This is a genomic window from Corynebacterium suedekumii (assembly GCF_030252185.1).
Classification (GTDB): domain Bacteria; phylum Actinomycetota; class Actinomycetes; order Mycobacteriales; family Mycobacteriaceae; genus Corynebacterium; species Corynebacterium suedekumii.
Genome location: NZ_CP126970.1, coordinates 2,730,174 through 2,845,516, shown reverse-complemented (window position 1 = coordinate 2,845,516; position 115,343 = coordinate 2,730,174). Strand labels below are relative to the sequence as shown.

Annotated in this window: 97 protein-coding genes, 2 tRNA genes and 8 pseudogenes (2 of these 107 cut by a window edge); 65 read left to right on the top strand and 42 right to left on the bottom strand. The window is 64.7% G+C overall.

The window, feature by feature from the left end:
* A protein-coding gene (locus tag QP029_RS14145; RefSeq protein WP_284874876.1) for a GntR family transcriptional regulator crosses the window boundary here: on the bottom strand, positions 1 to 389 show its 5' portion. The gene continues 379 nt to the left of window position 1, outside the view; the window shows 389 of its 768 coding nt (coding positions 1–389); the start codon lies at positions 387 to 389; its stop codon lies off the left edge, out of view.
* A 202-nt stretch (positions 390 to 591) separates the two neighbouring features.
* Between QP029_RS14145 and QP029_RS14140 the strand changes: the two genes are divergently transcribed.
* The 6 genes from QP029_RS14140 to QP029_RS14115 all read left to right on the top strand — a co-directional run bounded on the left by QP029_RS14140 (position 592) and on the right by QP029_RS14115 (position 7,069).
* Positions 592 to 1,746: a TIGR03364 family FAD-dependent oxidoreductase gene (locus QP029_RS14140; protein ID WP_284874875.1), complete on the top strand. Its 1,155-nt coding sequence runs from the start codon at positions 592 to 594 to the stop codon at positions 1,744 to 1,746.
* 101 nt (positions 1,747 to 1,847) lie between these two features.
* Positions 1,848 to 2,804 (top strand): phosphate/phosphite/phosphonate ABC transporter substrate-binding protein, encoded by a 957-nt coding sequence (locus QP029_RS14135; protein WP_284874874.1) that lies wholly within the window; start codon positions 1,848 to 1,850, stop codon positions 2,802 to 2,804.
* Between the two features lie 14 nt (positions 2,805 to 2,818).
* The gene (gene phnC, locus QP029_RS14130) at positions 2,819 to 3,670 is read left to right on the top strand and encodes a phosphonate ABC transporter ATP-binding protein (protein ID WP_284874873.1); all 852 of its coding nucleotides are present in this window, start codon (positions 2,819 to 2,821) and stop codon (positions 3,668 to 3,670) included.
* Complete coding sequence (gene phnE, locus QP029_RS14125) at positions 3,667 to 5,349, top strand: phosphonate ABC transporter, permease protein PhnE (RefSeq protein WP_284874872.1); 1,683 nt, start codon at positions 3,667 to 3,669, stop codon at positions 5,347 to 5,349. Before phnC ends, phnE begins: the two co-directional genes overlap by 4 nt.
* Positions 5,350 to 5,381: 32 nt before the next feature.
* On the top strand, positions 5,382 to 6,056 hold the full coding sequence (locus QP029_RS14120) for a phosphonatase-like hydrolase (protein WP_284874871.1): 675 nt from the start codon (positions 5,382 to 5,384) through the stop codon (positions 6,054 to 6,056).
* A complete protein-coding gene (locus QP029_RS14115; protein ID WP_284874870.1) occupies positions 6,056 to 7,069 on the top strand; it encodes a zinc-binding dehydrogenase in 1,014 nt (337 codons plus the stop codon). The genes QP029_RS14120 and QP029_RS14115 overlap by 1 nt, the downstream gene beginning before the upstream one ends.
* A 4-nt stretch (positions 7,070 to 7,073) precedes the next feature.
* Here QP029_RS14115 and QP029_RS14110 read toward each other — a convergent pair whose 3' ends face one another.
* Positions 7,074 to 7,871 (bottom strand): GntR family transcriptional regulator, encoded by a 798-nt coding sequence (locus tag QP029_RS14110; RefSeq protein WP_284874869.1) that lies wholly within the window; start codon positions 7,869 to 7,871, stop codon positions 7,074 to 7,076.
* 668 nt (positions 7,872 to 8,539) lie between these two features.
* Here QP029_RS14110 and QP029_RS14105 point away from each other — a divergent pair.
* Positions 8,540 to 9,076 (top strand): hypothetical protein, encoded by a 537-nt coding sequence (locus QP029_RS14105; protein WP_284874868.1) that lies wholly within the window; start codon positions 8,540 to 8,542, stop codon positions 9,074 to 9,076.
* A gap of 82 nt (positions 9,077 to 9,158) precedes the next feature.
* Here QP029_RS14105 and QP029_RS14100 read toward each other — a convergent pair whose 3' ends face one another.
* On the bottom strand, positions 9,159 to 10,472 hold the full coding sequence (locus tag QP029_RS14100; RefSeq protein ID WP_284874867.1) for an ISL3 family transposase: 1,314 nt from the start codon (positions 10,470 to 10,472) through the stop codon (positions 9,159 to 9,161).
* Between the two features lie 104 nt (positions 10,473 to 10,576).
* On the opposite strand from QP029_RS14100, the gene QP029_RS14095 reads away from it, so the two are divergent.
* Positions 10,577 to 12,409, top strand: a complete 1,833-nt coding sequence (locus tag QP029_RS14095) for a BCCT family transporter (RefSeq protein ID WP_284874866.1) — start codon at positions 10,577 to 10,579, stop codon at positions 12,407 to 12,409.
* Between the two features lie 6 nt (positions 12,410 to 12,415).
* Here the strand turns inward: QP029_RS14095 and QP029_RS14090 are convergent, their stop codons facing one another.
* On the bottom strand, positions 12,416 to 13,438 hold the full coding sequence (locus QP029_RS14090) for an LLM class flavin-dependent oxidoreductase (RefSeq protein WP_284874865.1): 1,023 nt from the start codon (positions 13,436 to 13,438) through the stop codon (positions 12,416 to 12,418).
* Between the two features lie 74 nt (positions 13,439 to 13,512).
* A complete protein-coding gene (gene brnQ / locus QP029_RS14085) occupies positions 13,513 to 14,874 on the bottom strand; it encodes a branched-chain amino acid transport system II carrier protein (RefSeq protein WP_284874864.1) in 1,362 nt (453 codons plus the stop codon).
* A 139-nt stretch (positions 14,875 to 15,013) separates the two neighbouring features.
* Here brnQ and QP029_RS14080 point away from each other — a divergent pair, with 139 nt between their 5' ends.
* Genes QP029_RS14080 through QP029_RS14065 form a run of 4 tightly spaced genes read left to right on the top strand, consistent with a single transcriptional unit; the run spans position 15,014 to position 19,192 of the window.
* Positions 15,014 to 16,627, top strand: coding sequence for a phenylacetate--CoA ligase family protein (locus QP029_RS14080; RefSeq protein WP_284874863.1), 1,614 nt, complete (start codon positions 15,014 to 15,016; stop codon positions 16,625 to 16,627).
* A complete protein-coding gene (locus QP029_RS14075) occupies positions 16,627 to 17,157 on the top strand; it encodes a hypothetical protein (RefSeq protein WP_284874862.1) in 531 nt (176 codons plus the stop codon). Before QP029_RS14080 ends, QP029_RS14075 begins: the two co-directional genes overlap by 1 nt.
* Complete coding sequence (locus QP029_RS14070; protein ID WP_284874861.1) at positions 17,154 to 18,263, top strand: GNAT family N-acetyltransferase; 1,110 nt, start codon at positions 17,154 to 17,156, stop codon at positions 18,261 to 18,263. Before QP029_RS14075 ends, QP029_RS14070 begins: the two co-directional genes overlap by 4 nt.
* The gene (locus QP029_RS14065; RefSeq protein WP_284874860.1) at positions 18,263 to 19,192 is read left to right on the top strand and encodes a hypothetical protein; all 930 of its coding nucleotides are present in this window, start codon (positions 18,263 to 18,265) and stop codon (positions 19,190 to 19,192) included. The genes QP029_RS14070 and QP029_RS14065 overlap by 1 nt, the downstream gene beginning before the upstream one ends.
* A 2-nt stretch (positions 19,193 to 19,194) precedes the next feature.
* Here QP029_RS14065 and QP029_RS14060 read toward each other — a convergent pair whose 3' ends face one another.
* From QP029_RS14060 to QP029_RS14045, 4 genes are all read right to left on the bottom strand, one after another.
* Entirely contained in the window at positions 19,195 to 20,361 is a 1,167-nt protein-coding gene (locus QP029_RS14060; RefSeq protein WP_284874859.1) for a phosphotransferase, read from the bottom strand.
* The gene (gene treS / locus QP029_RS14055) at positions 20,361 to 22,241 is read right to left on the bottom strand and encodes a maltose alpha-D-glucosyltransferase (RefSeq protein ID WP_284874858.1); all 1,881 of its coding nucleotides are present in this window, start codon (positions 22,239 to 22,241) and stop codon (positions 20,361 to 20,363) included. The genes QP029_RS14060 and treS overlap by 1 nt, the downstream gene beginning before the upstream one ends.
* A 50-nt stretch (positions 22,242 to 22,291) precedes the next feature.
* Positions 22,292 to 23,431 carry a MalY/PatB family protein gene (locus QP029_RS14050; RefSeq protein ID WP_284874857.1) on the bottom strand — a complete coding sequence of 380 codons (1,140 nt, stop codon included), beginning with the start codon at positions 23,429 to 23,431 and terminating at the stop codon, positions 22,292 to 22,294.
* Between the two features lie 204 nt (positions 23,432 to 23,635).
* On the bottom strand, positions 23,636 to 25,564 hold the full coding sequence (locus QP029_RS14045; RefSeq protein WP_284874856.1) for an ABC transporter ATP-binding protein: 1,929 nt from the start codon (positions 25,562 to 25,564) through the stop codon (positions 23,636 to 23,638).
* Positions 25,565 to 25,744: 180 nt separating this feature from the next.
* Between QP029_RS14045 and QP029_RS14040 the strand changes: the two genes are divergently transcribed.
* The 5 genes from QP029_RS14040 to QP029_RS14020 all read left to right on the top strand — a co-directional run bounded on the left by QP029_RS14040 (position 25,745) and on the right by QP029_RS14020 (position 29,887).
* Entirely contained in the window at positions 25,745 to 26,284 is a 540-nt protein-coding gene (locus QP029_RS14040; protein ID WP_284874855.1) for a hypothetical protein, read from the top strand.
* 109 nt (positions 26,285 to 26,393) lie between these two features.
* On the top strand, positions 26,394 to 26,999 hold the full coding sequence (locus tag QP029_RS14035) for a DUF3558 domain-containing protein (protein ID WP_284874854.1): 606 nt from the start codon (positions 26,394 to 26,396) through the stop codon (positions 26,997 to 26,999).
* Positions 26,935 to 28,746 (top strand): hypothetical protein, encoded by a 1,812-nt coding sequence (locus QP029_RS14030; protein ID WP_284874853.1) that lies wholly within the window; start codon positions 26,935 to 26,937, stop codon positions 28,744 to 28,746. The genes QP029_RS14035 and QP029_RS14030 overlap by 65 nt, the downstream gene beginning before the upstream one ends.
* 31 nt (positions 28,747 to 28,777) lie before the next feature.
* A complete protein-coding gene (gene idi, locus QP029_RS14025) occupies positions 28,778 to 29,332 on the top strand; it encodes an isopentenyl-diphosphate Delta-isomerase (protein ID WP_284874852.1) in 555 nt (184 codons plus the stop codon).
* 3 nt (positions 29,333 to 29,335) lie between these two features.
* The gene (locus QP029_RS14020) at positions 29,336 to 29,887 is read left to right on the top strand and encodes an NUDIX hydrolase (RefSeq protein WP_284874851.1); all 552 of its coding nucleotides are present in this window, start codon (positions 29,336 to 29,338) and stop codon (positions 29,885 to 29,887) included.
* 6 nt (positions 29,888 to 29,893) lie between these two features.
* Here QP029_RS14020 and QP029_RS14015 read toward each other — a convergent pair whose 3' ends face one another.
* Complete coding sequence (locus QP029_RS14015) at positions 29,894 to 31,162, bottom strand: carboxylesterase family protein (RefSeq protein ID WP_284874850.1); 1,269 nt, start codon at positions 31,160 to 31,162, stop codon at positions 29,894 to 29,896.
* 44 nt (positions 31,163 to 31,206) lie between these two features.
* Between QP029_RS14015 and QP029_RS14010 the strand changes: the two genes are divergently transcribed.
* From QP029_RS14010 to QP029_RS14000, 3 genes are read left to right on the top strand one after another with little or no spacing between them, the layout of a single operon-like run.
* Positions 31,207 to 33,213: a M3 family metallopeptidase gene (locus tag QP029_RS14010; RefSeq protein WP_284874849.1), complete on the top strand. Its 2,007-nt coding sequence runs from the start codon at positions 31,207 to 31,209 to the stop codon at positions 33,211 to 33,213.
* Positions 33,210 to 33,377, top strand: coding sequence for a hypothetical protein (locus QP029_RS14005; RefSeq protein ID WP_284874848.1), 168 nt, complete (start codon positions 33,210 to 33,212; stop codon positions 33,375 to 33,377). The genes QP029_RS14010 and QP029_RS14005 overlap by 4 nt, the downstream gene beginning before the upstream one ends.
* A 10-nt stretch (positions 33,378 to 33,387) precedes the next feature.
* Positions 33,388 to 33,528, top strand: a complete 141-nt coding sequence (locus QP029_RS14000) for a hypothetical protein (protein ID WP_284874847.1) — start codon at positions 33,388 to 33,390, stop codon at positions 33,526 to 33,528.
* Here QP029_RS14000 and malQ read toward each other — a convergent pair.
* Entirely contained in the window at positions 33,525 to 35,672 is a 2,148-nt protein-coding gene (gene malQ / locus QP029_RS13995) for a 4-alpha-glucanotransferase (protein ID WP_284874846.1), read from the bottom strand. The genes QP029_RS14000 and malQ overlap by 4 nt on opposite strands.
* 149 nt (positions 35,673 to 35,821) lie before the next feature.
* On the opposite strand from malQ, the gene QP029_RS13990 reads away from it, so the two are divergent.
* From QP029_RS13990 to QP029_RS13915, 16 genes and pseudogenes are all read left to right on the top strand, one after another.
* Positions 35,822 to 37,651 (top strand): AMP-dependent synthetase/ligase, encoded by a 1,830-nt coding sequence (locus tag QP029_RS13990; protein ID WP_284874845.1) that lies wholly within the window; start codon positions 35,822 to 35,824, stop codon positions 37,649 to 37,651.
* A gap of 158 nt (positions 37,652 to 37,809) precedes the next feature.
* Positions 37,810 to 38,486 (top strand): annotated as a pseudogene (locus QP029_RS14325) (hypothetical protein).
* A 10-nt stretch (positions 38,487 to 38,496) separates the two neighbouring features.
* Positions 38,497 to 39,612, top strand: a complete 1,116-nt coding sequence (hemW, locus tag QP029_RS13980) for a radical SAM family heme chaperone HemW (protein ID WP_284874844.1) — start codon at positions 38,497 to 38,499, stop codon at positions 39,610 to 39,612.
* 171 nt (positions 39,613 to 39,783) lie between these two features.
* Positions 39,784 to 40,734, top strand: coding sequence for a type IV toxin-antitoxin system AbiEi family antitoxin domain-containing protein (locus QP029_RS13975; protein WP_284874843.1), 951 nt, complete (start codon positions 39,784 to 39,786; stop codon positions 40,732 to 40,734).
* Positions 40,735 to 40,761: 27 nt separating this feature from the next.
* The gene (gene hrcA / locus QP029_RS13970) at positions 40,762 to 41,790 is read left to right on the top strand and encodes a heat-inducible transcriptional repressor HrcA (protein WP_284874842.1); all 1,029 of its coding nucleotides are present in this window, start codon (positions 40,762 to 40,764) and stop codon (positions 41,788 to 41,790) included.
* A gap of 43 nt (positions 41,791 to 41,833) precedes the next feature.
* Positions 41,834 to 42,964: a molecular chaperone DnaJ gene (gene dnaJ, locus QP029_RS13965; RefSeq protein WP_284874841.1), complete on the top strand. Its 1,131-nt coding sequence runs from the start codon at positions 41,834 to 41,836 to the stop codon at positions 42,962 to 42,964.
* Positions 42,961 to 43,683 (top strand): 16S rRNA (uracil(1498)-N(3))-methyltransferase, encoded by a 723-nt coding sequence (locus QP029_RS13960; protein ID WP_284874840.1) that lies wholly within the window; start codon positions 42,961 to 42,963, stop codon positions 43,681 to 43,683. Before dnaJ ends, QP029_RS13960 begins: the two co-directional genes overlap by 4 nt.
* A 10-nt stretch (positions 43,684 to 43,693) precedes the next feature.
* Positions 43,694 to 44,662 (top strand): PhoH family protein, encoded by a 969-nt coding sequence (locus tag QP029_RS13955; protein ID WP_284874839.1) that lies wholly within the window; start codon positions 43,694 to 43,696, stop codon positions 44,660 to 44,662.
* Complete coding sequence (ybeY, locus tag QP029_RS13950) at positions 44,659 to 45,303, top strand: rRNA maturation RNase YbeY (protein ID WP_284874838.1); 645 nt, start codon at positions 44,659 to 44,661, stop codon at positions 45,301 to 45,303. The genes QP029_RS13955 and ybeY overlap by 4 nt, the downstream gene beginning before the upstream one ends.
* Positions 45,304 to 46,644 carry a hemolysin family protein gene (locus QP029_RS13945; protein ID WP_284874837.1) on the top strand — a complete coding sequence of 447 codons (1,341 nt, stop codon included), beginning with the start codon at positions 45,304 to 45,306 and terminating at the stop codon, positions 46,642 to 46,644.
* 46 nt (positions 46,645 to 46,690) lie between these two features.
* Positions 46,691 to 47,542, top strand: coding sequence for a pyridoxal kinase PdxY (pdxY, locus tag QP029_RS13940; protein WP_284874836.1), 852 nt, complete (start codon positions 46,691 to 46,693; stop codon positions 47,540 to 47,542).
* 74 nt (positions 47,543 to 47,616) lie between these two features.
* Positions 47,617 to 48,810 carry an Abi family protein gene (locus tag QP029_RS13935; protein WP_284874835.1) on the top strand — a complete coding sequence of 398 codons (1,194 nt, stop codon included), beginning with the start codon at positions 47,617 to 47,619 and terminating at the stop codon, positions 48,808 to 48,810.
* A 69-nt stretch (positions 48,811 to 48,879) separates the two neighbouring features.
* Positions 48,880 to 49,800, top strand: coding sequence for a GTPase Era (gene era / locus QP029_RS13930; protein ID WP_284876268.1), 921 nt, complete (start codon positions 48,880 to 48,882; stop codon positions 49,798 to 49,800).
* 9 nt (positions 49,801 to 49,809) lie between these two features.
* Positions 49,810 to 50,559, top strand: a complete 750-nt coding sequence (recO, locus tag QP029_RS13925) for a DNA repair protein RecO (RefSeq protein WP_284874834.1) — start codon at positions 49,810 to 49,812, stop codon at positions 50,557 to 50,559.
* 15 nt (positions 50,560 to 50,574) lie between these two features.
* Positions 50,575 to 51,318, top strand: coding sequence for an isoprenyl transferase (locus tag QP029_RS13920; RefSeq protein ID WP_284874833.1), 744 nt, complete (start codon positions 50,575 to 50,577; stop codon positions 51,316 to 51,318).
* A 12-nt stretch (positions 51,319 to 51,330) separates the two neighbouring features.
* Positions 51,331 to 52,446 (top strand): VIT1/CCC1 transporter family protein, encoded by a 1,116-nt coding sequence (locus QP029_RS13915; protein ID WP_284874832.1) that lies wholly within the window; start codon positions 51,331 to 51,333, stop codon positions 52,444 to 52,446.
* Here QP029_RS13915 and QP029_RS13910 read toward each other — a convergent pair.
* A complete protein-coding gene (locus QP029_RS13910; protein ID WP_284874831.1) occupies positions 52,443 to 52,874 on the bottom strand; it encodes a Fur family transcriptional regulator in 432 nt (143 codons plus the stop codon). The two genes, QP029_RS13915 and QP029_RS13910, sit on opposite strands and share 4 nt — an antisense overlap.
* Positions 52,875 to 52,898: 24 nt before the next feature.
* A complete protein-coding gene (locus tag QP029_RS13905; protein ID WP_284874830.1) occupies positions 52,899 to 53,363 on the bottom strand; it encodes an ArsR/SmtB family transcription factor in 465 nt (154 codons plus the stop codon).
* A gap of 260 nt (positions 53,364 to 53,623) precedes the next feature.
* Between QP029_RS13905 and QP029_RS13900 the strand changes: the two genes are divergently transcribed.
* Genes QP029_RS13900 through QP029_RS13890 form a run of 3 tightly spaced genes read left to right on the top strand, consistent with a single transcriptional unit; the run spans position 53,624 to position 56,003 of the window.
* Positions 53,624 to 55,003, top strand: a complete 1,380-nt coding sequence (locus QP029_RS13900; protein ID WP_284874829.1) for a glycine--tRNA ligase — start codon at positions 53,624 to 53,626, stop codon at positions 55,001 to 55,003.
* A gap of 2 nt (positions 55,004 to 55,005) precedes the next feature.
* Entirely contained in the window at positions 55,006 to 55,512 is a 507-nt protein-coding gene (locus QP029_RS13895; protein ID WP_284874828.1) for a hypothetical protein, read from the top strand.
* A gap of 2 nt (positions 55,513 to 55,514) precedes the next feature.
* Positions 55,515 to 56,003 carry a hypothetical protein gene (locus QP029_RS13890; protein ID WP_284874827.1) on the top strand — a complete coding sequence of 163 codons (489 nt, stop codon included), beginning with the start codon at positions 55,515 to 55,517 and terminating at the stop codon, positions 56,001 to 56,003.
* A gap of 116 nt (positions 56,004 to 56,119) precedes the next feature.
* Here the strand turns inward: QP029_RS13890 and QP029_RS13885 are convergent, their stop codons facing one another.
* The 3 genes from QP029_RS13885 to QP029_RS13875 form a co-directional block, all read right to left on the bottom strand.
* The gene (locus QP029_RS13885) at positions 56,120 to 56,626 is read right to left on the bottom strand and encodes a PDDEXK family nuclease (RefSeq protein ID WP_284874826.1); all 507 of its coding nucleotides are present in this window, start codon (positions 56,624 to 56,626) and stop codon (positions 56,120 to 56,122) included.
* A 688-nt stretch (positions 56,627 to 57,314) separates the two neighbouring features.
* Entirely contained in the window at positions 57,315 to 58,343 is a 1,029-nt protein-coding gene (locus tag QP029_RS13880) for an Abi family protein (RefSeq protein WP_284874825.1), read from the bottom strand.
* Between the two features lie 245 nt (positions 58,344 to 58,588).
* Entirely contained in the window at positions 58,589 to 60,598 is a 2,010-nt protein-coding gene (locus tag QP029_RS13875) for a TPM domain-containing protein (protein WP_284874824.1), read from the bottom strand.
* Positions 60,599 to 60,661: 63 nt separating this feature from the next.
* Here QP029_RS13875 and QP029_RS13870 point away from each other — a divergent pair, with 63 nt between their 5' ends.
* The 4 genes from QP029_RS13870 (at position 60,662) to QP029_RS13855 (ending at position 64,284) form a co-directional block, all read left to right on the top strand.
* A complete protein-coding gene (locus tag QP029_RS13870) occupies positions 60,662 to 61,303 on the top strand; it encodes a YdcF family protein (RefSeq protein ID WP_432418736.1) in 642 nt (213 codons plus the stop codon).
* Positions 61,303 to 62,574: a deoxyguanosinetriphosphate triphosphohydrolase gene (locus tag QP029_RS13865; RefSeq protein ID WP_284874822.1), complete on the top strand. Its 1,272-nt coding sequence runs from the start codon at positions 61,303 to 61,305 to the stop codon at positions 62,572 to 62,574. The genes QP029_RS13870 and QP029_RS13865 overlap by 1 nt, the downstream gene beginning before the upstream one ends.
* Positions 62,575 to 62,812: 238 nt before the next feature.
* Positions 62,813 to 63,955: an MFS transporter gene (locus QP029_RS13860; RefSeq protein WP_284874821.1), complete on the top strand. Its 1,143-nt coding sequence runs from the start codon at positions 62,813 to 62,815 to the stop codon at positions 63,953 to 63,955.
* Entirely contained in the window at positions 63,952 to 64,284 is a 333-nt protein-coding gene (locus QP029_RS13855) for an ArsR/SmtB family transcription factor (RefSeq protein ID WP_284874820.1), read from the top strand. Before QP029_RS13860 ends, QP029_RS13855 begins: the two co-directional genes overlap by 4 nt.
* A 39-nt stretch (positions 64,285 to 64,323) precedes the next feature.
* Here the strand turns inward: QP029_RS13855 and QP029_RS13850 are convergent, their stop codons facing one another.
* The 3 genes from QP029_RS13850 to QP029_RS13840 are packed head-to-tail and all read right to left on the bottom strand — an operon-like array spanning position 64,324 to position 65,833.
* A complete protein-coding gene (locus QP029_RS13850; RefSeq protein WP_284874819.1) occupies positions 64,324 to 64,629 on the bottom strand; it encodes a hypothetical protein in 306 nt (101 codons plus the stop codon).
* A 23-nt stretch (positions 64,630 to 64,652) separates the two neighbouring features.
* Positions 64,653 to 64,847, bottom strand: coding sequence for a hypothetical protein (locus tag QP029_RS13845; RefSeq protein ID WP_284874818.1), 195 nt, complete (start codon positions 64,845 to 64,847; stop codon positions 64,653 to 64,655).
* Positions 64,848 to 64,900: 53 nt separating this feature from the next.
* A complete protein-coding gene (locus QP029_RS13840; RefSeq protein ID WP_284874817.1) occupies positions 64,901 to 65,833 on the bottom strand; it encodes a GlxA family transcriptional regulator in 933 nt (310 codons plus the stop codon).
* Between QP029_RS13840 and QP029_RS13835 the strand changes: the two are divergent.
* Both QP029_RS13835 and scpC read left to right on the top strand, forming a co-directional pair.
* Positions 65,799 to 66,227, top strand: a pseudogene (locus tag QP029_RS13835) (HD domain-containing protein); the annotation flags it as partial. The gene QP029_RS13840 and the pseudogene QP029_RS13835 sit on opposite strands and share 35 nt — an antisense overlap.
* 345 nt (positions 66,228 to 66,572) lie before the next feature.
* Complete coding sequence (scpC, locus tag QP029_RS13830) at positions 66,573 to 67,982, top strand: succinyl-CoA:acetate CoA-transferase ScpC (RefSeq protein ID WP_284876267.1); 1,410 nt, start codon at positions 66,573 to 66,575, stop codon at positions 67,980 to 67,982.
* A gap of 73 nt (positions 67,983 to 68,055) precedes the next feature.
* Here the strand turns inward: scpC and QP029_RS13825 are convergent, their stop codons facing one another.
* The 5 genes from QP029_RS13825 to QP029_RS13805 form a co-directional block, all read right to left on the bottom strand.
* Positions 68,056 to 69,465: an amidase gene (locus QP029_RS13825; RefSeq protein ID WP_284874816.1), complete on the bottom strand. Its 1,410-nt coding sequence runs from the start codon at positions 69,463 to 69,465 to the stop codon at positions 68,056 to 68,058.
* Positions 69,455 to 69,640 carry a hypothetical protein gene (locus QP029_RS13820; RefSeq protein ID WP_284874815.1) on the bottom strand — a complete coding sequence of 62 codons (186 nt, stop codon included), beginning with the start codon at positions 69,638 to 69,640 and terminating at the stop codon, positions 69,455 to 69,457. Before QP029_RS13820 ends, QP029_RS13825 begins: the two co-directional genes overlap by 11 nt.
* Positions 69,641 to 69,874: 234 nt before the next feature.
* On the bottom strand, positions 69,875 to 72,433 hold the full coding sequence (locus tag QP029_RS13815; RefSeq protein WP_284874814.1) for a S8 family peptidase: 2,559 nt from the start codon (positions 72,431 to 72,433) through the stop codon (positions 69,875 to 69,877).
* An 11-nt stretch (positions 72,434 to 72,444) separates the two neighbouring features.
* Entirely contained in the window at positions 72,445 to 73,431 is a 987-nt protein-coding gene (locus QP029_RS13810; RefSeq protein WP_284874813.1) for an AAA family ATPase, read from the bottom strand.
* 389 nt (positions 73,432 to 73,820) lie between these two features.
* Positions 73,821 to 74,270: a guanyl-specific ribonuclease gene (locus QP029_RS13805; protein ID WP_284874812.1), complete on the bottom strand. Its 450-nt coding sequence runs from the start codon at positions 74,268 to 74,270 to the stop codon at positions 73,821 to 73,823.
* Positions 74,271 to 74,409: 139 nt separating this feature from the next.
* Between QP029_RS13805 and dnaG the strand changes: the two genes are divergently transcribed.
* From dnaG to QP029_RS13790, 3 genes are all read left to right on the top strand, one after another.
* Positions 74,410 to 76,323 carry a DNA primase gene (gene dnaG, locus QP029_RS13800; RefSeq protein ID WP_284874811.1) on the top strand — a complete coding sequence of 638 codons (1,914 nt, stop codon included), beginning with the start codon at positions 74,410 to 74,412 and terminating at the stop codon, positions 76,321 to 76,323.
* 150 nt (positions 76,324 to 76,473) lie between these two features.
* A complete protein-coding gene (locus QP029_RS13795) occupies positions 76,474 to 77,703 on the top strand; it encodes a glycosyltransferase family 4 protein (RefSeq protein WP_284874810.1) in 1,230 nt (409 codons plus the stop codon).
* Entirely contained in the window at positions 77,700 to 79,238 is a 1,539-nt protein-coding gene (locus tag QP029_RS13790; protein WP_284874809.1) for a glycosyltransferase, read from the top strand. The genes QP029_RS13795 and QP029_RS13790 overlap by 4 nt, the downstream gene beginning before the upstream one ends.
* Here the strand turns inward: QP029_RS13790 and QP029_RS13785 are convergent.
* Positions 79,235 to 79,477, bottom strand: coding sequence for a hypothetical protein (locus QP029_RS13785; protein ID WP_284874808.1), 243 nt, complete (start codon positions 79,475 to 79,477; stop codon positions 79,235 to 79,237). The two genes, QP029_RS13790 and QP029_RS13785, sit on opposite strands and share 4 nt — an antisense overlap.
* 49 nt (positions 79,478 to 79,526) lie before the next feature.
* A complete protein-coding gene (locus QP029_RS13780; protein ID WP_284874807.1) occupies positions 79,527 to 81,359 on the bottom strand; it encodes a glycoside hydrolase family 15 protein in 1,833 nt (610 codons plus the stop codon).
* A gap of 66 nt (positions 81,360 to 81,425) precedes the next feature.
* Here QP029_RS13780 and QP029_RS13775 point away from each other — a divergent pair, with 66 nt between their 5' ends.
* From QP029_RS13775 to QP029_RS13760, 4 genes are all read left to right on the top strand, one after another.
* Entirely contained in the window at positions 81,426 to 82,721 is a 1,296-nt protein-coding gene (locus QP029_RS13775) for a glucose-6-phosphate dehydrogenase (protein ID WP_284874806.1), read from the top strand.
* 372 nt (positions 82,722 to 83,093) lie between these two features.
* On the top strand, positions 83,094 to 83,975 hold the full coding sequence (locus QP029_RS13770) for a YwiC-like family protein (RefSeq protein WP_284874805.1): 882 nt from the start codon (positions 83,094 to 83,096) through the stop codon (positions 83,973 to 83,975).
* 118 nt (positions 83,976 to 84,093) lie between these two features.
* On the top strand, positions 84,094 to 85,317 hold the full coding sequence (gene wecB, locus QP029_RS13765; protein ID WP_284874804.1) for a non-hydrolyzing UDP-N-acetylglucosamine 2-epimerase: 1,224 nt from the start codon (positions 84,094 to 84,096) through the stop codon (positions 85,315 to 85,317).
* Positions 85,318 to 85,797: 480 nt separating this feature from the next.
* A complete protein-coding gene (locus tag QP029_RS13760; RefSeq protein ID WP_284874803.1) occupies positions 85,798 to 86,649 on the top strand; it encodes a hypothetical protein in 852 nt (283 codons plus the stop codon).
* A 721-nt stretch (positions 86,650 to 87,370) separates the two neighbouring features.
* On the opposite strand, the gene QP029_RS13755 is transcribed toward QP029_RS13760, so the two are convergent.
* Together QP029_RS13755 and QP029_RS13750 are read right to left on the bottom strand one after the other, a co-directional pair.
* On the bottom strand, positions 87,371 to 88,678 hold the full coding sequence (locus tag QP029_RS13755; protein WP_284874802.1) for an ISL3 family transposase: 1,308 nt from the start codon (positions 88,676 to 88,678) through the stop codon (positions 87,371 to 87,373).
* A 191-nt stretch (positions 88,679 to 88,869) separates the two neighbouring features.
* Positions 88,870 to 89,955: pseudogene (locus QP029_RS13750) on the bottom strand (ISL3 family transposase); the annotation flags it as partial.
* 6 nt (positions 89,956 to 89,961) lie between these two features.
* On the opposite strand from QP029_RS13750, the pseudogene QP029_RS13745 reads away from it, so the two are divergent.
* Positions 89,962 to 91,170: pseudogene (locus tag QP029_RS13745) on the top strand (IS3 family transposase).
* 38 nt (positions 91,171 to 91,208) lie between these two features.
* Here QP029_RS13745 and QP029_RS13740 read toward each other — a convergent pair.
* The 4 genes and pseudogenes from QP029_RS13740 to QP029_RS13725 form a co-directional block, all read right to left on the bottom strand.
* Positions 91,209 to 91,505, bottom strand: a pseudogene (locus QP029_RS13740) (transposase family protein); the annotation flags it as partial.
* A 343-nt stretch (positions 91,506 to 91,848) separates the two neighbouring features.
* Positions 91,849 to 92,187, bottom strand: a complete 339-nt coding sequence (locus tag QP029_RS13735; protein ID WP_284874801.1) for a hypothetical protein — start codon at positions 92,185 to 92,187, stop codon at positions 91,849 to 91,851.
* 45 nt (positions 92,188 to 92,232) lie between these two features.
* Positions 92,233 to 93,425 (bottom strand): IS3 family transposase gene (locus tag QP029_RS13730; RefSeq protein ID WP_432418662.1). Its coding sequence is split into 2 segments (ribosomal slippage): positions 92,233 to 93,138 and positions 93,141 to 93,425, totalling 1,191 coding nucleotides; the frame shifts between segments, so codons are not numbered across the junction.
* Positions 93,422 to 94,396: a hypothetical protein gene (locus QP029_RS13725; RefSeq protein WP_284874800.1), complete on the bottom strand. Its 975-nt coding sequence runs from the start codon at positions 94,394 to 94,396 to the stop codon at positions 93,422 to 93,424. Before QP029_RS13725 ends, QP029_RS13730 begins: the two co-directional genes overlap by 4 nt.
* Positions 94,397 to 94,843: 447 nt before the next feature.
* Between QP029_RS13725 and istA (QP029_RS13720) the strand changes: the two genes are divergently transcribed.
* Genes istA (QP029_RS13720) through QP029_RS13710 form a run of 3 tightly spaced genes read left to right on the top strand, consistent with a single transcriptional unit; the run spans position 94,844 to position 96,826 of the window.
* Positions 94,844 to 96,073, top strand: coding sequence for an IS21 family transposase (gene istA, locus QP029_RS13720; protein WP_284874799.1), 1,230 nt, complete (start codon positions 94,844 to 94,846; stop codon positions 96,071 to 96,073).
* The gene (locus tag QP029_RS13715) at positions 96,070 to 96,339 is read left to right on the top strand and encodes an ATP-binding protein (protein ID WP_489886005.1); all 270 of its coding nucleotides are present in this window, start codon (positions 96,070 to 96,072) and stop codon (positions 96,337 to 96,339) included. The genes istA (QP029_RS13720) and QP029_RS13715 overlap by 4 nt, the downstream gene beginning before the upstream one ends.
* Positions 96,329 to 96,826 (top strand): ATP-binding protein, encoded by a 498-nt coding sequence (locus QP029_RS13710; RefSeq protein ID WP_284874798.1) that lies wholly within the window; start codon positions 96,329 to 96,331, stop codon positions 96,824 to 96,826. The genes QP029_RS13715 and QP029_RS13710 overlap by 11 nt, the downstream gene beginning before the upstream one ends.
* A 296-nt stretch (positions 96,827 to 97,122) precedes the next feature.
* Here the strand turns inward: QP029_RS13710 and QP029_RS13705 are convergent, their stop codons facing one another.
* Together QP029_RS13705 and QP029_RS13700 are read right to left on the bottom strand one after the other, a co-directional pair.
* Positions 97,123 to 97,869: an ATP-binding protein gene (locus QP029_RS13705; RefSeq protein ID WP_284874266.1), complete on the bottom strand. Its 747-nt coding sequence runs from the start codon at positions 97,867 to 97,869 to the stop codon at positions 97,123 to 97,125.
* Positions 97,866 to 97,994: a hypothetical protein gene (locus QP029_RS13700; RefSeq protein ID WP_284874797.1), complete on the bottom strand. Its 129-nt coding sequence runs from the start codon at positions 97,992 to 97,994 to the stop codon at positions 97,866 to 97,868. The genes QP029_RS13705 and QP029_RS13700 overlap by 4 nt, the downstream gene beginning before the upstream one ends.
* 89 nt (positions 97,995 to 98,083) lie before the next feature.
* Here QP029_RS13700 and QP029_RS13695 point away from each other — a divergent pair.
* Positions 98,084 to 99,288, top strand: a protein-coding gene (locus QP029_RS13695; protein ID WP_284874050.1) for an IS3 family transposase whose coding sequence is annotated in 2 segments (ribosomal slippage) — positions 98,084 to 98,381 and positions 98,381 to 99,288 — 1,206 coding nt in all. Because the reading frame shifts where the segments join, the coding sequence is not laid out codon by codon here.
* A gap of 49 nt (positions 99,289 to 99,337) precedes the next feature.
* Here the strand turns inward: QP029_RS13695 and istA (QP029_RS13690) are convergent.
* Positions 99,338 to 100,744: pseudogene (istA, locus tag QP029_RS13690) on the bottom strand (IS21 family transposase); the annotation flags it as partial.
* 158 nt (positions 100,745 to 100,902) lie between these two features.
* Between istA (QP029_RS13690) and QP029_RS13685 the strand changes: the two are divergent.
* Positions 100,903 to 101,139, top strand: a pseudogene (locus tag QP029_RS13685) (transposase); the annotation flags it as partial.
* Between the two features lie 61 nt (positions 101,140 to 101,200).
* Here the strand turns inward: QP029_RS13685 and QP029_RS13680 are convergent.
* The 6 genes from QP029_RS13680 to QP029_RS13655 form a co-directional block, all read right to left on the bottom strand.
* Positions 101,201 to 102,034, bottom strand: coding sequence for an ABC transporter ATP-binding protein (locus QP029_RS13680; protein WP_284874796.1), 834 nt, complete (start codon positions 102,032 to 102,034; stop codon positions 101,201 to 101,203).
* Positions 102,027 to 102,914 carry an ABC transporter permease gene (locus QP029_RS13675; protein WP_284874795.1) on the bottom strand — a complete coding sequence of 296 codons (888 nt, stop codon included), beginning with the start codon at positions 102,912 to 102,914 and terminating at the stop codon, positions 102,027 to 102,029. The genes QP029_RS13680 and QP029_RS13675 overlap by 8 nt, the downstream gene beginning before the upstream one ends.
* A gap of 246 nt (positions 102,915 to 103,160) precedes the next feature.
* Positions 103,161 to 106,235 (bottom strand): glycosyltransferase, encoded by a 3,075-nt coding sequence (locus tag QP029_RS13670; protein WP_284874794.1) that lies wholly within the window; start codon positions 106,233 to 106,235, stop codon positions 103,161 to 103,163.
* Between the two features lie 336 nt (positions 106,236 to 106,571).
* A complete protein-coding gene (wecC, locus tag QP029_RS13665) occupies positions 106,572 to 107,849 on the bottom strand; it encodes a UDP-N-acetyl-D-mannosamine dehydrogenase (RefSeq protein WP_284874793.1) in 1,278 nt (425 codons plus the stop codon).
* A gap of 226 nt (positions 107,850 to 108,075) precedes the next feature.
* A tRNA-Asn gene (locus QP029_RS13660) sits at positions 108,076 to 108,148 on the bottom strand.
* Between the two features lie 85 nt (positions 108,149 to 108,233).
* The gene (locus QP029_RS13655) at positions 108,234 to 109,874 is read right to left on the bottom strand and encodes an alkaline phosphatase D family protein (RefSeq protein WP_284874792.1); all 1,641 of its coding nucleotides are present in this window, start codon (positions 109,872 to 109,874) and stop codon (positions 108,234 to 108,236) included.
* Positions 109,875 to 110,013: 139 nt separating this feature from the next.
* Here QP029_RS13655 and QP029_RS13650 point away from each other — a divergent pair.
* The 7 genes and pseudogenes from QP029_RS13650 (at position 110,014) to QP029_RS13620 (ending at position 114,849) form a co-directional block, all read left to right on the top strand.
* A tRNA-Ile gene (locus QP029_RS13650) sits at positions 110,014 to 110,090 on the top strand.
* 60 nt (positions 110,091 to 110,150) lie between these two features.
* Positions 110,151 to 110,867: pseudogene (locus tag QP029_RS13645) on the top strand (trimeric intracellular cation channel family protein); the annotation flags it as partial.
* 513 nt (positions 110,868 to 111,380) lie between these two features.
* Positions 111,381 to 111,776: a hypothetical protein gene (locus QP029_RS13640; RefSeq protein ID WP_284874791.1), complete on the top strand. Its 396-nt coding sequence runs from the start codon at positions 111,381 to 111,383 to the stop codon at positions 111,774 to 111,776.
* Between the two features lie 5 nt (positions 111,777 to 111,781).
* Entirely contained in the window at positions 111,782 to 112,726 is a 945-nt protein-coding gene (gene uriH, locus QP029_RS13635; protein ID WP_284874790.1) for a uridine-preferring nucleoside hydrolase UriH, read from the top strand.
* The gene (locus QP029_RS13630; RefSeq protein ID WP_284874789.1) at positions 112,726 to 112,851 is read left to right on the top strand and encodes a hypothetical protein; all 126 of its coding nucleotides are present in this window, start codon (positions 112,726 to 112,728) and stop codon (positions 112,849 to 112,851) included. The genes uriH and QP029_RS13630 overlap by 1 nt, the downstream gene beginning before the upstream one ends.
* A gap of 34 nt (positions 112,852 to 112,885) precedes the next feature.
* On the top strand, positions 112,886 to 113,107 hold the full coding sequence (locus tag QP029_RS13625) for a RidA family protein (protein ID WP_284874788.1): 222 nt from the start codon (positions 112,886 to 112,888) through the stop codon (positions 113,105 to 113,107).
* A 137-nt stretch (positions 113,108 to 113,244) separates the two neighbouring features.
* Positions 113,245 to 114,849: a hypothetical protein gene (locus QP029_RS13620; RefSeq protein WP_284874787.1), complete on the top strand. Its 1,605-nt coding sequence runs from the start codon at positions 113,245 to 113,247 to the stop codon at positions 114,847 to 114,849.
* On the opposite strand, the gene QP029_RS13615 is transcribed toward QP029_RS13620, so the two are convergent.
* Positions 114,834 to 115,343 carry the 3' portion of an HAD-IIA family hydrolase gene (locus QP029_RS13615; protein ID WP_284874786.1) on the bottom strand. Its footprint extends 291 nt past the window's final position, so 510 of the gene's 801 nt are visible here — the last part of the coding sequence; the start codon falls outside the window, past its right edge — the gene reads right to left on this strand; its stop codon occupies positions 114,834 to 114,836. The genes QP029_RS13620 and QP029_RS13615 overlap by 16 nt on opposite strands.

Sequence of the window (115,343 nt, the reverse complement as noted above, 5' to 3'; positions counted from 1 at the left end):
CGCAGGCGGAAGACGGAGACCACCGGCGCCCGGTCCGGGAGCTCGAGGGCCGCGGCGAGGGCGTCGTCGGCCGGTTTGCGGGTCACCCACTGCGTCACCTGCCCCGGTTCGATACCGGAACGCACGCACCACTGGCTGAAGGAGAAGATGTTGTCGAACGACTGCGTCGGTACCGTGTCCAGCACCCGCGAACGACGCCCCTGACCGGAGGAGATGACGCCCTCGCTGCGCAGGAGTGACAGTGCCTGCCGGACCGTGCCCCGGGCGGAGTCGAAACGCCGGCACAGCTCCGCCTCGGACGGCAGCGGATCACCCGGCTCGAAGGTGCCCTCCCGGATGGCGTTGCGGAGGTAGGCCGCTATCTCCTCGTACTGCTGGGGTCGGGCCACGGCTGTCTCCTCGGCGGATGAACTTCTCTGAACAAGGTCGGGGTATTGGTGGACATGTTACCGCCGATCCGGCAATCACACACGGGGAAGCGGGTGACACGAGGGGATGTGAGCGCGGCCGAGTGGCTGACTTGGTTAACTTTTCATGAACTTGTCTAGGCAGGAATGGCGGCGGCGGGGGTGGGGCGGAATGATGGCCCGCATGACCTCCACTCCTGATCTCATCGTCGTCGGCTCCGGCATCATCGGCCTGGCCACCGCCTTCCTCGCCCACGAACAGGGCCGTACCGTCACCGTCATCGACAGTGCCGACCGCCCCGTCGGCTCCTCCATCCAGAACTTCGGTCACGCCTGCTTCACCGGCCAGGCGGACATCATCCAGGACGTCGCCGCCGTGGCACGCGACGGCTGGCGCCGCGCCGCTGCGGCAGCCGGCTTCTGGGCCGCCGAGTCCGGGACCTGGATACCCGCCACCACCGATGCGGAGATGCAGGTCCTGCGGGAATTCGCCGACCATCGCGGCGCGGACCAGGTGACGCTTGTCGACGCCGCCGGGGTCGCCGCCGGCATCGGCCATCCCGGCCTCGCCGCGGTGGGTGGGGCCCACCTGCCGTGGGACATGCGGGTCAACCCCCGGGAGGCCGCCCCGGTGTTGGCCGACTGGCTGGCGCGTGAGGGAGTGGCATTCGTGTGGAACACCCAGGTCACCGGCGTGGCTGACGGGGTGGTCGAGACCGTGCGTGGCGACTTCCGGGCGACGGATGTCGTCGTCTGCCCCGGTTACCGCCTCATGGGGCTGTTCCCCGAGCTCGCGGAACGCCACGAGCTGCGGGTGTGCACCCTGGTCATGACTCTCATCGACCGTCCCGACCGGATTCCGGCGGAACTGGGCATGCTCACGGGCACCTCGCTGGCGCGCTACGACGGTTTCGCCGCCATGCCGGGTGCGGGGGCGCTGCGGGAGGAGCTGGCCCACCGGGAGCCTGAACTGGTGGACTGCATCGCCAACCTCATGGTCGCCGGCATCCCGGGCGGTCTGCTCGTAGGTGACTCCCACGCCTATTCCCTCAGCCCGGAACCGTTCATCGACGAGGAGATCGGGCAGCTCCTGCTCAACCGGGCGACCGGGCTGCTCGGCATCGACCGGCCCGTGGTGCGGCAGCGGTGGCTGGGACAGTACGCCGACAGTCCCGCGACCAATCTCATTCTCGACCGCCCCGACTCCCGCACCACCGTCGCGGTGGTCGCCTCCGGGATCGGCATGACCCTCTCCTTCGGGGTCGCCGACCTTGCGCTCACCGGTGGAAGCGTGTCCGGTTTCAGACCGGCGGGCGACCGCCGGGTTACCTGTACATGAACTCTTTGAACTCGCCTAGACAAGTTTCGGCACCGCCCCCCACAATGAGGGAGAACCCGCAGACGGCGGGTAACCCCCGCCCTCCACGAAAGGCAGTCCCCATGTCCCACCGCCTCGCCCGGACCACCGCAGTACTCGGTACCGCCGCCCTCACCGCAGCCGTCCTCACCGCCTGCGGCTCCTCCGACGCCGACAACGCCGACGGCGGCTCCGCCTCCGGCGACACCATCACCTTCGCCGCCGTCCCCGCCGAATCCTCGGCCACCCTGGAGTCAACCTTCTCCAACATCACCGCCCTCATCGAGCAGGAGACCGGCGCGACCGTCGAGTTCCAGAACGCCTCCGACTACGCCGCCGTCATCGAGGGAATGCGCGCCGGCCAGGTCGACGTCGCCTCCTTCGGCCCCTTCTCCTACGTCATCGCCAAGGACTCCGGCGTCAACATGGAACCCGCCGCCGCCCCGACCCATGACCCGGAGACCGCCCCCGCCTACACCTCCCTCGCCTACGTCAAGGCCGACTCCGACATCCAGGGCATCGAGGACCTCGCCGGCCGCAACGTCTGCTTCGTCGACCAGGCCTCCACCTCCGGATACCTGGTCCCCATGAAGGGCCTCATGGACGGCGGCATCGACCTCAACGAGGACCTCACCCCGATCCTCGCCGGTGGACACGACGCCTCCCTGCTCACCCTCGACGCCGGCGACTGTGACGCCGCCTTCGCCCACGACACCATGCTCAAGACCCTCGAGGAATCCGGCCAGGTGGAACCGGGCTCGCTGCGGGCCGTGTGGGAGTCCGACCCCATCACCGAGGACCCGATCAGCGTCAACCGGGACTCCCTCGACCCCGAGCTCGCCGACCAGATCATCGAGGTTCTCCGCGAGAAGGCCAGCAAGCCGGCCCTCGTCGAGGCCGGGATCTGCGAGTCCGAGGATGACTGCGTCCTGCCCGAGGAGATCGAGTGGGGCTACCTGCCCGTCTCCGACGAGGACTTCGACCCGATCCGCGAGATCTGCGAAGTCACCCAGGCCGAGGCCTGCCAGAACGTCGGCTGATCGGAGACACCCGGATGAACACCACCCGACCCACCCCCGACATGCAACGGGAACTCGACGCCATGTACGCGGTCCAGATGAACGTCGTGACCAAGGACTTCGGCGGCGGAGTACTCGGTCTCGACGACGTCACCGTCGGCTTCCGGACCGGTGGCATCACCGTCCTGCTGGGCTTGTCCGGTTCCGGCAAATCCACCCTCCTGCGCCACATCAACGGGCTGCACACCCCGACCACCGGCTCCATCCGGGTCCTCGGCCGGGACGTCACCCGCGCCTGTGGTGCAGAACTGCGTGACCTGCGTCGCGACATCGGGGTCATCTTCCAGAGCTTCAACCTCGTCGGCCCGATGTCCGTCCTCGAGAACGTGTGCACCGGCCGCCTCGGTTCCCTCCGGGGACCGCGCCTGAGTCTCATGATGTACCCGAGGAGCGTCCGCCGGGAGGCGATGGAGAAGCTCGACCGGGTCGGTCTCGCCGACCGGGCCTTCCAGCGTGCCGACACCCTCTCGGGCGGCCAGCAGCAGCGGGTGGCCATCGCCCGGGCGCTCATGCAGCACCCGAAGGTCCTGCTCGCCGACGAGCCGGTCGCCTCCCTTGACCCCGTGTCCTCCCTCGAGGTGATCAACCTCCTGCAGACCATCTCCGCGGAGGACGACCTCACCGTCATCGCCTCCCTGCACCAGGTGCAGCTGGCCATCGACTTCGCCGACCGCATCATCGGTCTGCGCAGCGGTCAGGTGGTGCTCGACCAACCGACCCAGGGACTGAGCGCCGAGCAGGCGTCGGAGATCTACTCCAGCGTCTCCGGTCTGGATGCCGTGGACGACTCCGCTCCGGACGCCGCGGACAGCGAGGTCCGTCGATGAGTACTGCGACAACCACGACGCCGCCGACCCCGGCAGCCGCCCGGCCTTGTCCCTCGCTCAACTCCACGGCGGCGGCCGTGGTGCTGCTCGGTATCGTCGTCGCGGGCGCCTGGTCGGTCAGCGAGATCGGGATCAGCGTCCGGACCATCGCGGACTCCTTCGACAACGCCGTCAACTTCATCGGCCGTACGCTGCCGCTCGACTTCCCACCGCTGGGGGAGACCGTCGCCCTCGTGGTGGAGACCCTGGCCATCGTGTTCCTCGCGACCGCCCTGTCGGTGGCGTTGTCGATCCCGGTCGCCCTGTTCTCGGCGACCCCGACGACGACCGGCCGGACCGCGAAGTGGGTGGCCCGGACGGTGACTGTCCTGGCCCGCGCCATCCCGGACCTCGTGCTGGCCATCATCTTCCTGCGCATGTTCGGCCTGGGCCCGGCAGCCGGCATCCTGGCCATGGGCATCCATTCGGTCGGCATGATCGCCAAGCTCTACGGGGACGCCATCGAGGAACTCGACGACGGCCCCCGCCAGTCCGTGGAATCCGTCGGCGGTACCCGTCGACAGCAGATCACCGCGTCGATCCCGCAGGTGCTCATGCCGCAGATCATCGCGACGGCCCTGCACCGCTTCGACATCAACCTCCGGACCTCGGTCCTGCTCGGCTACGTCGGCGTCGGCGGCATCGGCCTGGCCATCTCCGACTCCCTCCGGGTGCTCAACTACCAGCGGGGGATGGCACTCGCCGTCATCGTGCTGGTCCTGTGCATCCTCATCGAGCTGATCTCCGGTGCCATCCGTGCCGCGATCATGAACCGTTCGGGCGGTTCGGTGGTCGGTGGCACCTGGGCTGACCGGATGCTCAACCGTCGGGGCAGCACCCCTGCCGGGTCCGGCGACCTCGATCTCACACCGCCGTGGACCATGGACCGGGTGCGTCGATTCGGCGCCGTCATCCTGCTCGCAGTGCTCACCGTCCTCGCCTTCATCGAGGTGGATCTCTCGTGGCGGGACATCTGGAAGGGCCTGGCGGATCTGCCCGCCACCCTGGGGTTGTTCTTCCCTCCGTCCGCCCGCGGCTCCATGGACGCGATCATCGAACAGCTGCTGGTGACAGTCCAGATCGCTCTGGCGGCCACGTTCCTCGGTGCGATCCTCGCCATCCCGATCGGTGTCCTCGCCGCCCGTAACGTCGTGGCCAACCGCTACGTCCACGGTGCGTTCCGCACGTTCATCGTCATCGTCCGCGGTATCCCCGAGCTCATTCTGGCGATCATCTTCGTCGTCATCTCCGGCCTCGGTGGGGTGGCCGGCACCCTCGCCCTGGCGGTGGGGGCGGTCGGTCTGTTGTCCAAACTCGTCGCCGACTCCCTCGAGGAGACCGACGTCGAGGTCCAGGAGGCGCTGCGCACCGCCGGTGCCTCGGAACTGCAGATCTTCTTCTCCGCCACCGTCCGGCAGGCGGCCCCGGCCTTCATCGCCCACACGATGTACCTGTTGGACACCAACATCCGTTCCGCCACGCTGCTCGGTGTGGTCGGTGCCGGAGGTGTCGGCTACCTGCTGCTCAACGCCTCGCGAATCAACCAGTTCGACGTGGTGACGATGATCCTGCTGCTCATGGTCGCCGTCGTCCTCGCCGTCGAGGCGGTCTCGATCTGGCTGCGCAACAGCGTCCGTTAACTGTCTCAATCTCACTCATCCAAGGAGTCCGAATGTTCACTCTCGCCGTCTTCGACATGGCAGGTACCACCATCAATGACCGGGACGAGGTGTACCGCGTCCTGCGGGAGGCCACCGAACGGGAGGGTGCCCGCTACAGCGACGACCAGTTCCAGGAGTGGATGGGCACTGAGAAGAAGTGGGCCATCCGTAACCTGCTGGAGATCGGTGGCGTGGAGCCGGGCGAGGAGCTGGTGGAGAAGGCGTGGGAGTGGTTCCGGGCGGAGCTGCGACGCGCCTACACCGAGAACCCGCCGGTTCCGCTCGACGGCGTCGAAGAGGCACTGCGGACTCTCCGGGCAGACGGGGTGAAGGTCGGGCTGACCACCGGGTTCAGCCGGGAGATCGCGGATCTCATCTTCTCGGCGATGGGCTGGCGGATCGGGGACCAGTTTGACACGACCGCCACCGGCGACGAGGTGGCGGCGGGGCGCCCGGAGCCGTTCATGATCCAGCAGGTGATGGCGACCACCGGGGTGACTGATCCGGCCCAGGTCGTCAGCGTGGGGGACACCGCCTCTGATGTGGTGTCGGCCCAGCGTGCGGGTGTCATCTCCGTGGGAGTGCTCACCGGGCACCTGGACAGGGGAGACTTCGAGCGGCTCGGCGCTGACCGGGTGCTGGACTCCGCCGCGGACCTGCCCACTCTCCTTGCCGGCGCCCACTGATGGGGACGGCACAGGCTCAGGTGTGGCTGGGTGACCAGCGGTTCCAGCTGTCCGAACTGGCACTGCCGGAGCTGGCGGACGGTGAGGTGCTGGTCCGCATGACCACCGCCACCATCTGTGGATCGGACCGGCACACGGTCTCCGGGCGACGTCCGGGCGCGTGCCCGTCCATTCTCGGCCACGAGGGCGTGGGCACGGTGGTCACCAGCCGCCGGCCCGGAATCGCCCCCGGGCAGCGCGTCGTGTTCTCGGTGACCTCCACGTGTGGACGGTGCCGGAACTGTGCGCGGGGACTGAGCGCGAAGTGTGAGGAGGTGCTCAAAGCCGGCCACGAGCATGTGGAGGGGGCCTGGCCCCTGTCCGGCACCTACGCCTCACACATTCATCTCCGGGCTGGCCAGGCTGCGGAGATCGTGCCCGACAGTATCCCGGATGCGGTGGCCTCGACCGCCGGGTGCGCCGTGGCCACGGTGATGGCGGTCCTGGAGAGGGCCGGTGATCTCGTCGGGCGGACGGTCCTGGTCAACGGGGTCGGCATGCTGGGCATGGTCGCGCTGGCGGCGGTGCGTGCCGGTGGAGCCGGGACAATCATCGCCTGCGACCCCAGTCCGGTGTCGCGGGACCTGGCGCGTCCGTTGGCGGACGAGGTGGTCGCTCCGGGAGATGATCACCTGGTGGATGTGGCGCTGGAGTTCTCCGGCGTAGCCCAGGGGGCTGACGCCTGCATCCGGTCCCTGGACCTGGGGGGAGTGGCGGTGCTCGCCGGAACGGTGGCACCGGTGCCCGACGTCAGCGTTGACCCGGAATGGGTGGTTCGGGGGTGGCGCACCATCACGGGCGTCCACAACTACGAACCGCGTCATCTACGGGAGGCGGTCGGGTTCCTCGACTGCGAGGGGGATCAGCTGCCCTGGGACCGGATTCTTGACGGTCCCATCTCACTCGCAGAGCTCCCGGCGGCGTTCGCGTCGCCGTCGGGAGCCCTGCGGACGGTGGTTGCCCTGGATTCCTAGCCGGTCAGCTGGCCGGGAGATCGTCGGACACACCCTCGTGCGGCGCGAGCCACGCGGGGGTCGGGGTGCCGCGCACGCTGTTGAGGTGCATCGCCAGATCCTCGGCGTTGTAGCGGTAGTCGGCGAACTCGAGGATGTGGCCCTGCTTGTCGGAGGCCACGAGCCCGAGGCGGAGAAGGGGTGAGCCGGGTGCGATGCCCAGTAGGCGGGCGTCCTCGTCGGTGGCGAGCATGGCGGAGACGGTGCGGGTGATGCTCTCGAAGTCGACGCCCTTGTCCAGCAGGACGCGGTGGATGGAGCCGCTGTCGGTGTCGAAGTCGAGGATGTGCTGGCCGATCTCGGCGGGGAAGGCGATGCGTTCGACGGCGATGGGCTCGTCGTCGGCCAGGCGCAGGCGCAGCATGGAGACAACTTTCTCGCCCTCGGTGACCTTGAGGTGCTGGGCGGTGATCTCGTCGGCGGGGCGGCGGGCGATCCATTCGGTGCGCTGGCCGGGTTCCTTGCCCAGGGACACCAGCCACTCGGAGATGGAGAGGATGGAGTCGAAGGTGCCGGTGGCGGCGGTGGTGAGCACCGTGCTGCGCCGGCCGCGACCGGTGGAGATGAGTCCTTCGGTGCGCAGCAGGGACATGGCCTGGCGGACGGGTCCCCGTGAGGAGTCGAACTGCTGGCACAGTTCGGCCTCGGACGGGAGCTCGTCGCCGGGACGGTAGGTGCCGTCCTGGATGGCCGCCCGGATGTGGGTGATGATGGTCTCGTAACGCTGGGAGGTCTTGCGGGGCATCGTGGCTGCCTGACCCATGCGTAGGCTCCTTTTGAACATGTGCCGGGAAGGGTCTCCCCGGCGGGGGGGGATGAGAAATGGCGAGAAAGCCCGCCTGCTTCTCAGGTGGCTTACTATTTTCTAAGTTTTACCACAAGCATATATCAATGCACGTGACTTTTCGAAGAATTCTTATCTACTAGATTTACCGTACCAGTGACTGTCGAGGTTATCACCAGTTGTGGGGTGGTCCTAATTTCTGAGTCGATTGACAGGATGTTGTATAAAAATCCCATATTTACCGCAGGGAACTTTCGCACCCTTCCTACCATTGTGTATGCGCAAGGAAGGTTGGCGTTACATTTATGTCCCAGTCGTGGGGTGTATCCAGCGCCGATGGGGTTTCTGGCCGGGGGGACGCCGTTGGTTCCCGACGTCGCTGGTGGCATATGGATATGTGGTCGTCGGGATGCTCGACCCGACATTGTCTGTGACGGACTCGTCTGCGCAGGGATAGCTGGACAACCCCGTTCTGCTCGCCGGTCATGGCCGGATGTTGTACATATAGGTATGGACTGTCGCAGTGATATTGTCCTCCGTTGATATATGGAAGGCACATATGCTCCTCAGGGACGGGCGGACGCCGTTTCACCCGCAGACGAACGTGCAGGGGAGATAACCACGGAATGGGTTAAGATCGCGCCATCATGGACACGATCACCCTGCGTCCCTCGGCGGCCCACCTGGCCCGAAGCCGGGCCGTCATCATCGGCGTGATCTTCCTCGTCGTCCTGGCCCCGATCCTTCTCGGCCTGCTCTGCTCGGCCCGCGCACAGGCCGACCCGACACTGGAGTCCTTCTACCTCGTCGCCACCGCCGCGCCGGCCACCGGCATGCTTCTCTCCCTCATCATGCTGGCGGTGGTCCTGCACCGCCGTTCCCGCCCCACCCTGCGTATCGACGACCGCGTCACCCTCCCGCGCACCGGCGTCACCTTCCCCCTGTCACAGCTGAGCCACATCCAGCTCTACTCCCGGCCGGGCCGCGGCACCTTCCTCGTCCTGCTCCCGGCGCACGTCCCGGAGCGGGTGGGACGGTCCGGCGAGGATACCCGGGCCCTGGCGCCGTACACGGTGCGCTTTCCCGAGGGGGCGACCCCGCAGCCCTTTGAACTCGTCGACCTGATCCGTGCGCGGGTGCCGGAAGTGGGCGTCGACAAGCTCGGGACGGTGCGGTCACGGTAACCTGTCTCCGTTACCCGCCACGACGACGAGAGGCATCCACATGTCCACCGGAGAATCCGGTAGTAAACGGGCTCTTCCGGAATCAGAGTGCATTGATCCGATCCTGAAGCCGGCCGGAGTGAATGAGTGACCGCAAGATGTAGTGCTTGAGGTTGCGGAAGCCCAGGGCGATCCCGCGCAGGTGCTCGAGGCGGCCGTTGATGGCCTCGACGGGTCCGTTGGAGGCACCCACGTCGAAGTAAGCGAGGATCTCGCGATGCCGTTTCCACAGTGAGCGACCGAGCTGCGCGAGCTCGGGCAACTCCGTTGGCACACTGGCCCGGATCGACTTGAGGAGCTTGTACATCGCGATCTTGCCCTCCCGCTTGCCCGAGGCCTCGTAGGCGGCGATGAGTCGCTGGTAGACGCCGTAGGTGACCTCCACCGCCGCGTGCGCATCATGGGCGGTGAACGCCTTGAACAGGCGGACCTTCTGCTTGTCGGTCAGCAGCTCAGCGCGGGTGCGCAGGATGCGGCGGATCCCGTACAGGGGGTCATCGGCCCGTCCCCGGTGCCCGGTGGTGGCCTGCTGGATCCGCTGGCGGCACACGGTGAGCTTGTCCGCGGCAAGATGCACGACGTGGAACGGATCCATCACCGTCCGTGCTGCAGGAACAGCTTTCGCCGCAGCGGAATGGTAGCCGGCGAAACCGTCCATCGTGACAACCTTGACTCGATCCCGAAACACCTGGTCACGGGCGTCCAGCCACTCGGTGAGCACCTTCGCCGAACGCCCCGGGACCATGTCCAACAGGCGGGACGGGCCAGTGCCGTCCACGACTGGGGTCAGGTCGACCAGCACGGTGACGAACGCACTGCTGCCGTCGCCGCGCACGTGCTTCCACTTGTGCTCATCGACACCGAGAACGCGGACGCCATCGAAGTGTCCGGGCTGCTCGTAGACCATCGCGCGAACCTCCGAGACCGCCAGGTCATTGACCAAATCCCACCCCAGCCCGAGGGCCTTGGCCACCGCGGACACGCTGGTGCGGTCGATCGCCAGACGCTGCAGGATCCAGCGGCTGCAACGGCGGGTGGTCTTGGCCCGCGGCTCAGCCAACGCCGGCATCCGCTGCTGGAAAATCCTCGTAGCGCACTCGGTGTTGTCGCAGGTGAAGCGCGGTACCCGCACGTGCAGTCTGGTGGGATGCCCGACGATCGGTAGATCCGTGACCTTCCGCTGGACGTGGTCCCGCAAACGGCCCGCCATCCCGCACTCGGCGCAGATCGGGTCGAGTGTGACCGGGGCGCAGAACAGGTGCGTGAGCTCGTCAGCCACAGCGGCGTCGGTGATGGTCACCCCGAGCTCGACGGTGCGGCAGATGGTGTCGGCGAGCAGGCTGGCGGTAGCGTTCAAAGCGGGTCCTGGGGATGCGAAGTGCTGGTGTAGGAACTTGCATCTTCACACGCCCCAGGACCCCTACATCTTGTGCCTCACCGCATCACCGGCGAACCCCAGCTATGCACTCCGGATCCGGAAGGGCCAGTAAACGTAATCTGTTCGGGTTGAAGTCGGACCCGGGCATCTTCCTCGGAGCGGCGGGATGCATTCTCGTCTTCGTCGTCTCCACGATCATCCTCGGGGCGACCGCCCGGGACGCGTTCACCGTCATCTCCGGTGGACTGATGACCTACTTCGGCTGGATGTACATCGGCGGCGTGTCCCTGGTGTTCATCTTCCTGCTCGGCGTCTTCGTCTCCCGCTACGGCCGACTCAAGCTCGGTGACGACGACGAGGATCCCCGCTACCCGCTGCCCGTGTGGTTCTCCATGATCTTCGCCGGCGGCGTCGGCGCGGTGCTGATGTTCTGGGGCGTGGCCGAGCCCATCAACCACGCCTTCAACGTGCCCATGGCCAACGCTGACCCCATGTCCGAGGCCGCCATCGGGCAGGCGTTCGTGTTCACGTACTACCACTTCGGCATCCACATGTGGGTCATCTTCGTGCTGCCGGGCCTGGCACTGGGCTACTTCATCTACAAGCGCAAGCTCCCGCCGCGCCTGTCGTCGATCTTCGCCCCGCTGCTCGGCGGCCGGATCTACTCCTGGCCGGGCAAGCCCATCGACATCCTCGCCATCATCGGCACCACCTTCGGCATCGCCGTCTCCGTGGGTCTGGGCGTGCTGCAGATCAACTCCGGCCTCAACAAGATGTGGGACGTGCCGCAGGTCAGTTGGGTGCAGCTGGTGATCATCCTCGTCATCACCGGCCTCGGCTGCCTCTCCGTCGGCGCGGGCCTGGAGAAGGGCATCAAGCTGCTCTCCAACATCAACATCGCCCTCGCCGTGGCACTGATGGTGTTCATCCTGGTCACCGGACCGATGCTCACGCTGCTCAAGTTCGTCATCGAGTCCTTCGGCATCTACGCCACCGGCCTGCCCGAGGTGATGTTCTGGACCGACTCCTTCGACGACAACCCGGGCTGGCAGGGCACGTGGACGATGTTCTACTGGGCGTGGACCATCTGCTGGTCGCCGTACGTGGGCATGTTCGTCGCCCGCATCTCCAAGGGCCGGACCGTCCGCGAGTTCATCGCCGGTGTCCTCGCCCTGCCGACCATCTTCGGCGTCATCTGGTTCGCCATCTTCGGCCGCGCGGGCGTGGAGATGGAGCTGGCGGACCCGGGTGCGCTCACCCAGCCGGTCGTCGTCGACGGCGATGTGCCGCAGGCGCTGTTCGGCCTGCTCGACGCGTACCCGCTCACCACCTTCAGTTCGCTGCTGGCCATCGTGGTGATCGTCATCTTCTTCGTCACCTCGATCGACTCCGCCGCCCTGGTCAACGACATGTTCGCCACCGGCGAGGAGGACACCAGCCCGACGTCCTACCGCATCGGCTGGGCGTTGGCCATCGGCGCGGTCGCCGGTGCGCTGCTGCTCATCTCCCCGGCGACGGGTATCGCCACGCTGCAGGAGGTGGTCATCATCGTGGCCTTCCCCTTCTTCCTCATGCAGTTCATCATGATGTACTCCCTGGTCAAGGGTATGAGTGACGATGTCGCCGCCCAGCGCCAGCTGCGCACCCGCCAGTGGGAGAAGACCGACACCGCCGAGAAGCTCGAGGCCTACGAATCCCGCCCGGCCCCGGGCTATGACGCCGAGGGCAACCCGCTGCCCGTCCCGGTGCTCGAGCACGACGACGACGGCAACATCGTCATCCCCGGCAACGTGGTCATCGGCGGCGACCTCGGCGTGGTCGGCGACCTCACCGACGATCCGGACGAGGCCGCCGAGATGGAGTCCCGGTTCCGGATCGTCGAGCAGTCCCGCCCCCGGACCCAGGACAACTGGTAGCCGCCCCTACCGGCCCGGAGCCCCGGCCATGTCTGCCGGGTCCAGCTGCCAGGCGTCGGCGAGGATGTCCATCCCGCGCATGACGTCGGCGTTGGAGGTGCCCTGCAGGGAGATCATCAGCTCGTCGGCGTTGGCGGTACGGGCGAAGCCCTCGAGGTAGTCCCGGACCTGCTCGCCGGTGCCCACGCCGGTGAAGCGCAGCATGTCGATGATCTGGCGGCCGTGGTGGGACTCGATGATTGCGTCGAGCTGCTCCTCGGTGAGGTGCTGGCCCCGCCCGGCCATGGCGCGGACCCGCTCGCGGTATACACCCTCGAGCTGGCGGGAGGCCTCCTGGGCGGTGTCCGCGGCGACGACGTTGACCGCCGCGATGACGTAGGGCTCGGCCAGCGTGTCCGAGGGCTTGAAGTTCTCCCGGTAGTAGCGGGTCGCCTGCTCGAGGTGGGTCGGGGCGAAGTGGGAGGCGAAGGAGTAGGGCAGGCCCAGCTCGGCGGCCAGCGTGGCGCCGAACATGGAGGAGCCGAGGATGTAGAGCGGCACGTTCGTGTTCGCGCCCGGGATGGCCGACACACCCGGGATGCGGGAGCGGCCCTGCAGGTAGGCGTTCAGTTCCATGACGTCCTGGGGGAAGTGCTCGGCTGCGTTGGGGTCACGGCGCAGGGCGCGGCCGAGGGTGTTCATGTCGGTGCCGGGGGCGCGGCCCAGTCCAAGGTCGATGCGGTCGGGGTAGAGCTCGGCGAGGGTGCCGAACTGTTCCGCGATGACGTAGGGGGAGTGGTTGGGCAGCATGACGCCGCCGGCGCCGAGGCGGATCTTCTCGGTCTTCGCCCCGATGTGGGAGATGAGCACCGCGGGGGCGGAGGAGGCGATGTGCTTCATGTTGTGGTGCTCGGAGTACCAGATCCGCGAGTAGCCGAGCGCCTCCGCGCGCTGCGCCAGGTCCACCGACCGGGCCATGGACTGTGCGGCGGTCTCACCGGGGTAGATGTGGCAGAAGTCGATGAGCGACAGGGGCAGCGGGGCAGACATGAAAAAATCACCTTCCGGATGTTGGGGTCTCACTGACCCCAACACTACGGAGGGTGATTCTGTTCCGGCCCGGATCAGGCGCTGACGGCGACCCGCTGCCCGCGGGAGAGGGCGGGGTCGGTGGGCTTCGCGACGTCGATAAGCAGACCGACGATGAAGCCCACGACGGTGGGCAGCACCCAGCCCAGGCTGAGATCGTGCATGGGCGACCAGCTGATGAGCGGCTCGATGACCGAGCTGCCCCAGCCGAGGTCGTTGAGGGTGACCAGGGCGGACCAGAGGACGGCGACCCAGATGCTCAGGCGGAAGGTCCAGAAGAGGTTGACCTTCCGGTAGAGCAGCGGCTGGATGAGGGTGACGAAGATGAGGGCGATCGCCGGCGGGTAGATGAACCCGATGACCGGGGCGGCGACGGCGAGCACGGTGGACAGGCCCTGCGTCGCCAGCGCGAAGGAGAGCAGCGAGAAGCCGATGGCCCACGCCTTGTAGGAGATCGCGGGGACGAGCAGGTGGAAGAACTCGCTGGTGGCGGCGATGAGGCCGACGGCGGTGGTGAGGCAGGCGAGCAGGACGATGAGGCCGAAGATGATCTGGCCGGGGTATCCCATGGCCAGGTTCGCGGCGTCGGCGAGCAGGCCGGCGCCGTTGTCGTACTGGCCGGGGTCCGGGATGATCTGGCCGATGAAGCCGAGGGCGACGTAGACGACGCCGAGCATGAGGCCGGCGCCCAGGCCGGCGAGGATGGTGCTGCGGACCAGCGGCTTGCCGGCGGGCAGGGCGCTGTTCTTCAGGGCGGAGATGACGATGATGCCGAACGCCAGGGACGCGATGGAGTCCATGGTGAGGTAGCCCTCGAGCAGGCCGGCGGCGAACGGGGCGTCCGCGTACTTCTCACCCGGGGTCAGCGGGGTGCCGTCGAAGGTGGCCACGGCGATGACCACGAGCAGGAACAGCAGGACGAGCAGGATCGGGGTGAGGAACTTGCCCAGGTTGTTGACGATCGACGTCGGGTTCCACGCCAGTCCGAGGGCGACACCGAAGAAGATGAGGTTGAACGCGCCCGAGGCGAGGAGGGAGTCCCAGCCGGTCAGCGGCTGGATGGCGGTCTCGTAGGAGACGGCGCCCGTCCGCGGCAGGGCGTAGAACGCACCGATGGACAGGTAGGCGATGATGGGGAACACCAGCCCGAAGATCCGGCCACCGCGGGAGGCGAGGTCACGCAGGTTGTCGCCCGAGATGGCGATGGCGATGATGCCCAGCACCGGCAGCAGCACGCCGGTGCCGAGGAAACCGATCATCGCCGGGGTGAAGTTCGTCCCGGCCTCCACGCCGAGCATCGGCGGGAAGATGAGGTTGCCGGCTCCGAAGAACATGGAGAAGAGCATGAAGGCGGTGACGAGGATCGTCAGGGGCAGGTTCTTGGACAACTTGGTCATGTGGCGCACGTTTCACGTCTGGGGGCGGACTGGTTGATGTGACACGTCACGTTACTCCGGGGTCGTGGGGATAGCGGAATCGTGGCAGGGGACCCGCCCACCGGTTGAGCACCAGCTGTGACGTGGCTAACGTGGGGACATGATTCAGTGGAGGAAACCGACGGCTCCCCGGCGGCTGCGCACCCTGCCCATCCCGCGGGGGCCGGTGAACATCGCCCGGCAGATCTTCCTGCGGGCGGCGATCTCCGGGTTGTCCGCCGTCTACGCCGCCTACCGCGTGCACCCGGCGGTGTGGCGGTTCACCGCCCGCAACTACCACCCGAAGCTGGAGGAGTTCGCCCGCCTCAACGCGTGGATGATGTGCCAGCACGGCTTCCTCGACGTGCCCGCCTACCAGGATCACCTGGCCCGCCACGGCTGGGAGTTCCGGTGGTGGGATCTGGCGAACTACCCGGAGACCACGAAGGACAACTACGTGCGCCGCTACACGGAGCAGGAGCGGTCGTGGAAGGGGAGGCTGAAGACGATCGGCACCGTCGTCGACGAGTCCTCCGGATCCTCCGGGCAGCCGACGAACTGGATGCGTTCGAAGTCCGAGCTGTACACCATCCACAAGAACCTCGCCGGGTTCACCACCATGCTCCACGGGTCGAGGAACCTGTTCTGCATCAACGCCTTCTCCATGGGGGCGTGGGCCACCGGCACGAACACGGGCCTGGCGATGGCGCAGGTGGCCACGGTGAAGAACACCGGCCCGGACCTGGACAAGATCCTCGACACCATGGAACATTTCGGGCCCGGGCACACCTACCTCATCACCGCCTACCCGCCGTTTCTCAAGCACGTAGTCGACCGGATGGATCAGGAGCCGGAGAAGTGGCGGACGTACCGCATCAACGCCTTCGTCGGCGGGGAGGCGATGACCGAGGGGCTGCGCGACTACCTCGAGGCCCGCCTCGGCCGGGTGTACTCCGGCTACGGCGCCTCGGATCTCACCATCGGCCTGGGCGGGGAGACGGATCTGTCGGTGTGCATCCGCAAGGCGTGTGTGGCCGACCCGGACTTCCGCCGCGCCCTGCTCGGGGAGGACGAGGCGCGCACCCCGATGATCTTCCAGTACAACCCGCTGGAGACCTACCTGGAGACCACCGCCGACGATGAGCTGGTGGTCACCCTCAACACCACCGCGGTGATGAACCCGAAGCTGCGCTACAACATCGGCGACGAGGCGACGCTGTACTCCTTCCCCGAGATGATGGAGCTGCTCGCCGACCACCCCCGCGTCGAGCAGAACTGCCGTCGCGCGTTCCGCCACCAGCGGATGAAGCTGCCGTTCCTGCTGCTCTACGGCCGCAAGGACGCCACCATCTCCTACATGGGCGCCAACATCTACCCCCTCGACGTGGAGAACGGCCTCTACGGCGACCAGCGGTGGGCGCCGCACATCGAGTCCTTCCGCACCGAACTCGTCGAGGCCACCGACCTGGAGACCCGCCCGGTCATCCACGTCGAACTGCGTGCCGACGCCGCCCTGACCCACACCGAACGCACCACCATGTCCGCCGCACTCGCCGAAGGCGTGGTGGCCCACCTCGCCTCGGTCTCCCGCGACTTCCGCGAATCCCTCGAGGAGGACGCCAGCGCCGGGGAGATCACCGTGCGCCTGCACGAGCACCGCACGGCCCCTTCGCCGGCGACGACGCCGAGCGGATCAAGAACGTCTACCTGGTCACGGACGATTAAGGACACCTGATGCGCACCACCGACTTCTCCGCCGCCCCGCCCCAGGGCCGCGCCGGCGCCTTCTTCTTCAGCTGCAACTACTACCACTCGCCGCTGGGCATGGTCCGCCAGGTCATCCGCTGGCCCAAGCTCTCCGCCCGCCTGCGCGCCACCCCGGGGTACCTGTGGCACCGCTCCTACTACCAGTTCCCGCTCGGCATCGGGCTGCTCGTCGGTTTTGACACCCAGGAGTCCCTCAAGGAGTTCGCCCGCACCCCCGAACACGTCGAACTCATGCACTGGCTGCTGCCCGAGGACCCGGACCAGGAGGTGGCCAAGGGCGGTTTCATCCGCATCCTCGTCCCGCAGGAGCACGGCTACACCAACGGCAATTGCAACGCGCAGGGGAGGATGTCGATGATCCGCCGCTTCGCACCCCTGGCCGGGGAGAGCGACCCGCCGGCGACCACCCCGCTCACCGACCCGCCCGTCGGGCCCGCCCGCCTGGTCCGCAGCACCCTCGCCGTGGTCCGCGACACACTCTTCGGACCCCGCCGATGACCGTGCACGTGGAGGAGGTGACCACCCGCCGGCAGCTGCGTGAATTTCTTGACCTGCCCGTCCGCCTCCACACCGCCGCCGGCACGACCGACCGCTCCGTCCCGCTGCTGCGCTCGGAGATCCGCAGCTGGTTCACGGGACAGCACTGGTTCCCCGGCATCTCCTTGTGGCTGGCACGCACGGACACCGGCACCGCCGTCGGCCGGATGATCACCCACCACTCCGACGCCTTCGACGTCGAGATGGGGCAGCGCACGGGCCTGTTCGGGGCGCTGGAGGGAGTCAACGCCGAGACCGTCCGCACGCTGGTCCACGCTGCCGCCGACCATCACCGCGCGCGTGGTGCCACCCGGCTGTTCGGCCCCGTCACCCCGTTGCCGAACGTCACCGGCGGCATCCTCCGCGCCGGGTTCGACCACCCCGGGTTCCTGGACACCGTGTGGACCCCGCCCTTCTACGCGAGGGTCCTGGCCGAGGCGGGGCTCGAGCCCTGGGGCATCGCCGACACCTGGGAGGTCGACGTCGCCGGCATCCCCGCCGACGCCCGCCGTGCCCCGGGCGCCGAGGAGTGGCGCGAACGGGGCCTCACCCTGCGGCATCCGCGCCGTTTCCGCTCGACGCTGGCCGGAGACCTGCGCCCGGTGCTCAACGCCTCCTTTGCCCAGTTGCCCTACTTCACCCCGATCGGGCCCGCACAGATGGCCGCCCAGCTCGACGGCCTCGGCGTGATCATGGATCCCGAACTGATCATCCTCGCCGAGGACGGTGCCGAGGTGGCCGGGTTCATCGTCGCCGTCCCCGACCCCGTGGACATCCTCCGCGCCCACGACGGCCGTCTGAACCTGCGCGCCGGGCTCGACCTGCTGCGGTGGCGACGCCGCGGGCGCGACGTCGTCCTCATCGTCCAGGGCACCCGCCCCGACCACCAGGGCCGCGGCATCCTCGGCCTCATGATCCGCCAGCTCTACGCCCGCCTCCACGCCGGCGGCTACCGACGCCTCCGGGTCACCTTCATCGGCCGCGACAACCCCGGATCGGCCCGCGTCTTCGAGAAGGTCGGCGGCCGCCCCCTCCACGAACTGTCCGTCTACCAGCAGGAACTGTGATGATCGACGCTGCCCTGCGTGCCGCCGCCCGCGCGCCCTCCGCCCACAACACCCAGCCGTGGATCGTCACCGTCGACGGCGACCTCGTCACCGTCACCGTCGACCCCGACCGCCTCCTGCCGGTCGCCGACCCGCACCACCGCGACCTCCTCCTCGGCCTCGGCTGCTGGGTCCAGTCCTTCGCCATCGCCGCCCGCGCCACCCTGGAATCCGTCACCGGCACCGCCCCGCACGTCACCCTCACCCTGCGTATCGACGCCGCCCCACCCCACCCCTTCACCATCGCCGACCTGGAGCACCGCCAGGTCGACCGCGGCCGCCTGCACCCCGACCCCGCCACCCTGGTCACCGTCCTCACCGACGTCCCCGACGAGGTCGTCGTCGAGGACATCCCCGAGTCCGTGTGGCGACGCCTGGCCCCCACCGCGCAGCTGCACCTGGCCAGCACCCCGGCCATGCTGCGGGAGACCCTGTCCTGGCTGCGTCTGCATCCGGACGACCCCCGCTACACCGAGGACGGCCTCACCGCCGACTGCCTGCGCATCCCCCGCCGCCTCGGCGTGGTGGCCCACCGGCTGCTCCGGTCCCGCCCCGGACAGCTGCTCGTCGACATCTCCCACCGCTGGCACCGGCCCGCCCGCCTCCTCGCCCGACTCGTGCCGGCCGGGTCATCGGCACCCACCCGGGTCGTGTTCGGCATGACCCCGGCACCCGAGGACGAGGCCGACTGGATCGACGCGGGCCGCCACCTCATGCGCCTGTGGCTGGCCCTCGACAAGGCCGGACTCCGGGTGGCGGTGGCGTCGGAGTTCAAGGACGAACCCTCCTGCGCCGCCACGATCGCCGAGATCGCCGGCACCACCCCCTGTGCCGTGTTCTCCGTCGGCCGGTCGACCGGGGACGTCCCCCGGTCACACCGGCTCACCTAGTTTCAGCCCAGCAGGCGCCTGACCGCGTCGAGCGGGATGTCCACCCAGTCCGGGCGGTTGTCCGTCTCGTAGACCACCTCGTAGAGAGCCTTGTCCAGCACGTACGCGTCGAGGAGAGCAGAGCGCTCCACCCCGTAACCGTCCAGGAACGCGTCGGTGGCCTCCGCCACCCACGCCGCCGGATCCTCCGGCCCCTGCCCGCCGCTGCGGGCGGGGAAGTGGGCGGCGTAGTCGATGGAGCGGATGACCCCGGCGACGTCGCGAAGCGCCGAATCGGGCCGGCGGCGTTCCGCCAACGGCCGGGCCGGCTCACCCTCGAAGTCGATGAGCACGTACTCGTCGCCGGTGCGCAGCACCTGACCCAGATGAAGATCGCCGTGGATGCGCTGCACCTCGTGCTGACCCTCCCCGAGACCGCGGTAGGTCCCGCGGACGGCGTCGGCGTACTCCGCCAGCGCCGGGGCGCGGGTGAGCAGATGATCCAGGTGCTCCTCCAACGACCGGGCCAGGTCAGCGACGTCGACCGTCTCCGTCGGCAGGGCATCGGCCAGGGCACTGTGCACGTTGCGGGTGGCCTCACCGAGCAGGGAGGCCTCCGCCCCGAAACTCGCCCCCAGGGAGGCGAAGCCGAGGGCGTAGCGCCAGCCGTCGTCGGCGTCGGGCACGAAATCCTGGACCATCGCCAGGGTGTACTCCTCACCGTCGATCGTCTCGGTCACCCAGCCACGGACCGGGGCGACGTTCGGACAGTCGTCGATCTGCGAGAGCAGCTCCACGTCCGGGTTCTGGCCCGCCTCCAGGCGGCGGAACACCTTGACCATCGCCTGCTCACCGAAGATGAGCGAGGTGTTCGACTGCTCGCCCTGGATCGCCGTGCCGCCACCGTCGAGACCCTCCGCGGAACCGTGGAGGGTGCCGAAGCCCGCCGGCGTCCCCGCCGTCAGGGCCGCCCCGTAGGGGCGGATGACGGCGGGGTGGTGCAGGACGTCGTTGTCGGCGGCGTCGACAAGCACCTGGTAGAGATCACTCCTGCCGCCGTGGTGCACCCGCAGGATGAGCAGGCGGACACCGTCGACCTCCGCCTCCCGGACGACATCGACCGCGTCGATCGGCTCGGACTTGGCGCCGTAGAACCGCGACCGCGCCAGCATGTCGGCGAGGGCGTTCATCAGTCCTCCTCGGACAGGTCGAACCAGAAGAAACCGTGCGGCGGCAGCGTGACCACCCACGGGTACTTCTTGATCTGCGGGAACAGCTCACCACCCGAGAGCTCACGCGGAGTCGTGCCCGCGTACTCCGACAGATCCAACGACACCGCCTGCGGACGGTCCGACAGGTTGTTCACGCAGAGGATCCGCTCGCCCTTGTACTCCCGGATGAAGGTGAGCACCGCCTCGTTCGGGCAGTTGATCTCCCGGTAGGAACCCCGGCCGAACGCGTGGTACTGCTTGCGGATGTGCACCTGCGCCCGCGTCCAGTGCAGCAGCGAATTATCGCGCTTCATCTGATTCTCCACGTTGACCGTCGCGTAACCGTACTGGTCATTCTGGATCGCCGGCAGGTACAGCCGCTCCGGATCCGCCTTGGAGAACCCGCCGTTGCGGTCACTCGACCACTGCATCGGCGTGCGCACACCGTCCCGGTCCGCCAGCCAGATGTTGTCACCCATGCCGATCTCGTCGCCGTAGTACAGCACCGGCGAACCCGGCAACGACAACAGCAGCGCGGTGAACAGCTCCAGCTTGTTGCGGTCACCGTTGAGCAGCGGCGTGAGACGACGGCGGATACCCACGTTCGCCTTCATCCGCGGATCCTTGGCGAAGTGCTTGTACATGTACGCCCGCTCATCATCCGTCACCATCTCGAGCGTCAGCTCATCATGGTTCCGCAGGAAGATGCCCCACTGCGCCGTCTTCGGGATCGCCGGGGTGTCCGCCAGGATCTCTGAGATGGGCACCCGCGACTGCTGGTGCACACCCATGAAGATCCGCGGCATCACCGGGAAATGGAAGGCCATGTGGCACTCGTCGCCGATCTCCGGCTCACCGAAGTACTCCACGACATCCTCCGGCAGCTGGTTGGCCTCCGCCAGCAGCACCCGGCCCGGGTACTCGTCATCCACGACACCACGGACCTGCTTGAGGAACTCATGGGTCTCCGGAAGGTTCTCGCAGTTCGTGCCCTCCCGCTCATACAGGTAGGGGACCGCGTCCAGGCGGAAACCGTCCAGGCCCAGATCCAGCCAGAAACGCATGACATCGAGCATGGCGGCCCGCACCGGCGGATGGTCGTAGTTCAGGTCAGGCTGGTTGGAGAAGAACCGGTGCCAGAAGTACTGCTTACGCACCGGATCGAACGTCCAGTTCGACTCCTCCGTGTCGATGAAGATGATCCGGGCCTCCTCGTACTCCGTCGGATCATCCGACCACACGTAGAAATCCCCGTACGGGCCCTCCGGATCACGCCGCGACTCCTGGAACCACGCATGCTGATCCGACGTGTGGTTCATCACCAGATCCGTGATGACACGGATGCCACGCTTGTGCGCGTGGTCGATGAGCTCGACGAAATCCTCCACTGTGCCGAACTCCGGCAGGATCTTCCGGAAATCCCGGATGTCATACCCGCCGTCCTTGAGCGGCGAATCATAGAACGGCGGCAGCCAGATGCAGTCGATGCCCAGCCACTGCAGGTAGTCCAGCTTCTCCGTCACGCCCTTGAGCGAGCCCGAGCCGGTGCCCTCCGGATCGTAGAACGCGCGGACCAGCACCTCGTAGAACACCGCGTCCTTGTACCACTCATGATCCGGGCGTTCCCACGGATTGTCACCCGGGGCCGGGGCAGGCGTCTCGTAGGCCTGGGCCTCCGTCTCCACGATGTAGCCCTCGGCATCCGTCTCCGGACGGGTACCCGCCGGCTCCGTCTCGGTGTCCGCCAGAGGTCCGGTGGCCAGGCCGGGATGGGAGGCCTCGGTGGCGTCGGAGGGGGCGTGGAATCCGGGATCGTCGGAATCGGTGTCCATCGGGGTCTTCGTGGTGTCGTCGGTCATGGATTCCAGAGTAAAGAACCCACCCGGGCCGTGCAGCGGGCGGGGCGGGCTTACCGCTGAAGGTCAGCGAACGCCGCCGCCAGGCGCCCCACGGCCTCCTCGAGGATCTCCCGGGATGTGGCGAAGTTCAGGCGCGCATGATGCAGCCCGCCCTCACCGAAGTGCAGGCCGTCATTGAACGCCACCTTCGCATGCTCCCGCACCCAGATCGCCGGCCGCTCCAGGTGGCCGATCACCGTATCCGAGAAATCCAGCCACATGAGATACGTCGCCTCCGGGCGGGACACCTTCAGACCCGGGACACGCTTCGGCAGCTCAGCGGCCAGCCAGTCCCGGTTCTCCCGCAGGTAGGCGATCTGCTCGTCGAGGTAGGCGACACCCTCCCGGTAGCACGCGATGGCCGCGAAGATACCCAGCGTGGAGGTGCCGTCCTTGGCCACCCCCGTCATGCCGTGCCAGGTGTCCAGATCCGTCGGGTTGGTGAAGATCATCTGCGCACACTTCAGGCCGGCGATATTCCACGCCTTTGAGGTCGCCGTGATGGTGATGCACACCTTCGCGGCCGTCTCATTCAGCCCCGCTGCGGCGACATGCGTGCCGTCGAAGACCATGGGCGCGTGGATCTCGTCGACGAGCACCCGGGCGTCATACCTGTCCGCCAGCGCACACAGATCGGTGAGGAACTCCGCGTCGAAGGTGTAGCCCAACGGATTGTTCGGCGACGCCAGCAGGATCGACCCCGCCCCGTCCGCGAACGCCGCCTCAATCTCGGCCAGGTCCAGGCCGCCGTAGGCGTCGACGCCCACGCGCATCCGGCCCGCGGTTTCCGGCACCTCGAGGAACGGCGGGTACGACGGCACCGGCACGATGACACTCGACTCCGGCTTCGTCATGTACTGCACCGCCAGCAGCAGGCCCCGGACCACATCGGGCACGTGGACGATCATCGACGGATCCGGGCGCCAGCCGTAGCGGTCCGCGTAGAAGTCACTGACCGCGTCCGGCAGATCCGAGGTCGCCGGCGTGTAACCGAAGGACTCGTGCGCCACGGCATCATGAATCGCCTGCTTCACCGGCGGGCACGTGGGGAAGTCACTCTCGGCGATCCACAGCGGCAGAATGTCCTCGCCGTAGACGGTCCACTTGCGGGTCTGGCGGGCTCTGAGTTCATCGAGGGTGGGAAACAGCATGCCCACCACGTTAGTGCCGGGCTCGGTCACCGGGGGCAACAGATCCGTTCATCTGTAGGTGGCCGAAGTTGTGCACGCCCGGCAGTGAAACTACCCGGCGAGGGTGCGCGGGTGTGGGACGAGGTGGTACAGGCCCGCGCATCTGTGAACCGGCGATCCGAGCCACCTGCGGAAATTCACCGGCCTTGCAGACAGATGCGCGGATCAGTGCCGCGCGTCCTCCGACAGCCCCTCCGAAACGTCCTCCGAATCCTCGGATTCAGCGGCATCGGCCCCATCGGCCCCGTCGGCGACGAAGCCGTACTTCTTCAGGCGGGCGCGGTCTGCGGCGGAGGAGGAGGCGGTGAGCTGGAGGAGTTCGGCGTAGATGCCGCCGGAGGCGGCGAGCTGGTCGGGGGAACCGATCTCGTCGACGTGGCCCTCCCGCAGGGTGACGATGGTGTCGACGCCCGCGATCGTCGACAAGCGGTGCGCGATGATGAGGGTGGTGCGGTCCTTCATCAGCTCGTCGAGGCCCGCCTGGACGGCGCGTTCGGACTTGGTGTCCAGGGCGGAGGTGGCCTCGTCGAGGACGAGGACGGGGGCGTCCTTGAGCATGGCGCGGGCGACGGCGACGCGCTGTTTCTGGCCGCCGGACAGGCGCAGGCCGCGTTCGCCGATGACGGTGTCGTAGCCGTCGGGGAAGCGGGAGATGAAGTCGTGGGCGTTGGCGCGGCGGGCGACGTCGATGATCTGCTCGTCGGTGGCGCCGGGGCGGCCGTAGGCGATGTTCTCGCGGATGGTGCCGGAGAACAGGGCGGCCTCCTGGAAGACGACGCCGACGCTGGCGCGCAGCTGTTCGGCGGTGAGGTCGGCGACGTCGTGGCCGCAGACGCTCATCCGGCCCGACGACAGCGGGTACAGGCCGAGCAGCAGGTTGACCAGGGTGGACTTGCCGCCGCCGGACTCGCCGACCAGCGCGATCTTCTCGCCTTCGCGGGCGGTGATGCTCACGTTGCTGATGACGTCCTCGCCGGGTTCGTAGGCGAAGGTGACGTCGTCGAACTCGATGACGGGCCGGCCCTCCACCGGCGCCAGCGGCGCGATGGGGGTGAGGTCGAGGACGGGGACGCCGGAGGCTTCGGTGGCGGCGACGAGTTCGGCGTTGGCGGTGGGCTCGAACTCCTCCTCGAGGACCTTGAAATAGTCCTTGGAGCCGGCCATCGCGCGCTGGGCGGCGTCGACGATCCAGCTCATCATGAACACCGGCTGCTTGGCCATGGTGACCAGCTGGATGAGCATGACCATGTCGCCGAGGGTGAAGCGGCCGTTCAGGGTCTGGAAGAACAGGACCAGGTAGATGCCGAAGAAGATGACGTTGAGGGCGGCGCCGCGGAGGGTGTCCATCTGGTGCCACCAGCTGGACTGGGGGCGGGTGATCTCCACGGTCTTGCCGTACCGGCGCCCGAAGTCGTCGAGCTCGCGGACCTCCGCGACGAAGGACTTGACCACCTTGACCTGGCCGATGACCTCGGAGAACCGGCCGTTGGCGATGTCGATCTGCTCGTTCTTCTCACCCTCGAGCTTCTGCCAGCGCTTGGAGGTGAGGGTGGTCAGGTACATGTAGATCGGGAACAGTGACGCCAGCAGCAGCGTGAGCGGCCAGTAGTACCAGGCCGTGATGGCCAGGACCGCCGCCACCTGGATGAGCATGGGCAAAAAGTTGTTGGAGAACGACTGGAGGAACTGGGTGATCGACGTGATCGAGCGGTCCAGCCGGGCGATGACGGTGCCGGTGACCTGGCCGTCGAAGTAGCGCTGCGGCAGCGCCAGCAGCTTGGCGTAGTAGCGGGTGGACAGGATCTGCCGCATCCGCATCGCCATGACGTCGCCGATGTAGCCGCCGAGGTTGGTCATCGCGGTGTTCGCCAGGTCCGCGACCAGCAGGCCGATCGCCAGGAACAGCAGCGTCCGGGTGACCTGCTCGGCGGTGGTCTCCCCGCTGAGCGTGCCCACGATCGTGTCGGTGGCCTCCCGGAAGATGAACGGGGACACCAGCGCCAGTGCCGCGGCCGCGGTGGACACGAGAACGACACCCAGATAGTAGGGCCACAGCGCCGACGCACTGCGGATGATTCGGGCGAGGGAATTCACGTCCGGCACTCTCCAATTCCGATACCACCGCCCGGCGGCTCTCCGGGCGGCTCAACAGAGAGGGGATTATGCCACGTTGCGCGGGGCAGGGCACCACGCGGCGTCGCTGCCTGGTTAGACTGTGTTGACATCGGCACAAGCCGACAGAGCAGCACAGCAGCAGTACAGAAAGGCATCACCGTGACCATCTCCCGTCCTGCCCTCGGCGCCGTCGGCATCGTCGCTGCCTCCGCTCTGCTGCTCACCGCCTGTGGTGGCGACGGGGACGGCACCGCCCCGACGCCCACGGAGTCCCTCGAGGTCACCACCTCCGAGACCCCGGTCGTCGAGCCGCAGGACAGCGAACCGGTCGAGGCGGAGTCGCTGCGCGGCGCCACCGTGGATCCGGGTCTCAACGTCGAGATGACGTACCAGGGAGTGGCCAGCGGTACCTACGGCGGCAGTGTCGTCACCGTCAAGGTCCGCAACCTCAACGACGAGCCCCTGCCTGCGGACGCCATCGGCCAGGCGGTGCTGCGCTACAACTCCGGCGGCGGCTCCATGACGGATGCTGAGCCCGTCAGCCCCGACAACACCGACGTCGTCGTCGGCCTCGACCTGCCCCTCGGCTCGCAGGCGACCGTCAATCTCCAGTACCCCTTCGCCGTGTCCCCGGGCAATCTCTGGGACGCGGAACTCAAGGTCGGCAACGTGGTCTGGGACGGGAATCTGAATTTCTAGACTTCCCGGGAACCGATCGCGGTTTTCCGGAGTCTAAGGGTGGTGAGCACTGTCTGTGCTCCGGGCACTTCTCTGCGCCCGCCCGACTCACCTGAGGGGACCGCCACCCATGCCCGCCCGCCGACTTCTCATCGCCGTGTGCGCTCTTGCGCTCACCGCCTGCACCCCGCTTATCGACGACCCCTCGTCCCCCTCCACCGCCGCACCCGCGGCGTCCGAGACATCAGGGAACGAATCGACGACCGCGGACGCGCAGGCACCCACCTTCGAACTGGGGGAGTTCGACCCGGAAGGTGACTTCGAGCTCTTCGACCCGTGCACGGAGATCCCGGCGGAGGTTCTCACGGAGGCGGGGTTCGGGAAACAAATTGGGGAGATGGATTATGAGTTACCAATGTCGGTGATGTGTTCTTTCACTTCAACGGATGCAGCACAGTTGCGTGGATTATTCACTCTCACCGGAGATCGAAACCCACAGAGCAAGCTGATAGAACGTGGCTACATGATCGACGGATCGCCTGCATCTTCTGTGCCCGGTGCCTATTTACATCATTTGGGGGATGATTTCCCAGGGTCGTGCAGCGCAGCGATGCATACCACTCGGGGGCGCCTGATCGTGAAGTACGGGGAAATTTCAACTGAGAGAAGCAGTGAAGAAATCTGTTCGATCGCACTACATCAACTCGAAGCACTTAAAGAAAATCTGGGGGATTGAAATGGAAATGTTCATCGACCATGAATCGATTCTTGGGGGAGTTGACCGGCTGGTAGAAGTCGGTCATCGAGCTAATGCTGCTGCCGGAAAAGCCGTCCAATCGACATTGAACGGCAGCTTTTCGGGAGTTTCGGGACTGGATCAACTCGGTGGTGGTCATGGTGTCGTGATCAACGGCGGAGTGGGTTCCGCTGCGACAATTCTGTCTTCCTACGCGGAGCAAGTGAATTGGCTTTCTTCGGCCCTTTCCGCCAGCTACGAGGCCCTCACGGGTCAGAATGCGTTTGTTGCTCGCGGCATGGACATCGCTGATGAGGGTGGATCCGTCGGAAATGATTCGGTGGCGTTTCCGCCGAGGCCGGCGCCGCGGTTCGAGAACTTCAGCTTCATGCCGCCGATGGTGTTGCCGGCCATGTCGATTGACATGCTGTCGGCGGAGTTCTCGTCGACGAAGATTCAGGAGTCGGTGGCTGCGGCCAGGACGTGGAAGCAGTTGTCGGCGCAGGTGACGGGCATCGCGGAGAGTCTTCACGCGGTGGCGGCTGATCTCGGTGGTCGGAACAGTGGTGTGGTGATTGAGGCGGCTATCGACAAGATTGCCGAGGTCGGTCGAGCGGGGGAGACGTTCGCGGCGAATGCCTCGACGATGAGTACGTCGGTGGAGCAGCTGGCGGCGATCAAGTCGCAGGGCGCGGTGCGGGTGAACTCGACGAAGATGGCGCTGGCGGCGATCGTGGATCCGGTTCAGCGGTTGGCGGCGGAGCAGGCGTTCCTGCAGACATTTCCGTTGGAGTTCACTCCGTTCGTGGCCACGGGTGTTCCGCCGATCCGCAATCTCATGGTGATGGATCCGACCGGTGACGGCGGTGGGGCCGTGGCGCTGGGGATGACGGATGTGGAGGGCAAGGGTTCGAAGCATGATGCCACCGGACTCCGGGCTCCCGGTGCGGCGATGGAGGCTGTCTCTGCGGCGCAGCAGGCCGTAGGGGCGGGAAGTTTCGGAACCGTGCAGGACGGGGTGGGTCAGCTGCAGTCCGTCGGTAACGGCGGGATGCTCCAGGCCGGTCAGGTGGGAACGGCCGCGGCGAACAGCGGCACGGGCCTGGCGACGAGCCCGACGGCGATCTCTCCGATGGGTGCCAACGGGGCGGCCTCGGCACTCGGCGGTCTGGGGCAGGGTGGCGCCGGGTTCGGTGCTCCGGTCGCCGGGGGACTGCCCGGTCGGGGTGTGGCGGCGTCCGGTCTCAACGCGGCGGGGCTTACCGGCACCCGACCGGGGCTGGGGTCGCTGGCCGGCGCGGGAACGTCCCCGACGGGTACCGGGTCGGTGCCGGCGATGGGACCGATCGGTGCGGCCGGCTCAGGAGCTGGAGCGATGGCCGGCGGACCGGGGCGTCCCGGTGGCGGTGTGCGCGGGCCCGGAGCCATCGGTGGTCTGGGTTCGGGCGGTGCACCGATCGGCGGTGCGGGTGCGGCTCAGGCGGGGAACGGGGGCGTCGCAACGCGGATGGGAACACCGGGGGTTGCCCCTACAGCTGCGGCAGGTGCGGGACAGGCGCGTGGGACCGGTGGGCAGATGCGGGGCATGCCGCTGATGGGTGCGCCGATGGCCGGGGCGCAGCAGGCGAAGGCGTCGAAGGTGAAGACCGTGACGTCCGCGGTGGAGGAGGACGACAACGTGGCGGCGCTGCTCGGGGAGCGCGCTGCGGTGGTGCCCGGCGTGATCGGGGCGTGGGCCCGCGGATAGGCGGCCACCACAACCTGGGTAGGGTGTGGGCATGACTGACGACGTTGAACTGGTGGTCCTCGCCGACGAGAACGGCCGGCCTGCCGGGACCGCGCCGAAGGCCACCGTCCACACCGAGAACACGCCGCTGCACTTCGCGTTCTCCTGTTTTCTGCTGGACGCGCAGGGTCGGCTGCTGATGACACGGCGCGCGCTGGGCAAGAAGACCTGGCCCGGCGTGTGGACCAACAGCTTCTGTGGCCATCCCGGCCCCGGTGAGGAGCTGCCGGACGCGATCCGGCGCCGCAGCGTCCAGGAGCTGGGGCTGCCGGCCGGCGCGGTCGTGGACATCGAACCGGCGGTGCCGGACTTCCGGTACCGGGCGGTCGATTCCAGCGGCATCGTCGAATGGGAGATCTGCCCCGTCTACGTCGCCCGGCTGGCCGAGGGCGCGGAGCCGGACCCGGTGCCGGCGGAGATCGATTCGCTGGCCTGGGTCGACCCCGCCGACGTCATCGCCGCCGTGGAGGCGACCCCGTTCGCCTTCAGCCAGTGGCTGGCCGAGGAACTACGCCACGAGAGCCTGCGTTCCAAGCTGCTGGGGTAGCGGATGGCCGAGGAGTACTGGGACACCTTCGACGAGGCTCGCCAGCCCACCGGCCGAACGGTGCAGCGCGGGGCGGACCTGGCGGCGGGTGATCTCCATGTGGTCATCCACGTCTGCCTGTTCAATGCGGACGGTGAGATGCTCATCCAGCGGCGGGCCGATGACAAGCGCGGCTGGCCCGGGATGTGGGACTTCTCCACGGGTGGCAGCGTCACCCGCGGCGAGAGCAGCTGGCAGGGCGCGGAGCGGGAGGTGTTCGAGGAGCTCGGTGTCCGCCTCGACCTGTCCGGCGTCCGGCCCAGCTTCACCTTCAACTTTCACCGCGGTTTCGATGATTTCTATCTGATCGATCACGAGGTGGACATCAGTGATCTGGCGATCCCCAACGCCGAGGTCGCGGAGGCCAGATGGGCGGGCCGGGACGAGGTCCTCGAGCTGCTGGGCGCCGGGTTGTTCATCCCGTACCGGCGCAGTGCCATCGAGTTCGTCTTCGATTTCCGCGGACAATACGACATCTTCGACCGGGACGCGTTGACCCCGGAGATGCTGCCCTGACTGCGGTTACGGTGCCGCCGACCCGAACGCCTCGCGCACCATCTTCAACGGGTCGTTGACCAGGGTGGTCTCGCCCGAGTCGAGGTTGATGCGCAGCGCCGTGCGCTCGCCGTCCGCGTCGAACTCGGGCCACGGCAGCTCCTCGCCGCGGGCGAAGGTGAGCAGCAGGTCGTGGGAGGGGCCGGGTTCGAGTCCGAATACGGTGGGGATGTCGGCGCAGTGGAGGGCGGGGCCGTGGTCGCGGACGAACTCGCTCATCCATACGCGCCCCGGTGCCTCCTCGGCGGTCTGGGAGACCCAGCGGCGGTTCTGGGCGTCGCCGATGAGGCGCCCGCCGATGCGGCGGGGGTCGATCTCGCGGGCGGCGGCGAGCCAGGTGTCGAAGGATCCGGTCATGCCCATCCGCTTGGCCAACCCTCGGGCGAGTCGTTCCCGGAGGCGGGAGGAGTCGGCCTTCCGGCCGGCGGGTATGTGGTAGAACTCCTCGCGGGTGGAGGTGACCCAGAGGGGGATGTCGGCGAGTTCGCGGCCGTCGAGAGGCGTGGGGCCCAGGGCCATGTCCATGGCGTACCAGGTGCGGAAACGGTTGTATCCGCGGTCCAACGCCCGCGCCGGCATCCGGGAGAGGGCGGCGCGGGTGACAGGCTTACCCAGCGCCATGCGCAGTGTGCCCTTGCGGTCGGCGAAGGAGGCGCGGGGGAAGCAGGGGGACATGGCCATGACGCGGCGGAAGCCACCGCGGTAGTGGTCGCGGCGGGTGAGCCACAGGGCGGTGGTGGCGCCGGCGGACTGGCCGACGAGGGTGACGTTGGTGGGGTCGCCGCCGAAGGACTCGATGTTGCGCTGGACCCATTCGAGCCCGAGCTGGCAGTCGTCGATGCCGCGGTAGTGGTGGGGTTCGTCGTCGTGGAAGCGGGCGAGGCCGGCGAGTTTCACGCGGTAGCCGATGTGGACGGTGATGACGCCGGCGTGTGCGTTGGGGGTGCCCTCGGCGCGGCGGTCGCCGTGGGTGCCGTACTCGTAGCGGCCGCCGTGGATGTAGACGATCACCGGCAGGTCGGCGAGTTCGCGGGCGCCGGCGGGGGTGACCACGGTGAGGGCGATGGAGCCGGGGCGGTAGGCGCGGGCGTCGATAAGATCCTGGGGAGGCAGGCGCTCGGCGTCGAGGAAGTCGCCGGGGATGTCGGAGTAGGGGATGGAGTGGAAGTGGGTCACGTCCCCGTCGGTGACGCCGACGATGGTGCCGGCCGGGCAGCTCACGCGCACGTCAGTCATGGGGTTCAACCTACCAAGGTGGCGCGGGGCTACCATCGGGAACCATGAATCCGTTGCTCTCCCCGTCCGACCTGCCGTACCAGCTGCCCGCGTTCGCCTCCATCACGCTCGGCGACGCCGTCGAGGCCTTCGACGTCGCCTTAGCCGAGCAGGAGCGGGAGATCGCCGCGATCCTCGACGCCGGCGAGCCGACCTGGGAGAACACGGTCGAGGCGCTGGAGTCCTCGGGCCGGACCCTGGAGCGTGCCGCCGCGTGGCTGTTCAACCTGCAGGGCACCGACGCCACCGATGAGATGGACGCGGTCGCCGCCGACATCGTCCCCCGCCTGTCCGCGCATTCCGATGCGATCTACCAGAATGAGGCCCTCTACCAGCGGCTTATCAGCGTCCCCGTGCCCGACGACGCCGAATCTCACCGCCTGCACGACCTGCTGCTGCGGCGCTTCACGCGCTGCGGCGCGAACCTCGACGCCGCCGGCAAGCAGCGCCTGGCCGAGATCAACCAGCGCCTGAGCTCCCTGTCGGAGGAGTTCGGCCGCGCCCTGCTCGCGGACACGAAGAAGCTGGCCGTCCGCGTCGACGATGCCGAGCAGCTCGCCGGCCTGTCCGCCTCCCGCATCGAGTCCGCCCGCGCCGCCGCCGACGGTGACGGCTACCTCATCCCCGTCGAGCTGCCCACCGTGCAGTCGCTGCAGTCGGTGCTGAAAGATCCCGCCACCCGTGCCGCCCTCTACGAGGCGTCCCAGGCCCGCGGGACCGAATCCACCGTCGGCAACCTCGTCGAGCAGGTGCGCCTGCGGGCCGAGCGCGCCCGCCTGCTGGGCTTTGACACCCACGCCGACTACGTCATCGCCGAGGAGACCGCCGGTACCGCCCAAGCGGCCCGCGACCTGCTCTTCGACCTCGCCCCGGCCGCCGCCGCCAACGCCGAGGCCGAGCGCAAACTCTCCTCCGAGCTCGCCGGGGAACCGGTCTCGGGGGCGGACTGGCCCTACTGGCAGGGCAAGGTCCTCGAACGGGACTACTCGCTCGACGAGGAGGAGCTGTCGAAATACTTCCCACTGCGCCAGGTGCTCGTCGACGGCGTCTTCCACGCCGCCCACCGCCTCTACGGCATCACCGTCACCGCGCGCACCGACCTGCAGGGCTACGCCGACGGTGTCGACGTCTGGGAGATCACCGACGCCGACGGCGAGGGCCTCGGTCTGCTGCTCACCGACTACGTGGCCCGGCCCACCAAGCGTGGCGGGGCGTGGATGAGCTCCTTCGTCGACCAGTCCGAGCTGCTGGGCACGAAACCGGTGGTGGTCAACGTCATGTCCATCACCCACCCGGCCGACGGCTCCGACCCGCTGCTGAGCATCGACGAGGTGACCACCCTCTTCCACGAGTTCGGCCACGCCCTCCACGGCCTGCTGTCGAAGGTCCGCTACCCGACGCTCTCGGGCACGAACGTCCCCCGCGACTGGGTCGAGTTCCCCTCCCAGATCAACGAGAACTGGGCCTTCGACCCCGAGGTCGCCCGCAACTACGCCCGCCACGTCGACACCGGCGAGATCATCGACGATGCGCTGCTCACCGCCGTGCAGGAATCCCGCCAGTTCGGGCAGGGCTTTGCGACGTCCGAGTACCTCGCCGCCGCCATCATCGACCTGGCCTGGCACTCCCTCACGCCCGAACAGGCCGCGCAGGTGGGGGAGGACGCCGACGCCGTCCGCGCCTTCGAGGACGCCGCCCTCGCCGAGGCCGGCCTGACCGTCGACGAACCCGCCCCCCGCTACCGCTCCACCTACTTCAACCACATCTTCGGCGGCGGCTACTCCGCCGGCTACTACTCCTACCTGTGGGCCGAGGCCCTCGACGCCGACGGCTTCGACTGGTTCACCGAACAGCCGGACGTCCGCGCCGCCGGCGAGAAGTTCCGCGACCTCATCCTCTCCCGCGGCGCCTCCCTCGACTACGGCGACGCCTTCCGCGAGCTGCGCGGCCGCGACAAGGACGTCGCGCCGCTGCTGCGCCGCCGCGGGCTCGCCGGAGTGGAGCACTCATGATCGAGTTCCTCGTCTCCGCCCCGCTGTGGCTGCAGATCCCCCTGGTGGTCGCCCTGGCGGTGCCCGTCGCCGCCGTCGGCGCCATCGGTCTGCTGTGGGCCATCGACCGCGGTACCTGGGCCGCCGTCGGGGCGTGGGAGTCCGTCACGGGTGCCGACGAGTAGACTCACCCGCATGGCTAATCCGGAGGAGCTCCGCAAACAGGACCAGAAACTGCCCAAGGCCAGGCGCAAGTACCCGCAGTCGCGGGTGACTCAGTCGCTGTGGATCCTGCTGGCCGTCGTCGTCATCGCCTGGCTCATCAGCATGTTCTAATCCCGGCCGGGGCGCTGACCGGCCTTGGCCACCTCGTGGAACAGCGTGTTGTCGGCGAGGTCCTCGATGAGGACGGGGCGTCCCTGCCCGTCGCTGAGGGGGATGCACCAGTTGGGGTAGAGGTCACGGGTGGTGCCGGGCTGGTTCTGGGCGCGGCGGTCGCCGACCATGTCCACCAGGGCGGTGCAGCTCAGCGCCGAGGGGGTGCCGGCGACGAAGCGGTGCAGGCCGGTGATGAGCTCGTTGATCGGGCCACGCTCGTCGCGCTTCTTCCCCGCGAACTCGGTCTCCGCCAGGTCGGTGCCGTCGAAGCAGCCGGTCTCGCGGACACGGTCGAGGACCTCGGCCTGCCAGGTGAGGTCCTCGGCGTCCTCGTCGGCGGCGGGGCGGGTGAACAGGCCCAGCTGGTCACGCAGGGTGATGTGCTCACCGGCGAGGTAGCCGGCGGTGGGCGGCAGGTCATGGGTGGTCACCGAACTCAGCGCCAGGGGGCGGTACTCGCCCTGGTGGCGGGGGCCCTCGCCGGAGGGGGAGCCCTCGAACCACACGATGGAGGTGCCCATGACACCCTTGGCGGCGAGGACGTCCTGGACCCAGGACTCGAAGGTGCCCAGGTCCTCGCCGATGACCACGGCGCCGGCGCGCTCGGCCTCGAGGGCGAGGATGCCGACCATCGCCTCGTGGTCGTAGTTGACATAGGTGCCGGTGGTGGGGGACTGCATCCGGGGGATCCAGAAGAGACGGAACAGGCCGAGGATGTGGTCGACGCGGATGCCGCCGGAGTGGCGCAGGACGGTGGACAGCAGGTTGCGCCACGGCCGGTAGCCGGCCTCGGCGAGGGCACGCGGGTGCCACGGCGGCTGGGACCAGTCCTGGCCGAGCTGGTTGTAGCCGTCCGGCGGGGCGCCGACGGAGGCGTCGGGTGCCAGCCAGGGGGCGAGGTTGTGGGCGTCGGCGCCACCGGGGTGCACGCCGACGGCGAGGTCGGCCATGATGCCGATCGTCATGCCGGCGGCCTTCGCGCGGGCCTGGGCGGCGGCGAGCTGCTCGTCGCAGAGGAACTGCAGCCACATGTAGAAGTTGATGAGCTCGTCCATGCGCGGCGGGATGGCGTGTGCCCGGTCGGAGTGGAGGGCCTCGTACTCGCGCTGGGCGCACCAGGTGGCGAAGTCGACCAGGCCCTGGCCCTCCCGCTCGATGAAGGCGCGGAACGCGGTCTCGCGCTCCGGCGTGCGCGGCAGGTGGTGCAGCTCGTGGAGGACGTCGAGCTTGGCCTGGAAGACGGGGTTGCGCTCGATGATGTCGCCGGAGCGGTTGAGGTCGCGGAGCTCGGAGGCGAGCTCGTCGACGTCCGCACGCGTGTCGGCGTCCATGAGGTCGAGCTCGGGGACGTCCTCGATGCGCAGGTAGATGGGGTTGATGAACCGGCGGGTGGTGGGCAGGTAGGGCGAGTCCTCGACGGGCGGGAACGGCTCACCGGCGTGCATGGGGTTGACCAGGAGGTAGTCGGCGCCGGCCTCGGTGGCCAGGACCTCCGCGAGATGCCCCATGTCGTGGAAGTCGCCGATGCCCCAGGAGTTCTCGGAACGCACGGAGTACATCTGCGCCATGACGCCGGTGGCGGGGGCGGTGACGTAGGTGTCGGTGGTGGACAGGCGGGCGGGGGTGATGATCAGCGCGCACTCGTGGTGGTCGTCGCGCGAGTCGAGGGTGATGGTGTGCCAGCCCAGCGGCAGATCATCCGGCAGCCGGAAGGTGGCCTCGCCCCAGGCGATGCCGTCGCGGTGGTACGGCGGGGTCCAGTTCTCCTCCTGGTGGACCTCGCGGATGGTGCCGTCCTCGAGGATGATCGCCACGTCGGCGGGGGCGCCGTCATGGACGTGGACGTTGAAGGTGCGGGCGTCGCCGGCGACGGCGACGATGCTCGGCGGCAGCGGGCGGGTGGCCTCGGTGTCGCGGTGTGCGGACAGTGCGGAGTGCAGGTCGTGCTCGGAGGGGGCGTCGATAAGCGGGACGCCGAGGGCCCGCAACGTCTTGAGCAGCGTGTCCTCGGAGACGATGACCTGCTCTCCGTCGCTGTCGGTGTACTGCGTGGCCACGCCGTGGGCGTCGCTCAGTTCTCTCAACACGTCCTGGTAAGTCACACCTGCACATCCTGCCATCCCGGAGGTCATTTCGCTGAAAGTGCATGCATGTGGGGGCCTGTTTCACGTCATGTCCCGCAGCGTGGCGGGGGTGTCGGCGGGTACCGTGGTGAGTCAGCAATCACGTTTCATCAGGAGAGGACCCGCACGTGCAGGAGTACAGCACCCCGGCCGAATTCGAGATCGCCCCCGGCGAAAGCTGCCTGACGGCGATGCTCGACACCGTCAAGGCCCGCCCGCACGGGGTGATGTTCACCCGACCGGCGAACTTCGAGTGGGTCAACGTCACCGGCGCCGAGTTCGTCGAGGAGGTCTTCGAGGTGGCCAAGGGCCTCATCGCCTCCGGCGTGGAGCAGGGCGACCGAGTGGCGCTGATCTCGGCGACGCGTTACGAGTGGTCGCTCATGGACTTCGCCATCTGGGCCGCGGGCGCGGTGTCGGTGCCGGTGTACCCGTCGTCGTCGCTGTCGCAGATGCAGTGGATCATCGAGGACTCCGGTGCGGTGCTGGCCGTCACCGAGACCCGCGACCACTCCGAACTCATCAGCCACCTCGTCCTGCGTGAGGACGGCACCCCCGGTCTGCAGGGCTCGCCCTCGCAGCTGCGGCGGGTGCTGGAGATCAACTCCTCGGCGATCGACACCCTCAAGTTCGAGGGCCGCGCCGTCGACACCGCCGAGGTGGAGGGCCGCATCCAGGCCACCTCCACGGATGACCTGGCCTCGCTGGTCTACACCTCCGGCACCACCGGCCGGCCGAAGGGCTGCCGCCTGACCCACCGCAACTGGCTCTCCGAGATCCGCGCGCTGCTCACCCACCCCATCGGTGGCATCGCCGTGCCGGGCACCCGGGTGCTCACCTTTCTGCCGCTGGCCCACGTCCTCGCCCGCGCCGTGTCCCTGGCCGTGGTCATCGGCGGCGCCACCCAGAACCACTGGTCCGACTTCTCCACCCTCTCGGTCGAGTTCGCCCGCTCCCGCCCGAACCTCATCCTCGGTGTGCCGCGCGTGTTCGAGAAGGTCCGCAACTCGGCGGCCGCCAACGCCGCCGACGGTGGCCCGCTCAAGGCCGCCATCTTCGCCAACGCCGAGAAGACCGCCATCGAGTACTCCCGCGCACTGGACACCCCCGAGGGCCCGTCGCGGGCGCTGCTGGCACGCCGTCGCGTCTTCGACAAGCTCGTCTACTCCAAGATCCGCGCCGCCATCGGCGACTCGGTGAAGTACTGCATCACCGGCGGCTCCGCCATGAGCCATGACCTGCTCCACTTCTTCCGCGGCATGGGCGTGACCATCTACGAGGGCTACGGGCTCACCGAGACCGCGGCCGCCGCGGCCGTCGACTTCGAGGACCAGATGATCGGCACCGTCGGCCGCCCCGTCGGCGGCACCACCATCCGCATCAACGACGAGGGTGAGATCCTGGTCAAGGGCGACATCGTCTTCGAGGGCTACTGGAACAACGACGAGGCCACCGCCGACTCGATGCACGACGGCTGGTACAACACCGGCGACCTCGGCGAACTGCTGGAGACCGGCCACCTGGTCATCACCGGCCGCAAGAAGGACCTCATCGTCACCGCCGGCGGCAAGAACGTCTCGCCCGGCCCGATGGAGGACTCCCTGCGCGCCCACCCGCTCATCTCCCAGGCCATGGTCGTCGGCGACGGCAAGCCCTTCATCGGCCTGCTGGTCACCCTCGACGAGGAGGCCATGAAGCGCTGGAAACTCAACCACAACATCCCCGAGGGCCGCTCCATCAGTGACCTGGCCACCAACCCGGGGCTGCGCGCCGAGATCCAGGACGCGGTGAACACGGTCAACAGCACCGTCTCCAGCGCGGAGGGCATCAAGAAGTTCTACATCCTCGACCGCGACCTCACCGAGGAGGAGAACGAGCTCACCCCGACGCTCAAGGTCAAGCGCAACGTCGTCGCCCAGCGCTACTCCGACGCGATCGACCACCTGTACCAGCGCTGACGCCCGTGCCCTCCGGCCCGGGTGCGACGGGGGTACTCATGGACAGAAGAAAAGTGGCTCGGCGCGTCGCCCGCGCCACATCCGTGGGGTGGCTTAAAGTCAGCAGCGGTCAACAAACTCTCAACCTGAGCTTTAATCGTCGATGAAAGGGGCAGCCGATGCAGAAGATCGCCGCCGAGCTGCGCCACCGCGAGCTCACGCAGGAGATCTACAACATCGGTGACGAGGTCGCCGACTACATCGAGCACCTCACCGAGGCCGTCCGCGACTGGGACGCCGAGCTCGTCGAGGACTGCCTCGCCGAATTCTCCGAGATCCTCGCCGACGCCCGCCGCGACTCCCGCACCGTCATCGGCGAACTCCTCGGCCTGCGCCAGGCACTGACCTCCGGCGTCCGCGCCGGCGTCCTCTCCGCCTCCGGCTCCGCCGACACACGCCTGCCGGAGCCTGCGCTTCTCGACGCCCCCACCCTCACCACCGCACACCCCATCGCCGGGCCGCCGCTCATCGTCTCCGACCTCTCCTCGGCCCTCGACGCCCGCACCGCCTCCGTCGCGGCCTGGCTCGACGAGACTGTCGAGTGGGTCCTCGCGCAGACCGACCTCGTCGCCCGCAACCTCGACGCCGTCAGCCTGCCGCACCTCTACGCCCGCGCCGGTGCCTCCGTGGTCACCGCGGTCAACGCCTGGCTCGAGTGCGTCGCCGGCGACCACCCCGCCTACACCCGCACCATGCGGGGCGCGAACCCCCGGCGTTCCTCGCGGAGCGCGCGCGTATCGACGCCGTCGTCGCCCGCGTCGCAGCCAAACGTGCCCGCCGCGGCGCCGCCAGCTAGCCTGGACCGAATGTTCGGCCTCTACCTCCACGTTCCCTTCTGCGCCACCCGCTGCGGCTACTGCGACTTCAACACCTACACCCCCGGTGAACTCGACATGGCGCCCGTCGCCTACCTCGATTCCCTGGCGCGCGAACTGTCGATGACCGGCGTGGACCGGGAAGTGGACACCATCTTCATCGGCGGCGGCACCCCCTCCCTCCTGGGGGCCGACGGCCTCGGCCGCATCCTCACCATGGTCCGGGACAACTTCGACCTGGCCCCGGACGCCGAGATCACCACCGAATCCAACCCCGAATCCACCTCACCCGCCTACTTCGACGGGCTTCTCGACGCCGGCTTCACCCGCGTCTCCCTCGGCATGCAGTCCGCTTCCCCGGACGTCCTCAAGGTCCTCGACCGCACCCACACCCCCGGCCGCGCGGTCGCCGCCGCCCGCGAGGCCCGCGACGCCGGCTTCGAGCACGTCAACCTCGACATGATCTACGGCACCCCCACCGAAACCGACGACGACGTCATCGCCACGCTCGACGCCGTCCTCTCCGCGGGTGTCGACCACGTCTCCGCCTACTCCCTCATCGTCGAGGACGGCACCGCCATGGCCCGCAAGGTCCGCCGCGGCGAACTGCCCGCCCCCGACGAGGACGTCTACGCTCGCCGCTACGAGATGATCGCTGACCGCCTCGAGGGCGCCGGTTTCTCCTGGTACGAGGTCTCCAACTGGGCCAGGCCCGGCGGCGAGTGCCGGCACAACGAGATCTACTGGCGCGACGGCGACTGGTGGGGCGCCGGCCCCGGTGCCCACTCCCACCTGGGCAACCGCCGCTTCCACAACGTCAAGCACCCCGCCCGCTACGCCGCGATGCTCGCCGCCGGCGACCTCCCCATCGCCGGCGAGGAACTGTTGAGTGCCGCCGACCGCCACACCGAGGCCCTCATGCTCGGCCTCCGGCTTCGCGACGGCGTCCCCCTGTCCTGGATCGAGCCCGCCGGCCACGAGGTCGTCGACACCTTCGTCGACCGCGGCCTCCTGCACAAGATCGACGACCGAGTGGCCCTCACCGACGCCGGCCGCCTGCTCGCCGACGGCATCATCACCGACATCCTCGTCGCCGAGGAGCGGTAGCGTCTTTTCACCTGGCACGAACGTCGTGGAATCAGAGGATTCCGTGAGTTGGTGCCACCCCAACAGACCTCGTGTCTTTTCACATGGCAGCAATGCGCTGGAAACGTGCTTTTTTGGTCCTTCCTGCCACCCGAAGGAACCATCGGCTCTTTCCGGGAGTCCAACATGGGTATGACGACGCAACCACTGCCCACCGGACCCAGCATTCTCACCACGATCCAGCTCCATGAGTTTGGTTATCCCACCAGGAAGATCCGTCAGCTGGTGACGCAGGGTCGCCTCCACCGGATCGACCGCGGCGTGTACTGCACGACACCACCCTCCGCCGCCATGGTGATCCAGGCACTCCGGATCACCAGGCCGCATCTGGTGTTCACGGTTCGGACGGCCTATCAGATCATCAACCGGAAGCCGCTGACTTTGCCGGTGCAGGCGTTGGCGGAACGACCGAAGTCCAGGATGTCGACGAAGTGGGCCGTGATCAGGCAGGTCACCGACGCGCCGCATATCCGAGTGACGGGGCACCGGGTGGCGTTGCCGGTGTTGGCGGTCGTGGATCTGTACCGGCAGCGGCGGATGGAGGCGATCGATCTGATTGAGGGGTATTACGCCCGCCGGGAGGGCAAGGCGCTGATGCGGGATCATCTGGACCGGGTGGGGCGGTTGCCGCGGGAGGCGCGGGCGTTCATCGAGTCGCGGGCGTACGGGTCGGACAGTCTGACGGAGCGTCGCATCTTCGCGCCGCTGAAGCGGCGGCTCCCGGGCCTGGAGCAGAACGTCTTCCTGGAGGGTTACTGGTGGGACGGGGTGTATGACCGGGAGATGGTGATCGTGGAGATTGACGGGCGGGAGTATCACGAGGCGGAGCAGCGGGGTGCGTTCGTCAAGGACCGGTGGAAGCGGAATCGGGTGGTCAGGGCGGGGTACATCGTGCTCACGTACACGGCGCAGTGTGTGGACGAGCATGCCGACATGATCGTGGAGCAGGTGGAGGATACGGTGCGGTGGCGTCGACAGGCGGAGAATCGGGCGGCGCGGCGGGCGACCCCGTTGAGCTGGGAACACCTGGGGGTGTGGGACTGGCACGTGCTGTGGCGGGAGGTGAGGGGTTACACTCCTTAGTTAGCAATCGACGGAGGTGAGTGCCAGATGGCTGGTTCGACGGACAGGCGGCGGCAGGAGGTGCTGCGTGCCATCGTGGCCGACTACATCGCCTCCCAGGAGCCGGTGGGCTCGAAGGCTCTGCTGGAGCGGCACCGGCTGAACGTGTCCAGTGCGACGATCCGCAACGACATGTCCGTGCTGGAGTCGGAGGGTCTGATCGCGCAGCAGCACGCGAGTTCGGGGCGGATTCCCACGGAGAAGGGCTACCGCCAGTTCGTCGACCACATCCATGACCTCAAGCCGCTCTCGGCACCCGAGCGGCGGGCGATCCTCAGTTTCCTCGAGGGCGGGGTGGACCTGGAGGATGTGCTGCGCCGCTCGGTGCAGCTGCTGGCCCAGCTGACCCGCCAGGCCGCGGTGGTGCAGCTGCCGAATCTGCAGGTCTCCCGGGTGAAGCACTGTGAGGTGGTGGCGTTGAGTACGGTGCGGCTGCTGCTGGTGCTCATCACGGACACGGGCCGGGTGGACCAGCGGAACGTGGAGCTGGAGGAGCCGGTCGATCAGGAGCATGTCACCCGGTTGCGGGACCTGCTCAATCAGGCGTTGGTGGGCAAGACGTTGACGGAAGCGTCGTCCTCCCTCATTGAGTTGGCGGCGGATGCGCCGCCGGAGATCCGGCATGCGCTGGTGAAGTCGGCGACGAGGCTGATCGAGACGCTGGTGGAGCAGCCGAGTGACCGGCTCATCCTGGCGGGCACGTCGAATCTCACGAGGATGGCCCGGGATTTCCCGTCGGGGCTGCCCAGTGTCATCGAGGCGCTGGAGGAGCAGGTGACGGTGCTCAAGTTGCTGGCGAATGTGCCGGACCTGGGGAACGTGAGCGTGCTCATCGGCGGGGAGAACGAGGATGAGGATCTGCATGAGGCGTCGATCGTGACCACCGCGTACGGGTCGGACGGGCATGCGCTCGGCGGGCTCGGTGTGGTCGGGCCCACGTTCATGGATTATCCGGGAACAATTTCGAAGGTGTCCGCCGTTGCACGGTATGTTAGCCGTGTCCTGGCAGGCGAATAATCACCCGAATAGCTCTGAAACAAGATAGGAAGTTCAATCAACCGTGGCTCGTGACTATTACGGAATTCTGGGCGTGGAGAAGTCCGCCTCTGATGCGGAGATCAAGAAGGCCTACCGCAAGCTGGCGCGCAAGTACCACCCGGACGTGAACCCGTCCGAGGAGGCGGCGGAGAAGTTCCGTGAGGCGTCGGTGGCGCATGAGGTGCTCACTGATCCGGACAAGCGTCGGGTCGTGGACATGGGTGGGGATCCGATGGAGCAGGCCGGCGGGATGCCCGGTGGCGGCTTCGGCGGTGGTGGTTTCGGGGACATCTTCGAGGCGTTCTTCGGTGGCGGCGCCGGCGGCAGTCGGGGTCCGCGCAGCCGTGTCCAGCCGGGTAATGATGCGCTGCTGCGCACGGCGATCACCCTGGAGGAGGCCTTCAAGGGTGTGAAGAAGGACATCACGGTGGACACCGCGGTGGTGTGTGACCACTGTGAGGGCACGGGGTCGGAGTCGAAGGGCAAGCCGGTGACCTGTGACAACTGCCATGGCGCGGGTGAGATCCAGCAGGTGCAGCGGTCGTTTTTGGGCAACATCATGACCACGCAGGCGTGCCCGAAGTGTCAGGGGTTCGGTGAGGTCATCCCGGATCCGTGCAGCCGTTGTGGGGGTGACGGCCGGATGAAGAAGCGTCGTGATCTGGTGGTGACGGTGCCGGCGGGTATCGCCAACGGCATGCGGATCCGGATGGCGGGTCAGGGTGAGGTGGGCCACGGTGGTGGTCCGGCGGGTGATCTCTACGTGGAGATCGCGACGCGTCCGCACCCGGTGTTCCATCGCGAGGGCGACAGTCTGCACATGACGGTGTCGGTCCCGGCGATCGACGCGGCCCTGGGCACCTCCTTCGTCCTGGAGGATCTGGCGGGCGAGGAGCTGACCATCGACGTGCCGGCGGGGACGCAGCCGGCGGAGCAGATCCGCCTGGGCGGCGAGGGTATGCCGCGGCTGCGGGCGGAGGGTCGGGGTGACCTCATCGCCCACGTCGACGTCGTCGTCCCCACCGAGCTGGACGACAAGACCCGGAAGCTGCTCGAGCAGATCCGGGATCACCGCCACGAGTCCGCGCACATCAACCGCGAGGATGAGGACGGGAACTTCTTCTCCCGCCTGCGGGGCAAGTTCCGCCGATGAGCCTGCCGGTCTTCGTCCACCCCGGCCCCTTCGACGACGTGGTCGAGCTCGACGGCCCGGAGGGCCGGCACGCGGTCACCGTCAAGCGTCTGCAGCCCGGCGAGCAGATCATGCTTATTGACGGCCGCGGTGCCTTCGCCACCGCAACCATCACCGCCACCCGCGGCAAGGATGAGGTGACGGCTGCGGTGGGGGAGCGGGGCGTCGCCAAGCGGCCGGAACCGACGGTGACGGTGGTGCAGGCCCTGCCCAAGGCGGAGCGCTCGGAGCTGGCGGTGGACCTGGCGACGCAGGCCGGGGCGGACGCGATCGTCCCGTGGCAGGCGCAGCGGTGCGTGGCCAGGTGGACCGGCGCGAAGGTGGAGAAGGGCCGGGCGAAGTGGGAGGCGGCGGCGCTGGCGGCGGCGAAGCAGTCGCGGCGCACCCGGATCCCCGAGGTCCACGAGCCGGTGGACACCCGCGGGCTCGCCGAGTTCATCGCGGGGAAGACCGCGTACGTGCTGCACGAGGAGGCGGCGACCCCGATCCGGGACGTCGATCTCAGCGCTGCGGAGATCGTGCTCATCGTCGGCCCCGAGGGTGGGATCGGTGAGGAGGAGCTCGCGCAGCTGACCGCGGCCGGTGCCCGGGCCGTGAAGCTGGGGCCCGAGGTGCTGCGCACGGCGAGTGCCGCGATGGTGGCGCTGTCCGCCATCGGGGCCCTGACCTCGCGCTGGTAGGGTTTTTCCCATGGCCACACAGGTGATCACGAACACGGTTGAGCTCGACACCGCCTACGCGCAGGCGGTGCTGGGCATCAACGAGGAGAACCTGCGGGTGCTCAACAATCTCATCGACGCGGACCTGTTCGCCCGCGGGCATCTCGTGCGCGTCACGGGCCCGGGGCACGAGGTCGCGCGCGCCGTCAAGGTCCTCGAGGAGCTCGAGTCGATCGCCCGTCGCGGGCACGTCATCGCGCCGGACTCGGTCAAGCACGCGGTGTCGATCGTGACGGTGGAGGCGCCGCAGTCGGTGTCCGAGGTGCTGGCCAGCGACATCGTCAGCCGGCGCGGGAAGACCATTCGGCCGAAGACGCTGGGGCAGAAGACCTACGTCGACGCGATCGACGAGAACACTGTCGTCTTCGGCCTCGGCCCCGCCGGCTCCGGCAAGACCTACCTGGCGGTGGCGAAGGCGGTGCAGGCGCTGCAGGCCAAGCAGGTCAGCCGCATCATCCTCACGCGCCCCGCGGTGGAGGCCGGCGAGAAGCTCGGTTTTCTGCCCGGCACCCTCAACGACAAGATCGACCCGTACCTGCGCCCGCTCTATGACGCGCTGCGGGACATGCTCGACCCGGAGATGATCCCCAAGCTCATGGAGGCCGGCGTCATCGAGGTCGCGCCCCTGGCGTACATGCGTGGCCGGACGCTCAACGACGCGTTCGTCATCCTCGACGAGGCGCAGAACACCACCCCGGCGCAGATGAAGATGTTCCTCACCCGCCTCGGCTTCGGCTCCCGCATGGTGGTCACCGGCGACATCACCCAGGTCGACCTGCCCAGCGGCCAGAAGTCCGGCCTGCGCCTGGTCCGCCACATCCTCCGCGGCGTGGAGGACATCCACTTTTCCGAGCTCACCAGCCAGGACGTGGTCCGCCACGCCCTGGTCGGCCGCATCGTCGACGCGTACGACACCTACGAGGAGAAGCACCAGTCATGAGCATCGAGGTCTTCAACGAGTCCGGCCACGAGGGCGTCAACGAGGAGATGCTCATCGACGTCGCCTCCTTCGCCCTCGGTGAGATGGACATCCACCCGGATGCCGAGGCCTCCATCCACATCGTCGACCTGGCCACCATCACCGACCTCCACGTGCGATGGCTCGACCTGGAGGGCCCGACCGACGTCATGACCTTCCCCATGGACGAGCTCACCCCCGGCGGCGGCACCGTCACCGGCGGCCGCCCCGACGGCGCGGTCCCCGGCCCGGCCATGCTCGGCGACATCGTCCTGTGCCCCGAGTTCGCCGCCAAGCAGGCGGCCGCCGCGGGCCACGGCCTCGACCACGAACTGGCCCTGCTCACCGTCCACGGCTGCCTCCACCTGCTCGGCTACGACCACGGCACCCCGCCCGAGGAGCGCGAGATGTTCGGCCTGCAGAACGAGCTGCTCGCCGACTGGTACGACGACGTCACCCGTCGGGGTGTGACCTACCAGCCCAAGCCGACCGGGGCGCAGGCGTTCCCGTCGGCGGCGGACCGGGTCGCCCTCGACGAGATCGTGCCCGGCGGTGGGGCCGGCGGTGGGATTCCCGCGGTGGGGGAGCCGCGGCGTCGAGAAGCAGAACCTGAAGAAGGCTAGATGGACCTCGACATTGCCTGGCTGGGCACCGTCACCGTCATCGCGCTGGCGCTGTCCGGCCTGTTGGGGACCGTCGAATCGGCGGTCAGCTCCATCTCGCGGGCCCGCGTGGAGGGCATGGTCAAGGACGAGGTCGGCGGCTCCCGGCCGCTGCTGCGCGTGCTCGACCGGCGCGCTGACCACATCAACCTGCTCATCCTCCTGCAGACCCTGCTCGACGCCACCGCGGCGGTGTTCGCCGCGATCCTGGCGCGGGAGTACTTCGAGTCGGACGCGTGGGCGATCACCATCGCCATCGTGTTCGTCGCGCTGGTCAGCTACGCCGTCGTCGGCGTCTTCGGCCGGACGATGGGCCGGAAGAACCCCTATTCGGTGTCGCTGCGCTCGGCGATGGTGCTGCAGGCCGTGGCGTACGTCCTCGGACCCGTCGCGCGGCTGCTCATCTGGCTGGGCAACCTCATCGCCCCCGGCAACGGTTTCCGCGACGGTCCCTACGCCACCGAGGTGGAGCTGCGCGAGATGGTGGACATCGCGCAGGAGCACGGCATCGTGGAGGTCGCGGAACGCCGGATGATCCAGTCCGTGTTCGACCTCGCCTCCACCACCGCGCGGCAGGTGATGGCGCCGCGGCCGGAGATGGTGTGGATCGAGCAGTTCAAGCACGCCGGCCAGGCCACCACGTTGTGCGTGCGCTCCGGTTACTCGCGCATCCCGGTGATCGGGGAGAACATCGACGACATCGTCGGCATCGTCTACCTCAAGGACCTCGTGCGCACCACGTACCACCTCACCGACGGCGGCGCCTCGGTCAGCGTCGCCGACGTCATGCGCCCGGCCACCTTCGTCCCCGACTCCAAGAACCTCGACGAACTGCTCCACGAGATGCAGCGCGACCACATCCACATGTCCATGCTCGTCGACGAGTACGGCGGCATCGCCGGCCTGATCACCCTCGAGGACATCCTCGAGGAGATCGTCGGCGAGATCGCCGACGAATACGACACCCGCGAAGTCGCCCCCATCGAGCGTATCGACGCCCGCTCCTACCGCACCCTCTCCCGCCTCACCCTCGAGGACCTCACCGAGACCGTCCACGACGACCTGGACATCGACATCGACTTCCCCGAAGAGGTCGCCGAACAGGTGGACACCGTCGCCGGCCTCCTCGCCTACGAACTCGGCCGCGTCCCCCTGCCCGACTCCGTCGTCGAGACCTGCGGCCTGCGCCTGACCGCCGAAGGTGGCCGCGACCGCCGGGGCCGCGTCCGCGTCGGCTCCGTCGTCGTGGAGGTGCTGGCGTCCGCGGGGGACGACGCCCGCGAACCCGATGAAACTAATTGACACCCTGATGTGACCGCCCCTTGACAGCAGGGGCAGTATTGACCGCGTGAACATTCTCTCCATTCAGTCCCACGTCGCGTACGGTCACGTCGGTAACTCCGCGGCCGTCTTCCCCCTGCAGCGCCTCGGCCATGAGGTGTGGCCGGTGTCCACGGTCAACTACTCCAATCACACCGGTTACGGCGCGTGGCGTGGGCCGATGATCCCGGCGTCCGATGTCGCGGAGGTCATCGCCGGCATCGAGGACCGTGGCGTCTTCGAGCGTTGCGACGCCGTCCTCTCCGGCTACCAGGGCGGCTCCGACATCGCCGACGTCATCATCGACGCCGTCGCCAGGGTCAAGGCCGCGAACCCGGACGCGCTCTACGCCTGCGACCCGGTGATGGGCAACGCCAAGTCCGGCTGCCACGTCTCCGACCTCATCCCACCGCTGCTGCGCGACCGCGTCGTCCCCGTCGCCGACATCATCACCCCCAACCAGTTCGAGCTGGGCTACCTCACCGGACGCGAGGCCGGCGACCTCGAGTCCACCCTCGCCGCCGTCGACGCCGCCCGCGAGATGGGCCCGAACACCGTCCTGGTCACCTCCGTCGAACGACCCGACCGCCCCGAAGGCACCATCGAGATGCTCGCCGTCAACGACCAGGGTGCCTGGATCGTGCAGACCCCCTACCTGCCGTTCAAGCGCAACGGCTCCGGCGACGTCACCGCCGCCCTGTTCACCGGCCACTACGTGTCCACCGGCGACGCCGCCGACGCCCTGGCCCGTACCGCCTCCTCCGTGTTCGACCTCGTGGAGAAGACCTACCAGGCCGACTCCCGCGAGCTCCTGCTCATCGACGCCCAGGACGCCTACGCCCACCCGCGGATGCAGTTCGAGGTCACGCAGGTCCGGTAGGCATGCAAGAGCCCCCCGGCGCATCGGTGAGAGGAATTCCGGGGGGCGTTCGACACCGATGGTACTCTGCAGGCATGGGTGGGGTCAATATTCCGGGGTGGATTCCCCGACGTCGTTTGCAAACTTTCATGCCGGACGACGGTGATGTCACAGTAGCGCTCGAGCGTTACCGGTGGTCCCACTCAATGGCTGCTGAACTGTGGACAGTCATCGGCCACTTCGAGGTGCTGCTTCGGCACAGAATCGATGAACTACTCAGGGAATACTATCGGGAAGACGAACGTGGCATCCCTTGGTTCCTGCAGCCGGGGGTTCTCTCAGAGAAGGGGCGCGACAGTATCACCACAGTCGTTGAGCGACTTCATGGGGAAAAGAAGCTGTCTCGCGACCAGATCATTGCGGGACTGTCCTTCGGCTTTTGGAAGGGCTTTTTCGGGGCGGATGCCAGCGAACTCTGGAAGCACTGCCTCCATAAAGCCGTCCGCTATGACAAGGCGAACTACCCTACGCGCCAAAAGGTGGTGAGCGGCCTCGAGTCGATACGCAAACTGCGGAATCGCGTCGCTCATCACGATTCCCTGGCCAACGTCCCGCTCGCCGAGGAGGTACACAGGATTCTCCGCCTGGCTGCTGCCATAGATCCCGAAGCAGAGGCGTGGATCTCCCAGAACAGCAAATGGCGCGATGTCGCCAGCGAGAGACCTGACCTCGACAACAACGCGGTGGTGGTAGCAGCACGGATTGCCTGGGACATTTATCAGGCAACTGCAGCGGAAGATTCGTTGGGCGCTGCATTCTATGTGTGTCAGCCAGGAAGATTTTTCCGGGACGTTGAGTACCTCGGCTTTTACGAGGACCGGAAGATTCATCAGCCTTTTCCGCAGATCATTGCGATTCGGGATGACGTCGCATGGAATCAGGAAAATGCGGACCGCCTGAAACAGTCGGAGGACCGGACCGACGGGAAGATCGGCAGGTTCATTGAATGGGCGTTGGGGCCGGGTGCACATTTCCCGTGGACTACACGAAACGTCGACGTGTCGGGTGGGGGTTCCGAGTCAGTCACGGCACCTTCTGAGAATGCGCGCTTCAAGGTTTTCGTGCTGACCACTCCTCGGGACAGGAGAACCCGTAACCTCAATGCTCCGCTGACGAATTCCAGAACCGGAAAGGGCTCTGCTTTTACGCAACGACAGCGGTACGTATCCCTGGAGAAGATCCAGGTAGCCGATTCTGATCGAGGATGTGCTCGATGCGGATCTGCCTGAGTAGGGTGTAAACCAACCCCGGGCCCGTCACCAGGATCGCCCGGACACAACCGGACCTAGGAGTCTCACATCAGCGTTTTCAGCAGCACCCCGGAGGGTTTCCGCTCCGGCTTCGTCAGCTTCGTCGGCCGCCCGAACACGGGTAAGTCGACGCTCACCAATGCCCTGGTGGGGGAGAAGATCGCCATCACGGCGAATCAGCCGGAGACGACGCGTCATCCGATCCGCGGGATTGTGCACCGGGAGGATGCGCAGATCATCGTGGTGGACACGCCGGGTCTGCACCGGCCGCGGACGTTGCTGGGTGAGCGTCTCAATGAGATGGTCAAGGAGACCTACGCGGATGTGGATCTCATCGGTCTGACCATCCCGGCGGACGAGAAGATCGGCCCGGGTGACCGGTGGATTCTGGAGAATGTGCGGATGGTGGCGCCGAACACGCCGATCATCGGCATCGTGACCAAGCTGGACAAGGTGTCCAAGGATCAGGTCGGCGCGCAGCTGGTGGCGCTGCATGATCTGTTGGGCGGCAACTCGGAGGTCGTGCCGGTCTCCGCGACGGACGGGGTGCAGGTCGATGTCCTGGCGGATGTCATCGCGGGTCTGCTGCCGGAGGGGCCGAAGCTGTACCCGGATGACCATGTCACCGACGATGACACGGAGACCCGGATCGCGGAGCTCATCCGGGAGGCCGCGCTGTCGGGCCTGAAGGACGAGCTGCCGCACTCGGTGGCCGTGGGCATCGACGAGATGCTCCCGAACGAGGACCGCCCGGACGTGCTCAACATCCACGCGATCCTCTACCTGGAGCGCGAGGGGCAGAAGGCGATCATCCAGGGTAAGGACGGTCGCCGCTGGGGTCGGATCATCCACAATTCCCGCCAGGAGATCATCAGACTCCTGGGCCACAACGTGTTCCTGGATCTGCGGATCAAGGTGCTGAAGAACTGGCAGTCGGACCCGAAGTCCCTGGGCCGCCTCGGGTTCTAGGGGCATCCGATGCGGAGGGAGTCCTACCGCGACCGCGCCCTGGTGGTGCGCACCTACGACTTCGGCGAGGCCGACCGCATCATCGTGCTGCTCACCCGGAATCACGGCCTGCGCCGCGGGGTGGCCAAGGGGGTGCGGCGGTCGAAGTCCCGTTTCGGGTCCCGGCTGCAGCATTTCGTGGACATCGACGTCCAGCTCTACCCGGGCCGCAACCTCGAGTCGATCACGGGCGCGGACACGGTGGCCTACTACGGCTCCGGCATCATCGACGATTACGAGCGCTACACCGCCGCCTGCGCCGCCCTGGAATGCGCCGAGCGCCTGGCCGCCACGGACGGCGATGAGGATCCCTGGCTGTTCGACCACCTCACCGAGACCCTGGCCCGCATGCAGGAGTCGGATCACCCCACCCTGGTGCTCGACTCCTTCCTGCTGCAGGCGATGGGCCACGCCGGCTGGGCCCCCAGCCTGTTCGACTGCGCCCAGTGCGGCGCGCCCGGCCCGCACCACGCGTTCCACCCGGCCGTCGGCGGCGCCGCCTGCGTCAACTGCCGCCCCTCGGGCTCCGCGGAGGTGCCGGAGGAGGCGTTGCATCTCATGTGGCTGCTCGCCCATTCCCACTGGCCCGCAGTCTTATCGACGGCCGCGTCCCCCGACGGTGGACACCTCCTCGCCGTCGCCCACCGCCTCACCCGCGCCCACCTCCAGTGGCACCTGGAGCAGAAGGTGACGAGTCTGACCGTGATGGACCAGTTCTAGACCCCGGGTGGCAGAATGGGACGAGTGACTGACCTGACTCCTCCCGCCATCCCCGCCGAGATCCTGCCCCGCCACATCGCCCTGGTGATGGACGGTAACGGCCGGTGGGCCCAGCAGCGGGGACTCAAGCGCACCGAGGGCCACAAGCGCGGCGAGGCCGTCCTCATGGACGTCGTCGACGCCTGCCTGGCCATGGGCGTGCCCTATCTCTCCGCCTTCGCCTTCTCCACGGAGAACTGGCGCCGCTCCGCCGAGGAGGTCCGCTTCCTCATGGGCTTCAACCGCGACGTCCTGCGCCGCCAGCGCGACGAGCTCGACGCCAAGGGCGTGCGCGTCCGCTGGGTCGGTCGCCGCCCCCGGCTGTGGCGCTCGGTCATCCGGGAGTTCGAGGTCGCCGAGGAGCAGACGAAGGACAACGACAAACTGACGCTGGCCATGTGCGTCAACTACGGGGGCCGCGCCGAGATCGTCGACGCCGCCCGTGAGATCGCCCGCCTCGCCGCCGCCGGCGAGCTGCGCCCGGAGCAGATCACCGAGAAGACCTTCCCGCAGTGGCTCGACGAGCCGGACATGCCGGACGTGGATCTGTTCCTGCGCCCCTCCGGTGAGAAGCGCACCTCCAACTTCCTCATCTGGCAGTCGGCCTACGCGGAGCTGGTCTACCAGGACAAACTCTTCCCGGACTTCACCGCCCAGGACCTGTTCGCGGCCGTGGAGGAGTATGCTTCCCGTGACCGTCGTTTCGGCGGCACGAAGTAGGGGGAGACCGGCATGGTGGATGATCAGACGCTCACGTCGCAGCCGACGCGCGCCCAGATCAACCGGTGGCGCCGCTACCTGGCCAACGAGCGCGCCGAGGCCGCCGTCTACCGCGAACTCGCCCGCAAGCGCACCGGCGAGGAACGCGAGATCCTCCTGGCACTCGCGGAGTCCGAGGCCCGCCACGAGGCGTTCTGGCGTGACAAGCTCGGCGAGTACGTCGGCTTCCCCCGCCAGCCCGACCTGGGGACCCGTTTCATGGGTCTGCTGGCCAAACGTTTCGGCTCGGTGTTCACCCTCGCGCTGATGCAGACCGCCGAGTCGCGCAGCCCCTACATCCAGGACGATGACGCCCCCGACCAGATCGCCGCCGACGAGCGCATCCACGCCGAGGTCGTCCGCGGCCTGGCCACCCGCAGCCGGGAGAAGATGTCCGGCGGTTTCCGCGCGGCCGTCTTCGGCGCCAACGACGGGCTGGTGTCCAACCTGGCGCTGGTCGTCGGCATCATGGGCTCCGGCGTCAGCTCCAGCCTCATCCTGCTGACCGGCATCTCCGGCCTGCTCGCCGGCGCACTGTCGATGGCCGCCGGCGAGTGGGTCTCGGTCCGCTCCCAGGGCGAGCTTCTCGACGCCTCCACCCCCAACCCCCAGGCCCACACCCTGCTCCCACAGCTCGACGTCAACGCCAACGAGCTGGCCCTGGTCTACCGCGCCCGCGGGCTCAGCGAGAAGGACGCCGCCGAGAAGGCCCGTTCCGAGTTCTCCCGCATGGCCTTCGAACAGGCCATCGGCCTCGACCGGGAGGACCACCCCGAGGGCGTCGAGCAGCACGCCAACGCCAGCGAGGTCGTCGGATCGGCGTGGACCGCGGCCGGCTCGAGCTTCCTCTTCTTCGCCGGCGGTGCCTTCATCCCGATCATCCCGTTCCTCTTCGGGGCCTCCCCGGTCCTCGGCGCGGTCATCGCCGTCGTCCTCGTGTCCTGCGCCCTGCTGTTCACCGGCGGCATCGTCGGCGTGCTCTCCGGCAAGGCACCCCTGGTCCGGGCGCTGCGCCAGCTGGCCATCGGCCTCGGCGCCGCGGGTGTGACCTACGTGCTGGGCCTGGCGTTCGGCACCGTGATCGGCTAATCCTGCTGCCTGGCCGCCCGGCACTCGGCGCACAGGCCGTAGATCTCGGCGTCGTGGCCGGTGACCTCGAAGTCGAATTCTTTGGCCACGGAGCGGGCCCAGTTCTCCACCGGTCCGCCGTCGATCTCCTCGGTGCGCCCGCAGTTGGTGCACACGAGGTGATGGTGGTGGCTCTCGGAGACGCACTGGCGGTAGAGGGTCTCGCCGGAGGACATGTGCAGGACGTCGACGGCGGCGATGTCGGCAAGCGACTGCAACGTGCGGTAGACGGTGGTGAGGCCGACCTTGAGCTCGCGATCCTCGAGCTCGCGGTGGATCTCCTTGGCGGAGGCGAAGGTGTCGATCTCGGAGAGGACGGTGATCACGGCGGCGCGCTGGCGGGTGTTGCGGGCGCCGAGCTTCGGGGTGGCTGACGGCAGGGGAGACATGTCCCCATTATCCACCAATCGGGATCAGGTGAACGACCTCGGCAGCGGCGGGGTGGGGGAGGGGTCCGGGACGGTGTCGGAGACGACGTCCTGGGAGATGGCGGCGGGCGCGTGGGCGAGCTGGCCACCCTCGTCCATCGCACGGGTGCCCTTGCCCCGGTCGAGGGAGATGACGTCGGCGCCCTCACCCTCGCGGACGATGGTCCGGCCCAGGGCCACGGCGGCGGCGATGAGGTCGGCGGCGCCCTCCTGGGCGAGGCGGTAGACCACCTCGCGGCCGCGGCGTTCCGAGTCGACGATGCCGGAGCGCTTGAGCACGCGCAGGTGCTGGCTGATCAGCGGCTGGGACTTCTCCAGGCTGGAGACGAGTTCGTGGACGAAGTGGTCTCGCTTGGCCAGCTTGAGGATGATGAGGACGCGCAGACGGGAATCGAGGGCGCTGATGATGCTGTCAGCTGCCTCGATGTCAGTAGTAGAAAACTGTTCCATGTCGACTCATTCCGGGCGGGTTGGTATCGGCGTCCGATCAGCAGTCATTTTATCGGTTGTGCTGGGAACATCGGAAATTGACTGCCAGGTTCCGTCAAAGTATACGGACTATGACCATAATTCTAGACGTTTGACCCCCGCCCACGGACAATAGGGCCACCCAACCGAGGGGTGGCCGCCTCATGCCCGGTGTCCTGCCGCCTGCGAGGGGCGGCTACACTCGTGATGAATCTATCCCCACCAGAGGAGTATGAAGCCCCATGGCGTCCGTCATCGATACCGTCGTCAACCTGTGCAAGCGTCGTGGTCTGGTGTACCAGGCCGGTGAGATCTACGGCGGTTCCCGGTCCGCATGGGACTACGGGCCGCTCGGCGTGGAGCTCAAGGAGAACATCAAGCGCCAGTGGTGGCGTCACATGGTCACCTCGCGCGCGGACGTCGTCGGTGTGGACACCTCCATCATCCAGCCCCGCCAGGTGTGGGTCTCCTCCGGCCATGTCGAGGTGTTCACGGACCCGCTGGTCGAGTCGCTGCACACCCACAAGCGGTACCGCGCCGACCACCTTCTCGAGGCCTACGAGGAGAAGCACGGCCACCCGCCGGCCAACGGCCTGGCCGACATCAACGACCCGGAGACCGGCCAGCCGGGCAACTGGACCGAGCCGAAGGCGTTCTCCGGTCTGCTCAAGACCTTCCTCGGCCCCGTCGACGACGAGGAGGGCCTGCACTACCTCCGCCCGGAGACGGCGCAGGGCATCTTCGTCAACTTCAAGAACGTCATGACTTCCGCGCGGATGAAGCCCCCGTTCGGCATCGCCAACATCGGCAAGTCCTTCCGCAACGAGATCACCCCCGGCAACTTCATCTTCCGCACCCGCGAGTTCGAGCAGATGGAGATGGAGTTCTTCGTCAAGCCGGGCGAGGACGAGGAATGGCACCAGAAGTGGATCGACGACCGCTACCAGTGGTACATCGACCTGGGCATCAACCCGGACAACCTGCGCCTCTACGAGCACCCGCAGGAAAAGCTGTCCCACTACTCCAAGCGCACCGTCGACGTCGAGTACGCCTACCACTTCGCCGGCTCGAAGTGGGGCGAGCTCGAGGGCGTGGCCAACCGCACCGACTACGATCTCCGTGTCCACTCCGAGGGCTCCGGCGAGGACCTGTCCTACTTCGACCAGGAGACCAACGAGCGGTGGATCCCCTACGTCATCGAGCCGGCCGCCGGTCTCGGCCGCGCCATGATGGCGTTCCTGTGTGACGCCTACCATGAGGATGAGGCGCCGAACGCCAAGGGCGGCGTCGATAAGCGTGTCGTGCTCAAGCTGGACTACCGCCTCGCCCCGGTGAAGGTCGCGGTGCTGCCGCTGTCCAAGAAGGAGCCGCTGACCGAGAAGGCGCAGGAGATCGCGGCGCAGCTGCGCGGCCTGTGGAACGTCGACTACGACACCTCCGGCGCGATCGGTCGCCGCTACCGCCGCCAGGACGAGATCGGCACCCCGTTCTGCGTCACCGTCGACTTCGACACCCTCGAGGACGGCGCCGTCACCGTCCGCGAGCGCGACACCATGGCCCAGGAGCGCATCAAGCTCGAGGACCTGCAGGACTACCTGGCCACCCGCCTCGTCGGTTGCTGAGCATGAAGTACACCAGCTGGGACCGCACCGACCGCGACGCCCCCGTCCTCCTCGCTGAGGCCGGGCCGCAGGAACTCGGCCGCTTCACCGACGAGACCGCCGCCGTCAACGGCTCCACCTGGGCACTCGCGCACCACGAGGACACCGGCGCACACGCCTCGCTTGCCGACGGCCGCGTCTTCCGCGCCGACGGCGACCTCCGCAAGGACAAGACAATCACCGTCGACCTCGCGGGGCGGACGTTCACCCTCGTCAACGAATCCAGCAACAACTGGATCATCGACGACGCCGACGGCACCAAGATCGCCCAGTTCTCCGGCGGCGACAACGGCGTCCGCACGGCGATCCTCGAGTTCGAGGACGGCGTCGCCCTCCCCGTCGAGGAGGTCGCCGCCCTGAGCTGGTTCGCCCGCCTCATCCTCGAGGCTCGGCTGACCAAGGGCAGCACGGCCCTGATCGCCACCCTGATCCTCATGTCCGTCGTCGCGATCCTGGCGTTCCTCTTCTAGCCATGGCCTGGGGGGACCGCGACGACCGGGCCGGCATCTTCGAGGAACGCTCCGACGGGCCCTGGACCTGGACCGGCAACCGACTCCTCGACCCCGCCGACCGCGTCCTCGCCTCTGTCAGCTCCGACGTCATCTACTTCGGCGCCGACCGACTGCTCATCGAGTCCGACCCCGGCCCCATCCGCTTCCGTGCCCGCGCCACCACCGGCGACGGCCGCGTCTTCACCATGGCCCAGGCCGGCTTCACCGTCGGGGTGCTGGAGGCGGACTGCGACGGCCGGTCCTACCAGCTGCGGCGGACCAGCATCTGGCGCAAGGAACGCGAGATCGTCGGCGACAACGGTGTCGTGGCCTGGATCCGGCCGCTCATCAGCGGACGGGTGGCCATGTACCCGGGCCCCGCACGTGATGACCTCCCCGTCGTCGACGCCGTCTTCCTCTCCTGGGGCTGCGTCCTCGTCGACTCGCCGGTCCGGCACCCGCGGGTGTGAGTTCGCGGCGGGTTGGCTGGGGCTGGGCAGATCCGCGATTTCGTGACCTCCATCTGGCACCAGCAGGCATCCTGCACGGCAATGACATAATTCGGCGCGAAATTGTGAGAGCGTGATCAGCCCACCAGGCGAGTGATGTCATCCCGTGTAGCCACTGACTCGCGTGCCTGTGCGATCAGGGTGTTCGCGTCGTTGAGCATTCCAGCAGAGATCCGGATCACCAGCCAACCCCTGCGGGTCAACTCCGCGGTGATCATGGCGTCCCGATCCCGCTGCGAACGGTCGAGGTGGTGCTCCCCGTCATACATGTAGGCGATGCGACGTGGCAGGTCCGCCAGGTCGATGATTGTCAGAAGTTCGGCCCCGGCATCTTTCGTTCCTGGCTCACCAATGCGGCCGTCCTTGTAGATCGGAATCTGTTGCTGAAGTTTCACCCCCAGGCTTGCGGTCCCTTGTTCGAGCACCAGCCGCAGGGCAGTCTCTTGGGGAGAGTCCGACAGGCCTGTGCTGCGATCGACGATCTGCTGCAGCCGTCGCGCTTGAAACAAGCCGAATGATCCCGCTATGACCTGGCTGCCGTTCAACCCCGTGGCCCGACGAAATCGGTCAACCAGCTGAATCATGCGGACTCTGGGCGCTGTGAGACCGGGAACACGAACGACCTCCCAGGAGTGTTCTTCATCGTGTAATGAACGTAGGCAACCTATGAGAGCCAGAAGGGGAGGCACTGTTTTCACTGTGTCATCTCCGACGTCAATCGACCAGGGCTCAACATAGGCCAACCGTCGACGCTCCCGGGGATGCAGAACGCCTGCTGGTTCGATTCTTCGACCGGAACTCAGAACGCAGGTGTCTGCATCGTCACTGAACTGGCCGAAACCGTAGAAAGCGGCGGCACTCCAGCTGGCAGCGATCACTGATGGCCGTTCCCGGGAATGAGCCAGGAACCGACTCGTGGCGGGAGCAGCATACTCGAAACTTCGGGGGTGTGAACGGGCGCCTCTGGACACGAGTCCCGCCGCTCTGAGCTGGTTCTTCAGCAGCACATGTCCAGGTGAGATCAATCGGTACCGGCTTGGATGGCGGGTGACTGCTGGCAGGTCCCGAGAGATCGGGAGTGGAATAAGGTCTGTCGGGAGAGACATTCCGTCCCAGACCGGGTGATGTCCGGGAAGCTGTCGAATCTGATTGTCGAATGGTGTTCCGTGATAGGCCATGAAGAGAGACTCCAATCCGTTTGTGAGGTGGGTGTCATACTCTTTGACCGTGATCCGAAGGCTACGGTTCCCTCTCCCGGAAAAATCACCGCACTCAGGGGTTCCAAAGATCCTGCTGGTCCCAGTCGGGAGGAAAGGCCATGTTCCGTCGAGGCGACAGAAGTGGCTGAGTGTCAGACCCGACCTGGATCCAGGGCATCTGGCCAATGGTGCTTTTCAACCTGAGATGCCAGTCGGTTCCCGCAGGGTGGCATCGGAGGAGATAAGCCAGGACAGCAACCTGGGGGTACAGGCGGTTGTGGGGACGTTCGTGATCGTGTGGACCATCGAGGAACCTTCTCGTCGGGCCGAGAAGCGGGGACAGCGTGGCATTGGAAGGAATAACAATCGCCGTCTTGAATGGTCGGTTGAACAGGCGGACCCCGTGAGCGGCTGAATTTCGGAGAGTCAGCATCGCACGAATCCATTTGACGAACTGCTTGGGGTGGCGGACCCCGAAATGCTCTGCGACCTCTCGTTTGTCCTCGGTCTTGAGATAGTTCAGCAGATGGATCAGCGAATCGAACGGTAAATGCTCCACTATCGCCCATACAGGTAAGTCGGTGCCGTACACGGATTGATGATGAACAGCGAAATCATCATTGTCATCGACGATCCGTTTCGTCTCCTTCCGGACCTTCCCCACGAAGATCTCGTGGCTTGTTCTGGTTCCGTATCTCGGGACCTTGTTGCACTGGGACCGGTCGAGGTGGGTAATCGAGAGGTGGCCCAGTTCATCGCGTCGAGCAACCGCGTGTGCCACGGCTGTCCGTAACCGGACCTCCAGGTCTTCTGTTCCCTGGAGGACCCGTGAACGGAGCCCGGCATCGAATTCCATCAGTTTCACGATGTCCGTCAACCTGGTGCCGGGGATGTGGCGCTTGGAACGAAATCTACGAGCGGAATGATCCTGCTGATCTGCGGCGAGGTGCTCCCGGAAAAGATAACGGTAGCCGGAAAGACGGTGGTAGCCGAATCTTTGGAGAATGATCGAGGCCCTGGAGTCATCGTCTATTTCAACTCCGCAGTCCCTCAAATTGAAAATGAGTTGACCATGCTCCAGAAACGGTTTCACAGGGGTCATGGGCTGATCATAAAATGAAAACCGACCCCGTGCGCGGGCGCAGAGGGGGTCGGTGGCTTGTACCCACACTCTACGCGGGGATCGGGCCTGTGGGCAACATTGGCACGCCACTTCTCGGGTTGCCGGGGTGGGCGCTCAACTCGGGACACTTACATTCCGCATCATTTGTCGGGAAATGTTGTGCCAACAGGCATGTTGCACCCGGCTGACATAATTCTGAGCGATAGTGGGAGAGGCAGCGGACCCTAGAACGACCCGCCGCGGAAGCCGCCGCCACCGCCCCCGAAGCCGCCGCCACCGAATCCACCACCGAATCCACCACCGAAGCCGCCGCCGCGACCGCCGGAGAGGATCTCGTTGATGAGCATGCCGGTGACGATGCCGCCCATGTTGGAGCCGCCGCCGCGGCCGCGGTACTGGCGGCGTTGGTAGTCGTCGACGTCGGCCTGGGCCTGCTTGGAGGCTCGTTGGGCGGCGTTGGTGGCTTTGCGGGCGGCGTCGATGGCGAGGCGGGTGTTGGAGGTGCGCTGCTGGATGGCCTGGGCGTGGAGGTGTTTGGCGTCGGCGAGGTAGGTGCGTGCCTGGGCCTTGACCACGCGGCCGCGGGAGGCGATGAGGTCCTCGGCGGCCTGGATGGTGGAGTTGGCGGAGTGGAGCTGTTGGTCGAGGAGTTGGAGTTGGCGTTCCTGGTTGGCGGTGGTGTCGCGGACGTGGTCGAGTTGTTCGTCAAGCTCGGCGTCGATGTCGGTCAGCGCGGTGTAGGTGCCGAGCGGGTCGGTGGCGGCGGTGGAGCGGGCGTGGTCGACGGCGGTGATGGCGCGGCCGACGACGTCGTCGAGGGCGTTCCAGTCGGCCTGTGCGCCCTGGGAGGTGCCGCGGCGTTTGAGGTCGGCGGCCTCGCCGATCTCGCCTTCGACTTCCTCGATGAGGGCGGTGACGCCGGCTTTGGCGGTGGTGATGTTCTCGTCGGCGTGTTCGATGCCGGCGAGGAGTCGGTCGGCCATTTCGATGGCGTGCTCGGAGTGGCGGATGGCTTCGATGAGGCCGCCTTGTTCGCCGGCGGGCTTGGACTCCAGGGCTCGGGCCTGGTCGAGGGCCTTTTCAGATTCGTCGAGGGCGCCGGAGGCGAGTTCGATGTTGTCGGTGATGGAGACGAGGACGTCGGGGGCGTAGCGATCGCGGAGCCCGTCCAGCTGGGTGGAGGCCCGGGGGAGTCGGGCGCGGACGTCGATGGTGCGTTGGGTCAGTTCGTCGAGCTTGGAGCCGGCGGTGGCCAGGAGGTTGCGCATCTCTGCGAAGGAGGCGGCTTCGGCGTCGAGGGCCTGGTCGGCCTGGCCGCAGGAGGAGATGATCTCGACGAGCATGGCGCGACGTTCGGCATCGGATTCGGGGATCGCGTCATTGAGCCGCTGCTGAATCGAGAACGCCTTCTGCAGCGTGGTCGTGGAGTGGTTCATGGCGCGGGTGAAGGAGCGGGTGCGTTCGGGCCCGAATTCGGCGATGGCGAGGTCGAGTTCCTCGCGGCCGCGGCGGATGGATTCGTCGGTGGAGACGAGTTCCTCCTGGGCGCGTTGTTCGAGGGTCTCCATGGGCAGGTCGAGCATGCGGCGGGTGTCGCCGGGTTCGATGGCGCGGGAGGATTCGAGGACGGCGGCGTCGTTCTGCTCGCGCTTGCGGCGGGTGTAGGCCCAGATGCCTCCGCCGGCGGCGAGGGCTGCTCCGGCGCCGCCGGCGAGCCAGGCGGCGGATTCGCCGGACATGTCGCCTGATCCGCCGGCTCCTTCGACGGCGGCCAGGCCGGCGCCGTACCAGTTGCTGGCCACCAGTTCGGGGTAGGCGGCGTCGTACATGGAGTCCCGTTCGGAGTTGGTCCACTGGGAGCCGCCGTCGATGCCGAACTGCCGGTCGTCGGTGGCGATGGCGACGACGGCGGTGTTGCCGCCGCCGTTGGCGTCGACGGCCTGGTCGGTCCACTGTTCGGGGCTCATGCCGCCGAAGGTGGGGAGGTAGACGACGAAGATGGATTTCTGGCCGTCGATCTTGTACTGGTTGATGGCGGCTTCGAGGTCGGCGACCTGGGAGGCGTCGAGAACCCCGGCGGCGTCGGTGACGGGGCTGGACAGCCGCCCGGGGGCGAGGGTCGCGGCCTGGGCGCTCACGGTGGTGTCGAGGGCCATCGCCAGCGGCGCGGTTCCGACGAGAGCGGCCCCGGTGATGAGGGACGCGGCAGCCAGGGTAGTCAGACGGGGTTTCATGCGCACCAGACTACCGACTGCACTGGCAGACTGTCGCCTGTGAATCCTCTTGTCCTGCTGCCGTTGGCGGTCCCGCCGGCCCGCATCCTCCTCCACGCGTATCGACGCCGCCGTTTCCCCCGTGACCACGCACAGTCACTCATCGTGCTGGGCACCGCCCAGTATGACGGGGTGCCGTCGAGGCAGTTCGCGGCGCGGCTGGACCATGCAGTGGATCTCTGGCGGCAGGGAAAGGTCGAGCACCTGTACACCGTGGGCGGGAAACTGCCCGGTGACAGGTTCACTGAGGCGGGGGTGGGGAGTGCGTACCTGGGGGAGCGGGGCGTCGATAAGCAGAGGGTTACTGCGGTGGAGGAGGGGAACGACACCCGGGGCTCCTATGCGGAGCTGCTCCGGCGGCATCCGGAGCTCGGGGTGACCCTGGTGGTGACGGACCCGAACCATGCGTTGCGGGCCGAGCAGCTGGCGCGGCAGGCCGGGATGGACGCGTACGCGTCGCCGACGCCGACGTGCCCGGTGAGGTTTCCGCGGAAGGCGTGGTGGAACACGTTGCTGCATGAGGTCGGTGGGCTGGTCGTCGTCGATGTGTCCCGCCTGTTGGGGCGGGGGAGCGCGGATAAGGTGGAGACGATGTTGCGTCGGCTGCAGGGGTGGATGAGGCCGTCGAGACGCGCCCGACACGAGCAGCTGGAGAAGGAACACTGATGTACGACTACACCGCCGCCGACACCGAGCGCAGGTTCGACGAGGCACCCAAGGGCAGCGAGTTCGAGCGCTCCACCCCGGACCACCGGGGCGATTTCGGCCGCGACCGGGCCCGAGTGCTGCACTCCGCGGCACTGCGGCGGCTGGCCGACAAGACCCAGGTCGTCGGCCCCCGCGACGGCGACACGCCCCGCACGCGCCTGACGCACTCGCTCGAGGTCGCCCAGATCGCCCGCGGCATCGGCTCCGGCCTGGGCCTCGACCCCGACCTCTGCGAGATGGCCGGCCTGACCCACGACATCGGTCACCCGCCCTACGGGCACAACGGCGAGGTCGCGCTCAATGAGGTGGCCACCGACTGCGGCGGCTTCGAGGGCAACGCGCAGACCCTACGCATCCTCACGCGTCTCGAGCCCAAGATCCTTTCCGAGGACGGGACGAGCTTCGGCCTCAACCTCACCCGCGCCGCCCTCGACGCCGCCTGCAAGTACCCGCGCACCCGCACCAACGCGGACGGCACCGTCAACCGCAAGTACGGCTGCTACGACGAGGACGCGGCGATCCTGGCCTGGCTGCGCGAGGGCCACCGCGATGAGCGCCCCGCCATGGAGGCGCAGGCCATGGACTGGGCCGACGACATCGCCTACTCCGTCCACGACGTCGAGGACGGCATCGTCTCCGGCCGCATCACCCTCAAAGTGCTCTGGGACCTCGTCGAACTCGCCGCCCTCGCCGAAAAAGGTGCGCGCGCCTTCGGCGGCACCCCCGAAGAACTTATCGACGCCGCCGACTCCCTCCGCCAGCTCCCCGTCGTCGCCGCAGCCGCCGACTTCGACCACTCGTTACGCGGCTACGCCGGCCTGAAGAAACTGACCTCCGAGCTCGTCGGCCGCTACGTCGGCGCCACCGTCCAGGCCACCCAGGCAGCGGCGGCCGGGGAGTTGGGCCGCTACCACGGTGAGCTGGTCGTCCCGCCGCAGGCGCTCGCTGAGGTCACCCTGCTGAAAACCATCGCCGTCCTCTACGTCATGGACGCCCCCGCCCACATGGCCCGCCAGGACCGGCAGCGCGAACGCATCTTCCGCGTCTTCGACTACCTCACCGCCGGCGGGGCAGGCGCCATGGACCGGATGTACGCCCAGTGGTTCCAGGAGGCCGACACCGACGGCGCACGCCAGCGCGTGATCATCGACCAGATCGCCTCCATGACCGAGTCCCGCCTCGAACGGCTGGCCCGGAAGTCGGCTGACCTGGCTTCGTTCATGGGGTAGGGGTGGCGGGTCCCCTGGAATTCGGGATCAGTCCGTCGGGAGGGCGGCGATTTCCGGCTCGGGACTCGGGATCAGTACTCCTCCCGACAGGTTGATCCCGAACCTGGAGCAGGGGCCACGCCCGCCAAACCACCAACACGTGCACGCATACGCACCCATCCACTACGATCAGGGTCATGATCGCCCACTCCGGAATCGCAGCTATCGTCACCTGTTCTCGGCGCAGGTCGTCGCTCTGGTGGGCACGGGCCTGCTGACGATCGCGCTCGGCCTGCTGGCGTTCGACATCGCGGGCGGCAGCGCGGGTCGGATCCTGGCGAACGTGTTGACCATCAAGATCCTCATCTACGTCATCGCCTCGCCCATCATTACCGCGCTGGCCGCGTACTGGCGGGTCACGCCGGTGCTGGTCGGCGCGGACCTCGTCCGGGCGGCCGTGGCGCTGACGTTGCCGTTCATCGGCGCGGAGTGGCAGCTCTATGTCGCGATCGCCGTCCTGCAGGGGGCCTCGGCCACGTTCACGCCGACGTTCCAGGCGGTGATCCCGCGGATCCTGCCCGATGAGGAGGAGTACACGCAGGCGCTGTCGATGTCGCGGCTGGCGTATGACCTGGAGCAGATCGCCAGCCCGGTGATCGCGGCGGCGCTGCTCACGGTGGTCAGTTATACCAATCTCTTCCTGGGCACGGTCGCGGGTTTCCTCGCCTCGGCGGCACTCGTGGTCACGGCGACGCTGCCGGGCGCCCGCCCCCGGCCGGCCACCGACCGCACCGGCATCATCGACCGGACGCTGCGCGGCATCCGCCTCATGGTCACGCACCCGCGCCTGCGCGCCCTGTTGTGGATCAACCTCGCGGTGGCCGCACCGATGGCGATGATCATGGTGAACTCGGTGGTCATCGTCCGCGCGGAGCTCGGCCTCGGCGAATCGGCACTCGCGTGGGTACTGGCGATCTTCGGCCTCGGTTCCATGGCCGTCGCCCTGGCGCTGCCCCGCGTCCTCACGCTTATCGACGACCGCCCCGTCATCCTCGGCGGCGCCCTCCTCGCCGCGGTGGTCCTGGTCCTCCTGCTCATCGACCCGTCCCCGGCCTTCGCCATTCTGGCGATCGCGTGGCTCGCCCTCGGCGTCGGGCTCTCGGCGATGCAGACCCCGATCGGCCGGATCATCCGGGCCAGTGCCGGGGAGGATGACCTGGGCTATGTGTTCGCCGCCCAGTTCTCGCTGAGCCACGCCTGTTACCTGCTCACCTATCCCATCGCCGGCTGGCTGGGCGATGCCGCAGGGCTCCAGGCGGCGACGGCGGCCCTGGCGGTGCTGGCGGTCATCGGCACCGGAATGGCGGCGGCAACGTGGCCCCGGGTTAAGGTCAGCGCATGAGCCTGGAGCACCGACTGGAACCGGACGCCGACCTGCTGACCCTGGCGTCCGAGACCCTCAAGCTGCTCGCGGAGCCGACGCGGCTCCATCTGATGTGGCAGCTCGATAAGAAGGAGCACAACGTCGGCGAGCTCGTGGAGGCCACGGGTGCCAGCCGGACGGTGGTGAGTCAGCACCTGGCCAAACTGCGGCTCGGCGGGCTGGTGGCCACGCGGAAGGACGGCCGGCACGTCTATTACCGGATCGCCGACGGGCACGCGGGACGGCTGGTCACCGAGGCGCTCAGCCGGGCGGATCACGAGCGCACCGGGGCGCCGACGCACGACTGAAACCCCGCCACCGAGGGTGACGGGGTTGAAGAAACGAAGCTAGAAGCTGGAGCGCTGGAAGGCGCTGGAGAGCTCCTCGAGTGCGGCAGAGCTGGAGGGGGCGACCGGCTCCGGGGTCTTCTCCTCGACGAAGTTGATGGTGAAGTAGGAGCTGTTCCAGTTCGAGGTGCGGATGTGGACGAGGTAATCGCCGTAGTCCATGATCTCGCCGGTCTGTTCCTCGGGCGCGTCGGGGGCGGTGATGGTGAGGGTGGGCAGACCCTCCTCGTTCACGCCATCGTCGACATTCCACTTGGTGGTGCTCACACCTGGGGAGAGTTCGACGTAGGCGTTGCGGATCTCCACGCCCTCGGCCACCCGATCGGCGGTCAGGGTGATGGTCTCGCCGGGGGGAACTCGGTGCCGTCGCTGGACTGGAAAGACATGTCCTTCAGGCCCTCCTGGATCTCCTCGTCGGTGACCGGCTCGGTGCCGGGCTCCTGGGCGAGGACCTGCGGGGCGGTGATGGTGCCCAGGGAGAGGGCGATGGCGGCGATGCCGGCGGCGAACTTACGGGTAGTCATGGGTACTTCCTTCAAACTGTCAGGGCTGCGTGCACGCCCCAACGTAGCAATACTTATGCCCGGAAGGTAGAGCTGAAGCGGGCCCGGTATTCGGTGGGGGTGACGTGGAGGCGGCGTTCGAAGGCGCGGCGGAGGGTTTCGTCGCTGCCGAAGCCGGAGTTGCGGGCGGCAGCGGTGATGGTGTGGCCGTCGAGGATGAGTTGCTGGGCGGTGGACAGGCGGAACTGTTCGAGCCACTGGGCGGGGGTGGTGCCCAGTTCGTCGCGGAAGAGGCGGCCGAGGTGGCGGCTGCTCACGGCGGCGGATTCGGCCAGGGAGGTGACGGTGTGGGCGCCGGTGGGGTCGGCGTGGACGGATTCGACGACGGAGCGGAGGATGGGGTGGTCGACGACGGTGGAGGCGGCGTCGGCGAACTGGGACTGGCCGCCGGGGCGGTGCATGAACACGACCATGTCCTGGGCGATGTGGCGGGCCTCGGCGGCGCCATGGTCCTCCTCGACCAGGGAGAGGGCCAGGTCGATGCCGGCGGTGATTCCGGCGGAGGTGAGGTATTTGCCGTCGTGGACGTGGAGGGTGTCGGCCTCGACGCGGACGCGTGGGTAGCGGCGGGCGAGGTCGCGGGCGTTGCGCCAGTGGGTGGTGGCTCGGCGGCCGTCGAGAAGCCCGAGTTCGGCGAGGAGGAAGGCGCCGGTGCAGATGCTGGCGACGCGGCGTGCGCCCGTCGCCAATGTGGAGCACGCATGGAGGAGGGCGGGGTCCCAGCCGTCGGGGAGGGCGTCGGCACCCGTGATGATCACGGTGTCCAGGCCGGAGGACACCGGGGGGACGCAGCCGGTGACCTGGAGTCCGTTGCCGGCGGTGACGGTGCCGCCGGTGGGGGAGAAGAGGGTGATCTCGTAGCCGGGGGCGCGGCTGAGGACTTCTGCGGGGCCGGAGAGGTCGAGCAGCGTCATGCCGTCGAAGACGAGGATGCCGACCCGTGTCATGTCGGAATCCGTGGGAAAGGTGGCCGATAGGACATGGCCCGAGAGTAGCCATCGCGGCGAGACTGGAACAGTCCCCGAACCTCACACACCAAGGAGCATCATCATGGCGGAGAAGATCGCGGGTATCACCATCCCCGATTCGACCCTGGCGAAGGAGGCGACGGAGCTCGTGCGCGACGTGGCCACCCCGCTGGTGTACAACCACTCCCGTCGCGTCTACATCTTCGGCGCCCTGCGCGGCGAGCGCGACGGCCTGAGCTACGACCCGGAGCTGCTCTACATCGGCGCGATGTTCCACGACCTCGGCCTGACGGAGAAGTACCGTCGCGATGACCAGCGCTTCGAGATCGACGGCGCCGACGAGGCCCGGAAGTTCCTCAAGAGCCACGACTTCGGCGATGACGCCGCGGACACCGTGTGGGCGGCCATCGCCCTGCACACCACCCCGGAGATCCCGCTGCACATGGGCCCGGAGATCGCCCTGGTCACCCGCGGCGTCGAGCTGGACGTCATGGGCATGGGCTATGACACCCTCAGCGATGAGGAGCGCGAGGCGATCGTCGCCGCGCACCCGCGCCCGGACTTCAAGAACGGCATCCTCGAGGCCTTCACCGACGGCCTCAAGCACCGCCCGGACACCACCTTCGGCAACGTCAAGGCCGATGTCCTGCAGCACTTCCTGCCCGGGTACCAGCGCGATGACTTCGTCGAGTTCGTCCACCACGGCGATGTGGTCGGCATGTCCGGCTTCACCGGCGCGGCCTACCCCAAGGAGCTGCCGACGGCGATCGCGACCAAGGCCCGCGAGGCTCACGAGCGTGGCGACGAGTTCGCCATCGACCTGCTCACCGGTGCCTCCACCGCCCCGGACTGCGACGGCGTCCTCGCCGAGGCCGAGGCCATCCGCTACCGCATGCCCTACCAGTCCGACCCGGCCATGCGTGCCGCCATCAACGCCGGCACCATGAAGTACCAGGATCTTCACCTGTCCCACTCCGGGCAGCAGGTGGAGCAGGGCTTCTTCGGGGAGCGTATCGACGTCGCCGTGGTCGAGGTCACCCGCATCACCGAGGAGGGCAACCTCATCCCCTCGTCCGGCGTGGGCAACAACGTCGAGTACCTCGACGCCGCCGAGCGCATCATCATCGAGGTCAACTCCTGGCAGTCCCTCAACCTGGAGGGCATGGCCGATGTCTACCGCGTCGCCCCGCTGCCCAACCGCGGCCCGATCCCCATCATCAACGTCGGCGACCGCATCGGCACCCCGCACATCACCATCGACATCGACAAGGTCGTCGCCGTGGTGGAGACCGATTCTCCGGACCGGAACTCGCCGTTCAAGCCCTTCGACGAGACCTCCCGCCAGATCGCCGGCTACTTCCTCGACTTCCTCGAGGGCGAGGTGCAGGCCGGCCGCCTGACCTACGACGGCTACATCATGCAGTCGGGCGTGGGCAACGTGCCCAGCGCGGTGATGGCGGGCCTGCTGGACTCCAAGTTCGAGAACATCCAGGCCTACACCGAGGTCGTGCAGGACGGCATGCTCGACCTCATCGACGCCGGCAAGATGACCGTCGCCTCCGCCACCTCCTTCGCCCTGTCCCCGCAGTACGCGGAGAAGATGAACCGGGAGGCCGCCCGTTACCGCAGGCACCTGGTCACCCGTCCGCTGCAGATCTCCAACTCCCCGGAGGTCATCCGCCGCATGGGGCTGATCTCCTCCAACGGCATGATCGAGGCGGACATCTACGGCAACGTCAACTTCACGCACGTGGCCGGCACCCGCATCATGAACGGCATCGGCGGCTCCGGTGACTTCACCCGCAACGCCTTCGCCTCGACGTTCATCTCCCCGGCGAGCGCCAAGGACGGCGCGATCTCCGCGATCGTGCCCTTCGCTTCCCACATCGACCACACCGAGCATGACGCCATGGTCGTCATCACCGAGTACGGTGTCGCCGACCTGCGTGGCCTGGCTCCGCGCGACCGGGCGCCCAAGTTGATCGAGATCGCCCACCCGGACTACCGTCCGCTGCTCGAGGAGTACGTCGAGCGGGCGAACCGCAACGCCCACCTGCACACCCCGCACGACCTGGCCACCGCGTTCGACTTCCACGTCAACCTGGCCGAGAAGGGCTCGATGGAATAGGCGCCGAAATAGGCCCCGAACAACGACGCGGCACCGGATCTCTCCGGTGCCGCGTTGCTGCATCTTCAGGGGGTCAGCTCACCTGCGGGTGCTGCCCGCTCATCGTCCCGAGCTTCTCGACGCCGCGCCCTGCCCGCAGCACCGTCGCCTCATCGAAGACGGACCCGATGATCTGCACGCCGACGGGCAGGCCGTCGACCAGCCCGGCCGGCACCGTCATCGACGGGTGCCCGGTGAGGTTGGTGGGCACGCAGAAGCGGGTGAACTGCGACCGCAGCGGCAGGGTCTCGCCGTTCAGTTCCACCAGCTCGGTGCCCACGTCCGGGGTCATCACCGGCATGGTCGGGGTGAGGATGACGTCCACCTCCGCCAGGGCGTGAGTGAACTCCTCCTTGAGCTGCCGGCGGACCTGCTGCGCCTGCAGGTACTCCACCGCGCTGATGAGCTCCCCGATCCGCAGCTGGGCGCGGACGTCCTGGCCGATGTCGTCGGGGCGGGCCACCAGGTTCTCGTGGTGGACGGCGCTCGCCTCCGCGAGGATGGTCATGTAGCACGCCCACTGCGCGTGCGCCAGCACCGGGATGGACACGGGCCTGAGGACGGCACCACGCTCGACGAGCTGGTCGATGACCCCGCGCACCACCTCCTCGATCCGGCTGTCCACGTCACGGAAGAAGTAGTCCTCCTCGATGCCGATGACCAGGCCGTCGACGTCCCGGTCCAGCAGCGCGCTGAAGTCCGGGACGGCGACGTTGACGCTCGCCGGGTCACGGTGGTCGAAGCCCGCGATGGCCTGCAGCGTCGCCGCCGCGTCTGTCACGTCCTTGACCATCGGGCCGACGTGCCCGATCGTCCACGCCAGCGGGAAATCCCCGAAGGTGGACACCCGGCCGTAGGTGGCCTTGAGCCCCACCCCGCCGCACACGGAGGAGGGCACGCGGATGGACCCGGCGGCGTCCGCCCCGATGGTCAGGAAATTCATGTTCGCCGCCGGCGCGACGCCACTGCCGCCGCTCGACCCGCCGGCCAGCTTCTCCGGGTTCCACGGGTTGCGCGTCACCCCGAACCACGGGTTGTCATTGGTCAGCCCCCACGCGTACTCGTGCATGTTGAGCTTGCCCACGATGACGGCACCGGCCGCCCGGAGCTTCTCGACGACCGCCGCATCATGCGGCGGGCGGAACTCACCGTGGATCTTCGACCCGAGCGTGGTCACCTCGTCCTTGACGAACACGCTGTCCTTCAGTGCCACCGGCACCCCGTACAGCGGCCCGCGGGAACGCCCGGCCTTCAGTTCCTCCTCCGCCTGCGCGGCCTCGGCGAGGGCCTGGTCATCGCAGAAGCTGATGTAGGCGTTGAGCGCCGGGTTGAGGTCGTGGGCGTGTTCGAGGGTCAGCTGAGTCACCTCGACGGGGGAGAGGTGCCCCCGGGCCATGAGGGTGCCGACCTCCACGCCGGTCATCGTGAGAATCTCACTGCTCAACGTGATCACCCCCGGGGATGCAGCGCAGTGCGATGTCCGCGTCCGCCAGCGCGATGCCGGCAAGCGTGCCGCGCTGGCGCTGCAACGCCTGCCACTTCGCGGCCAGGGACTCGAGCTCAGTGTCAGTGGGGTGGATGTTCTTGGACCGGAGTACTTCTTCGACGTACCGGGACATGGGGCCTCCAGGATTCTCGCTGTGTGGTTACCAGTTCTGTGCCTTGGATGTGGTGAAGCGAGGATTCAACCGGATCACGTCCGGATCTGGGGGAGGGGTGTCCAATATGTACGGGTTTTCATGGTTTTAGGAAGGGCGGAAAGGAAAAACCAGCGGCCGACTGTGATTTCGGAAGGGAACGTGGCAGTGAAAAGCGAAATAAGTGGAGTATTGTTTGAATGCGCCACAGGTATATTACACTTCGACGATCGATCCAATCTTATTCTTAACTTCGTGGTAAAGATCAACGCTCAATTTTGGAGCGTCGATACTGACAACTAAGGAATAATCCACACCTTTGCTACTTTGGTCCATTCCTTTCCGGAACTTCCACCACCCAGATACCGGGTAAACAGCAATGAACTCCTTTCTTGCGAGATCAGATGCAGACCCAGTCCAGATATCGGTGTGAAGTGAACCCGGAGATTGCTGCTGTCTGGGGCCGAAGAGCCAACCGCCATCCGTTTCGCCGCTCGAAAATGTACCGTTACTTCGTTCACGTTTGTTAATACGTCTACGAAAATCATCTACGCTCTCTTCGGGCCGCCTGACCGCAAAACGGAGACCATGGGACTGGTAGGAGTAACGCTTAACCCAGCCACGCCGGGATGGGTTAGGTTCTACAAAATAGGACAATGTAACGCGCATTGAGACATCGTCAGATAAACCCTCCAGCACCTCGGAGGGCCAAGGCAGCGCGTGGAGATTCATCTCCCTGGTCCTAGAACTCGAAGAGCCCTCAGGAGTTTCGAATGGTTTAATTGTGGATTCTGACACCAAAGTTAGAGAGTTAGCTGCGCTGTAAAGTGCCCTCTCCAGACTGGGCACGCCCATGCCATAGCGGCGAAGTAGATTGCTTAAATTTTCCTTACTTTTCTTTGGGTCAAAATGAGCCTTCATGGCGTCCGTCCAACGAGCGGAATGAACTACAAGAGCCCTAATGGTCTCAGGTGAGAAATCTGGATACTTCGCTGATATACTGGCGGCGATTGCAGCGACTTGCGCGGCCGCAGCTGAGGTGTCGCGTGTTTCAACAAATTGACCCTGACCGGGGCGATGGAGCCGAGTGGTAACAATGGCCAAATTTGGAGGAGAATCAATCGTGGTCTCACCCGGGTCACGAGCGTAGTTCCCACCGTCAGCCACCACCTCGGGTTTGAATGGCCAGCGTTTGCGATCGAAAGATACCGAGGTACGACTTGCAGGTGACAACTCCCCGCGTTCGGCAACGGGAACGTATCCGGCAAAAATGGGATCAGCTTCTTTCATTTCGTCTTTTGCCGAGTAAGCGCCCACCGTGATTGCATTCCAAGCTTGCGACGGATCCTCGACTGACTCGGCGTCGCATCGATCCAGGTAATTATCTTTAGGGCGCAAGTCTCGAATATTTCCAGCAGAAATGACAAACAGACGAGAACGGGAACGTTCTTCTCTGTCTAGGTAGGTGAACTCGCCAGAGAGAGTATCGATAGATCGCCCAAAAGCAAGAGCATCTACGCTGGCAGACCATGAGGTAGGAGCACCCGATTCGGAATTCTCGAGATTTGCATCATCAGAGCCGAGACCAGGATGCTGTGCGGTGACCGCGAGCATGAAAACACGCCGCTTGTCGGCTGATTGGATCTCAGTCAGATCGACTCCCTGGGCAGTGATAGCTCCGTAAAGGTCGGGCCTATTCGTCCCCTTGTCCGGCAAGATCTTGACCGACTCTAGGCGATGGAGGAGTTCGATTGGATGAGTGGCCAAAAGGGCACTCTCTAGATCGTTATATAACGCTAAACCCGCCATCTCGGTCCCGTGGTCGTGTATCACGGGATCGTGGTGGCCGATAGACTCAGGAGCGAAGAGATCGTGAGGATTAATGGAATGTGACAACAAAGGATGCGTTCTTTGAACTCCACGATCAAGAATGCATACCGCTGGCGCGTCCTCGCTTGCCGGCACTGTTCTCGTTCCTAGTTCTTTCGCGTATTCCTGCTGGTCGGAGGGAGAGGAAACTGGAATGGCGCTAACGACCTGACGGGGGCGTCGAAGTTCAGCGATGTCGTCAATGGATTTAAAACACTTCGAAAGTTGGTCCACGCTGGCGCAGATTAGGGTGATAATTCGGTCGTCGAAGCCCAAATAGGTATCGCTAGTCCGCAACCCGTGCGCCTCTACAAAACTGTCAAACTTTAACTTTTCACTACCGTCATTAGAGCGAAGCCATACTTCCCACCAGACTTGCTTTGAGGAATCAGATGGGAAATGCTCCATTGGATCAGTCCACAGTTCTTGAACTGTAGCTTTGCGAATTGAATCGATAGCGTGTAGTAGTTTTTTGTTTCTAGGGTTATCATCGTCGACGGTCGAAAGGTATGATTCAACTTTATCCAGAAAGAACTGCTTCTTTCCGCTGGGTATGTGGACAGTTACTCTGAGAACCTTAGAATTACCATTCCAGACTTCGCGAACCGCCACAATCTGAGGTTGTTCTCCGCTTGCAGAACTTTCGAGGCTTTCGAAATTAATCTCTACGTCGGGGTAGGTCACAAATGTAATGAGAGTACCCGTACTAGAATCGTCTTCGTCTGCGTCGATATCATCGTGCGCCCAAGCGGCATTATATTGGTTCTTGAGCTTATTTCCGTGGTCTTTGTGGTCAGTTACAAAATCCCGATTGGTGCGTTCTCTGCCGCTGAATACGGAAGTAAAAGGTTCAGCCTGAGGCTTCATCGGGACCACGATATGTGGCAGGGTGTAGTTCGGTTCCATTTGTTCTTTTCCTATCTTCTTCCAATAGTCTTACGGCGATTATTCAGTGAACGGAGTATATCCTTTGTTTGAACTGATCCCCGTCCACTCAAGATTACGAACTTTGCTGCGTTCTCCGCGATAGTGGTTATCTCGGCATGGCTCAGGCCGCTAGCGGATCGCACTATAGTCCCCCAATCATTGATAGCTATTTCGAGCGATGCAAGACGGTTCTTTATGATCAAGGGAATTGATTTCGGCCCAGGAGGATCAAATTCTAGGATGGTGTCGAATCTTCTGAACAGGGCGGCGTCGAGGAGTTCCGGATGATTTGTCGCGGCAATGATAATGCTGTCAGATGTATCCTCTTCGAGGAACTGGAGGAACGAGTTCAGGATTCTCCTAACTTCGCCCACATCATTGCTTGCTCCGCGGTTTCCGGCGATCGCATCAACTTCATCAAATAAATATACTCCTTTCATTTGTGGAATCGAGTCGAAGATCATTCGTAGTTTAGTTGCGGATTCTCCGAGATACTTTGTCAAGACCGTGTCTAGTTTGATCGAGAATACGGTCAATCCAAGCTCTGCGGCAATAACGTGAGCGGTCGTTGTCTTTCCTGTTCCCGGAGGTCCAACAAATAGCAGGCGATGGGCCGGCTTAAGACCGTATGTTTCGAGAAGATTTCGCTTCTTCTGCTCGGAGAGTACCTGTCGGAGCTGTAGCTTCAACTGGGAATCGTAGGTAAGGTCACACCATCTCGCGTTCGGGTAACTGACGTCCAAAAGTTGAGCGAGCTCGCTTTTCGGGCGCGTCAGGGGAATAACAGATCCCCCGTCAGGTCTGTGCGGTGCTTCTCGCCTGAGTTCGTCTACTAAGTCTCTTAGTTCTTGGGCAAATTTTGACTGCCCCGCCCTCGCCGCTCTGGCTGCGACTTGCATTGCTACCCCGTAGAATTGTGGATCATCGCCTTGTGCGTGGCTTTTGACTAAGGCTTTCATTTGGTCTTTTGTGGCCATGTCTCTATTGCTCCTGCTAACTGGTTGCCGATGTGCGTTCTCGTTTTTTGAGTCTACCTAGTATTCTCACTAGCTCTAGGCATGTAGAACATTGCGGGGCCAGCTGCAATGCTAGTTGGGACTCTTTTTTTGTTTGAATTTCGGAAGGACAGTTTCGTGATTTCGTAGGTGGAGGATCTTCTCTGAGTTTTCGACGACCGAAGTTCTGTCTCGCTACAGGAGTATTTGTTCTTGCTAGTTGTGTGAAGTCGACAGGGGGATTAGAAAGTTCACACTAATTAGTCTGCCCACGAAGATCTTCGGCGATCGAGGCTGAACTGGTAGAGAGATGGCGGTAGCTTCTACACGGTTGAAGTAATTTCAGACCTGGTTTCGATTTTACATTCTACTCATTCCTCCGCATCCGGAATCAGACAGAACGACTCATAGTGATCGTCGCTGTAGAACCACACGTCCGGGTCGGTTTCGGTGCCGCCGCCGACGACGATGCGGCGTTCTCCCCGGTGGTTGAGGCCCGGGGTGTCCACGGTGTAGCTGCGGTAGTAGCTGTTGCGTTCGTCGGGGAGGATGCCTTCGTAGTTGCCGAAGTGTCCGCCGTCTTCGCCGGGGTATTCGTAGGGTCCGCCGGCGAGGATGTCCTCGACGACGGGTTCGGCTTCGCGGGGGAGGGTGTCCACGGAGCACGTCTCGTAGTTACCGTCGGCAGCGGTTCCAGCCGCTCCGCTCGCCTGCGTCGGCGCTCCAGAAGTCTCAGAGCCCCCATCTGCCCCGTCCCCCGACAGATCCACTCCGAGCCACCCGGCGACGGCCACGAGGGCGATGCCACCGGCGACGGCCACCAACGATTTCCCCTTCGGCCCCGAACCGGACCCGCCACCACGACCTGAACCTCGACCTGAACCACGACCTGAACCACCAGACATGGCCCGTATTCTGCCACGCGCCGCCTGGGTTTGACCCTCCCGGTACCCTGTACGCATGGCAAAGGGACGGATTCCGGAGAGTGATATTCAGGCGATCCGTGAGCGCGCCGCCATTGAGGAGATCGTAGGGGAGTACGTTCAGCTCAAGCCGGGTGGTGCTGATTCGCTCAAGGGGCTGAGTCCGTTCAAGGATGAGAAGACGCCGTCGTTCCATGTGCGTCCGAATCGTGGCTATTTCCATTGTTTTTCCACGGGTAAGGGTGGGGATGTGTTCACGTTCCTCATGGAGATGGAGCACATCTCGTTCCCGGAGGCTGTGGAGCAGGTGGCGCAGGAGATCGGGTACACGATCAACTATCAGGGCGGTTCGACGGGTGCGCGCCGGGAGGAGCCGGGGACCCGTAAGCGGTTGATTGACGCGAACAAGGCGGCGCATCTGTTCTACCGGGAGCAGTTGGAGACTCCGCAGGCGCAGACGGCACGTGAGTTCCTGCTGGACCGGGGGTTCTCGCAGGAGCACATCTACACCTTCGAGTGCGGGTATGCGCCGGAGGGCTGGGACACGATGACGAAGCATCTGCTGCGGAAGGGTTTTGAGTTCAAGGAGCTGGAGGCTGCGGGGCTGTCCACGATGGGGCGTCGTGGCCCGATCGATCGTTTCCATCGTCGTCTGTTGTGGCCGATCAAGGACTTGTCGGGGAATGTCATCGGTTTCGGTGCGCGCAAGTTGTTCGACGATGACAAGTTGGGCAAGTACATGAACACCCCGGACACGATGCTCTATCACAAGTCCAAGGTGCTGTTCGGTCTGGATCTGGCGAAGAAGAATATCGCGGCGTCGCATCAGGCGGTGGTGGTGGAGGGCTACACGGATGTCATGGCGATGTACGCGGCGGGGGTGACCACGGCTGTCGCTGCCTGTGGCACGGCGTTCGGTGCGGAGCACCTGCAGATCCTGCGTCGCCTCATGCTCGATGACAATTACTTCCGCGGCGAGCTGATCTACACCTTCGACGGTGATGAGGCCGGCCAGAAGGCGGCGATGCGGGCGTTCGAGGGGGATCAGAAATTCACCGGCCAGTCGTTTGTGGCTGTCGCGCCGGAGGGCATGGATCCGTGTGATCTCCGCCTGGAGAAGGGTGAGGCGGCGGTGCGGGATCTGGTCGCGGACCGGATGCCGATGTTCCAGTTCGTCATCGAGGCGATGCTGCGGGAGCACAATCTCGACACGGTGGAGGGGCGACTGCAGGCTTTGCGACGCACCGTCCCCGTCGTCGCCGGCATCAAGGATCCGGTCCTGCAGGCGGAGTACGCCCGTCAGCTCGCCGGCTGGGTCGGCTGGGCCAACACCGATGAGGTGCTGCAGCAGGTCCGTGCGGAGGCGCGTAAGCCCAAGGCGGAGCCGAAGCAGCGCCGTGCCACCCGCTTCGACTCCGATCAGTCCGCCCCGGTCCAGCAGACCCCGGCGGTCCCCATGCCGGAGCCGCGTGATCCGCGCCTGTGGCCGGAGCGTGAGTCGCTCAAGCTGGCGCTGCAGTACCCGGAGCTCGCCGGCTCCTACTTCGATGGCATCAGCGCGGACGCGTTCACCCATCCCGCCTACCGGATGATCAAGGACGCCATGGCCACCCGCGGCGGGACGACCACCGCCCATACGGGTGTGGACTGGATCGCCACCGTTGCCGGGGAGATGACCGATCTGGGGGGTCGTAACCTCGTCTCCGAGCTCGCCGTGGAGGACGTCCCGGTCGAGGCGAAGGGCCTGCCGGACTACACCGATTCGGTGCTCTCCCGCCTGCAGGAGGCGGAGGTGGGTAACCAGATCGCCCAGCTCAAGGGGCAGTTGCAGCGGATGCGACCCTCAGATGATGAGCAGACCTACAACACCCTGTTCGCGGACCTCGTGGCGCTCGAACAGGCGCGCCGGGAGCTCAATGATCGCGCCTTCCGGGGGCGAGTTCCGGAGTAATGGTCTGAACTCTGCGCCCGACTCAGTACAGTAAGTATGGAATAAGCTGCCAAGGGTCCGTGGAGGGGATGATTTCTAGTTATGAAGATCCTTGTCCTCTCTCAGTATTGGCATCCTGAGAACGGTGTCCCACAGCGCCGCTGGACCTGGTTGGCCAAGATTCTTGTCGACGCCGGCCATGACGTCACCGTCATCGCCCCGCCCCCGCACTACCAGCGCAAGATGGGTGTGCGCACCTGGCTGCAGGAGCGCAAGTTCTCCTCGGCAGTGGAGAACAACACCGGCCCCGCCGGTGAGCACATCGTCCGCTCGGGTTTCCTCCCGGCCGGCTCCTCGCTCACGCTGCGCGCCCTCAACCAGGCCACGGTCGCGCTCGGTGCGATCTGGGTGGTGCTCAAGCGCCCGGGCAAACTCTGCGGGTACCAGCCGGACCTCGTGATCGGCACCGTCCCGGCCCTGCCCACGGCGTTCGCCACCCGTTTCGCCGCGGCCCGGTTCAAGGCTCCGTACATCATCGATCTTCGTGACGCCTGGCCCGACCTGCTCGAGGAATTCAGCAACTGGAACAAGGGTACGGGGCGCAAGTCCCTCCGTGAACGTGTCCTGTCCAGGGGGCCGATGCAGCTCATCAGCGCACTCACCCGCACCGTGGTCAACGGTGCCTTGAAGAACGCCGCCGGCATCTCGGTCACCTCCAGCAAGCTGGCCCAGGATCTGGCCGCTCGCCCGGAGATCATGACCGACGGCCACACCCCGCCGATCGAGACCATCCGCAACGTGTTCCCTCCGGAGACCTGCTACGTCAAGGACGAGGGCCCCCGCCCGGAGGGGGAGCGCCTCAACGTCCTCTACGCCGGCACGTTCGGCCGCGCCCAGAACCTGGAGAACGCCATCAAGGCGGCGGAACTGGCCCGCGCGCAGGGCGTGGACATCGAGCTGCGTTTCGTCGGCGCGGGTGTCACCCGCGATGCCCTCACCGAGACCGCCGAGCACCGCGCGGTCGAGGTGAGCTTCGAGAGCCGCCAGCCCGCTGAGGATCTCGCCCCCTTCTACGACTGGGCCGACACCGCCCTGGTGCATCTCACCGACTGGGAGGCGCTCGACCGGGCCGTGCCGTCGAAGACTTATGAGCTCATGGCCGCCCGTGTCCACATCTCCGGCGTGGTCAGCGGTGAGGCCGCCGACATCATCCGCGACCGCGGTGCGGGTGACATCGTCACCCCGGAGAATCCGCAGCAGCTTGCCGATCTCTGGGTCCACCTCGCCTGCCACCGCCAGCGCCTGGCCATCAACGGCGACGGCGCCACCTGGGTCGAGGACGAGCGCAGCACCACCGCCCCTGAGCGCCTGCTCCGCCTCATCGACAAGGCCACGCAGTGATCAATCCGCTGTTTCTCCTGCGCCTTGGCACCCTCCTCACGTCCGCGACGGTCAACCTCGTCGCCAGCGATCCGCGCGGCTTCGCCGGCAAACTCGCCGAACGCATCCGCCTCGCCGGCGGCCCGGTCTCCCGCATCCCCACCGCACCACTGCGCGCCCTTGCGACGGGGCAGAACACGCAGGTCCGTTCGCTTATCGACGCCGGCCATCTCACCCGCGGCATCCACCTCACCGTGGAACAGGGGAAGCGCGCGAGCGCCAGCGACCGCCACCTGGCTCAGCGCACCAGAGAACGCCTCGAGCAGCTCACGTCCCCGGTCCCCTCGGTGACGGACCCGAACCGCTCAGGCGAGCTCCGGGTCCTCCATGTCCTCACCAACAGTGAGCCGTTCACCAACTCCGGCTACACCGTCCGCTCCCAGCATGTGCTCACCTGCCAGCAGGAGCAGGGGATCACGGTTCGTGCCGTTACCCGCCTGGGCTACCCGGTCCTGGTGGGCAAGCTGCCCATCTCACCGGAGCAGAAGGTCGACGGCATCACTTACCGCCGCCTCCTGCCGTGGTTCTATCCGGCAGGGTTGCATGAGCGCACCGAACTGGCGGTAAAAATGCTCGTCCAGGAGGCCCGGGACTTCCGCGCGACGATCCTGCACACCACCACGGACTACACCAACGCCATTGTGGTGGCCGAGGCAGCTAAGCAGCTCAACATTCCCTGGGTCTACGAGGTTCGTGGTGAACTCGAGTCGACGTGGCTGTCCCGCAAGCCAGCGGAAGAACAGGCTGCGGCTGAGTCTTCAGAGTTCTACCGGCTGGCGCGAGCCAAGGAGACCGCATGTATGAAGGCAGCCAACGCCGTCGTGGCATTGAGTGAGGTGTCCAAGCAGCAGCTGATCGAGCGGGGAGTGCCGGAGGACAAGATCACTGTTGTCCCCAATGCCGTCGACGAGTCAGAGATAGGCAGAGAGTATGACCGGACGGAGATCCGGCGAGAACTGGGTCTTGATGAGACAAAGAAGTACGTGGGCTCAGTGACCGCGGTTGTCGACTACGAAGGCCTCGACACCCTCATCCGCTCCCTGGAGTATTTACCGGAGGACTATGTGGTGCTCATCGTCGGAGATGGTGCCGCACGACCGGAACTGGAAGCGTTGGCGAAGACGCTTGGCCTGGATGAGCGCGTCATCTTTGCCGGTCGGCAGCCGAGTGCCGGCATCTGGCGCTGGTATGCCGCGCTAGACGTGTTCGCGTTGCCCCGTCGGGACACGAAAGTCACCCGGACGGTCACGCCGATCAAGCCACTGTCTGCGATGGCACTTGATGTGCCGGTCGTGGCCAGCGACCTGCCAGCACTCCGCGAGGTGACGGGGGAGCGCGCCACCTATGTTCCCGCGGGGGATGCCCAGGCAATCGCCTCGGCAATCGAGAAGACGAAGAATGCCCGCCAGAAAGGACCCGAATGGACGAGGCAGCGCGGGTGGCGAGGGAACAGTGAGCGTTACCAGGCGATGTACGACCGCCTGGGTACCAGCTAGTCCTGATCCGGCTCCAGCACCTGTGAACCGTCGGCCTGGCGAACGTTCTTGACCTCACGCATGCGGGGCTGCGGGTCGAGCTTATTGGCCACGGCCTTGCGGGTGGCGCTGACGGCGGACTTAGTCACCGGGGAGTTGACGGCGGCGGTGTAGCCCTTCTTGATCTGCTCGAATCGTCGGCGGCCTGCCTTGGTGCCGAGGACGTAGCCTGCTGCGGCTCCGATGACGAACTGGATCATGAGGGGTTTAACTCCTTGAGATGCGGTGGACGGAACAACGGGAACCAGCCTACCTGGACACCCCGGGGTTGACGGGACGGTTCGGGTGGTTGATGGCTGCGGCGGCGCGGACGAGGCCCAGGTGGGAGAACGCCTGCGGGTAATTACCGGCCAAGCGGTGGTGCTCGGTGGAGTATTCCTCGGAGAGCAGGCCGAGGTCGGAGGAGACGGCGAGGACGCGGTCCATCTTCTCGCGGGCGTCGTCCAGTCGGTCGGAGTGGGCGTACTGTTCGATGAGCCAGAAGGAGCAGAGGAGGAAGGGGTACTCGGAGCCTTCGAGGCCATCCGACCCGGTGCCGGTGGGGTAGCGGTGAAGGAATCCGGCGTCATCGACGAGGGTGTCCTCGATGCGGGAGACGGTGGAGAGCATCTTGGGGTCGCTGTATTCGATGAAACCGATCTGGGCGAGCTGCAGCAGGGAGGCGTCGACGTCCTCACCGCCGTAGGTCTGGGTGAAGGACTGGAGTTCGTCGTTCCATCCCTGGGACATGATCTCGTCCCGGAGCGTGGCCCGGAGTTCACGCCAGCGGTCGACGGGTCCGTCGAACCCGTGCTGTTCCACGGCCTTGACGCCGCGGTCGAAGGCCGCCCACATCATGGCGCGGCCGTGGGTGAAGTGCTGTGGTTCGGAGCGCATCTCCCAGATACCGTGGTCGGGGACGTGGAACTGGGCTTCCTGGAACTCGAGGATGGACTTCTGCATGTCCCAGGAGAACTCGTCTTCGTGGACGCCGGCCTCGCGGAGGGTTTCCAGCGCGATCATTACTTCGCCGACAACGTCGGCCTGGTACTGCTCGGAGGCGCCGTTGCCGATGCGTACCGGCCCGGAGTTCTCGTAGCCGGGCAGGTGCTCGAGTTCGAATTCGGGGAGGTGGCGTTCGCCGCGAATGCCGTACATGATGCGCAGTTCGGAGGAGTCGCCGGCGATGGCGCGCAGGAGCCAGTTGCGCCACTCGTCCGCCCGGTCGGAGAAACCGGATTCAACGAGGGCCTCGATGGTGAGTGCGGAGTCGCGGAGCCACACGTAGCGGTAGTCCCAGTTGCGGGAGCCACCGAACTCCTCGGGCAGGGAGGTGGTGGGGGCGGCGACGATGCCGCCGGTGAGGGAGTCGGTCAATGCCCGGAGGACCAGCAGGGAGCGGATGACCTCCTCTTCGTACTCACCGGAGAAGTCGCAGTCGGCGGCCCAGTTCTCCCAGAAGTTCTGGGTGTGCTGCAGGGCAAAGGAGTAGTCGGGCCACGGGTTGATGTCGCGGTAGGACGGATGCCAGGTGAGCACCCACTCGAGGGACTGACCCTGGGACAGGGTGTACTCGCCGATGTGGGCGCCGGAGTCGTCGTCGAAACCCATCTGGGGACCACGGACGTGGACGGAATCGGGGCCGGCGACGGCGCGCACCTCACCGAGGTTGTGTTCCTCGTCGAGGACGGAGTAGCGGAAGAACGGGGTGGCCTGGCCGTAGTCGAAACGCAGCCGGAGGACCGAGCGGACGTCGACCTGCCCTTCAGTGCACACCACCATGCGCATGAGGTCGGTGCAGTCCAGCAGTCCCTCCTCCTCGACGATGGGCATGAACTCGGTGACCACGGCCGTCCCGGTGTCGGTGCGCCAGGTGGTCTCCAGGACGAAGGTATTTCCCTGGTAACGACGGCTGACCACTGCGCCACCGGGGAGGTCGATGAGCCAGTGACCGTGTTCCTCGGTTCCCAGCAGGGAGGTGAATACGGCCTGGGAGTCAAAACGGGGCAGACACAGCCAGTCGATGCTGCCGCCCTCCGAGACCAGGGCGCCCGTGCGGGTGTCGGACAGCAGGGCGTACTTCTCGATCGGCGTGGAGGTCATGTCCACCAAGTCTATGTCTCACCCGCTCGTCATGCCTGTCAGGGCCGCGGGCGTACCGTGGCGGGCGTGACCTCTCCCGTGACGTTTATCATCCTCGGCGGCGCCGGCGACCTCGCGCGTCGTCTTCTCATTCCTGGTATCGGCGAATACCTCGCGCAGCACGGCGACGCGGCTGTCCGTCTCGTGGCGGTGGGGCAGGAGGACGTCCCGGATTATCCGGGCATCGTTCACGAATCCATGAAGAAGGCGGGTCTTCCGGAGGAGCTTTTCCGCGATGCCTCCTACCGCACCGCCGACGCTACCAGCGCCGCAGACCTGCGGAACGTCCTGGACGGCATCCCAACGGATGGACGCGCCATCATCTACTTCGCCCTCCCACCCGCAGTGACCGAGAAGTCAGTGGCGGCACTCAAGGACGTCACCCTGCCCGGGAATGTGGTGCTCGCGCTGGAGAAGCCCTTCGGTGATGACGCGGCCGGGGCTGACGCGTTGGACACACAGCTACTGACGGCCACCGATGAAGATCATGTCTTCCGCGTGGATCACTTCATCTGCGAATCGGCGGTGAGCAATTTGGTCAACCTCGTTGCGGCAAATGCTCCGTTCGCCGCCAGTTGGAGTGGCCGCCACATCGAATTGGTGGACATCACCTTTGACGAGACCCTGGCGCTGGAGGGGAGGGCCGAGTTCTACGACAACAATGGCGCGACCCGGGACATGATTCAATCCCATCTCCTGCAGGTGATGGCACACGTCCTCGCTGTCGGCGGGTCGTCCGGCCCGGGGGATATCCTCGATGCAACCGCGGTGATTCCGGGCACTGCGCGCCGGGCTCGGTATACGGCCGGGACCATTGACAGCCGTCAGCTTCCCTCGTATGTGGACGAGGAAGGCGTCGACCCGGACCGGGGCAGGGAGACCCTCGTGCAACTGGACCTGAAGGTAGACACCGAGCAATGGAAGGGTGTCCGGGTGCGCCTTCGTTCCGGCAAGGCCGTCGGCGATCCGCAGCAGGCAATCGCCGTCACCTATCGGATCCCAGAAGGCGCTGAGGAGGTTACCCCTGCTCGGCTGGTATTGCCGTTTACCGATGACATCTTCCTCGAGCTCAATGTCCCCGATCACGGCTACCGTGACAACCTACAGCGGGTGACGCTTCACTCCGACCTGGTTCCTTCGAGACTGTCGCCCTATGGCCGGGTCGTTCGGGCGCTCATCGATGACGACCACCGAGTCGAAGTTCCTGTCGGCGCGCCCCAGCGCTCGTGGGAGATCCTGCAGCCGGTGCTCGATGCGTTCACTGCCGGTGAGATCCCCATGGAGGAGTATCCGGCGGGATCCTGCGGACCTGCGGCCTGGTGAAAAAGCATAAAGAATCAGTAACGTTTCCCCTGCTTCGCCTAGAGCAGTGAATTATTTTGCGACAAGTCCGTCTCAATGGGCTAATTTCAGAAGCGAAACGGTATCCTGCTCGGCGAAGTAACGGAGGCGTCCATGGCGAGCGAACACTCAGCACGTCATCGGTTGTCCATGAGCGCCTCGGCCACCCTCGCCTTCACCGCGCTGGTGTACGCCACCGTGGTAGATGGGGGAGCGGCGGCAGCTTCTGAAGGCGGAGCTGAGACAGTGACGACTCCGGCGACAGTCGACAGTCACTAACCTGCAGGTTTGCGGTTCCTCCACTTAGTACGGACGAATTCGTGTCAAACTTTCGGTTGATGTTAGTCTGACGCCATGACGAGCACGAAGGCCCCACGCTCCACCGGAAGAGGAAAGAAGAAGCGGCACAAGGGAATCTCGCCGTGGGTGCCTAACCAGCACGGTGCGTGGGCGATGCTCGTCAGCCCGGCCGTGCTCGGTCTTGTCTCGGGGCTCGTGACCTGGAATCGCGAGGCTGAAGCCGGCTGGACCCCCGCGGTGGTCTTTCCTGCGGTGCTGGTGGCCTGGTTCTTCGGTTACTTCGCGTTCTTTGCGTTCGGGCTGGCTGCGAAAGCCCGGAATCCCCGTCGGCGGGCTCACTATCTGACGCCGGTGTACGTGTACGGGACGGTGGCGCTGGCCGGCATTGCTGTAGCTCTCTTGCTGCAGCCGCCACTGATATGGTGGGCCGCTCCGTTTGCCCCGCTCGTGGCTGTCGCTGTGTGGGAGACCATCCAGGGGCGGAGTCGCTCCACATTGTCTGGAGTGTCTACCACCATCGCCTCGGCACTTCTTTTCCCCGCTCTGACCATGGTGGGGCAGGGGGAGTCTGTCTCCACGCCGCTCGGTGTCCCAGATATGGCTTGGACTTCCGGGTTATTCCTGGCGATCTACTTTTCCGGGACGATCCCATTTGTGAAGTCGATGATCCGGGAGAAGGGTAATTGGCGATATCTTGCTGGGTCCATTGCCTATCATGTGGCGGCGGTGATCCTGGTCCTAGTTGGGACAGCGTTCTCAAGTGTTGGTTGGCTTGCTGGATGTGTGATGGCTCTGACGATGACTCTCGCGTTGGCTCGTGCGGTACTTATTCCCCACTCAGCTAGCCGAGGAGAGGTCTGGTCGGCACGACGCGTCGGCGTAGCAGAGGTGCCGATCTTGCTGGCAGCATGCGTTGCCGTCTTGCTCGCCGTATAACGGCCACACCGGATTGGGGGCAGTCAAAGCGGATTAAAGATGTGAACCTCTCCTGTGCGGGGTAGCCTGAGACGCTAATAGATTCCTGGCCTTATACCCCCTTTTCTTAGGAGATCCTGTGTCCCTGCCCAAGATCATGACTGTCTACGGCACACGCCCTGAAGCCATCAAGGTGGCCCCCGTCATCGCTGAACTACAGCGAGACTCGCGTTTTGAGTCCGTCGCAGTCTCTACGGGTCAGCACCGAGAGATGCTCGACCAGGTCAACCAGATGTTCGGCATCACACCGAAATACGACCTCGGACTGATGAAGCCGGGGCAGACACTCAACGAGATCGTTTCCCGTGCCCTCACCGGACTCGATGAAATCATCGAACGGGAGCATCCCGACGTCATCATCTCCCAGGGTGACACCTCGACCGCAATGACAGCTGCGCTGGCAGGGTTCCATCGCGGTGTGAAAATCGTCCATCTTGAGGCCGGCCTTCGAACCGGCAACATCTTCTCACCTTTCCCTGAAGAGGCGAACCGCCGCGTCATCGGGCAGGTGACCTCCCTTCACCTTGCCCCCACCAGCGGGTCCTTGGAGAACCTCCGTCGCGAGAATTTCCGTTCCAAGGACATTGTGGTCACCGGCAACACCGTGATCGATTCGCTCCTCAAGGCCACGACGTGGGACATTCAGTTTGAGGACGAGCGACTCGCCGCCATGGCTGATACTGACCAGCGGCTCGTTCTGGTGACCACTCACCGCCGTGAGAATCTCGATGATATGACCGAGATCGGTTCCGCCATCCAGGAACTGGCGGAAAAGTACCCGAACACGATCTTCGCACTTCCGCTGCACCTCAACCCCCTGGTTCGAAATGCTGTCCTGCCGAAGGTTGATCAGTTGAACAACGTCATCATTACAAACCCGCTGCCTTATGATCAGTTCACTAAACTGATGAACCGAGCATCAGTAGTGGTAACTGACTCGGGCGGGGTTCAGGAGGAAGCGCCGGCGTTGGGTAAGCCGGTACTCGTAATGCGAGAGAATACAGAGCGACCCGAAGCTGTAGCTGCAGGCACTGTCAAGTTGGTCGGCACGGACCGCCAACGTATTGTTAGTGAGACATCTCTACTGCTTGATGTTCCGGCGGCATATGATGCGATGGCGAATGCAGTGAACCCATACGGGGACGGTCGAGCCGCGCATCGGTCGGTGGCGGCCATCGCGGACCTCACCGGTGTCGGCGAGCGCGTGCCAGACTTTGCACCGTTGGTAGAAGGTGAACACAAGCAGGAGTTCGCGGTGGGGCAACCCGTGGAGAGAAGTCGCTCGGATCTTGTCTCTCCGTAGGTAAGAGTTGATGAACCAAAATCGATACTCGCAAGATCAAACATTTGGTTAGCGGGAGATCGAATGCGGGTTCGTAAACCGAGAGAAGAACCCAACCATAATTTGGGTGAAAAGCAAACAAGTAGTACCAATATAGAAGTCATCACGAGCTACTTCAGGTTAGAGAGTTTCCTTAGAAGTTGGATAACTTCATAACTCCTAAAGGAAAGAGGTGCAACGCCGAAAGGATGCTGAATCGCGCTTGGTATTGAACTTCCCGTACACTGCAATCTTTGACAACGTTGCATACCATGATCTTCGGGTTTTCCTAGCGCTGAACTCAGTGAAGTTTATTGAATCTGGCTTATCCTTGATGGAAAAGTGGATAGCGTTGCGCCACTGCTATCAACTCGTTCACCTCCAGCAAGGAAAGTTTGTCGGTCTGGCAAGTGTCTGAAATGTGTTTCCGTGAACCAAGGAAGATGCGGTAAGGTCCATAGCATGGAAAAGCGTGCAATAAACGTAAATGGTCCAGTGGTAGAGTACTCGTCTGTCGTTGAGTTCCTTTCTCGAAACTTTACGCCGACTGGTCTCATTTCGATTGACCAGGGGCTCCCCTTGCACCTCCACTGGACCGATGCTGGGGCGGATACAACTTTGGTAATGTTCTCAGGCGCCACGTCCACGCGTATTCCAACTGTTCCGGCATTCGAGGGCTTCGCAACAACCCGCGACCTATCCGCTAACGTACTTCTAGTATCGGATCCCTCAATCATTCTAGATAGGAAGATGACTATCGGATGGTATGCGGGTCACAATCGAGCCCCCGACTTCCAGCAGGAACTACAAGAGATTGTGGCCTCTCTGGCCGAAGGCACGAGAGTCGTGTTCTTTGGTACATCTGGGGGCGGATTCCCTGCGCTAGAGCAAGCTAGTCGTGTTTCGGGTTCGACAGCGCTAGTGGTGAATCCATTGACGCACGTCAATTATGAAAGACGGGAAGCTGTCGATCTCTATCTGAAAAATGCATGGAATATGGAGAATCCCGAAGACCCTGATGAAGTTCCTTTTGTCAACAGCGTTATTCCGATCTACGAAAAGCCCGTGGATGCATCCGTTCTGTGCATACATAATATTAACGATACGAGGCATCTAAAGCACTATTGGAACCCTTTCGTTAAGGTAGCCCACCCATCTAATCAAATCTGCACAATAAAGCCGGATCTGGGTCCGGGACATGTAGGGCCAGACAAAAAGACCATGGTGGAACTTTTCAGAATGGTTACCGTAATGCCCGAGTTCGGAAATTTAGTGGATTGCGTAACCGCGATGCCGATCACCAGGGAGGTGTAAAGGAAAAGGGCGCGGATGGAAGTAACAGTCGTTCACGTTGCGACACGCGAAAGGGTCGACCAAGCTATTGCTGCGAGTCGAACTTTATCAAGCTCCTTCGGTTACACAATGCGTTCCCAGCAGAAGAGGCCCGGCATGATCTAGGCGGATCTTCGCGACATGGAGCGCGTAGGGATCGCACTATCTGGATCGGGTGTTCCAACATGTAGGGGCCTTTGCCAGTAGCAGGTCAGAGTTGGGAATTTTACCTTTAACCGAACGTGCACCCCTCCCTGCGACCCATCCGACTACCCGTCCAGCCGGCGTGGTTTATGGGCTCTTCGCGTTTCGGAGTGCGTAGCTGACCATGGGGTGGGGTTCGGGGTGGCACGACATATAGGGGTCCTGGCCGGTACAAGATGAGTGTGTGTGATCAACTCTTTGTGGGCCGGTTGAGCAACATCTCCCGGCCATCTCAGCGGCTGGTTTCCTGCCAAAAGAGCACGGGAAACCGGCCACCCCACCGCACACCCGCCTTCCACCCGTCGGCGGCGGTTGCCGGTGTGTTTATCCCCGAAGACACGATCACACTCACCCCAGGTGGCCGGGCCCACGCCCCATCCACGGCTGTGACCTAAAGCCAATGGTCACAGGCCCCGCCACCGTTAGATAGGTTCCTCCTCGACGCTTCCCGACCCTTTTCACAAGCGGGGGCGCTAAGAGATAAGGGGCCCTTCCGGTTTTAGAGTGCGTTGATCCTGGTTTGCAGCTGTCCGGAGTGGATCAGGGACCGCAAGATGTAGTGGTTGAGGTTCCTGAACCCGAGTGCGATGCCACGCAGGTGCTCCAACCGTCCGTTGATGGCCTCGACGGGGCCATTGGAAGCGCCGGTGTCGAAGTACGCGAGGATCTCTGCCCGTCGTTTCCACATCGTCCGGCCCAACTGCCCCAGCTCCTGGACCCCGGCAGGGAGATCTTTCCGGATCCGACACATGATTTTGTACATCCACCTCTTCCCGACCCGACGGTCAGGATGCTCATAGGCTGCGGTGATGTCCTGATACGTCCAGTGCGTGACATCCACAGCCGTGTGCCGCTCATCAGCGAACACCGCGTCCAGCTTCGCCTTCTGCTTGTCGGTCAGCAGTCCCATCCTGGTCAACAGGATCCGCCGCACCCCGTACAACGGGTCGCCTGACCTGCCGCGATGCCCGCATGTGTCCTGCTGGATCCGCTGCCGGGTCATAGTCAGCTTGTCAGCGGCCAGATGCACCACATGGAACGGATCCATCACCTTCCTCGCTTTCGGCAACTGCTCGGTGGTGGCGGTGTGGTAGCCGGCGAATCCGTCCATCGACACGACTTTCACCCGGTCGCGGAAGGACTTCTCCCGGGCGGCGAGCCAGCGGCGCAGCACCTCAGCGGATCTGCCCGGCACCATGTCCAACAGCCGGGCGGGCCCGGTGCCGTCCACGTTCGGCGTCAGGTCGACGATGACGGTGACGAAACCGGGAGTACCGTCGCCACGGCGGTGTTTCCATTTGTGCTCATCGACCCCCAGCACGCGGACTCCGGCCAGGTGGGTGGGGTCAGCGTAGATCAGCTCCCAGGCCTGTTCGAGGGCTACCTGGTTGACCAGATCCCAGCCGATGTCCAGGGACTTCGAGATCGCGGCAACGCTCATGCGGTCAATCGCCAGGCGCTGGAGGATCCAGCGGGTGCAGCGGTCGGTGAGCTTGGCTTTCGGTTTCGCGCACACGAGTTGCTGTTGAAAGATCTTTGTCGCACAGGCGGTGTTGGTGCAGGTGAACCGGGGTAGCCGGATCCGTAACCGGGTGGGATGCCCGACGACGGGCAGGTCCACGAGTTCACGGATCCGGTGATCACGCAGCCGGCCTTTCATCCCGCAGGCCGGGCAGGAGGCATCCTGTTCCACCGGGCGGCAGGTGATCCACGTGTGGCGCTCATCGATCGCGGCGCCCGTGATGGTCAGGCCGAGTTCAACGGTCCGGATGATGGTGTCAGCAATAAGAGACGTAGAATCGGGCATAGGTCCTCGGGGCGAAAGATGGTTGTGTAGGAACTTTCATCTTCGCATCGGGGACCCCTATATCTTGTGGTGGGTCCCGATCCTCATGCTGGCTCTCTCATCCCGGCTACGCACCCCAGATCCGGAAGAGCCAGATAGGCTCTTCACGATTTAGAGTGCGTTGATCCTGGCCTGAACTGGCTCTTCACGATTTAGAGTGCGTTGATCCTGGCCTGCAGCTGCCCAGAGTGAATCAGGGACCGCAAGATGTAGTGGTCGAGGTTCCGGAAACCCAGGGCGATGCCGCGTAGGTGCTCGAGCCGGCCGTTGATCGCCTCGACCGGACCGTTGGACGCCCCGATATCGAAGTACGCCAGGACATCCTCACGCCGACGCCACAAGGTCCGACCCAGTTGCGCGAGCTCTTCCAGCCCCTTCGGTAGGCCCTTACGAATGCTGTTGATCACCCTGCTCATGAGCTTCTTGCCCTCCGACTTCTGCGGATGCCCGTAAGCCGCAATCATGTCCTGGTAGAACATCCAGGTGACCTCGAGTGCCACGTACTCATCGTCGGTGGCCCACAGCAGGTCGAGGCGTTGTTTCTGCCGCTCGGTGAGGTAGTTCGTCCTGGTCAACAGCGTGCGACGGTGCTTGTACAACGGATCGTCCTTGCGCCCACGCCGCCCGGAGGTCTCCCGTTGGAGCCGCTGCCGGCAGCCGGTGAGTTTGTCGGCTGCCAGATGCACCACGTGGAAGGGGTCCATGACCTTCCTCGCCTGCGGCAACACCTCATCGACTGCGGTGGCGTAACCGGTGAAGCCGTCCATGGTCACCACCTGCACCTGCTCCCGGAAGCCAGGGTCGCGTTCCTGCAGCCAGGTGCGCAGCACCTGTGCACTGCGGCCGGGGCGCATGTCCAGCAGTCGGGCAGGCCCACGTCCGTCGACCAGGGGTGTGAGGTCGACGAGGATGGTCACCAGACTGGATGGCTGACCTGGCTTTCGGGTGTGCTTCCATACGTGCTCATCCACCCCGAGGATGCGCACCCCGTCCAGATGCGGAGAGTCGTCGTAGACAAGCTTGCGGCAGGCCTCGAGGGCGACCTGATTGACCAGCTCCCAACCCACGCCGAGTGCTTTCGCGGTGGCAGACACGCTCATCCGGTCTATCGCCAGGCGCTGGAGGATCCAGCGGGTCACCCGGTGGGTGAGTTTCGCTCCGTCATCGGCGCAGGGACCTGACCCCTGTTTGGTAGACACCCGACAACCCGGCTTTCTGCCGGGGAGGAAAGGTAACCTGCCACCATGCCGATCAAGACCTACACCGAGGAGTTCCGCCGCGACGCGGTCGCCCTCTACGAGAATTCCCCCGGCGTATCGATCAACGCCCTCGCCGCCGAACTCGGCGTCAACCGCAACACCCTCCAGATCTGGGTCCGCAAATACGGCACCGGAGCCCGCACCAGCAGCTCGGATTCTTCCTCCAGCTCTGACACACCGACCGTGGTGACCGAAGCGGAACGCATCCGCCAGCTGGAACGAGAAGTACGCAGACTCCGGGAGGAACGCGATATTCTGCGCAAGGCCGCGAAATATTTTGCGGAAGAGACGACCTGGTGATCCGCTTCCAGTTCGTTGACGACGCCAAGAACAGCCATTCGGTCAAGCGGTTATGTGAGGTTCTGAAACTCAACCGGTCCTCGTACTACAAATGGAGAAACACCTCCTCCGCCAGGACACAACGCCTGCTCAGCGACGCGATCCTCGGCGCACGGGTCAAGGCCGTGTTCGCCGCAGAACGCGGCTGCTACGGCTCCAAACGCATCACGGCGCAACTCAACGACGACTCGCCCGGCAGCCCGGTCAATCACAAGAAAGTCGCCCGGATCATGCGCTCGTTGCAGCTGGTTGGCTACTCGAAGAAGCGCAAGGTCACCACGACTGTCTCGGATGGGAGGAAGCCGGTGTTTCCGGACCTGGTGGGGGAGGAAATTCACCGCCCCGGCACCAAACCAGGTCTACGTCGGCGATATCACGTACCTGCCGATCGCGGACGGGTCGAATATGTACCTCGCCACCGTCATCGACTGTTTCTCCCGCCGGCTGGCCGGCTTCGCGATCGCCGATCACATGCGTACTTCCCTGGTCCAGGACGCCCTGGTGATGGCCAAGGGTCAGCGCGGAAGTCTCGACGACGCAATTTTTCACTCGGACCATGGCAGTGTCTACACTTCCCATGCGTTCCAGGAGACGTGCAGAACGCTGGGGATCCGGCAGTCGATGGGCGCGATCGGCAGCAGCGCTGATAATGCCCTGGCGGAGTCCTTCAACGCCGCGTTGAAGCGTGAGGTCCTCCAGGACGCGAAGACGTTTGCCAATCAGTTGCAGTGCCGGCGAGATGTTTTCCGCTGGTGTACCCGCTACAACACCACGCGTCGGCATTCCTGGTGCGGGTATCTCGCTCCAGCAGTGTTTGAAGAGCAATGTCCTGTTACGCTGAGATCTGCTTCCTGATCACATCCCCCGTGTCTACTTTCCGGGGTCGGGCCCCAGCTGAGTGTGGCCTGGAAGATCTTCCTGCCACAGAAGGCATTCGTACAGGTGAAGCGGGGCACGCGGACGTGCAGACGGGTCGGGAACCCGACCACCGGCAGATCGACGAGACGGCGAAGGACGTGGTCGCGAAGCTTCCCGGGTCGGGAACATTCAGGACAGGCGTTGCTCACGGCCACCGGTGTGGCGTCAATGACGGTGATGTTTCCGGCGTCGGCGGCACCGGTGATCGTCAGGCCGATTTCCGCGGTACGGCAGATGGTATCGGCCACGAGGTTGCCAGTAGTAGGCTGCACAGTAGGGTCCTGGTTCGGTTGGATGGAAGCGTCGTAACTCTCATCTTGTACCGGCCAGGACCCCTACATGTTGTGCCACCCCGAACCCCACCCTGGACTCACCTACGCACTCCGAAACGCGAAGAGCCAGTTTATTCTGCGTCTGTCCCTCAAATTTATTCTCTTATTTTTCGTAGCGCCCCTTGTTTGTAGGGAGAAATGCTGTTGCCTACAGCAGATCTTCTTTTGAGGCGGACATTATCAATGCACTTGCCCGGGACCCGCTGAAGCCAAGGATCTTTAAAAACGGGGGTAAGGATTGATCCTCATTACTAATAAGGTTTCAAGGTATTAGGTATCTCTTCTACACCTCAGAGTGGTGAGTGGCAGGTGTTCGAGGGTAGTGCAGGCGCTTGGTTCGGGAGATCGTGCTCAGCACCATCGCATGCAGCAGCCCACCGACTACCGGCCCGGCGATCAGCGACAGGCCCACCCGGATCTCCAACGGAAACGGCAACACCCACAGCGCCGTAAAAGCCATTACCGAGGCTGCCACCCATCCGAGGACATACCAACGATGCTGCTCAAGGGCCAAGGTGGCGGTCCCAGTAATCATCAGGCAACCAGTGCACGCGGAGGCGAAGGTTAGCGCCGCGAGGATGACACCGGGGACTTCATAACCTGGCTTGAAGAAGGTGGCCAAAATCCACGGCCCGGGTCTGCTGCACGATCAGGTGACAGTGGTTAGTCACGCAGCCTGATCGGCTGGTGTGGTCATGATTGTCTCGAACTCGATCGGGGTCAAGCGGCCTAGGCGGTCCTGTCTGCGGCGTCGGTGGTAGGTCCTCTCGATCCAGGTAACGATGGCGATCCGGAGCTCTTCTCGGCTGGCCCATGCGCGGCGGTCGAGGACGTTCTTCTGCAGGAGTGCGAAGAAGCTCTCCATGGCTGCGTTGTCCCCGCACGCACCGACGCGGCCCATGGATCCGGTCATGTCGTGAATGCCCAGAGCGCGCACGAATTTCCGGCTACGGAACTGAGACCCGCGGTCGGTGTGGACCACGCAGCCGGCCACGTCGCCGCGGCGGGCGACCGCGTTGTTGAGGGCAGCCACGGCTAGGCGGGACTTCATCCGCGAATCGATCGAGTACCCCACGATCCGGTTGGAGTAGACATCCTTGAACGCACAGAGGTAGAGCTTGCCCTCATTGGTCCAGTGCTCGGTGATATCGCCGATCCACAATTCGTTCGCGCCATCGGCCTTGAACTCGTGCCGGGTTCTGCCCTCCTCATCGGTGACGGCGCAGAGGTCATCGTGGACCGGTGGGCCGGGCTTCTTACCGTTCTTGCCGCGTTTCTTCCCGAACACCGACCACCAGCGGTTGTCTGAGCAGATCCGCCACGCAGTGCGCGCTGCCATCGGTTGACCGAGATCGCGGGCCTCATCCACCAAATAGCGGTAGCCGAACTCGGGATCATCCCGGTGGGCGTCGAACAAGGCATTGGCACGGTAAGCCTCATTCAGCTCTGCATCGGTGATCGGGTCCGCCAGCCACCGGTAGTAGGGCTGGCGAGCAAGATTGAGCACCCGACACGTCACCGTGACGGGGACACCGTCCACGGCCAACTCACGAACGAGCGGGTACATCATTTTCCCGGCAGATTGGCCTGCGAGAGATACGCCGCGGCACGGCGGAGGACCTCGTTCTCCTGCTCCAAGAGACGGATCCTCTTCCTGGCGTCGCGCAGTTCAGCCGACTGAACCTGAGTCGAGCCCAACACTTCACCGTCCTCGAGGTCAGCCTTCTTCAGCCACGAGTACAGGGTAGTGAAGTGGACCCCGAAGTCCTTGGCGATCTGGGAGAGCTCGACACCGGGCTCACGATTCCGTGCGACACGGACAACGTCATCGCGGAACTCTTTGGGATAGGGCTTGGTCACGGTGTACATCCTTCCAGCCCAACCATCTGATTAGGCTGCTCGGTTGTCACCTGATCGTGCAGCAGACCCCCCATCAGCCATGCTGCTGCCCCACCGGCCAGACCCAGTCCCAGCACCGCAAGAATCGGCCGGGCCAGCGCTCCGAGGATGTGCTCCCGGTTATCCACGAAACGAACGATGAGAGCGGATTGGAAGCGCTGTAAGGGAACGAGGATTGGTGCCCGGGTGAGCATCACGGCGTTAATGATGCCGGCGACAGTCACCGTGGTGCTGATATCCGGCCCGGGCGCAAGCTTCACGAACGCGGGGAAGCCGGTGATCAACACGGCCGAGGCCCCGGTGGCTAGCATCGCAGATCCCGCCCGTCGAGCCAGCACGCCTGGAGACACATCGACCGGAGCATGCAGCCGTGCACGCACCTGCGGGGACATGCCCAGGATAACCAGCCAGCTCAGTGCGCCGATGATGGTAATCAGGAGAAAAGCGGGCATTCCCCATCCCAGTTGCCATGCCACGAGGGCTAGGAGGAGGCGAATTCCTGAGTCTAGGGCTATCAACCAAGAGTACTGCCGCCACATCTTCAAACCTGACAAGACACCGGAGAGAACAGCCTGGAAAGCATAGCTCATCAGGCCAAAGGCGAAAAAGGCAGTAGCTATCCCCCCATCCCCTGAATGGCTCATTAATGTCGGCATCCAGAGCAGTCCGATACCTGCCGCTATAACCAGGGTGGCCCCACCCACCCAGATTCCCAGCAGCCAGGGACGCCCACCCTGAATACGCCCCGTTCCCTTGGTAGAAGACACGCCTCGAGCGGTTTCTTGCATGAGCCCGTCGAGCAACCCGGTGGCGGCGAAGAATAGTCCCCAGTAAGCCTGAAATTCGTCGGCCTGTTCCACCTCCAGTGCCCAGGTGGCCACGTACAGGATCACGAAGCCTGCCAGCCCCGCGAAGACCGTGGCGAGACCCAATGACCTCATCGTGGCATCACCCCGCCCACCCAGATTGCACTGTGACGGGAATCAAGGACACACCTAGTAGCAGTTGGGAAAAGCATTACGAGTTCGGGTTCTTCCCCTGCGGTGCGGTGCATCTCCACTCTCTTTCAGGACGTCAGACTCTCCGGCGCATAATTGCCACGCGTTTTTTAGAAAGCATCAGGCTAACAGACCGAGATCTAGCCCTCGGAAAACTTTTTGATCCTAGGGATGGATCAGATAGTGACCGCTAGGACGTGACACAACTTATAAACAGGGGAATAGATATTTTTTGGAAATTAGATGCTCTAGATAAATTCTGGTGCTAATAGATAGGCTCAAGAAAAATCGCTCCAGAAGCTTTCTAGAGAAGCGGTAGGTGAGAGTTCCTCAAGCCGGGCTAGTTCTTTCCCGTATCGTACCCACGTTCCCGGTCACACGATGCAGGTCGACTGGGCGGGCACGAAGATGGCCGTCTTTGACCCCATCACCGGGCGCAAGACCAAGGTGTCGGTGTTCGTGGCCTCGTTGCCGTACTCCGGGATGGTCTTCGCCCGCGGTTATCTCGATGAGAAGTCCCCGAACTGGTTGGACGCCCACCAGCAGGCCTTCGAGTTCTTCGGCGGTATCCCGCAGGTCGTCATCCCGGACAACGCCTCCACCGCATCCAACCAGATCGCTCGTGGGGACCGGGCCCGGGACGTCAACCGCGCCTACCGGGATTTCCTCGAGCACCACCGCACCGCTGCGGTACCGACCCGTCCCGTAAAACCACAGGACAAAGGCAATGTCGAAGCCGGGGTCAAGGTCGTGACCAACTGGGTGATCGGCCGGCTCGCGGGCCAGCGATTCGCCAGCCTGGATGACCTCAATACTGCTGTGGCCGACCAGGTCACCGCGATCAACACCAGAACACCGTTCCGCGGACAGCAGATCAGCCGCAAGGATCTGTTCGATGAGTATGAGCGGCCGGAACTGCTTGGGCTGCCGGAGTCCCGCTGGCAGCCGGTGACCTGGCGGAAATCCAAGGTCAACCGTGATTACCACATCGAAATCGCCACGGTGAAGTACTCGGTGCCCCACACCTTCGCCGGACGCCACGTTGATGTGAAGATCACCGGCGACCGCCTGACGGTCATGTGCGACGGGGACATCATCGCCACCCATACCGTCTCCCCGCGCCAGCATGTCTACGTCACCGACCCCGATCATGTCCCCGATCAGCATCAGCAGTCCTCGGACCTGTGGTCCAGGGCGTATTTCCTGCGTCAGGCCCACAAGGTCGGTCCCCACACCGTCGCCGCGATCACCAGCGTGCTCGATGCCCGCCCGATCGAAGCCCAGGGGTATCGCACCTGCCTGAACATCCTCGCCCTGGGCAAGGGCGACAACAAGGCACTGCTGGAACAGGCCTGCCGGCAACTGGTTGACGCTGATTCCCCGCGGGCGGTCAGCTACACCGCGGTCAAGCAACGCCTGGCGGCCTTGCGGGCCCAGGTCCACGCCCGGCCCACCACCACAGATGCTCCGCCGCCGCCGGCCCCACGCATCGACCCGGCCCCGGGCTCACGGGACACCCGCGGTGCGCACCTGGCCGGCCCTGAGCACTTCAGCCTCGACGCTCTACTGGGAAAGACGGATCCTGCCCACGATGAAGGAGGTCAGGTGTGATGGATCGACACCTCACCGACGCCGACATGACGTTGTTCACCCAGCTGCGGATGACCGCCTTCGGGAAAACCGTCATCGACCTGGCCAACGACCCCGCCTGCGATGAGTGGACGTTCTCGCAGAAGATCTTCCACGCCCTGGATAAGGAGATCACGGCCAGGGAGCAACGTCGGACCCAGAAACTACTCAAGGCATCCAGATCGCCAAACCCTGATGCCTGCGTAGAAGAAATCCGCTACCTTCCCGACCGCAACCGTGGGTCGTGAGCTAATCGCACGGCTGTCCAGCTGTCAATGGATCGATCAGACCCACAACCTGGTCATCCTGGGGAAATCCAGTGTCGGCAAGACCTACCTCGCGTTGGCGCTGCTCAACGCCGCCTGCCGGAAGTTCTACACCGCCCGGTTCTTCAGACTCGATGATCTGGCCAACCAGCTCGCGGTCATGGACCCCGCGTCGCAGAAACGGCTGGACTTCCTCACCGACCTGCACAACTGCGACCTGCTGGTCATCGATGACTTCCTGACCACGCCCATCAACCAGCACACCGCCGCGGAGCTGCTCAACATCCTCGCGGCCCGGGACGGCCGTGGCTCGACCCTGGTCACCTCCCAGTTCGAGCCGCAGGACTGGTACAAATCCCTGCATGACGCGGTGATCGCCGAATCGATCCTCAACCGGATCGTGGTAGGCGCCGAGATCGTCGCACTCGACGGGCCGAACATGCGCCGGCACCTCGCCGACGCGCAATAGCCCCGCCGGCACCCGGACCAAGCACCGCTATCCGGTGCTCATCCGGGTGCTATCGGATCGTCAGAACGCTGCTACTGGAAGCACGTCCCAAACAGGCTGCAACGGGAGACTACCGGACGCCGCGGACGCAAAGATGATCCGCTGTATAAGTACCGTCGCACGCTGTTGACCAGGACGAACTACTGAGTATTCGCAGTTGCGAAGGCCACCCGATCATGCGGTTGGGGGCCAGCGGTATTGCCTGCGGGGGCCGGTGACCGTAGGGATGGGGGCCACCGGCCGACGCTGGGTGTTTCCTACTGGTTCATCGTGACGTGCTCCCGCATGTTGTGGGTGCCGGTGTCGACCCAGATGGTGTTGTGCACGATCCGGTCCATGATCGCATCGGCGTGCACCCCGGATCCGAGCCTTTGATGCCAGTCCTTCTTGGCGTATTGGGTGCAGAACACCGTCGATGCGGAGTCGTAGCGACGCTCGAGCAGTTCCAGCAGCATGCTGCGTATGGCCTCATCCGGATGATCCAGCAGCCACTCGTCGATCACGAGGACAGTGAACGCGGCGTACTTCTTGAGGAACTTCGTCGCTCCCTGGGGTTTGTCGCGTGCGGTGGCCCAGGCTTCCTCCAGATCCGGCATCCGGATGTAGTGCGCCCGATACCGGTGCTGGCAGGCCTGCTTCGCCAGCGCGCACCCCAGGTAGGACTTCCCCGACCCGGTGAAGCCCTGGAACACGACATTCTGGTGGCGTTCGATGAACCCGCAGGTCGCCAAGGTAGCCAGCAGGTTGCGATTCAGTCCTCGTTGCTCGACCAGGTCGATCCGACGCAGATCAGCAGCCGGATAGCGCAGGCCGGCCCGGCGGATCAGCCCGTCGACCTTGCCGTGGGTGAAGGTGGCATACGCCTCATCGACGATCAGTCGCAGCCGCTCCTCGAATCCCATCCCCAGGACGAGGTTCTCGTCTTCGGCGTCGATGGCCTCCAGCAGGGCGGTCGCGCCCATGTCGCGGAGTTTGCGTTTGGTTTCCATGTCGATGCCGCTCATTTCACGTCTCCTGCGTAGTAGTCGGCGCCGCGGACAAATCCGCCTTCCTCCACCGGTTCCTCCCGGGGTGGACGCTGCCGGGCGGCCTGATCCTGTCCGGTGGCCAGGATCGGGTGCAGGTGCACGTACCGCGGGGACCGGACGGACCTGACCCCTGTTTGGTAGACACCCGACAACCCGGCTTTCTGCCGGGGAAGAAAGGTAACCTGCCACCATGCCCAGCAAGACCTACACCGAGGAATTCCGCCACGACGCGGTCGCCCTCTACGAGAATTCCCCCGGCGTATCGATCAACGCCCTCGCCACCGAACTCGGCGTCAACCGCAACACCCTCCAGATCTGGGTCCGCAAATACGGCACCGGCGCCCGCACCACCACCAGCACCGAGGCCGCCTCGCAGACCCCGACATCGGTGACCGATGCCGAACGTATCCGCCAGCTGGAACGGGAAAACGCCCGACTGAAGGAAGAGCGCGACATCCTGCGCAAGGCCGCGAAATATTTTGCGGAAGAGACGACCTGGTGATCCGCTTCCAGTTCGTTGACGACGCCAAGAACAGCCATTCGGTCAAGCGGTTATGTGAGGTTCTGAAACTCAACCGGTCCTCGTATTACAAATGGAGAAACACCTCCTCCGCCAGGACACAACGCCTGCTCAGCGACGCGATCCTCGGCGCACGGGTCAAGGCCGTGTTCGCCGCAGAACGCGGCTGCTACGGCTCCAAACGCATCACGGCGCAACTCAACGACGACTCGCCCGGCAGTCCGGTCAATCACAAGAAAGTCGCCCGGATCATGCGCTCGTTGCAACTGGTTGGCTACTCCAAGAAACGCAAGGTCACCACGACTGTCTCGGATGGGAGGAAGCCGGTGTTTCCGGATCTCGTCGGCCGGAGGTTCACCGCCCCGGCACCGAACCAGGTCTACGTCGGCGATATCACGTACCTGCCGATCGCGGACGGGTCGAATATGTACCTGGCCACGGTCATCGACTGTTTCTCCCGCCGGCTGGTCGGCTTCGCGATTGCCGATCACATGCGTTCTTCCCTGGTCCAGGACGCCCTGGTGATGGCCAAGGGCCAGCGCGGAAGTCTCGACGACGCAATTTTTCACTCGGACCATGGCAGTGTCTACACTTCCCATGCGTTCCAGGACACGTGTACGCAGCTGGGGATCCGGCAGTCGATGGGCGCGATCGGCAGCAGCGCTGATAACGCCCTGGCGGAGTCCTTCAACGCCGCGTTGAAGCGTGAGGTCCTCCAGGACGCAAAGACGTTTGCCAATCAGTTGCAGTGCCGGCGAGTTGTTTTCCGCTGGTGTACCCGCTACAACACCACGCGTCGGCATTCCTGGTGCGGGTATCTCGCTCCAGCAGTGTTTGAGGAGCAATGTCCTGTTACGCTGAGATCTGCTTCCTGATCACATCCCCCGTGTCTACTTTCCGGGGGTCGGGCCCGACATGCCCGGCCAGCGCCAGCCTGCAGGCGTCCTCGACCCGCTCGGCGGAATACCGCCGCGTCAACCGCAACACCGCCAGGGCGGCATTCAGGCCCTGCTCGTCGACGGCCACCGATTCGAAGATCCGGTTGACCACCACCGTCGCGGACGGACCCACCCGGCCTGCCCACTCCCGCACGCGCGGGGCGTCCCACGGCTGGTAGCGCTCCCCGGCGGGTAGATCAGCGTCGTTGGTGCGGTACTGATTGGCTGATCCCTCGGGAAGCAGCACATGGCTGCTCACCCTTTGCTGGCCGGAGTAGACCTGCAGCACCCGGTCGGTGATCCGCAGATCCACACCCGTACCGATATGGGTGACTGGCACCGAGTAGAAATTCTTCTCCCACACCACGTGCCCGTTGCGCCCGACCCTCCGGCCGTAGACCCACCGGCTGATCTCATAGGCGACCTGCGGAAGCCCGGTCAGCAGGGGGTGTTCCTCGGTGGTGAAGACACTGGCCCGGGAGCCGTCCCGCTTCTGGAAAGGCTCGGCGTTGTAGGCCGCGACCTGGTCGGTGACCGCGGCCGTCAGCTCCGGAAGCGACGTGAACTGCTGGTCACGTAGCTGCGCGATGACCCGCATCGCGACATGCCAGACAGTATTTTCCACGCTCGGTTTGTCCTTCGCTTTGCGCACCCTGCCCGGTAGTACGGCGGCCGAGTAGTGTGCGGCCATCTCACGGTAGGCGTCGTTGAGGACGATCTCACCGTCGCGGGGATGTGTGATCACTCCGGTTTTGAGGTTGTCGGGCACGATCCGCGGTACCGATCCGCCGAAGGCGGTGAACATTGCGACATGGGCCCGCAGCCAGGACTCCTGCGTCATGTCCAGGCTGGGGTAGACGAACGAGTAGCGGCTGAAGGGCAGGCACCCGACGAACAGGTACACCGGCCTCGGGGCGCCGCTGACAGGGTCGAGAAGTGTCATCGTCGGCCCGGACCAGTCGACTTCGACGCTCTGGGCGGCCTTGTGTCCCACCCGCGACGCTGCTCCCGTGACCAGGACGTGGCGCTGGTAGGTCCGGCAGAACCGGTCGTAGCCCATCGCCGGGGCTCCGGTGGCGACGCATTCATCGGTGTACTCGCCGTGCAGCAGCTTCAGGGTCACGCCGACCCGGGCGAGTTCCCGGTGGACGTTCTCCCAGTCCGGCTGGGCGAAGATGCTGTGGTGCTGTCCCCGGCCCGGGAACAGCAGGTCATAGACCTCGTCCTCGGGACGCTCGGCGACATCATCCCAGCTCACACCCGCGGTGTCGGCTGCTTCCAGCACAGCGGTGATGCTTTTTCGGGACATACCCTGTGACGCGGCGATCGTGCGTCCTGACAGGCCCTCGGAGCGTAGCTGGAGTATCAGCTTCGCTCTGATCTTTCGTACCATTGGCTTGCTCCTTCCGCCGTGTGCCCTATACACACGGCGGGAGGAGCGTAAGCGTGGTGGCCCCCGAGCGCACCACGAGTGGCCCCGAGGCCTACGAACCCGTCCTCAGCCTGCCGGCCCCCGGACACGCGACCGGTGGACCCCAGTGAAGCGAATATTCAGGCCTACCGAAGGGGCTGGAAGAGCTCGCGCAACTGGGTCGGACATTGTGGCGTCGGCGTGAGGATGTCCTGGCGTACTTCGATATCGGGGCGTCCAACGGTCCGGTCGAGGCGATCAACGGCCGGCTCGAGCACCTACGCGGCATCGCCCTGGGTTTCCGGAACCTCGACCACTACATCTTGCGGTCCCTGATTCACTCTGGGCAGCTGCAGGCCAGGATCAACGCACTCTAAATCGTGAAGAGCCCGATTACCGCCAGATGAAGCCGGAGACGCCACCTATCAATCTACGCAGTCAACTGGAAAAGTTGAGAACTTCTTCGGCCTCAGAGGTGAAGACAATATGAGGGGTGACATACTTGCTGCGCATCTTAGCTATGATCGCCTCCGCCTTCTCATCCTCCTCTTGGGATAGCCAGCTTGACCAGGAACGATACATCTTCGAAACAAAGATCGGGTCCCCGTCGGCTATGATCTCGCCCTCGTGTAACCAAATCACTCTGTTACAAATTTTTTGGATCGTTGAGGCCTGATGGGAAACAAGAAAGATAGTCCCCGCGTCATCGAGGAAAGAAAACATCCGTTTCCGAGCTTTTTCCCCAAATGCAGCATCGCCAGTCGAAAGAGCTTCGTCAACCAAAAGAATCTCCCTTCGAACGGAAGTGGAGATCGCGAACTTCAACCGCGCCCCCATTCCTGACGAGTAGGTATTCATCGGGCGGTGGACCGCATCGCCGATACCAGAAAAACGAATGATCTCGTTCTCAAGACCTCTCGCTTCACTAGGTGATAGACCTTGGGCCAATAGACCCAAATGTATGTTCTCGACACCAGTCAAAGAGGGCTGTAGGGCAGCAGATACGCTCAACAAGGTCGGATTCGACGTAACGAAAATATCCCCAGAAGAGGATGATTCTCCGCCGGCTATCAGGCGTAAGAGGGTAGATTTTCCAGAACCGTTCCTTCCCAAAACGCCAATTGAATCCCCCCTATTTGCGACAAGGGAAACCCCTTTCAATGCCGAAACAGTCGAAGATCGATCCTTACGAAAAGGATTACGGCCCTTTAGGTTAGGAACTTCGTAGTTTTTAAATACCCGTCTGACAACCACGGTCGCTTCCTCAGACACGGACATAGCGGGCCTCCGACTGCCAGAAGAACAGAAGTCCTAGACAGAATGAACCGACAGACCAAAGGACTAGGCTGACAAACGAAGAGGCTTCCGGAAAACTGCCGTATAACACTGCTTCCCGGATAGCCTCAAGAAACTGATAAATCGGATTCATAGTCATGACATACTGCAGAATAGGTTCGGTGGCAAACCTCTCTATAGAAAAGAATACACCAGATACGTAGAAAAGCACGCGTGTACCAAAGTTCATCAACGACCTAAGGTCGGGGATAAAAGCGGTAAGTCGTGCAAAAACGAGTGCTAAGCCGCAAGAAAATACGTGCAATAGAACGTAGAGTAGCGGAACGATGGCTATGGACCACGATATTTGTTCGCCCCATTGAAATACTAGCGCGACGGCGATAGCAACCATCGCCGGTACCAGGTTGTCGAGGAACTGACGAAGCAAAACGCCGAAAACTAGGGTAGCGCGCGGAAACGTAAAAGACCGAATCATACTCCGAGAACTTTGAATAAGCCCGCTACCGGCGTTAATTCCCCGCGATACAAAACCAAAGAATATGACCCCAATAACCAAGTAACCTACAAAGTTGTCGATTCCACGGCTCGTGCGGAGAAGAAGTCCGAAGACTAGTCCATAGGTAGCGGACTGCAATAATGGGGTGAGAACCAGCCATAGGTTGCCGAGGAACATTTCCTGGTTGCCTTTAAATGCGCGGCTTCGCGCGTCGGCAACTACAAAATGACGCCAATGGATAATCTCAGCAAGGTATGCGGACAGGGAAGGACGAATATTAAGTTTGCCGAGATTTTCGTCTGCTACAAGCATTAGCTGCACGGGTACTGGTTCTTGGGGAGCGGATTCTGCTGAGGGCACGTTGTTTGCACCTTACTTTTAGTCGATGGTTACTCGCGTATCCTTGAAAGTTGGCTTCTAGTGATGGATTTGTGAGCCGAAAATGGCCGCCACCCCAAAAAGCTGCTGACCTGCGTTCTGCTAAGCAGAGTATTGCTGACGTTCATCGGGCTGCTTCTCTCACTAACATGCGCGCTACAGCCAGGCCGGAGCGGAGCTGCCCAGTGCGCTCCTTGCCGCGCTAACTCACTTCGTACGTTTAGTAAATCATTCAAACTTGGAAAGTGGTTCACCGTAAATGTTGGTAATGCGCGCTAGAATTTCCCGGGCCGCCCCGCGTTCTGCAACATCAACACGGTCGAGCCGCGGAAGGTACCAGTTCCTAACGAAGTTGTCAAGCTGGTGTTCCTTGTAAAGCTCGTAAAGACCGAGTTCGCGAAGAACCTCCGCTTGACGTATTTCCAGGATCTCAGACTTTTCGAAGTAGCGGGGATTCAAGGTGTTCGTGACGGATCCATCTCGCTCCGCGTAGTAGATGAGGTGCGCGGTATCGACAAAGGCTCCGCAGTTTGTACGAGCAAGCAATTCCCACCCAAAAAGAGTATCCTGACCAGCGCTTTGCTCCACAAACTTGAGGCCCGAAGACTCTAGGAATTCGCGGCGTATGACTGCCGCCTGTGTTGACACGACTGGAAACTTGCCAGCTTTAAAGAAACGATCAACGCTGTCTTTAACGATCACGGTTTCACCGGAGCTGTGTTTCCCGGTGAATCCGGGACTAGAGCCGATCTTAGCTTGGTATCCGCTCACGAAGTCTACGGGAGTACCGATCTCGAACAACCGATCAAATTCATCGACGAGATGGTCGTAGCCATGGGTAGAAATCTCGTTGTCCGGGTCAAGGAAAGCTACCAAAGGCGCGCTAGCGTGATCGATCCCCCAGTTCCGGGGTCGCGCTGCGCTGCCACTTCCTCCGTCATAAAACCGATGAAGGCGGATATTGGGATAGCGATGTTTCAACTGTTCTAGGATACGGATGGTCTCTGCTTCCGTCGAATGATCATCGACAAGCAAGATTTCCATTTGAGACCAGACGGCGTTGCGCTGCAAGCTAGGAATACACTTCGTCTCAAGGAACTTACCATTGTTATGCACCGGAATGATAACGGTCAGTTTGGGTGAGGGAGCCAGATAGGCTTCTTCGCGCGAGCGAACGAAGGTGGTATAGCCGATGCCAAACGGGTCTGCAAGGTAGCCCTTTCCAACTATCGGACTGTGAGGATCCTGTATAATTTGTGTCAGCCCGTCAAAATCAGTCGCGACGACAGTCTTTCCAGCGTCGTGCGCTACGGCGGTGAATTCATGGAAACGGCCAGGTACGAAAGTGCCGTCCTCATAGCCGCAGTCTTGGCTTACAAAATCGGAATCAGTGTACTTGAAGGCGTTCACACGCGACGCCAAATATTCGCGCTCATACTGTGTATCGCTTCGCATGCAGGCGAAGTAACCATAGTTTTGTGCGATCTCAGGCCTCGCCTGAACTTCTTTGAGGCTTACTACATCAGCTGAAACTGATTGCCTTTGGACGAGTTCGCGAACAAGTTCGACCGAATCAAGGGCCGCAACGAGGATTCCTGAGTTCCGAGTAGGGGCGGACGGTAGGCCAACCTTCTCCATCATGGAACTGACAACGGAGTAGCTGGTCTTGTCGTCCATGATATTGATCAACGACTGATTGGCTCGGAAATACTCGTCATGTGGGAAATCTTCATCCAACATCTCGGGCGTGTGAGTCAGGGTCGGGATAATTCGAATCTCAGGAAAACGATTAAAGACGGACCGAGCGTAATTGGAAATGATCGGCTTGCCTTGTGCTTGAAGTTCGTAAACTCTCATGGCGCACATCGTCGGACTGTTCTTAATCGAATTGAAGTTCAAACTGTAACGGTACAGCTTATGTACCTTCTGAAGAAGATCATGCTTAATCGCAGGAAGGATGTAGGGGGCATACTGATCCGGAAAGTCAAACCCTTCTATGTCGTAGTTGCGGTCAAGGATAGTAAGAGAAGCGTTTGAATCAGTTATAGAATCAAAAATGACTTCCATATCAGCGCACCGTTCTGGGTAGCGGCTCGGATATGAACCCGCGAAGAAGGCCGCACTGAAATCGTGCCGGAACGCGCCGACAGGATTATTGAGGAGTGGGTTGGCACCGTATTCCCCGTAAAACACAGAGCCGTTGTTGAGTGCTATCTTGTAGTCATTGATGACATTGACATCGGAAGTGAAGATCGTATCGAAGCCACTAGCAATGGGAAGGAAATATTCGAAGTTAGAAGGATCTTCAATTGATTGAAATACGGTCGGAACGGAATTATTCTTTGCCCATGAAAGGATGTCTGCGAGCGCATTCTTGGGTGCTTCCCGGAACTTGAGGCCCTTCCACTCTTCATTGTTTAGGCCTTTCCAGCAGGTTACGTAGATGATTACGTCAACATCGTTTTCGGCTAGAACAGCGGTATAATTCTCCGGTGAGAGGTAAACCACTCTCTCGAAAGCGTCCTTGTAGAAGTTGAACATGTATTCATCTGTAATGATCGCGGCTGTGCAAGGAACGGGGGAAAAATGACGTGAACCGTTCGTCTCTGGAAGGCTGCTGGCTACAGAAGCGAGTATCTTAAGTGAGGTTTTGGCCCGGTGTTCGGAAACCTCAGCGGCTTTCTCGATGTTCTTGTCTTGAGAAACAGACAGTTTTCCTGCCTTTGTCGCTGTATCGACAGCATCAACTATCTTGTTAATTGTCTTCTTGGCATTAGTAGCCAGTTTCTCAATGGCTGCATTAGCCACCGCCTCAGCCCTGGCTACGTACCTCACTTTGGTGTCCTTGCCTTGGTTAGATTCGGAGAGAGTTAAATGTGCAGAAAGGCTCTCAAGAATGACCTGTGATTGCGGTGCCAAGCGAATTGCCAGAACGATATGCGCAGTGTCGGAGCCTAAATATACTTCTGCCGGATGACTGGTTTTAATTACTTGTTGGCCATGACGTCGTCGGTTTAGGTTATACTCGAGCACGTATAGCTGAGGTGCAGAACCTTCGTGGGTTGTTACCTTCGAATCAAGGAGAATGATGGTCGAGGGCGGGGTCACATGACCCCGGTCAGCGCCTAGTTCCTTAGAGTCAGAAGTCCGAGCCCCCAATGTGACATATTGCGGCTCCTTCGTGACATTTTTTAAGACCGTCTTGAAATCGTTGTTGAAGGAGACTTTAACGCCCTGACCTGCTGACCAATAATGACCGTTGATCATCGATCCTGTGGCGCCGATAATTGAGAAGTTCTGCATGATACCCCTGAAACTTTGGTTGATTTAGTGATTGTGATGCGCAATAATGGTTTGTTGCCGCCGTATGCTCTCGATTTCAATCTTCAATGTGTCTATTTGGGACTGAAGTTGGCTAATTGATTCAGCAGCATTCCGCAGTTTGGTTGAGTACGTCCTCCTCGATTGACGGAGGACTATTAGTGCCATGGTTGAAGCGACTATGAAACCAATTGAGGCGGTAACGACAAAAGCGGCACCTTCACCTGTAAGTTCCGTCGTCGCGATCGAACCTAATATTCCAACTGAGTATAGAACTGCTCCGAAGCCAAGAAGGAGTAAGCGCCGCTTCATCATGTATCACCGATTTCCAATGGGTAGGGTAGATTCTCCCCAGATTCCCTTGGTGTCAACAAGCACCTTTCCGGAAAGGTCTGTTTTGTACTCGAGGAATTCCTTGTGGTCGACCAAGACAACTACAATGTCGGATTCTTTGATTGCCTCTTCAAGGCTCGTGAGAGTTAGATTTCGAAGGAGAGAAAGCGAATCTGGGAGTACCGAGATGTTTGGCTCCACTACAGACACTTGAGCCTTTGGATTTCTAAATGCTAATTCTTTCACAATTTCTAGCGAAGGCGACTCTCTCAAATCGTCGATGTTTGCCTTGAAGGCGAGGCCAAGTGCTGCAACTCGCGGATCTTCCAAACCTTCGATGGCTGACGCCACCTTGTCAATCACATATTTCGGTTTGCTGTCGTTAACCAAGCGGGCGGTTTTGATGAGCTTCGAGTGTATTGGGTCCGTTGAAACGATGAACCAAGGGTCCACAGCTATGCAATGGCCCCCCACACCTGGGCCCGGTTGGAGAATATTGACGCGAGGGTGGTGATTGGCCAGATCGATCAGCTCCCAGACATTGATATCTAGGTGGTCGCATATCAGCGAAAGCTCGTTGGCGAATGCAATGTTGACATCCCGGAAAGAGTTTTCCGTGAGTTTGGCCATTTCTGCTGTTGTAGCATTGGTTGCCAAGAGCTTTCCACTGCAGAATGTACTGTAGAGACGTTGTGCTCGCTGTGTAGCTTCTTGAGTGACACCGCCAATGATGCGATCGTTCGTTAAAAGTTCTTCCATCGCGTTACCGGGAAGAATGCGCTCGGGACAGTGTGCGAAGTAAATTACTGGTTTTGATTGTGGGTTGTGAGAGCCATCAGCTGCCAGGTCAGAACGTAGCTTGAGAATCCGTTCTGCCATCTTCTCCGTGGTGGTCGGAGGCGAAGTAGATTCGAGGACAATGAGTTCGCCACCCTGAAGGGTCGGAGCAATGCTTTCAGCTGCCGAGTAGATGTACTTCATGTCGACGCTCATGTCGTCATTGAATGGCGTCGGTACTGCAATAATGAAGTTTTCGGACCTAACCATTTCAGTGGTGGCCCTGAAGTTTCCAGACTCTAGGGCTTGCTTTAGTCCCGTTTCTAGACCGGGTTCGACAATTGTGACGCACCCCTGGTTGATCTTGTCGACAGACTCCGCCTTTATGTCAACGCCGGTGACATTGACACCATGGTTGGCCATTACTACTGCTGTTGGCAAGCCAATGTATCCTAGACCGACGAAGGTAACCGATGCTGTGGTCAAAGCTGTCCTTCCAATGCTGCCATCTGGGCTAATGCGGATAGCTGATTGCCTGCTATGTCTCAGATGGAGTTAAGCTATAAACGATTATGGGCTGACTGAGTCCGCTTAGTTTATCATCAGGCGTCTACGTGTGCCCCGATTACCTGAACTGATCGCGGTTGCGCTGATGCACGGGAAAAGGAAAAGGCCACTAGAAATCGATCCTAGTGGCCTTGCGTGCATTTTGCTCCTCCAACTGGGCTCGAACCAGTGACCCTTCGATTAACAGTCGAATGCTCTGCCAACTGAGCTATGGAGGATGAAGTTGTTTTGCCTCGCTTTCGCGATGCTCTGCAACGAGTCATAACTATAACGGGGTGCCGTCAGAAGTGGCAAATCGCCAGGTCAGATTCCAAAACCGCGACCTGGCTGCCAGGCCAATCCGATGGCAGTTTCGACACCAGTTCCCGGTACCACTACGTCCACGGTCCGCAGCCACCTCATCTCCACCCCGTCCCGCCGTAACCGGGCGATCGAGTAGCCGTGGGCGTCAAGATCCACGTGGCGGATGTGCGGGTTGACTTCCCGGACCAGGGCCTCGGCGAGGTGGGAGATGGCATTATCGGCGGGGAGCTTGAGTATCTCGTCGACGTTGGGGGCGGAGATGGACGTGCACACCAGCTCCACTCCGATGAGCTGGTCGCCGGCCCAGACGTCGTGGGCCCATTCGGAGTGGATGTCGCCGGTGAGGAACAGGGCGGGACGTCCGCTGACGCGCAACAGCTCGAGGAGGCGGCCTCGGTCGGCGGCGAAGCCGTCCCACTGGTCGGGGTTCATGGGGATGCCGGCGGCTGTGCGGGCGCCGAGGAACTCGGCAACTGAGGAGGTCTGCGGGTTCTGCTGCAGGGGCAGCAGGTTGGTGGGGGAGAACATCACCGAACTGCCGATGACGGTCCAGTGGGCGGGGGAGGTGTCGATGGTGCGGCGCAGCCACTCGAACTGCTCGGAACCCATCATGGTGCGGGCGGGGTCGTTGAAGTCGGCGAGTGCGGTCGGGGACCAGGCGGCGGGCTGGTCGCGGTAACTGCGCAGGTCGAGCATCATCAGCTCGGCCAGATCACCGAAGCGGAAAGAACGGTAGAGGTGCCCACCGGCCGATGGGGAGGCGGTGCGGACGGGGAGCCATTCGAGGTAGGCCTGGAGGGCGGCGTCGCGACGCGACAGCCACGCACCCTCCGTGGCGGGATCATGATTCTCCGCGCCCTCGCGCCAGGAGTTGTCCGCGGTCTCGTGGTCATCCCAGATGAGCACCCACGGCAGGGCGGCGTGCGCGGCCTGCAGGTCCGGGTCCGTGCGGTAGTGGCCGTGGCGGATGCGGTAGTCCTGCAGAGTGATGATCTCGTGCGCGGGCTCATGGGGCCGGACGGCCCCGTTCTTGCCCACGTACTCACCCCGGCCGTACTCGTAGATGTAGTCGCCGAGAAAGACCACCAGATCCAGCTCGCCTGCCCGTCCGCGGGTGGCCATGTCGGCGTACGCCGAAAAGTATCCGGACTCCCAGTTCGCACACGATGCCACGGCGGCGGTGAGCTGCTCGGGGGAGGAGTCGAAGGCCGGGGCGGTCCGCGTGCGGCCGGTCGGGGACTGGGAGCCGGCGTGTGGGCCGTCGAGGACGGTGAAGCGGTAGAAGTACACCATGTCCGGCTCGAGGTCGAACGGGTCGACGTGGATGGTGTGGTCGGAGGCGGCGTCGGTACGCACCTCGCCGGAGCTGACCACGTGGTGGAAGGCGGCGTCGATACCCACCTCCCAGCGCACCCTCGTCGCCGCACCCAGGCCGGAACCGGGGAGCGCGTCGGCGTCCGGGGTGATGCGCGTCCACAACACCACGGAGGTGGGCAACGGATCGCCCGAGGCCACGCCGTGGAGGAACGGCAGCGGGACGGTCGCGGCCTGCACCCGAGTGGTGCCCGCGGCCACGGCGGTACCGGCCAGGGCGGTGGACTGCAGGAAGCGGCGACGGGACAGGCGGGGCAGCAAACTCATGGGCACACTGTGGCGGTGGCCGGCAGACTCCGCAACCGCTGGCGGGCAATTATGAAGACAGTCTCACCCGGGCGGGGATAAGCCGGGGTCGGCGGACGGCGGGCGTGGTGGCGTCGATATAATGACGCGGATGCACCTGGGGGCTATAGCTCAGTCGGTTAGAGCCGCGGACTCATAATCCGTAGGTCGCGGGTTCGAGCCCCGCTGGCCCCACCACCGGGCCCCGCCCGCCACCCGGCAGGCGGGGTCTCAGTGTCACGTCATACACTCGGGGTCATGCCCGATGTCGATCCGGATATCCTGTTCCTCTACCGCAGCCTCGATCTCGGCGGGGTGGTGCTCATGGGCATCATGGGCGGCACGATCGCCCGGCAACGCAACTTCGACGTCATCGGCTTCATCTTCCTGGCGCTGTTCTCCGCCCTCGGTGGCGGCATGATCCGGGATGCGCTCATCGGCCGGGGCACGGTCGCGGCGATGGCGGAGCCGGAGTACCTGGCGCTGGCGTGCTCGGGCGCCCTGCTGGCGTACCTGACCAACTTCAAGGGCCGGGTGTGGGAGCTGTTCCAGGTGCATGCGGACGCCATCGTGCTCGGCGCGTGGGCGGTCACCGGGTGCGTGAAGGCGCTGTCCTTTGACCTGCCGATCCTCTCGGCGATCTTCATGGGCGTGGTCACCGGTGTCGGCGGCGGCATGATCCGGGACGTGGTCATCGGGCAGGTGCCGGGCATCTTCTCGGGCGGCAAGCTCTACGCCATCCCGGCGCTCATCAGTGCGGCGCTCATGGTGGCGTTCCACACGGCAGGTTACGAGGCGGTGGGCATGATCGTCTCGCCGATCATCGGTTCGGGGCTGGCCATCCTGTCGTACTGGCGGGGGTGGACCGTGCCCACGGATCCGGAGTGGGCGCCGGTGAACATGACGGCCGCGCAGCTGCGCCAGGCCCTCGGGGTGGCGGAGGAGCACGGGCGTAAGGCGGCCCGGCGTATCGAGCCGCAGCAGGCCCGACGCATGCGGCATGCGGCGATGGAGCGGGCGGCGGCGCGGCGTCGAAAAGAACGGATCGCCGAGATGGGCGGGGTGGATGCCGCATCGATGGAGCAGCCGGACGTCGCAACGCCGGGAACGCACGTGGATGAGGTGCTGGATGAGGACATCCAGGCCGCCATCGACCTGGGGTTGCCCGAGTCGCAGGACATGCAGGACGAGATCATCCGGGCCATGCGGGCGGGGGAGTGGGCACCCGGCGTCGAGGCGGAACCGGACTCCGGTGTGGACGAGAACTCCAAGGCCGGTCCGCAGCCGAACGTGGACTGACCAGCGTCCGTGAACCTCAAGTAGAACTTGAATAAACGGGGGTTGAAGTGCAGCTTTAGAGTTGCCGGTGGGGTTGGTGGGGGCCAAGATTGTGGCAGGTGCACACGAGGCCGTTGGGGAAGACGACCCTCGTCTTGCACTGCCCGTCCTTCATGCCGGGCAGTGTCCGTCGCCTGAAGGATCACCGACATGACCACCCTCGCACCTCCGCTCGCACGGTGGCTGGGCGCAGCCGATTCTTTCGCGCCTGAGTACCCGTGGGAGACCCCTGACGTGACCACCGGACCCGGACCGGCCCGCACCGCCGTGCTCACCATCACCGGCATGCCGCGCGCCCTGCGCCGCAGCATCGAGACCGCGATGGTCGTCTGCGTGCCCTCCGAATCCGACCTCTCCGTACCGGGCGCCGACCCGCTCACCGCCGACTGGTTCACCGCCTGGCGGCGCTCCGCCGGCCCCGGCGTCCGTGTCGCCTGCCGCCAGGTCATCACCGGCACCGAATCCGAGATGGCCGCCCTGGAACGGGTGGTCAGCCAACTGGCGCACGAGCACGACTTCACGGCCGAGCTTTCCCTGGTTGACTGAAGAGTATGGCTGCCCGAAAGATCATCCTCGACTGCGACCCCGGACACGACGACGCCGTGGCCATCCTCCTGGCCGCCGGCAACCCCGCCATCGACCTGGTGGGCATCACCACCATCGGCGGCAACCAGACCCTGGACAAGGTCACCCACAACGCCCGCACGGTGTGCACCATCGCGGGGCTTGTCGACGTCCCCCTGTACCCCGGCTGCACCCGCCCCCTCCTCCGTGCACCGCGCACCGCCGGCGACATCCACGGTGACTCCGGCATGGACGTCGACGGCTATGACCTGCCCACACCCACCGTCGAGGTGGCCGACGGACACGCGGTCGACTTCATCATCGACACCGTCATGGCTCACGAGTCCGGCGAGATCACCCTCGTGCCCATCGGCCCCCTGACCAACATCGCCCTGGCCGTGCGCAAGGAACCCCGCATCGTCGAGCGCGTCAAGGAGGTCGTCCTCATGGGCGGCGGCTACCACGAGGCCAACGCCTCCGCCGTCGCCGAGTTCAACATCATCGTCGACCCGGAAGCGGCGAAGATCGTGTTCAACGAGCCCTGGCAGGTGACCATGGTCGGCCTCGACCTCACCCACCAGGCCCTGGCAACCTCCGAGATCGAGGCCGAGGTCGCCGCCGTCGGTGGCCCGGTTGCCGACTTCGTCGTCGCCCTCTTCGGCTCCTTCCGCGAGGCCTACCGCGCCAACCAGGGCTTCGAACACCCACCGGTCCACGACCCCTGCGCCGTCGCCTACCTCATCGACCCCACCGTCGTGGACACCCTCCGCGTCCCCGTCGACGTCGAGATCTCCGGTGCCCTCACCTCCGGCATGACCGTCGCGGACTTCCGGGCCCCCGCCTCCGATGACTGCCACACGCAGGTGGCCACCAAGCTCGATCACCGCCGCTTCTGGGACCTGGTCATCGACGCCGTGAAGGCCCTGAGCTGATGAGCGCCGTCCGTCTCATCCGTTCCGACTCCCTGTCGGATGTCGCCGAATACGCCTACGCCGCCACCGCCCCCGCGAATGCCCGGATGATCTTCCTCGCCGGCTCCCACCGCCGGGGTCGGTGACTACCGCGCTCAGGCCGCCGCGTGCGTCGAGAACATGAAGGTCGCGCTTGCCGAGGCCGGCGCCTCGATCACCGACGTCATCAGCACCCGCGTCCTCGTCGCCTCCACCTCCCAGGCCGACCTTGTTGACTCCTGGGAGGTCATCCGCGACGCTTTCGGCGACCACGACGTCCCCAGCACCCTGCTGGGTGTGACCGTCCTGGGCTACGACGACCAGCTCGTCGAGATCGAGGCGATCGCTGCGGTGGTGGACTGAGCTCTGGCGATACATCTCGAAAGAAGGAACTCGACAGGACCTCTCCTTTCGAGTTATAGGGGTGCTTAACCTCGACAGGACTGGTGAGTTCGTGGTCCTCCTGTCGAGGTTGAGGGGGCGCGCCTACCATCGGGCCCATGGACTGCATTCTCTTCGACGACAACTTCCGTCTCCTCATCGGTGAGGAGCTGGACATCTCGGCTGAGGACATGGTCGCTGAGCAGCGGACCGTGCGTTTCGGGGCCGGGGAGATCCGGTCGCTGGCGGGGGAGGAGCATCACGTTCTGCTGGTCATCGCCGACGAACTGCAGCCGCTCGCCTCGGGGCCGGTGCAGGCGGAGGGGCTACTCGCTGACTCCCTGGATACAGGAGCCGTGCTCACCGAGGCTGTCGCCCGTGGCTGGTTCCATACCGTCAGCGCTGCGGCGAGTGGACCGCTGACGTGGACGCACGAGGACTCGAAGCGGATCGGCCAGCTGTCCATCACCGGGCGGCCGAGCCTCGGGGCGTTTCTGGCGGAGCGTCGGAAAGCGGTCCACCGGGGTGGTTATGACGCGAGCATGCCGGCGGTGGTGACGCCCGGGGACGTCGAGGTGCGGTCGGCGTTGATGGGGTTGCTCACCGAGTCCGGCTCCCGGGTCCAGTTCGGCACCGCCGATCTCGCGGCGGCGGGGGATCCGGAGATCGCCGAGGTGGTGGAGGACATCTCCGACAACCTCCGCCTGGCACTTGCCGTGGAGGAAGCGCTGGCCGCTGACCTCCTGCTGGAGGTCCTGGCCACCGAGGACGAAGACATCTATCAGGCTGTCCGCATGATCATCGCCGAGCGGGCCGCCGCCTGCCGGGGCCGCGTCCCGCTGTTCGATGACGCGCTCGACCGGCTGGCACAGGTGCCCAACCGGCGGCTCGACCCGGTGCTGCGGCGTCGCCGGCGCCGGGAGCTGGGCCAGGTGACCAAGGACATCGGGCACTACATCTCGTCGTTCCGCGACCGGGAGACCGTCGGGGAGACCATGACCGTCGAGGAGGCCCGGGAGGTTCTCGATCAGATGGACGGGCCGGACGCGGTCGCGGCCGGTGAACTGGTCTGGCTCGGTGGGGACGCGGGGGAGGAGCAGAGCTTTGAGGAGTTCGCGGCGTCGTTAAGCGAGGAATTCGGACGCCGCGCGGAGGCCGCGGCGGAACGCACCGCGGAGCTTAAGGCGGCGCACCCGGGTGCGGATACGGCGGGCCTGCTCAGCCGGCTGCGGCGCGAGATTCTCTCCGAGCTCGACGCCCTCGGTGATGACGAGGGCGAGCGGGTCCGGGAGCTGGTCATGGACTACATCCTCATCCAGGCGCAGCTGCGCGGGGTGCGCGCGGGCACGGCGGAGGACTACCGGGAGCTGGGGCGCAAACTGCTGCGGGCGATGTCGCGGATCTCCACCGCGCACCGGGCGGTGAGCACCGCCAGCGGTTTCGCCGAGACCTACGCGGATCCGGCGTTCCGGCAGGCCCAGCGCTACCTCATCCCGTTCATCCTCAAGAGGCTGCCGGCGGCGCGGGCCGTGTCGCCGGGGATGCGACGCGAGGCGGTGAAGATGATGCGCACCGGGCTGAAGAACGCGACAGGCGCGGTGAAGATCAACAAGAAGACCGCCCGCAGCATCGGCGCCGGGATACGCTCGCTGAGCAAGGCGACGAATAGGATCCTGCTGCGCAGCATCGACCGGGAGTTCAGCAGAACTCAGGCGTCGGCGTAGTAGCCGTCCTCGAAGGGGTCGAGCACGCGGTCGGCGAGGTCGTCGATGCTGCCGATGACCGTCGTCGGGCGGTAGGGGTAGCGGGCGATCTCCGAGTCATCCGAGATGCCGGTACGGACGAGGATGGTGCGCATGCCGGCCTCGAGGCCGGACTTGACGTCGGTGTCCATGCGATCACCGATCATCACCGCGCGTTCCGAGTGCGCGCCCATGACGTTGAGGGCTGAGCGCATCATCACCGGGTTCGGCTTGCCGATGTAGTACGGCTTCATTCCCGTCGCCGCCGTGATCAACGCCGCGACCGAACCCGTGGCCGGCAGGATGCCCTGCGGCGCGGGGCCGGTGACGTCCGGGTTCGTGCAGATGAAACGCGCGCCACGGACGATGAGGTTGATCGCCGTGGTGATCGCCTCGAAGGAGTAGGTACGGGTCTCACCCAGGACGACGAACTCCGGGTCCGAGTCCGTGAGGATCCATCCCTTGCTGTGCAGCAG

Excerpts from the sequence above, each read along its gene's own strand:
- hemW (WP_284874844.1), top strand. The coding sequence starts at position 38,497 with ATGTTCGGCCTCTACCTCCACGTTCCCTTCTGCGCCACCCGCTGCGGC.
- QP029_RS13960 (WP_284874840.1), top strand. The coding sequence starts at position 42,961 with ATGAGCCTGCCGGTCTTCGTCCACCCCGGCCCCTTCGACGACGTGGTC.
- QP029_RS14095 (WP_284874866.1), top strand. The coding sequence starts at position 10,577 with ATGCACTCCGGATCCGGAAGGGCCAGTAAACGTAATCTGTTCGGGTTG.
- hrcA (WP_284874842.1), top strand. The coding sequence starts at position 40,762 with ATGGCTGGTTCGACGGACAGGCGGCGGCAGGAGGTGCTGCGTGCCATC.
- uriH (WP_284874790.1), top strand. The coding sequence starts at position 111,782 with ATGGCTGCCCGAAAGATCATCCTCGACTGCGACCCCGGACACGACGAC.
- QP029_RS13625 (WP_284874788.1), top strand. The coding sequence starts at position 112,886 with ATGAAGGTCGCGCTTGCCGAGGCCGGCGCCTCGATCACCGACGTCATC.
- QP029_RS14050 (WP_284874857.1), bottom strand. The coding sequence starts at position 23,431 with ATGCTGTTTCCCACCCTCGATGAACTCAGAGCCCGCCAGACCCGCAAG.
- QP029_RS13920 (WP_284874833.1), top strand. The coding sequence starts at position 50,575 with ATGGGACGAGTGACTGACCTGACTCCTCCCGCCATCCCCGCCGAGATC.
- QP029_RS13845 (WP_284874818.1), bottom strand. The coding sequence starts at position 64,847 with ATGACTACCCGTAAGTTCGCCGCCGGCATCGCCGCCATCGCCCTCTCC.
- QP029_RS14060 (WP_284874859.1), bottom strand. The coding sequence starts at position 20,361 with ATGAACGCCCTCGCCGACATGCTGGCGCGGTCGCGGTTCTACGGCGCC.
- QP029_RS14090 (WP_284874865.1), bottom strand. The coding sequence starts at position 13,438 with ATGTCTGCCCCGCTGCCCCTGTCGCTCATCGACTTCTGCCACATCTAC.
- QP029_RS13655 (WP_284874792.1), bottom strand. The coding sequence starts at position 109,874 with ATGAGTTTGCTGCCCCGCCTGTCCCGTCGCCGCTTCCTGCAGTCCACC.
- QP029_RS13885 (WP_284874826.1), bottom strand. The coding sequence starts at position 56,626 with ATGATTCAGCTGGTTGACCGATTTCGTCGGGCCACGGGGTTGAACGGC.
- QP029_RS13670 (WP_284874794.1), bottom strand. The coding sequence starts at position 106,235 with ATGCAGAACTTCTCAATTATCGGCGCCACAGGATCGATGATCAACGGT.
- QP029_RS13770 (WP_284874805.1), top strand. The coding sequence starts at position 83,094 with ATGACGAGCACGAAGGCCCCACGCTCCACCGGAAGAGGAAAGAAGAAG.
- QP029_RS14065 (WP_284874860.1), top strand. The coding sequence starts at position 18,263 with ATGATCGACGCTGCCCTGCGTGCCGCCGCCCGCGCGCCCTCCGCCCAC.
- QP029_RS13975 (WP_284874843.1), top strand. The coding sequence starts at position 39,784 with ATGACGACGCAACCACTGCCCACCGGACCCAGCATTCTCACCACGATC.
- QP029_RS13855 (WP_284874820.1), top strand. The coding sequence starts at position 63,952 with ATGAGCCTGGAGCACCGACTGGAACCGGACGCCGACCTGCTGACCCTG.
- QP029_RS13945 (WP_284874837.1), top strand. The coding sequence starts at position 45,304 with ATGGACCTCGACATTGCCTGGCTGGGCACCGTCACCGTCATCGCGCTG.
- QP029_RS13815 (WP_284874814.1), bottom strand. The coding sequence starts at position 72,433 with ATGGAACCGAACTACACCCTGCCACATATCGTGGTCCCGATGAAGCCT.
- QP029_RS14120 (WP_284874871.1), top strand. The coding sequence starts at position 5,382 with ATGTTCACTCTCGCCGTCTTCGACATGGCAGGTACCACCATCAATGAC.
- QP029_RS13760 (WP_284874803.1), top strand. The coding sequence starts at position 85,798 with ATGGAAAAGCGTGCAATAAACGTAAATGGTCCAGTGGTAGAGTACTCG.
- QP029_RS14015 (WP_284874850.1), bottom strand. The coding sequence starts at position 31,162 with ATGACTGACGTGCGCGTGAGCTGCCCGGCCGGCACCATCGTCGGCGTC.
- QP029_RS14020 (WP_284874851.1), top strand. The coding sequence starts at position 29,336 with ATGGCCGAGGAGTACTGGGACACCTTCGACGAGGCTCGCCAGCCCACC.
- QP029_RS13900 (WP_284874829.1), top strand. The coding sequence starts at position 53,624 with ATGGCGTCCGTCATCGATACCGTCGTCAACCTGTGCAAGCGTCGTGGT.
- QP029_RS13840 (WP_284874817.1), bottom strand. The coding sequence starts at position 65,833 with ATGACACGGGTCGGCATCCTCGTCTTCGACGGCATGACGCTGCTCGAC.
- treS (WP_284874858.1), bottom strand. The coding sequence starts at position 22,241 with ATGACCGACGACACCACGAAGACCCCGATGGACACCGATTCCGACGAT.
- QP029_RS13780 (WP_284874807.1), bottom strand. The coding sequence starts at position 81,359 with ATGACCTCCACGCCGATCGAGAAGTACGCCCTGCTGTCCGACACCCGC.
- QP029_RS13910 (WP_284874831.1), bottom strand. The coding sequence starts at position 52,874 with ATGTCTCCCCTGCCGTCAGCCACCCCGAAGCTCGGCGCCCGCAACACC.
- QP029_RS13955 (WP_284874839.1), top strand. The coding sequence starts at position 43,694 with ATGGCCACACAGGTGATCACGAACACGGTTGAGCTCGACACCGCCTAC.
- QP029_RS14010 (WP_284874849.1), top strand. The coding sequence starts at position 31,207 with ATGAATCCGTTGCTCTCCCCGTCCGACCTGCCGTACCAGCTGCCCGCG.
- QP029_RS13880 (WP_284874825.1), bottom strand. The coding sequence starts at position 58,343 with ATGACCCCTGTGAAACCGTTTCTGGAGCATGGTCAACTCATTTTCAAT.
- QP029_RS13705 (WP_284874266.1), bottom strand. The coding sequence starts at position 97,869 with ATGAGCGGCATCGACATGGAAACCAAACGCAAACTCCGCGACATGGGC.
- QP029_RS13875 (WP_284874824.1), bottom strand. The coding sequence starts at position 60,598 with ATGAAACCCCGTCTGACTACCCTGGCTGCCGCGTCCCTCATCACCGGG.
- QP029_RS13820 (WP_284874815.1), bottom strand. The coding sequence starts at position 69,640 with ATGTCCCGGTACGTCGAAGAAGTACTCCGGTCCAAGAACATCCACCCC.
- idi (WP_284874852.1), top strand. The coding sequence starts at position 28,778 with ATGACTGACGACGTTGAACTGGTGGTCCTCGCCGACGAGAACGGCCGG.
- QP029_RS13785 (WP_284874808.1), bottom strand. The coding sequence starts at position 79,477 with ATGATCCAGTTCGTCATCGGAGCCGCAGCAGGCTACGTCCTCGGCACC.
- QP029_RS13640 (WP_284874791.1), top strand. The coding sequence starts at position 111,381 with ATGACCACCCTCGCACCTCCGCTCGCACGGTGGCTGGGCGCAGCCGAT.
- QP029_RS13890 (WP_284874827.1), top strand. The coding sequence starts at position 55,515 with ATGGCCTGGGGGGACCGCGACGACCGGGCCGGCATCTTCGAGGAACGC.
- phnC (WP_284874873.1), top strand. The coding sequence starts at position 2,819 with ATGAACACCACCCGACCCACCCCCGACATGCAACGGGAACTCGACGCC.
- QP029_RS14070 (WP_284874861.1), top strand. The coding sequence starts at position 17,154 with ATGACCGTGCACGTGGAGGAGGTGACCACCCGCCGGCAGCTGCGTGAA.
- brnQ (WP_284874864.1), bottom strand. The coding sequence starts at position 14,874 with ATGACCAAGTTGTCCAAGAACCTGCCCCTGACGATCCTCGTCACCGCC.
- QP029_RS13865 (WP_284874822.1), top strand. The coding sequence starts at position 61,303 with ATGTACGACTACACCGCCGCCGACACCGAGCGCAGGTTCGACGAGGCA.
- QP029_RS13620 (WP_284874787.1), top strand. The coding sequence starts at position 113,245 with ATGGACTGCATTCTCTTCGACGACAACTTCCGTCTCCTCATCGGTGAG.
- QP029_RS13810 (WP_284874813.1), bottom strand. The coding sequence starts at position 73,431 with ATGGCCACAAAAGACCAAATGAAAGCCTTAGTCAAAAGCCACGCACAA.
- istA (WP_284874799.1), top strand. The coding sequence starts at position 94,844 with ATGCAGGTCGACTGGGCGGGCACGAAGATGGCCGTCTTTGACCCCATC.
- QP029_RS13905 (WP_284874830.1), bottom strand. The coding sequence starts at position 53,363 with ATGGAACAGTTTTCTACTACTGACATCGAGGCAGCTGACAGCATCATC.
- QP029_RS13755 (WP_284874802.1), bottom strand. The coding sequence starts at position 88,678 with ATGCCCGATTCTACGTCTCTTATTGCTGACACCATCATCCGGACCGTT.
- phnE (WP_284874872.1), top strand. The coding sequence starts at position 3,667 with ATGAGTACTGCGACAACCACGACGCCGCCGACCCCGGCAGCCGCCCGG.
- QP029_RS14005 (WP_284874848.1), top strand. The coding sequence starts at position 33,210 with ATGATCGAGTTCCTCGTCTCCGCCCCGCTGTGGCTGCAGATCCCCCTG.
- QP029_RS13915 (WP_284874832.1), top strand. The coding sequence starts at position 51,331 with ATGGTGGATGATCAGACGCTCACGTCGCAGCCGACGCGCGCCCAGATC.
- recO (WP_284874834.1), top strand. The coding sequence starts at position 49,810 with ATGCGGAGGGAGTCCTACCGCGACCGCGCCCTGGTGGTGCGCACCTAC.
- QP029_RS14115 (WP_284874870.1), top strand. The coding sequence starts at position 6,056 with ATGGGGACGGCACAGGCTCAGGTGTGGCTGGGTGACCAGCGGTTCCAG.
- ybeY (WP_284874838.1), top strand. The coding sequence starts at position 44,659 with ATGAGCATCGAGGTCTTCAACGAGTCCGGCCACGAGGGCGTCAACGAG.
- QP029_RS14080 (WP_284874863.1), top strand. The coding sequence starts at position 15,014 with ATGATTCAGTGGAGGAAACCGACGGCTCCCCGGCGGCTGCGCACCCTG.
- scpC (WP_284876267.1), top strand. The coding sequence starts at position 66,573 with ATGTCCGGCTTCACCGGCGCGGCCTACCCCAAGGAGCTGCCGACGGCG.
- QP029_RS14035 (WP_284874854.1), top strand. The coding sequence starts at position 26,394 with ATGCCCGCCCGCCGACTTCTCATCGCCGTGTGCGCTCTTGCGCTCACC.
- QP029_RS13895 (WP_284874828.1), top strand. The coding sequence starts at position 55,006 with ATGAAGTACACCAGCTGGGACCGCACCGACCGCGACGCCCCCGTCCTC.
- QP029_RS14105 (WP_284874868.1), top strand. The coding sequence starts at position 8,540 with ATGGACACGATCACCCTGCGTCCCTCGGCGGCCCACCTGGCCCGAAGC.
- QP029_RS13935 (WP_284874835.1), top strand. The coding sequence starts at position 47,617 with ATGGGTGGGGTCAATATTCCGGGGTGGATTCCCCGACGTCGTTTGCAA.
- QP029_RS14135 (WP_284874874.1), top strand. The coding sequence starts at position 1,848 with ATGTCCCACCGCCTCGCCCGGACCACCGCAGTACTCGGTACCGCCGCC.
- QP029_RS14075 (WP_284874862.1), top strand. The coding sequence starts at position 16,627 with ATGCGCACCACCGACTTCTCCGCCGCCCCGCCCCAGGGCCGCGCCGGC.
- QP029_RS14000 (WP_284874847.1), top strand. The coding sequence starts at position 33,388 with ATGGCTAATCCGGAGGAGCTCCGCAAACAGGACCAGAAACTGCCCAAG.
- QP029_RS13630 (WP_284874789.1), top strand. The coding sequence starts at position 112,726 with ATGAGCGCCGTCCGTCTCATCCGTTCCGACTCCCTGTCGGATGTCGCC.
- dnaG (WP_284874811.1), top strand. The coding sequence starts at position 74,410 with ATGGCAAAGGGACGGATTCCGGAGAGTGATATTCAGGCGATCCGTGAG.
- QP029_RS14140 (WP_284874875.1), top strand. The coding sequence starts at position 592 with ATGACCTCCACTCCTGATCTCATCGTCGTCGGCTCCGGCATCATCGGC.
- QP029_RS14110 (WP_284874869.1), bottom strand. The coding sequence starts at position 7,871 with ATGGGTCAGGCAGCCACGATGCCCCGCAAGACCTCCCAGCGTTACGAG.